The organism is Pseudomonas sp. Fl5BN2 (assembly GCF_009908205.1).
Taxonomy (GTDB): Bacteria; Pseudomonadota; Gammaproteobacteria; order Pseudomonadales; family Pseudomonadaceae; genus Aquipseudomonas.
In genome coordinates this window covers 1-113,071 of sequence record NZ_JAAARL010000015.1, presented here as the reverse complement: position 1 = coordinate 113,071, position 113,071 = coordinate 1, and the positions used below count along the sequence as shown (strand labels likewise).

Annotated in this window: 109 protein-coding genes (1 of these 109 cut by a window edge); 86 read left to right on the top strand and 23 right to left on the bottom strand. The window is 60.8% G+C overall.

What is annotated here, in order from left to right:
* The 3 genes in view from GV819_RS21205 to GV819_RS21195 are tightly spaced (at most 48 nt apart) and all read left to right on the top strand, a layout consistent with a single transcriptional unit that may run on beyond the window.
* Positions 1-1,908, top strand: the 3' portion of a protein-coding gene (locus GV819_RS21205; protein ID WP_161758002.1) for a hybrid sensor histidine kinase/response regulator. 399 nt of this gene lie to the left of the window's left edge; the window shows 1,908 of its 2,307 coding nt (coding positions 400-2,307); its start codon lies off the left edge, out of view; the stop codon is at positions 1,906-1,908.
* Entirely contained in the window at positions 1,905-2,915 is a 1,011-nt protein-coding gene (locus GV819_RS21200; protein ID WP_161758001.1) for a chemotaxis response regulator protein-glutamate methylesterase, read from the top strand. The genes GV819_RS21205 and GV819_RS21200 overlap by 4 nt, the downstream gene beginning before the upstream one ends.
* A 48-nt stretch (positions 2,916-2,963) precedes the next feature.
* Positions 2,964-3,965 (top strand): response regulator, encoded by a 1,002-nt coding sequence (locus GV819_RS21195; RefSeq protein ID WP_161758000.1) that lies wholly within the window; start codon positions 2,964-2,966, stop codon positions 3,963-3,965.
* 18 nt (positions 3,966-3,983) lie between these two features.
* On the opposite strand, the gene GV819_RS21190 is transcribed toward GV819_RS21195, so the two are convergent.
* Positions 3,984-4,502, bottom strand: a complete 519-nt coding sequence (locus GV819_RS21190) for a hypothetical protein (RefSeq protein ID WP_161757999.1) — start codon at positions 4,500-4,502, stop codon at positions 3,984-3,986.
* 290 nt (positions 4,503-4,792) lie between these two features.
* Between GV819_RS21190 and prfB the strand changes: the two genes are divergently transcribed.
* The 7 genes from prfB to GV819_RS21155 all read left to right on the top strand — a co-directional run bounded on the left by prfB (position 4,793) and on the right by GV819_RS21155 (position 11,579).
* Positions 4,793-5,888 (top strand): peptide chain release factor 2 gene (gene prfB, locus GV819_RS21185; protein ID WP_161757998.1). Its coding sequence is split into 2 segments (ribosomal slippage): positions 4,793-4,864 and positions 4,866-5,888, totalling 1,095 coding nucleotides; the frame shifts between segments, so codons are not numbered across the junction.
* 112 nt (positions 5,889-6,000) lie between these two features.
* Positions 6,001-7,503 (top strand): lysine--tRNA ligase, encoded by a 1,503-nt coding sequence (gene lysS, locus GV819_RS21180; protein ID WP_161757997.1) that lies wholly within the window; start codon positions 6,001-6,003, stop codon positions 7,501-7,503.
* Positions 7,504-7,608: 105 nt separating this feature from the next.
* Entirely contained in the window at positions 7,609-8,325 is a 717-nt protein-coding gene (locus GV819_RS21175) for a TetR/AcrR family transcriptional regulator (protein ID WP_161757996.1), read from the top strand.
* A 106-nt stretch (positions 8,326-8,431) separates the two neighbouring features.
* Positions 8,432-8,977 (top strand): hypothetical protein, encoded by a 546-nt coding sequence (locus tag GV819_RS21170; RefSeq protein ID WP_161757995.1) that lies wholly within the window; start codon positions 8,432-8,434, stop codon positions 8,975-8,977.
* Positions 8,978-9,012: 35 nt separating this feature from the next.
* The gene (locus GV819_RS21165; RefSeq protein ID WP_161757994.1) at positions 9,013-10,290 is read left to right on the top strand and encodes a flavohemoglobin expression-modulating QEGLA motif protein; all 1,278 of its coding nucleotides are present in this window, start codon (positions 9,013-9,015) and stop codon (positions 10,288-10,290) included.
* A 51-nt stretch (positions 10,291-10,341) separates the two neighbouring features.
* Positions 10,342-11,256 carry an alpha/beta hydrolase gene (locus GV819_RS21160; RefSeq protein ID WP_161758074.1) on the top strand — a complete coding sequence of 305 codons (915 nt, stop codon included), beginning with the start codon at positions 10,342-10,344 and terminating at the stop codon, positions 11,254-11,256.
* Positions 11,253-11,579 (top strand): hypothetical protein, encoded by a 327-nt coding sequence (locus tag GV819_RS21155; protein ID WP_161757993.1) that lies wholly within the window; start codon positions 11,253-11,255, stop codon positions 11,577-11,579. Before GV819_RS21160 ends, GV819_RS21155 begins: the two co-directional genes overlap by 4 nt.
* A 146-nt stretch (positions 11,580-11,725) precedes the next feature.
* Here GV819_RS21155 and GV819_RS21150 read toward each other — a convergent pair whose 3' ends face one another.
* From GV819_RS21150 to GV819_RS21140, 3 genes are all read right to left on the bottom strand, one after another.
* Complete coding sequence (locus GV819_RS21150) at positions 11,726-12,514, bottom strand: OmpA family protein (RefSeq protein WP_161757992.1); 789 nt, start codon at positions 12,512-12,514, stop codon at positions 11,726-11,728.
* Positions 12,515-12,564: 50 nt separating this feature from the next.
* Entirely contained in the window at positions 12,565-12,978 is a 414-nt protein-coding gene (locus GV819_RS21145; RefSeq protein ID WP_016967758.1) for a DUF4398 domain-containing protein, read from the bottom strand.
* Positions 12,979-13,266: 288 nt separating this feature from the next.
* Positions 13,267-13,611, bottom strand: coding sequence for a pilin assembly protein (locus GV819_RS21140; RefSeq protein ID WP_161757991.1), 345 nt, complete (start codon positions 13,609-13,611; stop codon positions 13,267-13,269).
* Between the two features lie 205 nt (positions 13,612-13,816).
* Here GV819_RS21140 and ppc point away from each other — a divergent pair, with 205 nt between their 5' ends.
* The 7 genes from ppc to GV819_RS21105 all read left to right on the top strand — a co-directional run bounded on the left by ppc (position 13,817) and on the right by GV819_RS21105 (position 21,071).
* A complete protein-coding gene (ppc, locus tag GV819_RS21135; protein WP_161757990.1) occupies positions 13,817-16,447 on the top strand; it encodes a phosphoenolpyruvate carboxylase in 2,631 nt (876 codons plus the stop codon).
* A gap of 289 nt (positions 16,448-16,736) precedes the next feature.
* A complete protein-coding gene (gene adk, locus GV819_RS21130; RefSeq protein ID WP_161757989.1) occupies positions 16,737-17,384 on the top strand; it encodes an adenylate kinase in 648 nt (215 codons plus the stop codon).
* 90 nt (positions 17,385-17,474) lie between these two features.
* Complete coding sequence (tsaB, locus tag GV819_RS21125) at positions 17,475-18,149, top strand: tRNA (adenosine(37)-N6)-threonylcarbamoyltransferase complex dimerization subunit type 1 TsaB (RefSeq protein ID WP_161757988.1); 675 nt, start codon at positions 17,475-17,477, stop codon at positions 18,147-18,149.
* A 185-nt stretch (positions 18,150-18,334) separates the two neighbouring features.
* Entirely contained in the window at positions 18,335-18,637 is a 303-nt protein-coding gene (locus GV819_RS21120) for a hypothetical protein (protein ID WP_161757987.1), read from the top strand.
* On the top strand, positions 18,634-19,494 hold the full coding sequence (locus GV819_RS21115) for a DUF72 domain-containing protein (RefSeq protein ID WP_161758073.1): 861 nt from the start codon (positions 18,634-18,636) through the stop codon (positions 19,492-19,494). Before GV819_RS21120 ends, GV819_RS21115 begins: the two co-directional genes overlap by 4 nt.
* Positions 19,495-19,527: 33 nt before the next feature.
* Positions 19,528-20,358: an isocitrate lyase/PEP mutase family protein gene (locus tag GV819_RS21110; protein WP_161757986.1), complete on the top strand. Its 831-nt coding sequence runs from the start codon at positions 19,528-19,530 to the stop codon at positions 20,356-20,358.
* Between the two features lie 14 nt (positions 20,359-20,372).
* Positions 20,373-21,071, top strand: a complete 699-nt coding sequence (locus tag GV819_RS21105) for an extensin-like domain-containing protein (RefSeq protein ID WP_161757985.1) — start codon at positions 20,373-20,375, stop codon at positions 21,069-21,071.
* A gap of 9 nt (positions 21,072-21,080) precedes the next feature.
* On the opposite strand, the gene GV819_RS21100 is transcribed toward GV819_RS21105, so the two are convergent.
* Positions 21,081-21,698 carry an energy transducer TonB gene (locus GV819_RS21100; RefSeq protein WP_161757984.1) on the bottom strand — a complete coding sequence of 206 codons (618 nt, stop codon included), beginning with the start codon at positions 21,696-21,698 and terminating at the stop codon, positions 21,081-21,083.
* Positions 21,699-21,791: 93 nt separating this feature from the next.
* On the opposite strand from GV819_RS21100, the gene GV819_RS21095 reads away from it, so the two are divergent.
* The gene (locus GV819_RS21095) at positions 21,792-22,574 is read left to right on the top strand and encodes a class I SAM-dependent methyltransferase (RefSeq protein WP_161757983.1); all 783 of its coding nucleotides are present in this window, start codon (positions 21,792-21,794) and stop codon (positions 22,572-22,574) included.
* A 131-nt stretch (positions 22,575-22,705) separates the two neighbouring features.
* Here GV819_RS21095 and GV819_RS21090 read toward each other — a convergent pair whose 3' ends face one another.
* Positions 22,706-23,350 carry a TetR/AcrR family transcriptional regulator gene (locus GV819_RS21090; protein WP_161757982.1) on the bottom strand — a complete coding sequence of 215 codons (645 nt, stop codon included), beginning with the start codon at positions 23,348-23,350 and terminating at the stop codon, positions 22,706-22,708.
* Positions 23,351-23,445: 95 nt separating this feature from the next.
* Here GV819_RS21090 and GV819_RS21085 point away from each other — a divergent pair, with 95 nt between their 5' ends.
* The gene (locus GV819_RS21085; protein WP_161757981.1) at positions 23,446-24,534 is read left to right on the top strand and encodes an efflux RND transporter periplasmic adaptor subunit; all 1,089 of its coding nucleotides are present in this window, start codon (positions 23,446-23,448) and stop codon (positions 24,532-24,534) included.
* 6 nt (positions 24,535-24,540) lie between these two features.
* Complete coding sequence (locus GV819_RS21080; RefSeq protein ID WP_161757980.1) at positions 24,541-27,597, top strand: efflux RND transporter permease subunit; 3,057 nt, start codon at positions 24,541-24,543, stop codon at positions 27,595-27,597.
* Between the two features lie 45 nt (positions 27,598-27,642).
* Here GV819_RS21080 and GV819_RS21075 read toward each other — a convergent pair whose 3' ends face one another.
* From GV819_RS21075 to plsB, 3 genes are read right to left on the bottom strand one after another with little or no spacing between them, the layout of a single operon-like run.
* A complete protein-coding gene (locus tag GV819_RS21075; protein ID WP_161757979.1) occupies positions 27,643-28,332 on the bottom strand; it encodes a DUF4197 domain-containing protein in 690 nt (229 codons plus the stop codon).
* A 24-nt stretch (positions 28,333-28,356) separates the two neighbouring features.
* Positions 28,357-28,755: a YbaY family lipoprotein gene (locus GV819_RS21070; protein WP_161757978.1), complete on the bottom strand. Its 399-nt coding sequence runs from the start codon at positions 28,753-28,755 to the stop codon at positions 28,357-28,359.
* A gap of 52 nt (positions 28,756-28,807) precedes the next feature.
* Entirely contained in the window at positions 28,808-31,312 is a 2,505-nt protein-coding gene (gene plsB, locus GV819_RS21065; protein ID WP_161757977.1) for a glycerol-3-phosphate 1-O-acyltransferase PlsB, read from the bottom strand.
* A 247-nt stretch (positions 31,313-31,559) separates the two neighbouring features.
* Here plsB and GV819_RS21060 point away from each other — a divergent pair, with 247 nt between their 5' ends.
* Entirely contained in the window at positions 31,560-31,769 is a 210-nt protein-coding gene (locus tag GV819_RS21060; RefSeq protein ID WP_161757976.1) for a cold-shock protein, read from the top strand.
* A gap of 102 nt (positions 31,770-31,871) precedes the next feature.
* On the opposite strand, the gene GV819_RS21055 is transcribed toward GV819_RS21060, so the two are convergent.
* The 4 genes from GV819_RS21055 to GV819_RS21040 all read right to left on the bottom strand — a co-directional run bounded on the left by GV819_RS21055 (position 31,872) and on the right by GV819_RS21040 (position 37,074).
* Positions 31,872-32,249 carry a hypothetical protein gene (locus tag GV819_RS21055; RefSeq protein WP_161757975.1) on the bottom strand — a complete coding sequence of 126 codons (378 nt, stop codon included), beginning with the start codon at positions 32,247-32,249 and terminating at the stop codon, positions 31,872-31,874.
* Positions 32,250-32,334: 85 nt separating this feature from the next.
* On the bottom strand, positions 32,335-33,144 hold the full coding sequence (locus GV819_RS21050) for a putative RNA methyltransferase (protein WP_161757974.1): 810 nt from the start codon (positions 33,142-33,144) through the stop codon (positions 32,335-32,337).
* Positions 33,144-34,295, bottom strand: coding sequence for a succinyl-diaminopimelate desuccinylase (dapE, locus tag GV819_RS21045; protein WP_161757973.1), 1,152 nt, complete (start codon positions 34,293-34,295; stop codon positions 33,144-33,146). Before dapE ends, GV819_RS21050 begins: the two co-directional genes overlap by 1 nt.
* Before the next feature lie 187 nt (positions 34,296-34,482).
* Positions 34,483-37,074: a glycosyltransferase gene (locus GV819_RS21040; RefSeq protein WP_161757972.1), complete on the bottom strand. Its 2,592-nt coding sequence runs from the start codon at positions 37,072-37,074 to the stop codon at positions 34,483-34,485.
* Between the two features lie 217 nt (positions 37,075-37,291).
* Between GV819_RS21040 and tcdA the strand changes: the two genes are divergently transcribed.
* The gene (gene tcdA / locus GV819_RS21035; protein WP_178124946.1) at positions 37,292-38,104 is read left to right on the top strand and encodes a tRNA cyclic N6-threonylcarbamoyladenosine(37) synthase TcdA; all 813 of its coding nucleotides are present in this window, start codon (positions 37,292-37,294) and stop codon (positions 38,102-38,104) included.
* Positions 38,105-38,217: 113 nt separating this feature from the next.
* Here the strand turns inward: tcdA and GV819_RS21030 are convergent, their stop codons facing one another.
* The 4 genes from GV819_RS21030 to GV819_RS21015 all read right to left on the bottom strand — a co-directional run bounded on the left by GV819_RS21030 (position 38,218) and on the right by GV819_RS21015 (position 41,343).
* Positions 38,218-38,634 carry a SufE family protein gene (locus GV819_RS21030; protein WP_161757970.1) on the bottom strand — a complete coding sequence of 139 codons (417 nt, stop codon included), beginning with the start codon at positions 38,632-38,634 and terminating at the stop codon, positions 38,218-38,220.
* Positions 38,631-39,836: an aminotransferase class V-fold PLP-dependent enzyme gene (locus GV819_RS21025; protein ID WP_161757969.1), complete on the bottom strand. Its 1,206-nt coding sequence runs from the start codon at positions 39,834-39,836 to the stop codon at positions 38,631-38,633. The genes GV819_RS21030 and GV819_RS21025 overlap by 4 nt, the downstream gene beginning before the upstream one ends.
* A gap of 76 nt (positions 39,837-39,912) precedes the next feature.
* Entirely contained in the window at positions 39,913-40,947 is a 1,035-nt protein-coding gene (dapD, locus tag GV819_RS21020) for a 2,3,4,5-tetrahydropyridine-2,6-dicarboxylate N-succinyltransferase (protein WP_161757968.1), read from the bottom strand.
* 33 nt (positions 40,948-40,980) lie between these two features.
* Positions 40,981-41,343 (bottom strand): ArsC family reductase, encoded by a 363-nt coding sequence (locus tag GV819_RS21015; RefSeq protein WP_161757967.1) that lies wholly within the window; start codon positions 41,341-41,343, stop codon positions 40,981-40,983.
* Between the two features lie 237 nt (positions 41,344-41,580).
* Here GV819_RS21015 and GV819_RS21010 point away from each other — a divergent pair, with 237 nt between their 5' ends.
* Positions 41,581-43,227: a Na+/H+ antiporter gene (locus GV819_RS21010; protein WP_161757966.1), complete on the top strand. Its 1,647-nt coding sequence runs from the start codon at positions 41,581-41,583 to the stop codon at positions 43,225-43,227.
* A gap of 72 nt (positions 43,228-43,299) precedes the next feature.
* Here the strand turns inward: GV819_RS21010 and dapC are convergent, their stop codons facing one another.
* From dapC to map, 3 genes are read right to left on the bottom strand one after another with little or no spacing between them, the layout of a single operon-like run.
* Positions 43,300-44,499 carry a succinyldiaminopimelate transaminase gene (dapC, locus tag GV819_RS21005; RefSeq protein WP_161757965.1) on the bottom strand — a complete coding sequence of 400 codons (1,200 nt, stop codon included), beginning with the start codon at positions 44,497-44,499 and terminating at the stop codon, positions 43,300-43,302.
* Between the two features lie 38 nt (positions 44,500-44,537).
* Positions 44,538-47,240: a [protein-PII] uridylyltransferase gene (locus GV819_RS21000; protein ID WP_161757964.1), complete on the bottom strand. Its 2,703-nt coding sequence runs from the start codon at positions 47,238-47,240 to the stop codon at positions 44,538-44,540.
* A gap of 48 nt (positions 47,241-47,288) precedes the next feature.
* Entirely contained in the window at positions 47,289-48,071 is a 783-nt protein-coding gene (gene map / locus GV819_RS20995; RefSeq protein WP_161757963.1) for a type I methionyl aminopeptidase, read from the bottom strand.
* Between the two features lie 406 nt (positions 48,072-48,477).
* Between map and rpsB the strand changes: the two genes are divergently transcribed.
* From rpsB to ispD, 23 genes are all read left to right on the top strand, one after another.
* On the top strand, positions 48,478-49,215 hold the full coding sequence (gene rpsB / locus GV819_RS20990; RefSeq protein ID WP_011059524.1) for a 30S ribosomal protein S2: 738 nt from the start codon (positions 48,478-48,480) through the stop codon (positions 49,213-49,215).
* 205 nt (positions 49,216-49,420) lie between these two features.
* Positions 49,421-50,284, top strand: coding sequence for a translation elongation factor Ts (tsf, locus tag GV819_RS20985; RefSeq protein ID WP_161757962.1), 864 nt, complete (start codon positions 49,421-49,423; stop codon positions 50,282-50,284).
* Positions 50,285-50,491: 207 nt separating this feature from the next.
* On the top strand, positions 50,492-51,235 hold the full coding sequence (gene pyrH, locus GV819_RS20980; protein WP_011059526.1) for a UMP kinase: 744 nt from the start codon (positions 50,492-50,494) through the stop codon (positions 51,233-51,235).
* Positions 51,232-51,789 carry a ribosome recycling factor gene (gene frr, locus GV819_RS20975; protein ID WP_161757961.1) on the top strand — a complete coding sequence of 186 codons (558 nt, stop codon included), beginning with the start codon at positions 51,232-51,234 and terminating at the stop codon, positions 51,787-51,789. The genes pyrH and frr overlap by 4 nt, the downstream gene beginning before the upstream one ends.
* Before the next feature lie 15 nt (positions 51,790-51,804).
* Positions 51,805-52,560 (top strand): polyprenyl diphosphate synthase, encoded by a 756-nt coding sequence (gene uppS, locus GV819_RS20970; RefSeq protein WP_161757960.1) that lies wholly within the window; start codon positions 51,805-51,807, stop codon positions 52,558-52,560.
* Positions 52,560-53,366 carry a phosphatidate cytidylyltransferase gene (locus tag GV819_RS20965; RefSeq protein WP_161757959.1) on the top strand — a complete coding sequence of 269 codons (807 nt, stop codon included), beginning with the start codon at positions 52,560-52,562 and terminating at the stop codon, positions 53,364-53,366. Before uppS ends, GV819_RS20965 begins: the two co-directional genes overlap by 1 nt.
* Complete coding sequence (ispC, locus tag GV819_RS20960) at positions 53,363-54,553, top strand: 1-deoxy-D-xylulose-5-phosphate reductoisomerase (RefSeq protein ID WP_161757958.1); 1,191 nt, start codon at positions 53,363-53,365, stop codon at positions 54,551-54,553. The genes GV819_RS20965 and ispC overlap by 4 nt, the downstream gene beginning before the upstream one ends.
* A gap of 49 nt (positions 54,554-54,602) precedes the next feature.
* Entirely contained in the window at positions 54,603-55,955 is a 1,353-nt protein-coding gene (gene rseP, locus GV819_RS20955) for a sigma E protease regulator RseP (RefSeq protein ID WP_161757957.1), read from the top strand.
* 74 nt (positions 55,956-56,029) lie between these two features.
* The gene (gene bamA / locus GV819_RS20950) at positions 56,030-58,417 is read left to right on the top strand and encodes an outer membrane protein assembly factor BamA (RefSeq protein ID WP_161757956.1); all 2,388 of its coding nucleotides are present in this window, start codon (positions 56,030-56,032) and stop codon (positions 58,415-58,417) included.
* Between the two features lie 45 nt (positions 58,418-58,462).
* On the top strand, positions 58,463-58,966 hold the full coding sequence (locus GV819_RS20945; RefSeq protein WP_161757955.1) for an OmpH family outer membrane protein: 504 nt from the start codon (positions 58,463-58,465) through the stop codon (positions 58,964-58,966).
* 3 nt (positions 58,967-58,969) lie between these two features.
* Positions 58,970-60,025, top strand: coding sequence for a UDP-3-O-(3-hydroxymyristoyl)glucosamine N-acyltransferase (gene lpxD, locus GV819_RS20940; RefSeq protein ID WP_161757954.1), 1,056 nt, complete (start codon positions 58,970-58,972; stop codon positions 60,023-60,025).
* 109 nt (positions 60,026-60,134) lie between these two features.
* Entirely contained in the window at positions 60,135-60,575 is a 441-nt protein-coding gene (fabZ, locus tag GV819_RS20935; protein WP_007924058.1) for a 3-hydroxyacyl-ACP dehydratase FabZ, read from the top strand.
* Entirely contained in the window at positions 60,572-61,348 is a 777-nt protein-coding gene (lpxA, locus tag GV819_RS20930; RefSeq protein WP_161757953.1) for an acyl-ACP--UDP-N-acetylglucosamine O-acyltransferase, read from the top strand. Before fabZ ends, lpxA begins: the two co-directional genes overlap by 4 nt.
* 2 nt (positions 61,349-61,350) lie before the next feature.
* On the top strand, positions 61,351-62,484 hold the full coding sequence (gene lpxB / locus GV819_RS20925; RefSeq protein WP_161757952.1) for a lipid-A-disaccharide synthase: 1,134 nt from the start codon (positions 61,351-61,353) through the stop codon (positions 62,482-62,484).
* A gap of 7 nt (positions 62,485-62,491) precedes the next feature.
* Positions 62,492-63,124 (top strand): ribonuclease HII, encoded by a 633-nt coding sequence (rnhB, locus tag GV819_RS20920; RefSeq protein WP_161758072.1) that lies wholly within the window; start codon positions 62,492-62,494, stop codon positions 63,122-63,124.
* A 210-nt stretch (positions 63,125-63,334) separates the two neighbouring features.
* Positions 63,335-66,856 carry a DNA polymerase III subunit alpha gene (dnaE, locus tag GV819_RS20915; RefSeq protein WP_161757951.1) on the top strand — a complete coding sequence of 1,174 codons (3,522 nt, stop codon included), beginning with the start codon at positions 63,335-63,337 and terminating at the stop codon, positions 66,854-66,856.
* 139 nt (positions 66,857-66,995) lie between these two features.
* The gene (locus GV819_RS20910; RefSeq protein WP_161757950.1) at positions 66,996-67,943 is read left to right on the top strand and encodes an acetyl-CoA carboxylase carboxyltransferase subunit alpha; all 948 of its coding nucleotides are present in this window, start codon (positions 66,996-66,998) and stop codon (positions 67,941-67,943) included.
* Between the two features lie 149 nt (positions 67,944-68,092).
* Entirely contained in the window at positions 68,093-69,409 is a 1,317-nt protein-coding gene (gene tilS, locus GV819_RS20905; RefSeq protein ID WP_161757949.1) for a tRNA lysidine(34) synthetase TilS, read from the top strand.
* A gap of 274 nt (positions 69,410-69,683) precedes the next feature.
* Entirely contained in the window at positions 69,684-71,315 is a 1,632-nt protein-coding gene (locus tag GV819_RS20900; protein WP_161757948.1) for a CTP synthase, read from the top strand.
* Positions 71,316-71,320: 5 nt separating this feature from the next.
* Entirely contained in the window at positions 71,321-72,166 is an 846-nt protein-coding gene (kdsA, locus tag GV819_RS20895) for a 3-deoxy-8-phosphooctulonate synthase (protein WP_161757947.1), read from the top strand.
* 155 nt (positions 72,167-72,321) lie between these two features.
* A complete protein-coding gene (gene eno, locus GV819_RS20890; RefSeq protein WP_161757946.1) occupies positions 72,322-73,611 on the top strand; it encodes a phosphopyruvate hydratase in 1,290 nt (429 codons plus the stop codon).
* Between the two features lie 172 nt (positions 73,612-73,783).
* On the top strand, positions 73,784-74,062 hold the full coding sequence (ftsB, locus tag GV819_RS20885; protein WP_011059544.1) for a cell division protein FtsB: 279 nt from the start codon (positions 73,784-73,786) through the stop codon (positions 74,060-74,062).
* The gene (ispD, locus tag GV819_RS20880; RefSeq protein ID WP_161757945.1) at positions 74,059-74,766 is read left to right on the top strand and encodes a 2-C-methyl-D-erythritol 4-phosphate cytidylyltransferase; all 708 of its coding nucleotides are present in this window, start codon (positions 74,059-74,061) and stop codon (positions 74,764-74,766) included. Before ftsB ends, ispD begins: the two co-directional genes overlap by 4 nt.
* Positions 74,767-74,818: 52 nt before the next feature.
* Here ispD and GV819_RS20875 read toward each other — a convergent pair whose 3' ends face one another.
* Positions 74,819-75,718, bottom strand: a complete 900-nt coding sequence (locus tag GV819_RS20875) for a LysR family transcriptional regulator (protein ID WP_161757944.1) — start codon at positions 75,716-75,718, stop codon at positions 74,819-74,821.
* Between the two features lie 104 nt (positions 75,719-75,822).
* Here GV819_RS20875 and GV819_RS20870 point away from each other — a divergent pair, with 104 nt between their 5' ends.
* The 8 genes from GV819_RS20870 to rpoS all read left to right on the top strand — a co-directional run bounded on the left by GV819_RS20870 (position 75,823) and on the right by rpoS (position 83,271).
* The gene (locus tag GV819_RS20870) at positions 75,823-76,935 is read left to right on the top strand and encodes an S-(hydroxymethyl)glutathione dehydrogenase/class III alcohol dehydrogenase (RefSeq protein ID WP_161757943.1); all 1,113 of its coding nucleotides are present in this window, start codon (positions 75,823-75,825) and stop codon (positions 76,933-76,935) included.
* A gap of 85 nt (positions 76,936-77,020) precedes the next feature.
* Entirely contained in the window at positions 77,021-77,866 is an 846-nt protein-coding gene (gene fghA, locus GV819_RS20865; protein WP_161757942.1) for an S-formylglutathione hydrolase, read from the top strand.
* A 264-nt stretch (positions 77,867-78,130) separates the two neighbouring features.
* On the top strand, positions 78,131-78,604 hold the full coding sequence (ispF, locus tag GV819_RS20860; protein WP_161757941.1) for a 2-C-methyl-D-erythritol 2,4-cyclodiphosphate synthase: 474 nt from the start codon (positions 78,131-78,133) through the stop codon (positions 78,602-78,604).
* Positions 78,601-79,659 carry a tRNA pseudouridine(13) synthase TruD gene (gene truD, locus GV819_RS20855; protein ID WP_161757940.1) on the top strand — a complete coding sequence of 353 codons (1,059 nt, stop codon included), beginning with the start codon at positions 78,601-78,603 and terminating at the stop codon, positions 79,657-79,659. The genes ispF and truD overlap by 4 nt, the downstream gene beginning before the upstream one ends.
* A complete protein-coding gene (gene surE, locus GV819_RS20850) occupies positions 79,647-80,396 on the top strand; it encodes a 5'/3'-nucleotidase SurE (protein ID WP_161757939.1) in 750 nt (249 codons plus the stop codon). Before truD ends, surE begins: the two co-directional genes overlap by 13 nt.
* A gap of 41 nt (positions 80,397-80,437) precedes the next feature.
* The gene (locus GV819_RS20845) at positions 80,438-81,073 is read left to right on the top strand and encodes a protein-L-isoaspartate(D-aspartate) O-methyltransferase (protein ID WP_178124957.1); all 636 of its coding nucleotides are present in this window, start codon (positions 80,438-80,440) and stop codon (positions 81,071-81,073) included.
* Positions 81,074-81,284: 211 nt separating this feature from the next.
* Entirely contained in the window at positions 81,285-82,157 is an 873-nt protein-coding gene (locus tag GV819_RS20840; RefSeq protein WP_161757937.1) for a peptidoglycan DD-metalloendopeptidase family protein, read from the top strand.
* A 106-nt stretch (positions 82,158-82,263) separates the two neighbouring features.
* A complete protein-coding gene (gene rpoS / locus GV819_RS20835; RefSeq protein WP_016964675.1) occupies positions 82,264-83,271 on the top strand; it encodes an RNA polymerase sigma factor RpoS in 1,008 nt (335 codons plus the stop codon).
* A 514-nt stretch (positions 83,272-83,785) separates the two neighbouring features.
* Here the strand turns inward: rpoS and fdxA are convergent.
* Positions 83,786-84,109 carry a ferredoxin FdxA gene (gene fdxA, locus GV819_RS20830; protein WP_007908827.1) on the bottom strand — a complete coding sequence of 108 codons (324 nt, stop codon included), beginning with the start codon at positions 84,107-84,109 and terminating at the stop codon, positions 83,786-83,788.
* A gap of 142 nt (positions 84,110-84,251) precedes the next feature.
* Positions 84,252-86,831, bottom strand: a complete 2,580-nt coding sequence (gene mutS, locus GV819_RS20825) for a DNA mismatch repair protein MutS (RefSeq protein ID WP_161757936.1) — start codon at positions 86,829-86,831, stop codon at positions 84,252-84,254.
* 186 nt (positions 86,832-87,017) lie between these two features.
* Between mutS and GV819_RS20820 the strand changes: the two genes are divergently transcribed.
* The 32 genes from GV819_RS20820 to GV819_RS20665 all read left to right on the top strand — a co-directional run.
* A complete protein-coding gene (locus tag GV819_RS20820) occupies positions 87,018-87,764 on the top strand; it encodes a LexA family transcriptional regulator (RefSeq protein WP_161757935.1) in 747 nt (248 codons plus the stop codon).
* A 518-nt stretch (positions 87,765-88,282) separates the two neighbouring features.
* Positions 88,283-88,633: a phage holin family protein gene (locus tag GV819_RS20815; protein WP_011059558.1), complete on the top strand. Its 351-nt coding sequence runs from the start codon at positions 88,283-88,285 to the stop codon at positions 88,631-88,633.
* An 87-nt stretch (positions 88,634-88,720) separates the two neighbouring features.
* Positions 88,721-89,242 (top strand): hypothetical protein, encoded by a 522-nt coding sequence (locus tag GV819_RS20810; protein WP_161757934.1) that lies wholly within the window; start codon positions 88,721-88,723, stop codon positions 89,240-89,242.
* Positions 89,239-89,829 (top strand): phage baseplate assembly protein V, encoded by a 591-nt coding sequence (locus GV819_RS20805; protein ID WP_161757933.1) that lies wholly within the window; start codon positions 89,239-89,241, stop codon positions 89,827-89,829. Before GV819_RS20810 ends, GV819_RS20805 begins: the two co-directional genes overlap by 4 nt.
* Before the next feature lie 89 nt (positions 89,830-89,918).
* Positions 89,919-90,122: a hypothetical protein gene (locus GV819_RS20800; RefSeq protein WP_161757932.1), complete on the top strand. Its 204-nt coding sequence runs from the start codon at positions 89,919-89,921 to the stop codon at positions 90,120-90,122.
* A 4-nt stretch (positions 90,123-90,126) separates the two neighbouring features.
* On the top strand, positions 90,127-90,453 hold the full coding sequence (locus tag GV819_RS20795; RefSeq protein ID WP_161757931.1) for a GPW/gp25 family protein: 327 nt from the start codon (positions 90,127-90,129) through the stop codon (positions 90,451-90,453).
* Positions 90,450-91,331 (top strand): baseplate assembly protein, encoded by an 882-nt coding sequence (locus GV819_RS20790; protein ID WP_161757930.1) that lies wholly within the window; start codon positions 90,450-90,452, stop codon positions 91,329-91,331. Before GV819_RS20795 ends, GV819_RS20790 begins: the two co-directional genes overlap by 4 nt.
* A gap of 1 nt (position 91,332) precedes the next feature.
* Positions 91,333-91,938 (top strand): phage tail protein I, encoded by a 606-nt coding sequence (locus tag GV819_RS20785; RefSeq protein WP_161757929.1) that lies wholly within the window; start codon positions 91,333-91,335, stop codon positions 91,936-91,938.
* Positions 91,935-93,161, top strand: coding sequence for a phage tail protein (locus GV819_RS20780; RefSeq protein WP_161757928.1), 1,227 nt, complete (start codon positions 91,935-91,937; stop codon positions 93,159-93,161). The genes GV819_RS20785 and GV819_RS20780 overlap by 4 nt, the downstream gene beginning before the upstream one ends.
* The gene (locus GV819_RS20775) at positions 93,161-93,931 is read left to right on the top strand and encodes a hypothetical protein (protein ID WP_161757927.1); all 771 of its coding nucleotides are present in this window, start codon (positions 93,161-93,163) and stop codon (positions 93,929-93,931) included. Before GV819_RS20780 ends, GV819_RS20775 begins: the two co-directional genes overlap by 1 nt.
* Complete coding sequence (locus GV819_RS20770) at positions 93,928-94,380, top strand: phage tail assembly chaperone (RefSeq protein WP_368668925.1); 453 nt, start codon at positions 93,928-93,930, stop codon at positions 94,378-94,380. The genes GV819_RS20775 and GV819_RS20770 overlap by 4 nt, the downstream gene beginning before the upstream one ends.
* A 101-nt stretch (positions 94,381-94,481) precedes the next feature.
* Positions 94,482-95,648: a phage tail sheath subtilisin-like domain-containing protein gene (locus GV819_RS20765; protein WP_161757926.1), complete on the top strand. Its 1,167-nt coding sequence runs from the start codon at positions 94,482-94,484 to the stop codon at positions 95,646-95,648.
* A gap of 12 nt (positions 95,649-95,660) precedes the next feature.
* On the top strand, positions 95,661-96,170 hold the full coding sequence (locus GV819_RS20760) for a phage major tail tube protein (protein WP_161757925.1): 510 nt from the start codon (positions 95,661-95,663) through the stop codon (positions 96,168-96,170).
* Positions 96,171-96,182: 12 nt separating this feature from the next.
* Entirely contained in the window at positions 96,183-96,488 is a 306-nt protein-coding gene (locus GV819_RS20755) for a phage tail assembly protein (RefSeq protein ID WP_161757924.1), read from the top strand.
* A gap of 141 nt (positions 96,489-96,629) precedes the next feature.
* On the top strand, positions 96,630-99,185 hold the full coding sequence (locus GV819_RS20750) for a phage tail tape measure protein (protein WP_161757923.1): 2,556 nt from the start codon (positions 96,630-96,632) through the stop codon (positions 99,183-99,185).
* Positions 99,186-99,194: 9 nt separating this feature from the next.
* Positions 99,195-100,040 (top strand): phage tail protein, encoded by an 846-nt coding sequence (locus tag GV819_RS20745; RefSeq protein ID WP_161757922.1) that lies wholly within the window; start codon positions 99,195-99,197, stop codon positions 100,038-100,040.
* A complete protein-coding gene (locus GV819_RS20740) occupies positions 100,015-100,221 on the top strand; it encodes a tail protein X (RefSeq protein WP_161757921.1) in 207 nt (68 codons plus the stop codon). Before GV819_RS20745 ends, GV819_RS20740 begins: the two co-directional genes overlap by 26 nt.
* A 61-nt stretch (positions 100,222-100,282) precedes the next feature.
* The gene (locus GV819_RS20735) at positions 100,283-101,326 is read left to right on the top strand and encodes a phage late control D family protein (protein WP_161757920.1); all 1,044 of its coding nucleotides are present in this window, start codon (positions 100,283-100,285) and stop codon (positions 101,324-101,326) included.
* Positions 101,327-101,433: 107 nt separating this feature from the next.
* A complete protein-coding gene (locus tag GV819_RS20730; protein WP_161757919.1) occupies positions 101,434-102,585 on the top strand; it encodes a glycosyl hydrolase family 18 protein in 1,152 nt (383 codons plus the stop codon).
* 298 nt (positions 102,586-102,883) lie between these two features.
* A complete protein-coding gene (locus GV819_RS20725) occupies positions 102,884-103,465 on the top strand; it encodes a phage tail terminator protein (RefSeq protein WP_161757918.1) in 582 nt (193 codons plus the stop codon).
* On the top strand, positions 103,462-103,644 hold the full coding sequence (locus tag GV819_RS20720) for a DUF2635 domain-containing protein (RefSeq protein ID WP_161757917.1): 183 nt from the start codon (positions 103,462-103,464) through the stop codon (positions 103,642-103,644). The genes GV819_RS20725 and GV819_RS20720 overlap by 4 nt, the downstream gene beginning before the upstream one ends.
* Positions 103,644-105,140 carry a phage tail sheath subtilisin-like domain-containing protein gene (locus GV819_RS20715; protein ID WP_161757916.1) on the top strand — a complete coding sequence of 499 codons (1,497 nt, stop codon included), beginning with the start codon at positions 103,644-103,646 and terminating at the stop codon, positions 105,138-105,140. Before GV819_RS20720 ends, GV819_RS20715 begins: the two co-directional genes overlap by 1 nt.
* Before the next feature lie 66 nt (positions 105,141-105,206).
* On the top strand, positions 105,207-105,554 hold the full coding sequence (locus tag GV819_RS20710; protein WP_161757915.1) for a phage tail tube protein: 348 nt from the start codon (positions 105,207-105,209) through the stop codon (positions 105,552-105,554).
* On the top strand, positions 105,551-105,847 hold the full coding sequence (locus GV819_RS20705; RefSeq protein ID WP_161757914.1) for a phage tail assembly protein: 297 nt from the start codon (positions 105,551-105,553) through the stop codon (positions 105,845-105,847). The genes GV819_RS20710 and GV819_RS20705 overlap by 4 nt, the downstream gene beginning before the upstream one ends.
* Before the next feature lie 130 nt (positions 105,848-105,977).
* Complete coding sequence (locus GV819_RS20700) at positions 105,978-107,579, top strand: phage tail tape measure protein (RefSeq protein WP_161757913.1); 1,602 nt, start codon at positions 105,978-105,980, stop codon at positions 107,577-107,579.
* Positions 107,572-108,816 (top strand): DNA circularization protein, encoded by a 1,245-nt coding sequence (locus GV819_RS20695; RefSeq protein WP_161757912.1) that lies wholly within the window; start codon positions 107,572-107,574, stop codon positions 108,814-108,816. The genes GV819_RS20700 and GV819_RS20695 overlap by 8 nt, the downstream gene beginning before the upstream one ends.
* A gap of 3 nt (positions 108,817-108,819) precedes the next feature.
* Positions 108,820-109,860 (top strand): phage baseplate assembly protein, encoded by a 1,041-nt coding sequence (locus GV819_RS20690; RefSeq protein ID WP_161757911.1) that lies wholly within the window; start codon positions 108,820-108,822, stop codon positions 109,858-109,860.
* Between the two features lie 108 nt (positions 109,861-109,968).
* Positions 109,969-110,520 (top strand): phage baseplate assembly protein V, encoded by a 552-nt coding sequence (locus GV819_RS20685; RefSeq protein ID WP_161757910.1) that lies wholly within the window; start codon positions 109,969-109,971, stop codon positions 110,518-110,520.
* A 2-nt stretch (positions 110,521-110,522) separates the two neighbouring features.
* On the top strand, positions 110,523-110,921 hold the full coding sequence (locus GV819_RS20680) for a phage GP46 family protein (protein WP_053149330.1): 399 nt from the start codon (positions 110,523-110,525) through the stop codon (positions 110,919-110,921).
* Positions 110,911-111,951 carry a baseplate J/gp47 family protein gene (locus GV819_RS20675; RefSeq protein ID WP_161757909.1) on the top strand — a complete coding sequence of 347 codons (1,041 nt, stop codon included), beginning with the start codon at positions 110,911-110,913 and terminating at the stop codon, positions 111,949-111,951. Before GV819_RS20680 ends, GV819_RS20675 begins: the two co-directional genes overlap by 11 nt.
* Positions 111,939-112,538, top strand: coding sequence for a YmfQ family protein (locus GV819_RS20670; protein WP_161757908.1), 600 nt, complete (start codon positions 111,939-111,941; stop codon positions 112,536-112,538). The genes GV819_RS20675 and GV819_RS20670 overlap by 13 nt, the downstream gene beginning before the upstream one ends.
* 15 nt (positions 112,539-112,553) lie before the next feature.
* Positions 112,554-113,071, top strand: a 518-nt coding sequence (locus GV819_RS20665; RefSeq protein WP_368668924.1) for a phage tail protein, incomplete at its 3' end; no start/stop codon positions are given.

The window sequence follows — 113,071 nt, the reverse complement described above, 5'->3', positions numbered from 1 at the left end:
GCGACGAGCCGACCATCCCCAGCGTTTGCGGCAGATGTTCCGGAGCTCGAGGTGTCAGTGCCGCAGCAGGGTGAGGCTGAGTCCTTGGCATTGCCGAGCGAGCCTTACCACGAGCCGGCGGTGAGTACGATGCGCCCAGGCAAACGCCTGACCGAAGGCGGCGAGCGGGTGTTGCGAGTGACTGCCGAACGCCTCAACAGCCTGCTCGACCTGTCGAGCAAGTCCCTGGTGGAAACCCAGCGACTCAAGCCTTACCTGGCCACTATGCAGCGTCTCAAGCGGATTCAGAGCAATAGCCTGGCGGCCCTGGAAAACCTCAACCTGCATCTCAAGGAACACGCCCTGAGCCTGGAAGCCCAGGAAGCCCTGGAGGATGCGCGGCGCTTGTTGGCCGAATCCCAGCAACTGCTGGCGGAGAAAACCGCCGAGCTCGATGAGTTCGGCTGGCAGGCCAGCCAGCGCGCCCAGGTGCTTTATGACACGGCCCTGGCCTGTCGCATGCGGCCCTTCGCCGATGTGCTCAGCGGTCAGGCGCGCATGGTCCGCGACCTGGGGCGCAGCCTGGGCAAGCAGGTACGCCTGGAAATCGAAGGTGAAAAGACCCAGGTCGACCGCGACGTACTGGAGAAACTCGAGGCGCCACTGACTCACTTGCTGCGCAATGCCGTCGACCATGGCATCGAGCTGCCCGAACAGCGCTTGCTGGCGGGCAAGCCGGCGGAAGGCGTGATTCGCCTGCGTGCATCCCATCAAGCCGGCCTGCTGGTCCTGGAACTCAGTGATGACGGTAGTGGGGTGGATCTGCAGCGCTTGCGCCAGAGTATTGTCGAACGTCAGCTGTCGCCGGCCCAGACTGCCGCGCAGCTCAGTGAAGAAGAATTGCTGACCTTCCTCTTCCTGCCGGGTTTCAGCCTGCGGGACAAGGTCACCGAGGTGTCCGGCCGTGGCGTCGGCCTGGATGCGGTGCAGCACATGGTGCGCCAGTTGCGGGGGGCGGTGGTGTTGGAACAAGCCACCAGCCAGGGCAGTCGCTTCCACCTGGAAGTGCCGCTGACCCTGTCCGTGGTGCGCAGCCTGGTGGTCGAGGTGGGTGATGAGGCCTACGCCTTCCCGCTGGCTCATATCGAACGCATGTGCGACCTGGAGCCCGAGGCCATTGTCCAGGTGGAGGGGCGCCAGCACTTCTGGCATGAAGGCCGGCATGTCGGCCTGGTAGCGGCCAGCCAGCTGTTGCAGCGACCGGCGACCCAGAACAGCGCACCGACCCTGAAAGTGGTGGTGATTCGCGAGCGTGATGCGGTGTATGGGATCGCTGTGGAGCGTTTTATTGGCGAGCGCACCCTGGTGGTGCTGCCCCTGGATGACCGCCTTGGCAAGATCCAGGATATCTCCGCCGGGGCCTTGCTCGATGACGGCCGGGTGGCGCTGATCGTCGATGTCGAGGACATGCTGCGTTCAGTGGATAAACTGCTCAATACTGGTCGTCTCGAGCGTATCTCGCGGCATCAGCAACAGCACGCACAGGTGGTCCGTAAGCGTATTCTGGTGGTCGACGACTCGCTGACGGTACGTGAACTGCAACGCAAACTGCTGATCAACCGCGGGTACGACGTGGCTGTGGCTGTGGATGGCATGGACGGTTGGAATGCCCTGCGTTCGGAAAGCTTCGACCTACTGATCACTGACATCGATATGCCGCGAATGGATGGAATTGAATTGGTCACACTCTTGCGTCGCGACAGCCGCCTGCAGTCCCTGCCGGTGATGGTGGTGTCCTACAAGGATCGTGAGGAAGACCGGCGTCGTGGACTGGATGCCGGCGCCGACTACTATCTAGCCAAAGCCAGTTTCCATGACGACGCCCTGCTGGATGCGGTGGTGGAGTTGATTGGAGGAGCGCGGGCATGAAGATAGCGATCGTCAACGATATGCCCATGGCCGTGGAGGCCTTGCGCCGGGCGCTGGCCTTTGAGCCCAGCCATGAGGTGGTTTGGGTCGCGACCAATGGTGCCGAAGCGGTGAAGTGCTGCGCTGAACTGACTCCGGACCTGATTCTCATGGACCTGATCATGCCGGTAATGGACGGCGTCGAGGCCACGCGGCGGATCATGGCCGAGTCGCCGTGCGCGATCGTCATCGTTACCGTCGACCGCCAGCAGAATGTGCACCGGGTGTTCGAGGCCATGGGGCACGGTGCCCTGGACGTGGTCGACACCCCGGCTCTGGGCGCCGGCAATGCCCAGGAAGCGGCGGCGCCACTGTTGCGCAAGATCCTCAATATCGGCTGGCTGATCGGCCAGCGCGGCAGTCGGGTGCGTACTGCCCCGGTGCCCCTGCGCAGTGGCGCGCCACGTCAGAGTCTGGTGGCCATTGGCTCCTCGGCAGGCGGCCCGGCCGCACTGGAAGTGCTGCTCAAGGGCTTGCCAAAGAACTTTCCCGCCGCCATCGTGCTGGTCCAGCATGTCGATCAGGTGTTTGCCGCGGGCATGGCCGAATGGCTCAGCAGTGCCTCCGGCCTGCAGGTGCGCCTGGCCCGGGAAGGCGAACCGCCACAAAGCGGCACGGTATTGCTGGCGGGCACCAACCACCACATTCGCTTGTTGAAGAACGGCACCCTGGCCTACACCGCCGAGCCGGTGAACGAGATCTACCGGCCCTCCATCGATGTGTTTTTCGAGAGTGTCGCCAGCTATTGGAATGGTGATGCGGTGGGCGTGCTGTTGACCGGGATGGGCCGTGATGGTGCCCAGGGCTTGAAGCTGATGCGTGATCAGGGTTATCTGACCATCGCTCAGGATCAGCACAGCAGTGCGGTGTATGGCATGCCCAAGGCGGCGGCTGCCATCGGCGCCGCCACAGAGATTCGCCCACTGGACAAGATCGCTCCACGTTTGCTGGAGATATTTGCCAAATGACTGATAAACGCAGCTGTCCTGGCCAGGTAGCAACTCAGGTGACAACCCATGAATGATTTACAGCTCGACGAATTCAAGACCGATGAAAACGCCGCAATGGTGTTGCTGGTGGATGACCAGGCCATGATCGGCGAGGCGGTTCGGCGTGGGTTGGCGAATGAAGAAAACATCGACTTCCATTTCTGCGCCGATCCTCACCAGGCCATTGCCCAGGCGATCCGGATCAAACCCACGGTGATTCTCCAGGATCTGGTGATGCCGGGCCTGGACGGCCTGACGCTGGTGCGTGAGTACCGCAATCACCCGGCGACCCAGAACATCCCGATCATTGTCCTGTCGACCAAGGAAGACCCGCTGATCAAGAGCGCGGCCTTTGCCGCCGGGGCCAATGACTATCTGGTCAAGCTGCCGGACAACATCGAGCTGGTGGCGCGTATCCGCTATCACTCGCGCTCTTACATGACCCTGTTGCAGCGCGATGCGGCCTATCGCGCACTGCGGGTTAGCCAGCAACAGTTGCTGGACACCAATCTGGTGCTGCAACGGCTGATGAACTCCGATGGCCTGACCGGGCTGTCCAACCGCCGGCACTTCGATGAATACCTGGAGCTGGAATGGCGTCGGGCAATGCGCGAACAGAGCCAGCTGTCGTTGCTGATGATCGACGTCGACTACTTCAAGACCTACAACGATACCTTCGGCCATCTGGAGGGTGATGAAGCCCTGCGCAAGGTGGCGGCGGCGATTCGTGACGCCAGCAGCCGGCCATCCGACCTACCGGCGCGCTACGGTGGCGAAGAGTTCGTGTTGGTGTTGCCCAACACCTCGCCGGGCGGGGCGCGACTGGTGGCGGAGAAGCTGCGCCAGACCGTGGAGGCCCTGAAAATCCCCCATATCGCACCGGTGGAGGGCGCCAGTCTGACCATCAGCATCGGTCTTTCCACCATCACGCCGCAGCCCAACAGCCATTGCCGGCAGTTGATTTCGGCAGCGGACAAGGGGCTGTACCTGGCGAAGAACAATGGCCGCAATCAGGTCGGGATCGAGTAGGCGGTTTCGGCCTGCGCTCTAGGCGTCAGCCATTTCCGTGGCCGGCGCCTGATCTGGTGGGACCTCCACCAGGGTGTCTCGGAACAGGTAGTAGCTGTGGCTCGCGGTGTGTCGGCACCTGAGCTTTACCGCTTCGATGCGGTAGGTGGTGCAGGTGTCGAGTGTGTTGTCGATGAACCAGTTGTTCAGCAGGTTGCCGGGGGCGATCGGGTAGTCGCCAAAGCTGTAGTCCATGTAGCCACCCTTGTGGACGTGGACCCAGCGACAACTGAACCTGGCCTGCAGCCATTGGGTTTGCTCATCGATTTCATCCACCAGCATTCTTGTGCGGTAGTAGATCCACCACCACAAAAAGATCAGCCAAGGCACGACCAGGGCGCAGGCCAGCGCCGGTGAGACCAGCAGCCAGATTCCCATCAACGGTATACAGGCCAGCGCGCTGAAGAGCGCGGCGAAAAACGCCTGGACGCCTTTCTGGTTTCGGCGCTCCCTGCGCTGGATGCCTTCGATCTCGGCGTTGTTGAGTGTGCGTCCCATGAGCCTGCTGTTTGCGTGTCGTTTAGCGGGGGATTGTATAGCGCTGGCCGGCCTCCAGGGCGCCGTGAGTGCCCATCGCAACCTTCGGGTATCGAAGGGGGCGGGCTTGCGCAGCAGGGCAGGCAGGTAACTGGGGGCAATAAATTTTAGGGGGCACCGGGATTTCCTGGGGCCTGTCGTTGAAATTAGATGGCCGATTGGCCTCTAAAGCCGCTAAGCGGGCTGCCGTGAATCGGTGATTCCGTTATAATCTCCGGCTTTCAAAAGTTCGCCAACGAGTGCCGCCCCCCATGGAAATCAACCCGATCCTGAACACCATCAAGGACCTGTCCGAGCGCTCCGAAACTATTCGGGGGTATCTTTGACTACGATCAAAAGCATGAGCGTCTGACCGAGGTCAACCGCGAGCTTGAAGATCCTGCTGTCTGGAACAAACCTGAATACGCCCAGGAACTGGGCCGCGAGCGCGCAGCACTGGCGCAGATCGTCGAGACCCTGGACGAACTGAACGGTGGTCTGGCCGATTGCCGCGATCTGCTGGACATGGCCGTCGAAGAAAACGACGAAGGCGCAGTGGGCGATGTCGTCGCCGAACTGGCCCGTCTCGAGGAAAACCTCGCCAAGCTAGAATTCCGCCGCATGTTCAGCCACGAAATGGACCCGAACAACGCCTACCTGGATATCCAGGCCGGTTCCGGCGGCACCGAAGCCCAGGACTGGGCCAACATCCTGCTGCGCATGTACCTGCGCTGGGCCGACAAACGCGGTTTCGAAGCGACCATCATGGAGCTGTCGGCCGGTGAAGTCGCCGGGATCAAAGGTGCGACCGTGCACATCAAGGGCGAATACGCCTTTGGCTGGCTGCGCACCGAGATCGGCGTACACCGCCTGGTGCGCAAGAGCCCGTTCGACTCCGGCAACCGTCGCCACACCTCGTTCTCTGCGGTGTTCGTCTCGCCAGAGATCGACGACAAGGTGGAAATCGAAATCAACCCGGCCGATCTGCGGATCGATACCTATCGTTCCTCCGGTGCCGGTGGTCAGCACGTAAACACCACTGACTCGGCCGTGCGTATTACCCACGTACCGACCAACACCGTGGTCAGCTGCCAGAACGAACGTTCCCAGCACGCCAACAAGGACACCGCCATGAAAATGCTGCGGGCCAAGTTGTACGAGCAGGAGATGCAGAAGCGCAACGCGGCTTCCCAGGCCCTGGAAGACACCAAGTCAGATATCGGCTGGGGTCATCAGATCCGCTCTTACGTGCTCGATGCGTCGCGGATCAAGGATCTGCGCACCAACATCGAACGCAGCGACTGCGACAAGGTGCTCGACGGCGACATCGACGAATACCTGGAAGCCAGCCTGAAATCGGGCTTGTAATACTGCAATACGGGATCGGCTGACACGGTGCGATCCCGTAGGAGCCGGCTTGCCGGCGATCTCCAGGCCGAAGGCCTGGGGGCAATGAACCTGTGATGGAATTTCAAAAGACATGAGCGACCAACAACTCGACCCGCAAGCCCTGCAACAGGAAGAAAACACCCTGATCGCCCTGCGCAAGGAAAAGCTTGCTGCCGAGCGCGCCAAGGGCCAGGCCTTCCCCAACGACTTCCGCCGCGACAGCTACTGCAATGACCTGCAGAAGCAGTACGCCGACAAGACCAAGGAAGAACTGGAAGCAGCGGCAATCCCGGTCAAGGTGGCAGGTCGCATCATGCTCAACCGTGGCTCGTTCATGGTGATCCAGGACATGACCGGTCGTATCCAGGTCTACGTCAATCGCAAGACCCTGCCGGAAGAAACCCTGGCCGCGGTGAAAACCTGGGACCTGGGCGACATCATCGCCGCCGAAGGTACCCTGGCCCGTTCCGGCAAGGGCGACCTGTACGTCGAAATGACCCACGTGCGCCTGCTGACCAAGTCGCTGCGCCCGCTGCCGGACAAGCACCACGGCCTGACCGACACCGAGCAGCGCTATCGCCAGCGCTACGTTGACCTGATCGTCAACGATGAAGTCCGTGAGACGTTCCGCGTGCGCTCGCAGGTCATCGCCCACATCCGCAGCTTCCTGATGCAACGCGACTTCCTCGAAGTGGAAACGCCGATGCTGCAGACCATCCCGGGCGGCGCTGCGGCCAAGCCGTTTGAGACTCACCACAATGCGCTGGACATGGAAATGTTCCTGCGTATCGCCCCGGAGCTGTACCTCAAGCGCCTGGTGGTTGGTGGCTTCGAAAAGGTCTTCGAGATCAACCGCAACTTCCGCAACGAAGGCGTCTCGACCCGTCACAACCCTGAATTCACCATGTTGGAGTTCTACCAGGCCTACGCCGACTACGAAGACAACATGGACCTCACCGAAGAGCTGTTCCGTGAGCTGGCGCAGCTGGTGCTGGGCAGCACCGACGTGCCGTACGGCGACAAGGTGTTCCACTTCGGCGAGCCGTTTGTCCGTCTGTCGGTGTTCGACTCGATCCTCAAGTACAACCCTGAGCTGACCGCCGATGACCTGAACGACATCGACAAGGCTCGCGCCATCGCCAAGCAGGCCGGGGCCAAGGTCCTGGGCTTCGAAGGCCTGGGCAAGTTGCAGGTGATGATTTTCGAGGAGCTGGTGGAGCACAAGCTGGAGCAGCCGCACTTCATTACCCAGTACCCGTTCGAAGTCTCGCCGCTGGCCCGTCGCAACGACGACAACCCGAACGTCACCGATCGTTTCGAGCTGTTCATCGGTGGCCGCGAAATCGCCAACGCCTACTCCGAGCTCAATGATGCGGAAGACCAGGCCGAGCGCTTCATGGCCCAGGTGGCGGACAAGGACGCCGGCGACGACGAAGCCATGCACTACGACGCCGACTTCGTCCGCGCCCTGGAGTACGGCATGCCGCCAACGGCCGGCGAAGGCATCGGTATCGATCGCCTGGTGATGCTGTTGACCAACTCGCCATCGATCCGCGACGTGATCCTGTTCCCGCACATGCGGCCGCAAGCCTAAGTGTTGTGAATAAAAAGCCGCCTTCAACAGGCGGCTTTTTATTGTCTGGCTGGAACTGACGTACCGCTTCTAATTCTGTGTGTTTTTCAAGAGGGAATACTTGTCGTGAACCGCGCAATGGCTCAAGAAGGTGCAGCTGGTATCGCCACGGCGGTGGCTGAAAGCGTTCAGTACCAGGGTCGCAAGGCCAGCCGACAGGGCAGTGAACAGCGTCGACAAGAGATTCTCGATGCTGCCATGCGCATTGTCGTGCGCGATGGCGTGCGGGCCGTGCGCCATCGTGCGGTGGCCGCTGAAGCCGGTGTGCCGTTGTCGGCCACCACCTATTACTTCAAGGATATCGATGACCTGCTCACCGATACCTTCGCCCAGTACGTCGAACGCAGTGCGGCGTTCATGGGCAAGCTGTGGGCCAGCAACGAAGGGCTGTTGCGCGAGATGGTGGCTTATGGCGACGGCAGTGCGGCCTCCCGCTCGCAACTGGCCGACGACATCGCGCGACTGACTGCCGACTATGTGCAGCGCCAGTTGCACAACCGTCGCGAGCACCTGATGGCCGAGCAAGCCTTCCGCCAGGAGGCGCTGCTCAATCCGCGCCTGGCGCAGTTGGTGCGTTCGCACCAGCAGATCCTGCTGCATGGCACCTGCCAGTTCTTCCAGGTCCTGGGCTCCCGGGAGCCGCAACAGGATGCCAAAGTGTTGACGTCGATAATCGGCCGGATGGAATATCAGGGCCTGCTCAACGGCACCGAACCGCTGGCGGAGGAAGAGATGCTCGGTATCCTCACCCGCTACATGCATCTGGTGCTGGCCTCGGTCTGATTTGGCCATCGCTGGCTGTGGCGGGCGTGGCCACGGCCTGGGCGTATCGGCCTGTCGCAGCCAGCGCCAGCGACTAAAGTGATTCTGGTGTTCATGGGAGAGTTGCATGCAAGCCTGGCGTGTCCTGATTGCCCTGTCGTTTCTCCTGCTCAGTGGTTGCTTGGTGTCCTTCAAGGATCCGCTGCCGGCCGAGCAGGCCGCACCTGCCGCATTGCTGGGCAAGTGGTCGAGCAAGAACGCCTGGGGTGAGCCGCTGAATATCGAGCTCAGCCGCATCGGCGACAACCGCTACCGGGCCTTGAGCTCCCCCAGCGCGACCGCGCGACCACGTGATGCCTATGATTTCACCGTGTCCCGGCATGGTAACCGCTGGTACCTGTCGGCCGCCGTGCCCCAGGCGTTTGGCGGGCACTACAGCATTGCCGGGTTCGAGCTGACCGAAAAACACGAGTTGGTGCTCTACACCCTCGACTTGGAACAGATTCGTCTGGCCCTGGGTCAAAAGGACCTGAGCGGTGAACCTATGACCACGGCCGAAGGCGATGGCGTGCTGATCAGCAGCCCGCTACCCGAGGTCTTTGCCTATCTCGACGACCCCGCCAATTCCGACCTGTTCGTCGAGGCGGCGCGCTTCAAGCGTGCGGGCAAGTGACCCCACGCTACAGAAACATTCAATAGGAGCTTCGGGTGGACGATTACCAGCAGACGATACGCACTTTGTCCGATCGCATAGTGCTGGCACAGACACCGATCCGCGTGCTGGATGCGGTGAAGTGGGACGAGAGTGTGCGCAAGGGGTTTCTCAAGGCCAAGGGCAAGGAAATGCCGGCGGTGGACCGCGCCTATTACGAAGGGCGGCCGTTGTCGTTTGATTCCGGTGCGGTGAAGCTGGAGTTCCAGAACATCGAGCGTGATATCACCCGCCAACTGGGCCAGTTCAACCCGGTGGGACAGATCATGCGCCGCATGTGCAAGGAATACCGCATGGTGGTGCGCATGCTCGAAGCCCGGGGCACCGGCGACTTCGGCCTGATCTCCCAGGAACTCTACGGCGCCGCTTCCGACGCCTTCCACGCCGGCGACCCGACCCTGGCGGACCTCGGGTTGATGATGTCCGACTACCTGAACAACATCGATGGCCGTGGCGATCTCAAGGACGAACCCAAGACCCTGAGCGCCAAGGACGCAGTGAGCCTGCTGCAGAGTCGCCTGAACAAAGTGTTCGGCGAGGCTGAGGAAACCATCCGCGTGTTCGAGTCCGACGGCATCGTCGCCGACGCGGCGGCGGGCGCTGACTACATCAAGATCCGCAGCGACGCGATGTTCAATGATCGCGATGTGCGGGCCCTGGAAGTCCATGAAGGCTTGGTGCACGTGGGCACCACCCTGAACGGCCTCAACCAGCCAATCTGCACCTTCCTGGCCAAGGGTCCACCCTCGTCCACGGTGACCCAGGAAGGCCTGGCGATCCTCATGGAAATCATCACCTTCGCGTCCTATCCCAGTCGCCTGCGCAAGCTCACCAACCGTACCCGGGCGATTCACATGGTGGAGGAGGGCGCGGATTTCCTGCAGGTGTTCGAGTTCTTCCGCGAGCAGGGTTTCGAGATGGCCGAGAGCTACGGCAACGCCAGCCGGGTGTTCCGCGGATCGGTGCCCACCGGGCTGCCCTTTACCAAAGACTTGTCCTACCTCAAGGGCTTCATCATGGTTTACAACTATATTCAGCTGGCTGTGCGCAAGGGCAAGCTGGAGCAGATCCCCTTGCTGTTCTGTGGCAAGACCACCCTGGAAGACATGCGTACCTTGCGCCAACTGGTGGATGAAGGCCTGGTGGTCGCGCCCAAGTACCTGCCTGACCAGTTCCGCGACATGAATGCCCTGTCGGCCTGGATGTGTTTCTCCAACTTCCTCAATCACCTGAGTCTGGACCGGATCGAGGCGGACTACTCCAACATCCTTTGACATTTTCCGGGGGCGCACATGGATGTATTCACAGACAGAGAACAGTGGCTGATGCGTTTCTTCGCGGTGCTGGCACTGTTGCTGTCTCTGAACGGCTGCAGCTCGCTGTTGTTCTATCCCGAGCCCGGGCTGCCGTTCACCCCGGAGCGGGCCAAGCTTGAGTACCGCGACGTCACCCTGACCACCGCCGACGGCCTCAAGTTGCGCGGCTGGTGGCTGCCGGCCAAGCCGGGAGTGACGGTCAAGGGCACAGTGCTGCACTTGCATGGCAACGGCGGCAACCTGGCCTGGCACCTGGGGGGCAGTTGGTGGTTGCCGGAACAGGGCTATCAGGTGCTGTTGCTGGACTATCGCGGTTATGGCTTGTCGGAAGGCTCACCGAGCCTGCCGGCGATCTATCAGGACATCGACGCCGCCTTCAAATGGCTGGACCAGGCTCCCGAAGTTCAAGGCAAGCCGCTGATCGTGCTCGGGCAAAGCCTGGGCGGTGCCCTGGCCATTCACTATCTGGTGGAGCATCCCGAGCGCCAGCGCCAGCTCAAGGCCATTGTTCTCGACGGTGTGCCGGCCAGCTACCGCGATGTCGGGCGTTTCGCCCTGAGTACTTCCTGGCTGACCTGGCCGTTTCAGGTGCCCTTGTCGTGGCTGGTGCCGGACGCCGACAGCGCGATCCACTTCATGCCGCGCCTGACCGGGGTGCCGAAATTGCTCTACCACAGCCTCGACGATCCGATCGTGCCTCTTTCCAATGGCATCCGTCTGTATCAAGCTGCGCCCCCGCCCAGGGTCCTGCAGCTGACTCGCGGCGGCCATGTACAAACCTTTGCCGATCCGACCTGGCGCCGCGTGATGCTGCGCTACCTCGACGATCCGCAGCATTTCGACGGGTTGCGCCGCCTGGGGGAAATCCCCAATTATCCGGCGACGCCGAATTCAGCAGTTGAACTTCCAGAGAGTCCGCAATGAGTGAAGAACGTAACGCCATTCCAATGATCATCACCGGGATCTGCAGCATCATCGGTACCGTGGCTTGCCTGTGGTACTACGGTTATCTGCATTTCGCCAAACCGGAAGATGCCTTGCTGCTCAGCGACTTCACCATGCTCAAGACCGTGCCTGGCGAGGACTACAAGGTCTCCCTGGAGCCGGCCACCGAAGTGGCCCAGTGCTTCGATGGCGTGCTGGTGCTGTTCGACACCCAGCAGAAAGGCCTGACCGGGGTGCTGGTCAACAAGAAGAAGCAGGCGGTGCGCTGCATGGGCCAGGAAACCCCACAGCTGGAGCAGTGATCGGCTTGTGTTTTTTTGCTGACTCACCAGTGCCTATAGCCGTCTTGTAGGCACTGGTGGGTCAACGAAGACGATAAAAAACGCCGCAGGCCTGAAGAGGGCCGCGGCGTTTTATTTTGCCTGCCTATATAAGGCCGGGCGCCGGATCAGTTGCGGCTGACAGCAGAACGTGGCGCCACAGGCTGGTTGTCGTTGGAGATGGTCACTTCCACGCGGCGGTTCATGGCTCGACCGGAAACGCTGCCGTTATCGGCCACCGGATATTCCTTGCCGTAACCCTGGCTGACAATGCGCGCTGGATCGACGCCCATACGGATCAGGGCCATTTGCACGGAGCCTGCACGGCGCTCGGACAGCGACTGGTTGTAGGCATCGCTGCCGGTGCTGTCGGTGTAGCCTTCGACAATCACCTTGCGGTCCGGATTCTGCTGGAGGAATTGCGCCAGCTTGTTGATGTTCACCAGGCCGTTGGATTTCAGGTCGGACTTGTTGGTGGCGAACAGCACGTCGCCAAAGGTCACCTGGGTGCCACGATCGGTCTGCTTGGCGTTGAGGCTGTCCTGCAGTTGCTTGATCTGGGCGTCACGGGCATCGAGGATGGCGCGAGCGCGCTGGTCGCCGGCGTCCTTGAGCTTGGCTTCGGCGGTGCGCAGGGCGATGGTTTCCTTGGCCACTTCAACCCGTTGGTTGGTCAGGTAGGCCAGTTGGTCGACCTTCTTCTCGTCGTCCTTGTTCAGGTAGGCCTTGTCGGCCTTGTCCATCCAGTCGGCGGCGTCCTTGGTCTCCAGGGCCGCGACCTTGCTGGCCTGCGGGTTGGCTTGCAGGCCCGAGAAGTTGGTCCGGGCGTTTTCCAGGTTGGCGTTGGGCGGGGTGGAGCAGGCCGCCAGGGCTACGCTCATGGCCAACAGGGCTGGGATCATCAATTGTTTGCGCATAATGGTTCGTCCTTTCAATCAATTACGAGTACGTGGGAATTGGCGGCGGCTTACTGCACGCTACGCATACCTTCCTGACGCAGTTCCTGAACGCCTTTCTGCGAATCTTTGAGTGCTTGCTCGGCCTTGGCAGCCTGGGCCTTGCGCTCGGCAACTCGGGCATCCCACTCGGCTTGTTCAGCCAGGCGGCGGGCTTCGTCGTACTTTTTGTCGTGCATGGCAATCTCGGCTTGCTTGAGTTTGTCCTGCGCCGACTTCATTTCTACCGCGGCGAATTCGGTACCGCCGGCGCTCACTGCGCTGTTGACCGCAGATTGCGTGACCGCGTACTGCTCGGAGGGCGGGTTCCCGGCGCAACCGGCCAGTACCATGCTGCTACCGAGGGCCAGCGCGGCCAGCTTCAGTCCGCGCAGAGAGGTGAACGAGGATTTGGCAGTGCTGATCTTCATGGTCTTCAACTCCATTGGGTAACTCCTGGAAAACATCAAAATCCATCCCGGTTCTGGTGCCCTGGCGTTTCAGTGACGACAAGCGCTGATGGCAAAATTTGAAACGGCCGTTCCAGTGATGGTTAATCGGTGTGACCCGAGGCTTTTTTGAATAGTTCAGAGAAAGATGGCGATTGGCCGGAAAAACTTCCGACCACTTGGAGAGGGCTCTAAACCGGGAACTTTTGCCATGCGCAGAGGTATTCCCGGCCCTGTTCAGGGCCGGGGAGCATGAGGTTCAACGGGGGCGAAGGGGGCGTTGGCTCAGTGTTTCGGCTTGTCCGACTGGCTCGAAATCAGGTGCAGACGTTGGCGTGACAAGGCGAGGAAACGCGGGGTTGCACCGACATCTTCGTACAGCGGGTGGCCTTCCTCGTCGGTGGCCACCACCTGTTGACCCTGGACGTAGGGAAAGCTCGCTTCCAGCTCTTCCAGGGCCGCACCGATCAGCTCGCCAAGGAGCTCTTCGGTCTGGCGTTTGGGGTACATTTCGGTCAGCGCGGCCAGGCGCGCGGCGGCTTCCAGGTCCAGGTGAATCCGGTAGCCGGTCTTGGTCAGGCGACCTGTGGCGTTTTCTTCCCAGTGTTGTGCGAGTTCACGGATTTTCATGATGACCTCAATGAACACCTGCTCGTAGCAGATTGGCTTGAGTTGACCGACCGGGGCCGGTGCGCGGCCCTTGTGTGGCCTAGTCTTGAGACTAGCCCCAACGCTGAAGGTTTGATGCCGGTGTGCCGCGTGCTTGCTAAGGGGCGCGGCAAACCGGCACTCTTGAGCCTTCCGTGCCGCCCTGAGTCTGCTGGAGAACACCTCGATGACCGATATTGATGCGCGCTTGCGCGAAGACGTTCACCTCTTGGGTGAGCTGTTGGGCAATACCATCCGTAATCAGTATGGCGAGGGGTTCCTCGACAAGATCGAGCAGATTCGCAAAGGTGCCAAGGCCGATCGCCGGGGCTCGCCGGGGGCCGAGTTGAGTGCCAGCCTCGACCAGTTGAGCGAAGACGAATTGTTGCCGGTGGCCAGGGCCTTCAACCAGTTCCTCAACCTGGCGAATATCGCCGAGCAGTATCAACTGATCCACCGTCGCGACGAGTCGCAGCCAGCACCGTTCGAAGCTCGGGTGTTGCCCGAACTGCTCAGTCGCCTGCGTGCTGAAGGGCACTCCGCCGATGCCCTGGCTCGTCAGTTGGGACGCCTGGAAATCGAGCTGGTACTGACTGCTCACCCCACCGAAGTGGCACGCCGCACGCTGATCCAGAAATACGATGCGATCGCCGCGCAGTTGGCGGCCCAGGATCATCGCGACCTGACCAGTGCCGAGCGCGGGCAGATCCAGGAGCGCCTGCAGCGCCTGATCGCCGAGGCCTGGCACACCGAGGAGATCCGCCGCACTCGCCCGACGCCCGTGGATGAAGCCAAATGGGGGTTTGCGGTGATCGAGCATTCGCTCTGGCAGGCGATCCCCAATTATCTGCGCAAGGCCGACAAGGCATTGTTCGACGCCACCGGGTTGCACTTGCCGCTGGAGGCGGCGCCGATCCGCTTTGCTTCGTGGATGGGCGGCGACCGTGACGGCAACCCCAATGTCACCGCTGCCGTGACCCGTGAGGTATTGCTGTTGGCGCGCTGGATGGCGGCGGACCTGTACCTGCGTGACGTCGATCAGCTGGCCGCCGAACTGTCCATGCAACAAGCCAGCACTGCGCTGTTGGCCAAGGTCGGGGACAGCGCTGAGCCGTATCGGGCGCTGCTCAAGCAATTGCGCGAGCGTCTGCGGGCTACCCGTAGCTGGGCGCATGCGGCGCTCAGCGCACCGGTGCCAGCGGGCGCCGAAGTGTTGCAGAGCAACCGTGACCTGCTGGAACCGCTGCAACTGTGCTACCAGTCACTGCATGAATGCGGCATGGGCGTGATCGCCGATGGTCCGTTACTCGATTGCCTGCGGCGAGCGGTGACGTTCGGCCTGTTCCTGGTGCGCCTCGATGTCCGCCAGGATTCCAGTCGGCACACCTCGGCCATGACCGAAATCACCGATTACCTGGGCCTGGGGCGCTACGAAGACTGGAACGAAGAGGATCGCATCACCTTCCTGATGCGTGAGCTGGGCAGCCGGCGGCCATTGCTGCCGGGTTATTTCAAACCGTCGGCGGACACCGCGGAAGTGCTCGCCACCTGTCGCGAGATCGCTGCAGCACCGGCAGCGTCCTTGGGCTCCTACGTGATCTCCATGGCCGGCGCGGCCTCCGATGTACTGACGGTGCAGTTGCTGCTCAAGGAATCCGGGGTACTGCGACCGATGCGCGTGGTACCGCTGTTTGAAACCCTGGCGGACCTGGATAACGCCGGTCCGGTGATGGAAAAGCTGCTGCATATGCCGGGTTATCGCTCGCGTCTGCAGGGGCCTCAGGAAGTGATGATCGGCTACTCCGACTCGGCCAAGGATGCCGGCACCACGGCAGCGGCCTGGGCCCAGTATCGGGCGCAGGAGCGGCTGGTGGATATCTGCCGCGAGCAACAGGTGGAACTGCTGTTGTTCCACGGGCGCGGTGGCACCGTGGGCCGCGGTGGCGGTCCGGCCCACGCGGCGATCCTGTCGCAGCCACCGGGTTCGGTGGCGGGACGTTTCCGTACCACCGAGCAGGGAGAAATGATCCGTTTCAAATTTGGTCTGCCGGACATTGCCGAGCAGAACCTCAACTTGTATCTGGCGGCAGTGCTGGAAGCCACCTTGTTGCCACCCCCCCCACCGCAGCCCGCCTGGCGTCACCTGATGGACGAGTTGGCCAGTGATGGGGTGCAGGCCTACCGTGCAGTGGTGCGGGACAATCCGCAGTTCGTCGAGTACTTCCGCCAGTCCACCCCGGAACAGGAGCTGGGGCGCCTGCCGTTGGGCAGTCGACCGGCCAAGCGCCGCGCCGGGGGCATTGAAAGCCTGCGGGCGATCCCGTGGATTTTTGGCTGGACCCAGACTCGCCTGATGTTGCCGGCGTGGTTGGGTTGGGAGGCGGCCCTGAGCAAGGCCCTGGCCCGTGGCGAAGGCCAGTTACTGGCGCAGATGCGTGAGCAATGGCCGTTCTTCCGGACCCGTATCGACATGCTGGAGATGGTTCTGGCCAAGGCCGATGCGGACATCGCCCGCTCCTATGACGAGCGTCTGGTGGAGGAGGAACTGCTGCCGTTGGGTGGGCATTTACGCGACCTATTGTCGCAGGCTTGCGCGGTGGTCCTGGGTCTCACAGGGCAGTCGCAGTTGCTGGCCCACAGCCCCGATACCCTGGAGTTCATTCGCCTGCGCAACACCTACCTCGATCCGCTGCATCTGTTGCAGGCCGAGTTGCTGGCGCGCTCGCGCAAACAGCAGGCGCCGCAAGGAAGCCCCGTGGAACAGGCGTTGCTGGTCTCTGTGGCAGGTATTGCTGCCGGCCTGCGTAATACTGGCTGAGGTTGCAGAGGGCGTGCGGGGTGCTTTCACCCAGCCCGGGTCGGGGTAATCCCAAGGTGTCGTTCAGATTCCTCTGGCGACACTTTGTTATGGGGTTGCGACTTGTAAAACCGTGTCGATGGGGCACAAAAGGGCCGGGTTCCTCCGACTTTCGACTGCTTGTGTGCGCTGTGTCGGCTGTGTATCTTGATCAGCCTTTGGCCGTTTGGGCGGCCACACCCCTATTTTTGAGATTGGCCCCACGAGGCGAATCCGAGCGTTTCTAAATAAAAAATTGAGGAGCACATCGATGCGCGTAATTCTGCTGGGAGCTCCCGGAGCCGGTAAAGGTACTCAGGCGAAGTTCATCACCGAAAAGTTCGGCATTCCACAGATCTCCACCGGTGACATGCTGCGTGCTGCGGTCAAGGCCGGCACCGAGTTGGGCCTCAAGGCCAAGAGTGTGATGGACAGTGGTGGCTTGGTGTCCGACGACCTGATCATCAATCTGGTCAAGGAACGCATCAGCCAAGCTGACTGCGCCAATGGCTTCCTGTTCGACGGCTTCCCGCGCACCATTCCTCAGGCTGAAGCACTGGTCAAGGCCGGTGTTGAACTGGACAGCGTTGTAGAAATCGCCGTCGACGATGAAGAGATCGTCCAGCGTATTGCCGGCCGCCGTGTGCATGAAGCCTCGGGCCGGACTTACCACACCGTCTACAACCCGCCGAAGGTTGCCGGCAAGGACGACATCACCGGCGAAGACCTGGTGCAGCGCAAGGACGACACCGAGGAAACCGTGCGTCATCGCCTGTCGGTCTACCATTCCCAGACCAAGCCGCTGGTGGAGTTCTACCAGCAGTTGGCCGCCGCCCAGGGCAAGCCGAAGTACAGCCATATCCCTGGCGTGGGTTCGGTGGAAGTGATCACCGCCAAGGTGCTCGAAGCCTTGAGCTGAGTTGCCTGATCGTTTGATCGTTCAACGGCCCGCTTGCGGGCCGTTGCTGTTTATAATGCGTCACTTTTTTCAATGCCTATGGAACCCCCGATGAGCACCTTGTTGGCCCTGGACACCGCGACTGAAGCTTGCTCCGTTGCTTTGCTGCATGACGGCAAGGTCACGAGCCATTACGAGGTGATCCCGCGGCTGCATGCGCAGAAGCTGTTGCCGATGATTCAGGCGTTGCTGGCTAACGCCGGCACCACCCTGCAGGCCGTGGATGCCATTGCCTTTGGGCGTGGCCCGGGCGCGTTTACTGGCGTGCGGATCGCCATCGGCGTGGTACAGGGGCTGGCCTTTGCCCTGGAGCGTCCGGTGCTGCCGGTGTCCAACCTGGCGGTGCTGGCCCAGCGCGCCTTGCGCGAGCATGGCGCGACCCAGGTCGCGTCGGCCATCGACGCCCGCATGGATGAAGTCTATTGGGGCTGTTACCAGGAAACTGCCGGCGAAATGCGCCTGCTCGGCAGCGAAGCGGTACTGCCGCCGGAAAGCGCGGCCTTGCCCGAAGGCGCCAGTGGCGACTGGTTTGGCGCGGGCACCGGCTGGGGCTACAGTGAGCGTATTGCGGTCAACCTCAGTGGCCAGGACGCTGGCATGTTGCCCCACGCCGAAGACCTGCTGACCTTGGCGCGGTTTGCCTGGGAGCGGGGGGAAGCGATAGTCGCCGATGAGGCGCAGCCGGTCTATCTGCGGGACAAGGTCGCTACGCCCAAGGCCCGCTGAGGGATCGCAAGCAGTCAGCGGTTGTTCAGTAAACTCCTGCTACAGCCGCCAATCGTCTGCTTTTCAGGCTTGATCCTGCCCGGTTTTAAACCTTTTGGCTTTTCTGTGTTCTAGTTATCACTCGGGCATTTGCTAAGTCTAAGCGGTGCCGCTAAATTGCCATCATCGACCCCGGGCTTTTCAGTATGCGCATAGACGGCATCTCCTCTCAGTCCTACCCCATCAAGCGCAAGCCTCGCAAAGGCCGGGTGCAGGTAGACGAGTCCCTGGACGATGCCGATGCCATTGATGTCCAGCCCGAACCCTCGAGCCAAAACCGTTCTCAGGCTTCTGCCCCACGCACCGGTAATCTTCCCGCCCGCCCGCAGGACATGATCTTCCAGCGCGCGATGAAGAGGAGCGTGGCCAACGCCCTGGCGAGTTACCTGACCACCTCCGGTTTTGTCGATTGGGATATGGAAGTGGTGGGTCTCGACCTGTACATCTGATGCTGCCTTATTTTCTCGGTTGTCCTTCCTGGAGCGAAAACGCCTGGCGTGAGTACCTGTACCCGGAAGATGCGCGGCCTAACGACTTTCTCGGCCTGTATTCCCAGGTGTTCAACGCCGTCGAAGGCAACACTACCTTCTACGCCCGGCCCGCACCTGCCACGGTGCAGCGTTGGGCACAGATCATGCCCGAGCACTTTCGTTTCACGGCCAAGTTCCCTGGCGACATCAGTCACGGTGGCGACTTGCGGGAGCAGTTGAGCGCCGCTGAAACCTTCGTCCAGTTGCTCAGCCCCTTGGGTGAGCGGGTGTCACCCTTGTGGCTGCAACTGCCGGCCAGTTTTTCCCCATCGCGCCTGGCGGAGCTGGCGGGGTTCATCGATGGCCTGGAGCGGCCCTTGGCGGTGGAAGTCCGGCATCCGGAGTTCTTCGCCAAGGGGGATGCCGAACGCATGCTCAATCGGCTGTTGCGCGGTCGTGGTGTCGAACGTATCTGCTTGGACCCGCGAGCCTTGTTCAGTTGTATCTCGACGAGTCCTGCAGTGCTGCACGCGCAGTCAAAGAAGCCCAAGGTGCCGCCGCGTCCAGCCGCCTTCACCCAGTTTCCCCAGGTGCGTTTCATTGGTCACCCGGAGCTTGAGGCCAATGATCCGTTTCTCGTTCCCTGGCTCGACAAGGTCGCCGGCTGGATCGAAGAGGGGCGCACGCCCTACGTCTTTTTGCACACCTCGGACAACCGTCTGGCGGCTGAACTGGCTCGGCGCTTTCATGCCCAACTGATGCAACGTTTGCCTGGCTTGCCCGCGTTGCCTGAGTTATACAGAGAGCCCGCCGCGGAGCAGCTCGGCTTGCTCTGAAGCGCTTTCTTGGCCTTCTCCAGGAGCAAGCAAATGGACGCGCAGACCCTTCGAGCCAACACCTTCAAGGCCTTGCATGAACGTGCCGGGGCCTTTGTCATTCCCAACCCTTGGGATGCCGGCTCCGCGAAGATGCTGGCCAGCCTCGGCTTCGAAGCCCTGGCCACTACCAGTGGCGGATACGCGTTCTCCCTGGGGCGTCCGGATGCCGAGGGCGCGCTCAGCCTGGAAGACACTCTGGACAACGTGCGCGGGATAGTCGGCGCCAGCAGCCTGCCGGTGGCGGCGGACCTGGAAAACGGTTTTGCCGACAACCCCGAGGACTGTGCCCGGGCCTTGTTGTTGGCGGCAGCCAGCGGTGTGGTGGGCGGCTCGATCGAGGATGCCAGTGGACGCGCCGCTGAGCCGATCTATGAATTCAATCTGGCCGTGGAGCGCATCGAGGCCTGCGTCGCGGCGGTGCGCAGCCTGCCGTTCCCCTTTACCCTGACGGCCCGTGCGGAGAATCTGCTGCACGGTCGTGACGATCTGCCGGACACTATCCGCCGCTTGCAGGCCTTTGCCGAGGCCGGTGCCAATGTGCTTTATGCCCCCGCTCTGCGCAACGCCGAGGAGATTCTGCAGGTGGTGCGGGCGGTGGCGCCCAAGCCGGTGAATGTGCTGATGTCCGGCGGCCTCAATCTGAGCGTGACGCAATTGGCGGAACTGGGGGTCAAGCGCATCAGTGTCGGTTCGGCCCTGGCCCGTGCCGCCTACGGTGCGTTCTATCGGGCCGCGGAGGATATCCGGGAGCGTGGCCGCTTTGATTTTGCCGATCGCGCGATGCCGTTCGGGCAGATCAACCAATTGTTCAAATTGTCATAAAAAACGGAGTTTCTGTGCGGCGGGTAAAAATTTTCGGCGCTTTGCTGTTGCTGGGTGCCCTGTTGTTGATCGGCGTGCGCCTGGGCTGGTTGCCGCTGGCGGATGCCTGGAACCCCTGGGCGCCACTGGATGTGCGGGCGCAGCCGAATCTGTTGACGCGCTTCAAGCTGGCGCGGCTGCGGGACGATCCGCAGTTGTGCGATGAAGTGCTCGGACGCTCCGGTTTGCGCACCAGCCGTCAGCCTGACAGTCGTGGCGATGTGGCGTGTCCGTTGAGCAATACCTTGCGCGTGCAAGGTGGGGAGGTGGCCTTGAGCAGCAGCTTCCTCGCCAGTTGCCCGCTGGCGGTGGCTTTTGCCATGTATCAGCGCCATGGCCTGCAGCCGGCGGCGCAGGCGGTGTATGGGCAGTCAGTGGTGCGTGTCGATCATCTGGGCAGTTTCGCCTGCCGCAATATGTACAGCCGCGAGAATGGCTCTCTCAGTCAGCACGCCAGCGCCAATGCACTGGACATCGCCGGCTTTCGCCTGGCGGACGGGCGCAGCATCAGTGTGCTCAGGGATTGGCCGAAGGACAGCAATGAGGGACGTTTTCTAAGGTTGGCCCGGGATGGCGCCTGCGATGCGTTCAATGTGGTGCTGGGGCCGGATTACAACGTGGCCCATCGCAATCACTTCCATCTGGATATGGGGCCCTGGTGGGTGTGTCGCTGAGGGGCGGGCTCAGGCGGCGATGCGCAGGTTCTGCAAAATCAGCGGGCGCGCCCAGCCGATGTCGTAGTCCATCTGCTTTTGCTGCTCGATGAGTTCTTCGGGCGGGAACGGCTTGGCCGGTTTGTCCAGCAGGTCCAGCTCGAACTCGGCGATCGGCAGGTGCAGTGGACGAGGCTCCGGGGCAGGACCTGGATCAGGCAGCGGTTGACCGGCGTTGAGCACGATCGGCCGAACCCAGCCACTCTCGAAGTTCTGCTGGCGTTGCTGGGCAATGATCTCTTCCGGCGCAAAGGGCGGAGCCGGTTTGTCCAGCAGATCCATCTCGAATTCGGCAATTGGCAGGAACAGTGGATCGGGCGGACGGATCTCGGTGTCCTGCACATCGCAATGGCGCTGATTGACGATCTGTGTCAGCAGGTCGGTGCCGCCGACCGGTTCTACTGGGCCGTCGATGGCCACTGCAGGCAATGCTTCAGCGTTCGCCCCCGCGCCCCGTTGCTCGGCCAATGCCTGGGCAAAGAAGTCCTGCCACAGATGGCTGACGCCGCTCAGTGCCTGGGAATTGCGTAGGCCATAGTCGCCGTGGGGCGAGATAAAACCTATCGATGTGCGTTGAATGTCTGACATTGCTCTCGGTCGACGCTGAGCTCTGGCAAAATGGCCGATAGTTCTGTTATCGGCAGTTTTTGCCGATCATTAATTTTTTGAGTGTGTTTTCAGATGAATGAGCAACCCGCGGCCTGCCGCATCAAAGTCGAGGCCTTGGGCGCTGGATTCGAATCCGAGGCTCAACAATGGGCCGAGCGCCTGGGGCTGCCATTGCAGGTCGACGACGCCGAGTTCGCCCTGCAGGTGGGTGAGCAGGGCCTGCAGCTGCAGCAACTGGGTCCGGACGCGCCGGGACCGGTGCGGGTGGATTTTGTTGAGGGCGGTGCGGCCCACCGACGGTTGTATGGCGGCGGTAGCGGGCAGATGATCGCCAAGGCGGTGGGGGTTGCCCAAGGTGTGCGGCCGCGGGTGCTGGATGCTACGGCGGGGTTGGGCAAGGACGGCTTCGTGCTGGCGACCCTGGGTTGTGAGATGAGCCTGATCGAGCGTCAGCCGCTGATTGGCGCGCTGCTGGAAGACGGATTGGCCCGTGGTGCGCGGGATGCCGAGGTGGGCCCGATTGTCGCTCGCATGCACTTGCTCAAGGGCAACTCCATCGAACTGATGCGCAATTGGGAAGGTGAACCGCCCCAGGTGATCTACCTTGACCCGATGTTTCCTCATCGGGAGAAAAGCGCCCTGGTGAAAAAGGAAATGCGTCTGTTCCGGCCGTTGGTGGGGGACGACAACGATGCTCCGGCATTGTTGGCGGCGGCCTTGGCCCTGGCCAGCCACCGGGTGGTCGTCAAGCGCCCGCGCAAGGCGCCCTGCATCGAGGGGCCGAAACCCAGTCATGGATTGGAGGGTAAATCCAGTCGCTATGACATCTACCCGAAGAAGGCGCTCAAGGCTTGATGGCCGCTGCGTAGAGCGGGCCGTCTCACAGGTCCCTTCACTTTAGAGGCTGGCTTGATGGCGAAGGCCGTCTCAAGGGCGCTTCGTTGGCAATCCAGCCCTGCATAAGCTGTTCCTGCGCAACGCTCGCTTCAATCCGGCTCCGGGCGGTAGGCGCGCATGAACAGCTCCACCACTTCCTGTACATGTTCTTCCGCAGCCGCGCCCGCCAGCGGTTCGCCATAGCCGTAGAGCAGGCGAAAGTTCGCCCCGCCCTTGAGCATGCAGAAGAAATGCTCGGCGGCATTGCGCGGTTTGTCGATGTGCAGGGTGCCCAACTGATTGATCCTGCCCAGCAGCCGCTCCATGCCTTGCAGCACGCGCTCGGGACCAGCCTCGATGAAGATCTGCGAGAGCTTGGGGTCCTGGCTGCCCAGCGCCATGATCAGGCGATGCAGGTTTACCGACTCGTTGCTGTTGATCAGTTGGTGAAAGCCCCGGGCGATGTTCAACAAGACGCTTGCCACCGGCGTCTCGGGTGTCAGCTCGTAGATCAGCGTGGGCAGCTGTTCTTCGCACTTGGCCACCACGGCAGCGGTGAACAGGGTTTCCTTGTCATTGAAGTGGCTATACACCGTGAGCTTTGAAACGCCGGCTTCGGCGGCGACCGCATCCATGCTGGTACTGGCATAGCCGTTGCTCAGAAACAGGTTTTTCGCTGCTTCGAGAATGGCCTGGCGTTTGGCCAGATCCTTGGGCCGGCCTGGCCCAACGTTTGCGGAATTATTGTCGGACATTTTTTTCGCTGTTAATACTGGACTGGTGAGTTTGCTATTAATAACATGCCCACCAGTATAATTATTCCAAGCACCATTAGCGAAAGGTCGCCGCCATGTTCCGCTATGCCTTGCCAGTCAGCCTGGCTTTTTTTCTGTCTGCGTGTGGGCACGAAGAGCCCGTCCAAATCGGTGTCCGGCCGGCGATGGTGGTTCAGCCAGAGCCTTCGGCGCGGGCTTCAGACAGTTATCCGGGTGAGGTACGGGCCCGTTACGAACCGGACCTGGCGTTCCGTATCGGCGGCAAGGTCAGTCGACGGCTGGTAGAGGAGGGGGAGCGAGTCAAGGCTAACCAACCCCTGGCCGAACTCGACCCGCAGGACGTGCGCCTGCAGCTTGAGGCCTCCCGGGCCCAGGTCACCGCCGCCAGTGCCAACCTCAATCTGGTGCGTGCCGAGCGCGATCGCTACAAGACGCTGTTGGACCGGCAGATGGTCAGCCACTCGCAGTACGACAATGCCGAGAACCTCTATCGCTCCGGCGAAGCCCGCCTGAAGCAGATCAAGGCTGAGTTCGATGTGGCCAACAACCAGGCCGGCTACGCGGTGCTGCGTGCGCCACAGGATGGCGTGGTGGCCAAGCGCGCGGTGGAAGTGGGGCAGGTAGTGGCGGCCGGGCAGACAGTGTTCACCCTGGCCACCGATGGTGAGCGCGAAGTGTTGATCAGCATCCCCGAGCAGAATTTCGGCCATTTCAAGATTGGCCAGCCAGTCTCGGTGGAACTCTGGACCCAGCCGGGCCAGCGCTTCGACGGGCGTATTCGCGAGCTCTCTCCTGCTGCCGATCCGAAGTCCCGGACCTTTGCCGCACGCATTGCCTTCAGTGCCGGCAAGATCCCCGCCGAACTGGGCCAGAGCGCCCGGGTGTTCATCCAGAGCGGTGATGCGGTGCCGCTGTCGGTGCCTTTGTCGGCGCTGTCTGCCGAAGGGGGGGCGACCTATGTCTGGCGGGTGGATGCCAACAACACCTTGCACAAGACGCCCGTGCGCGTCGGGGCGTTCGGCGAAAAGACCGTGCCGGTGCTGGAAGGCCTGAATGCCAACGACTGGGTAGTGGCTGCGGGGGTGCATGTGCTCCATGAGGGCCTGCAGGTACGCCCGGTGGATCGCTCCAATCGTGTGGTCAATCTGGCGGCCAAGGAGTAATCCCCGATGGGTTTCAACCTTTCCGCCTGGGCGTTGCGCAATCGCCAGATCGTCCTGTTCATGATGCTGTTGCTGGCCATTGTCGGGGCGCTGTCCTACACCAAGCTGGGACAAAGCGAGGACCCGCCTTTCACCTTCAAGGCCATGGTTATCCGTACTAACTGGCCAGGGGCCACGGCCGAGGAAGTCTCGCGCCAGGTCACTGAGCGCATTGAAAAGAAACTCATGGAAACCGGCGAGTACGATCGCATTGTTTCCTTCTCCCGCCCCGGGGAGTCCCAGGTCACCTTCATTGCCCGGGACTCGATGCATTCCAATGAAGTCCCCGAGCTCTGGTATCAGGTTCGCAAGAAGATCAGCGACATTCGCCAGACCTTGCCGCCGGGCATCCAGGGACCCTTCTTCAACGATGAATTCGGCACCACCTTCGGCAATATCTATGCGCTGACGGGGAAGGGTTTCGACTACGCGGTGCTCAAGGATTACGCCGACCGGATCCAGATCCAGCTGCAACGGGTCAAGGACGTAGGCAAGGTCGACCTGTTGGGCCTGCAGGATGAAAAGATCTGGATCGAGCTGTCCAACGTCAAGCTGGCTACCCTGGGGCTGCCCCTGGCGGCGGTACAGCAGGCCCTGGAAGAACAGAATGCGGTGTCCACCGCGGGGTTCTTCGAGACGCCCAGCGAGCGGGTGCAACTGCGGGTGTCCGGTAACTTCCAGAGCGTGGAGCAGATTCGCAACTTCCCGATCCGGGTTGCCGGACGCACCTTCCGCATCGGTGATGTAGCGGATGTACGACGTGGCTTCAACGATCCACCGGCGCCGCGCATGCGCTTCATGGGCGAGGACGCCATCGGCCTGGCGGTAGCGATGAAGGAGGGCGGCGACATCCTGGTGCTGGGCAAGGCCCTGGAGGGCGAGTTCGCTCGCCTGCAGCAAAGCCTGCCGACAGGGATGGAGCTGCGCAAGGTGTCCGACCAGCCGGCGGCGGTGAAGACCGGGGTCGGCGAGTTCGTCCGGGTGCTGGCTGAGGCCTTGATCATTGTGTTGCTGGTGAGTTTCTTCTCCCTGGGCGTGCGCACCGGCATGGTGGTGGCGCTGGCGATTCCGCTGGTGCTGGCGATGACCTTTGCCACCATGTATTACCTGGGGATCGGCCTGCACAAGATCTCCCTTGGTGCCTTGGTGCTGGCTCTCGGGCTGTTGGTGGATGACGCGATCATTGCGGTGGAGATGATGGCGATCAAGATGGAACAGGGCTTCGACCGGATCAAGGCGGCGAGCTTTGCCTGGACCAGCACTGCCTTCCCCATGCTCACCGGCACACTGATCACTGCGGCGGGTTTCCTGCCGATCGCCACCGCGCAGTCCGGTACTGGCGAATACACCCGCTCGATCTTCCAGGTGGTGACCATTGCCCTGGTGGCCTCGTGGATCGCCGCCGTGGTGTTCGTACCTTACCTGGGGGAGAAACTGCTGCCTGACCTGGCGAAGATTCACGCCGCCAAGCACGGCGCCGAGTCCAACCCCCACGGCACGCCGTTCTATCAGCGCGTGCGCCGGGTGGTGGGCTGGTGCGTGGAGCGGCGCAAGACCGTTATCGTGTTGACCATCCTGCTGTTTGTCGGCTCGGTAATGCTGTTCCGTTTTGTGCCGCAGCAATTCTTCCCGGCCTCCGGACGACTGGAACTGATGGTCGACCTGAAACTGGCGGAAGGTGCTTCCCTGAGCAACACCGCCGATGAGGTCAAGCGCCTGGAGGCGATGCTCAAGGATCACCCGGGCATCGATAGTTACGTGGCCTATGTGGGCATTGGCTCGCCGCGTTTCTACCTGCCGCTGGACCAGCAATTGCCGGCCAACAGCTTTGCCCAGTTCGTGGTGCTGGCCAAGAGCATCGAGGAGCGCGAGAGCCTGCGCAGCTGGCTGATCGAGACCCTCAACGAACAGTTCCCGGCCTTGCGTTCGCGGGTCACACGGCTGGAGAACGGCCCGCCAGTGGGTTACCCGGTGCAGTTCCGGGTCACCGGCGAGCACATCGAGGAAGTCCGCGCCCTGGCGCGCAAGGTGGCGGCCAAGGTGCGGGAGAACCCTCATGTGGTCAACGTGCACCTGGACTGGGAGGAACCGAGCAAGGTGGTCTACCTGAACATCGATCAGGACCGGGCCCGTGCTCTGGGTGTCAGTACCGCCAATCTGTCGAAGTTCCTGCAGAGCTCGCTGATCGGTTCCACCGTCAGCCAGTACCGTGAAGACAATGAACTGATCGAGATCCTGCTTCGTGGCACCCGTGAAGAGCGTACCGAACTGTCGTTGCTGCCGAGTCTGGCGGTGCCGACCGAAAACGGTCAAAGCGTGTCGCTGTCCCAGGTCGCGACCCTGGAATACGGCTTCGAAGAAGGCGTGATCTGGCACCGCAACCGCTTGCCCAACGTCACAGTGCGTGCCGACATCTACGGTAAGGAACAACCCGCGACCCTGGTGCAGCAGATCCTGCCGACCCTGGAAACCATTCGTGCCGAACTGCCGGACGGCTACCTGCTGGACGTAGGCGGCACCGTCGAGGACTCGACCCGCGGCCAGAACTCGGTGAAGGCCGGCGTGCCGCTGTTCATCGTGGTGGTGCTGACCTTGCTGATGATCCAACTGCGCAGCTTCTCGCGTACGGCCATGGTGTTCCTCACGGCCCCCCTGGGGTTGATTGGCGTCACCTTGTTCCTCCTGGTGTTCCGCCAACCGTTCGGGTTCGTGGCCATGCTCGGGACTATTGCCCTGTCCGGGATGATCATGCGCAACTCGGTGATCCTGGTGGATCAGATCGAACAGGACATCAAGGCGGGTTTGAAACCCTGGGATGCAATCATTGAAGCCACGGTACGGCGTTTCCGGCCCATCGTGCTGACAGCCCTGGCGGCGGTGCTGGCGATGATTCCGCTGTCGCGCAGTGTGTTCTTCGGACCGATGGCGGTGGCCATCATGGGCGGGCTGATTGTCGCTACGGCTTTGACCTTGCTGTTCTTGCCGGCGTTGTATGCAGCATGGTTCAAGGTTAAGAGGGACTGAGAAGGGGCGGGAGCCGCCTGGGCGGCTCCCGCAACAGCGCGGGTCTTACAGAGTACCGAAGACTTTCTTGGCCAGGCTGGTGGCCGCAGCTGCCGGGTTCTGGCGAATGGTTTCTTCCTGCTTGCCGATCATCTCGAACAGGCCATTGAGCGCCTGCTCGGTCACGTAACTCTCGATATTGGCGCTCTTGGCATCCAGTACACCCAGGGTCGCGGCCTGGCCGGCGAAGGAGTTGTACTGCTTGGCCAGGCCCACCTGGTCAGTGGCCTGCTTGACGATAGGCAGGAATTTGGCGCGGATCTGCTCGCGGCTGCTCTTGTCCAGGTACTGGGTGGCGGAATCCTTGCCGCCGGCGAGAATGCCCTTGGCGTCAGCCACGGTCATTTTCTTCACCGCATCCACCAGCAGCGCCTGAGCTTGCGGCACCGCAGCCTCGGCGGCCTTGTTCATGCTGGCTTCCAGTTGATCGACCTGATCGCCCATGCCGAACTGCTTCATCTTCTTCGCGACTTTGCCGAGGTTGCCCGGCAGCTCGATGCGCACATCGGGGTTGTTGCTGAAACCACCGGGAGTCCCCAGTTGTTTGACGGCGATCTGCGCGCCCTGGGTCAGGGCATCCTTGAGGCCGCCGCTGGCGTCCCCCTGGGACAGATCGCTCAAGGACAAGGCCAGGGCACTGGCGGAGATCATCAGGCCAGCGCACAGGCTGGTGAAGCGGAACGAAGTACGGAGCATGGCGGCTTCCTTGGGCAATGAAATTTAACGGGCAGGATCAACACGGAGTTTCAACGGCTGCGGATCGCTGCCGTCGAGATTGACCCCATTGTGCTCGGTGGTGATGAACATCAACTGGCCATTCACTTCAATCCGTGCACTGACCGAATAGCGGTGGCCGGGTTTGACCTGGGTCGGGTCGTAGCTGAGGTGGAAGGGCAGCGGCACCTGGCCTTTGACCGGCCCGCTCTGTTCGGCCAGGACCACCGCCGGTGCATCAGCCAGGGACACGTCCTGCAGGCTCACGCTCAAGGTGGCGACAGGAGGCAGGGCGATGCGTTGCAGGTAGAAGACTTCGCCGTCGAGGCTAGCCTTGGCTGCAGGCTGCATGGATTGGCAGGCCCCCAGCAGCGCGGTGGCGGCTAGCAGGGTGAGTTTCTTCATCAATGGATCTCCGTATCGAGGGCGCCGGAGGTTGTCCGGCGCCGATAAGAATCTAGTTGGTTTGCGTCGGTGCCGCGAGCTGCTCGGCGGCATCTTCGCTGCGGTGCAGGGCAACCTGACGGATCGACAGGCGAATCTCCGCCGGCAGCACGCGTTTGGCCGCGCCTTCGGCCAGCTCCCCCAGTGCTTGGTGGTAGCTCAACTTGCCGGCTTCATCGCGGCGCAGTACGCCCTGGTCCAGCAGGGTCTGGATGAAGTGCCGGAACAGGCTCTTGTCGAAGAACTCCGGGGCGTTCAGGCCATGCAGGATCGACAGGCGCTGGGCCATGACGGTGCACAGGTCCTCCAGCTCTTCGGCACTGATACTGTTCTGGCCGCTATTGAGCAGCAGGGAAATGGCCATGTAGAAGCGTTGCAGGGTCTGGGCGATGCTCTTGGACAGCAGGGTCAGCAGGACAAAATGCCGCGAGCTCGGCGCCGGACGCAGGTACAGCTCTTTTTCGAAGCGCAGCAGGCCTTGCTCGACGAAAGCCTCCAGCCACTGATCCACCACCGCGTCCAGCTCTTCCTGGGACCAACGGATGAACAGCTCCGCCTGCAGGTAGGGATACAGCGCACGGGTGTAGCGCAGGATCTGTTCGCGGCTCATGCGCGACGAGCTCTGGAAGAAGCTCGCCAGCAGTGCCGGTAGGGCAAAGATGTGCAGCACGTTGTTGCGGTAGTAGGTCATCAGAACAGCGTTCTGCTCGTCCAGGTAGAGGATCTTGCCCAGCGCGTCGCTTTGCTCGGACAGTAGATCCATATCCTTCACATGCTGGATCAGCCCCTGGCCATCGCCTTCCGGCAAGGTGGTGTGAGGCGAGTAGGGCACGCGGCGCAGCAGCGCCAGGTACAGGTCGAGGACCCGGGCCATGGCGCGATCGTCCAGGGCCAGGCGGCTGGTGGAGAGCAGGGCCAGGGCCACCAGATTCACCGGGTTGATCGCTGCGGCCTCATTGAGGTGCTGGGCCACCCGCTTGCCCAGGCGGCTGGTGGTTTCGTTGAGCCAGGATGGACGGTACTGCGGGCCCAGGTCCTGGGCCCGCCAGTCCGGTTGTTCCTGGTCGAGGAATTGCGCCAGCTTGATCGGCTCGCCGAAGTTCACCGCCACCTGGCCGAAGCGCTGCTTGAGGGCGCCGATGACCTTGAAGATGTCGAAGATCGATTCTTTCTTCTTGCTCGCGCCACGCAGCTCGCCCAGGTAGGTACGGCCTTCCAGCACCCGCTCGTAACCGATGTACACCGGCACGAAGACGATGGGCATGCGCGAATTGCGCAGGAAGCTGCGCAGGGTGATGGCCAGCATCCCGGTCTTGGGCTGCAGCATGCGCCCGGTACGCGAGCGTCCGCCTTCGACGAAGTACTCCACCGGGAAACCCTTGGTGAACAGGGTATGCAGGTACTCGTTGAACACCGAGGTGTAGAGCGGGTTGCCCTTGAAGGTACGGCGCATGAAAAACGCCCCGCCGCGGCGCAGCAGGCCGCCGATCACCGGCATGTTGAGGTTGATCCCGGCGGCGATGTGCGGCGGGGTCAGGCCGTTGCGGAACAACAGGTAGGACAGCAGCAGGTAGTCGATGTGGCTGCGGTGGCAGGGCACGTAGATCACTTCATGGCCCGGGGCGATCTTCTGTACGCCTTCCAGGTGGTTGACCTTGATCCCATCGTAGATCTTGTTCCAGAACCAGCTCAGCACCACTTCCAGGAAACGGATCGCGGTGTAGGTGTAGTCCGAGGCGATCTCGTTGCCGTAGCGCAGGGCCTGGGCCTTGGCTTTTTCCGGGGAGATCTTCTCGCGCTCGGACTCCTCGAGGATCGCCTGTTTCACCAGGGGTTGGTTGAGCAGGCCCTTGACCAGGTTGCGCCGGTGGGAAATGTCCGGGCCGATGACCGCGGCCTTGAGGTTGCGAAAGTGCACCCGCAGGATGCGCTGGGCCATGCGCACGGTGCGCTCGTGGCCCTTGTTGTGTTCGATCAGCTCCCGCAGGTTGATCGGTGCCGAGAACTGCACCCGGGTCTTGCGCCCCAGGATCATGATACTGAGCAAGCGGCGCAGGCGTCCGGTGACCGCCCAGCTATCGGCAAACAACAGTTTCCAGGGACTCGATTCGCTTTGCGGGGACTGGCCCCAGAACACGCTGACCGGAATGATCTGCGCGTCTTCGGCGGCGTTCTGGCTCAGGGCGCTGACTAGCCGAGTCAGGGTCGGCGGCGCGCCGCGCTTGTCCTGGCGGCCAAGCCAGTCGGGCTCCGGGGTCAGGTAGAAGAACGCCGCAGGCTCCAGCAGGTTACCCACCGACACCGGCAGTACCGGGCGCGGCAGGCCGGCCTTGGAGCATTCGGTATCCACCACCGCGAGGTCGGTCAGGGAAGGGTTTTGCAGGACGTAGAACACCGGCCGGCTGCGATCGAGGTCGAGGGTGAAGGACGACTGGTTGATGGTTTCCGAGCGCACCCACAGGTACAGCAGGCGGCGCAAGGTGCCAAACACAAGACGGCGGATCGGGGAGCGGGTCATACGGCTTCTGCGTGAGTGAGTAGAAAACCGAGCAACTGCTCGGGAGCGGTAGTGTGCCGGATTCGTCGAAAATCGGCAAAAAAGCGCCGAAACAAGATTGAGTTGAGAGTTTTTGCGCCTGTCATATACTCGGTCGGCTCTCCAGCAGTCGTATCGCCTTCACTCATAGAGAGGCACGCCGTGGGAGAGTTCTCAAGGTTTGGTTGCAGTGCACCAATCCAATAATAAAAAAATGAGGTATGGATTCATGACTACTCGTGAGACCGGCAACGTGAAGTGGTTCAACGACGCCAAGGGCTACGGCTTTATTCAGCGTGAAGGTGGGGCGGACGTGTTTGTCCACTATCGAGCGATCCGTGGCGAGGGCCACCGCTCCCTGACCGAAGGCCAGCAGGTGGAATACGCTGTGGTCGATGGCCAGAAAGGTCTGCAAGCCGAAGACGTCGTCGGCCTGTAACCGACTCTGTAGGAGCTGGCTTGCCAGCGAAAGGGCGACGCTGGCGATGCTAGGCTCAAGGGCCTCTTCACCGGCAAGCCGGCTCCTACAGGTACGCAGTGTTCAGGCGGTGCGCCAGGTAATCTCTTCCTCACCGTCGGTGCTGATACGCATCCAGCGATCGGCGGTTTCCTCACCTTCTTCCTCGACCCAACTGCCCGGTGCGCAGCGTACTTCGACATTCAGCGCGGCAAAGGCGGCGCGGGCACAGGCGATGTCGTCGTCCCAAGGAGTCTGGTCGCTCTCCAGGTACAGGCTGTTCCATTTGCCCACGGCCTTGGGCAGCCAGGTCACTGGTACGTTGCCGGCCTTGCACTTGTAGGTCTGGCCTTTCTGCACCCAGTCGCTGCATGGGCCGAGCACGGCGCCCAGCCAAGTGGCGATGGCCTTGTAGTCGACGTCGGCGTCTTTCAGGTAAATCTCGATATCGGGCTGGCGCATGGATGTCCTCATTGCCGGTCTGAAAAATCCATTCGCGGATTTAATCGACCTCGAGCCCATGCCCGAGGTCTTGGGTTAAGTGGGGTTATTGCAGCACGAAGTAATCGTAGCGCATCGATACGCTGACTTCGAAAGGCTCGGTCTGTTCGATCACCGCAGTCCGGCGTTCGGCACTGGCGCGCCAGCCATGGGGCGTCATGGCCAGCAGGTTGGCACGATCTTCCGGCCGCTCCAGGCGCAGCTTGAAGTCCAGGGTTTCGCTGTGGGCCAGGAACATGCCTTCCGGCACCAGGGCCAGGTGCTTGTCGTCGCTGTACTCACGCACTTCGTCGTAAAGACGTTCACGCAGCTCCATCAAGTGGCCGTTGGTGGGGCCAACCTTCATCAGGCCGCCACCGGGGCTCAAGAGGCGCTTGGCTTCCAGCCAGTCGAGGGGGCTGAAGACGCTGGCGAGGAACTGGCAGCTGGCGTCGGCCAGGGGGATCCGCGCCATGCTGGCGACCATCCAGGTCAGTTGCGGGGCGCGGCGGCAGGCGCGTTTTACCGCTTCCCGGGAAATATCCAGGGCGTAGCCATCGGCGTCGGGCAAGGCCTCGGCGAGCTGCGCGGTGTAGTAACCCTCGCCACAACCGATGTCCATCCAGCGCTGGGGTGCGCGTTGCGCCGCCAGCTCTGCCAGACGCTTGGCCACCGGGGCGTAATGCCCGGCGTTGAGGAAGTCACGGCGGGCCTCGACCATGGCCTGGTTGTCACCCGGGTCGCGGCTGTTCTTGTGCTGCACCGGCAACAGGTTCAGGTAACCCTGGCGCGCACGGTCGAAACGATGCCCGGCCGGGCAGACAACGCCGTTATCCACGGCGTTCAGCGGAGCGCTGCAAAGAGGGCAGGCGAGCATCAGGCGAGCAACTTGATCAGGGTCTGATAGTAGATTTCGGTCAGCACATCGAGGTCGCTGGCCAGAATCCGTTCATTGACTTGGTGAATGGTGGCATTGACCGGCCCCAACTCCACCACCTGGGTGCCCAGGGTGGCGATAAAGCGTCCGTCGGAAGTGCCGCCGCTGGTGGATGCCGTGGTTTCACGCCCGGTGATCAGCTTGATACTGGCCGATACCGCGTCCAGCAGGGCTCCGGGTTCGGTGAGGAACGGCAGGCCGGACAAGGCCCACTCCACGTGCCAGTCCAGGCCGTGCTTGTCGAGGATCGCCGCGACCCGCTGTTGCAGGCCTTCGACGGTGGATTCGGTAGAGAAGCGGAAATTGAACACCGCCACCAGTTCACCGGGAATCACGTTGGTGGCGCCGGTGCCGGAGTTGAGGTTGGAGATCTGGAAGCTGGTGGGCGGGAAGAAGGCATTGCCGTCGTCCCAATGCTCGGCTGCCAGTTCCGCCAGGGCTGGAGCCACCAGGTGGATCGGGTTCTTGGCCAGGTGCGGGTAGGCCACGTGGCCTTGTACACCGCGCACGGTGAGCTTGGCGCCGAGGGAGCCGCGACGGCCGTTCTTGACCACGTCGCCGACCAAGGTGGTGCTCGACGGTTCACCGACGATGCACCAGTCCAGGCGTTCCTTGCGTGCTGCCAGGCGCTCGACCACGGCCTTGGTACCGTGGTGCGCAGGGCCTTCTTCATCGCTGGTGATCAGGAAGGCCACCGAGCCTTGGTGATCCGGGTAGTCGCTGACGAAACGTTCGGCAGCGACCAGCATGGCCGCCAGGCTGCCTTTCATGTCTGCCGCGCCACGGCCGCAGAGCATGCCGTGCTCATCGATCAGGGCCTCGAACGGGTCATTTTGCCAAGCCTGGAGCGGACCTGTGGGCACCACGTCGGTGTGCCCGGCGAAGCACAGCACTGGACCCGGGTGCTTGCCGTGGCTGGCCCAGAAGTTGTCCACGTCCTCGATACGCATGGGTTCGAGCTTGAAGCCGGCATCCCCCAGGCGCTGCATCATCAGCTTCTGGCAGTCGGCGTCGACCGGCGTCACCGAAGGGCGGCGGATCAGATCACAGGCAAGTTGCAGGGTCGGCGAAAGCTCGGCATGGGCCGTCATGGGGGAACTCCGGTGCAAGGCGTTGTGTAGGAGCCGGTTTGCCGGCGATGGCGGTTGAGCAGTGGCACCGCGTGGTTTTGATCGCTGCTAAGCCAGCTCCTACCTGTTATGGGCAAGGCGCGCAAAATGGCGGATATCTTAAAGCAAAACGGCGGCCAGAGGCCGCCGTTTAGTCGTGTGCGTCGATTTACGCAGCCGGGGCCGGCTCTGCTTGCACTGCCGGTTTGGGCAGCGAAGACAGGAAGGCCATGATCAGCGCTGCCAGATACGGCAGCGACTGCACCAGCAACATCGTCACCCAGAAGCGTATGTCGTTGCTCGGCAGGCCTTGCACCAGGAAGATGCCCAGCGCCGCGCCCCACAGCAGCAGCATGATGAACAGCTCCTCACGGGCTTCCGAGATCGCCACCCAGAAACCGTGGTTGTCGGCGTTCTTCGGAGTGCGGAAGAACGGAATGCTGCTGGTGAAGAAGCCATACAGCACCGCCTTGGCGATGGTGTGCGACAACGCCAGGCCGGCCAGTGCCGCGCAGAACGCATCTTTCAGGTTGACCCCCACCGCGCGGCGGTAGAGGAAGATGATCTTGCCGACCTTGAACACGAACAGCGCCAACGGCGGGATCGCGAAAATCAGCAGCGGCGGATCGACCCGTTGCGGCACGATGATCATCGCCGCCGACCACAACAGGGCGCCGACGGTGAAGAAGATGTTCATGCCGTCCGCCACCCACGGCAGCCAGCCCGCGAGGAAGTGGTAGCGCTGGCCACGGGTCAGCTCGGTGTCCTTGCCGCGCAGCAGGCTGGCGGTGTGGCGCTTGATGATCTGGATCGCGCCGTAGGCCCAGCGGAAACGCTGTTTCTTGAAGTCGATGAAGGTGTCGGGCATCAGGCCCTTGCCGTAGCTGGTGTGGTAGTAGGCGGCCGACAAGCCTTTCTCGAACACCCGCAGGCCCAGTTCGGCATCTTCGCAGATGCACCAGTCGGCCCAGCCCAGCTCTTCGAGCACCGAGCGCCGGGTCATGGTCATGGTGCCGTGCTGGATGATCGCGTCACGGTCGTTGCGGGTGACCATACCGATGTGGAAGAAGCCTTTGTACTCCGCGTAGCAGAGCTTCTTGAAGGTGCTTTCGTTCTGGTCGCGGTAGTCCTGGGGCGACTGCACGATGGCGATCTTCGGGTCGGCGAAGTGCGGCACCATGTGCTTGAGCCAGTTGCGGTCGACGCAGTAGTCGGAGTCGATCACCGCGATCACTTCGGCATCCTTGGCGGTATGCGGCAGCAGGTAGTTCAGCGCCCCACCCTTGAAACCGGCCAGGGGCGCGACGTGGAAGAACTTGAAGCGCGGGCCCAGGGTTTGGCAATAGGCCTGCACCGGTTCCCAGACCGCCGGGTCCTTGGTGTTGTTGTCGATGATCAGGACTTCGTAGTCCGGGTAATCGAGGTTGGCCAGGGCGTCGAGGGTCTGTTTGACCATCTCCGGCGGCTCGTTGTAGCAGGGCACGTGGATCGAGACTTTTGGCCGGTAATTGGATTCGCCCTCAACGGGCAGGAATTCACGCCGGCGTTTGTGGGTCCACACCGCTTCAGCCAGTTCATGGGCCTCGGTCAGCAATACGATAAACACCCCGAGCGCGCCGAGGGCCAGCAGGAAACCCACCGTCAGGCTGAACCAGGTGCTGTATTGCTGGCTGTAGTCGTAGCCGATCCACACCAGCACCGAACCGCAGAGGAACGCGGTGAAGGTGAGGAAGGTCCGGCCGCGCTGGCGCAGGGCCGAGCCGTCGATCATCAGCAGGGTCAGGGACAACAGGGCCAGGACCACCGAGCCGATGGCCAGTACTCGCCACTGAGGGATCGCTACTACCGGGCCTTCGAAGTTGAATTTCTGCTGGCGCGCAGCGTTAAACACGCCCCAGTACGCGCCCACCGAACCTTCGTCACTGGCCTTCCACGGCTGGTCGAAGGCTTCGATGACGAAATAGTTGTAGCCCTGGCGGTTGAGTTTGTTGACCAGGGTGCGCAGGTAGATCGCCTGGTCCGCCGGGCTGGCGTCAGCCCCGCCGCGCATACGACCGTTGCTCGGCCAGCCGACCTCGGACAGCAGCAGCGGCTTTTTCGGGAACATCTTTTTCAGGTCTTTGGCGCGGTCGAGGACAAACTGTCCGGCCTTGTCCACTGGGATGAACTCCCAGTAGGGCAGAATGTGCGCGGCGATCAGGTCGACGTGCTTGGCCAGTTCCGGGTGCTCTTCCCAGACGTGCCACTGTTCTGAAGTGGTCACTGGCACTTTCACTGCGGCACGGACCCGGTCGAGGATCACCGACAACTGGTCAGCGGTGATTTCCTTGCGGAAGATCGCTTCGTTGCCCACCACCACGCGAACCACACTGCGGGAACTGTTGGCCAGTTCGATGGCGCGCATGATCTCTCGTTCATTGCGCTCCAGGTCCGGGCTGATCCAGATCCCCAGGGTCACCCGCAAACCGAACTCTTCCGCCAGCTTGGGGATGTCGCCCAGGCTGCCATCCACCGAATAGGTACGGATGTTGTCGGTCAGCTTGCTCATTATCTCCAGGTCACGACGCATTTCATCGTCGGACGGGTACTGGTCCTTCTGCGGGAATTGACCCTGCTGGAAAGGCGAGTAGGAAAAACCGGAGATCTGTTCCGGCCAGTCGGGGGCCGAGACCGGGCGATTGATCAACGCCCAGAAACCGGTGAATAGCGCGGCAATGGCCAGCACTATCACCAGATTGAGTCCAAATTTACGCGATGACATAGCTATTTCGGGTTCCAAAAGGTGTGGAACGAGGGAAGGGTTGGCAGGCGCCAAACGGCGGGCATCCTACACTGGCCCCCAACTGAGCGTACAGCGCACAGAGGAAAGCCAGACCTTGGGCACTGTATTTGCGTTTAAGTTCTTAACTTGTAGCTTGCGGCTTAAAACTTGTCGCTGCCTGGTCCTATAATACGCGCCGGTTTTTTAGGTGATGGTCATGAGTACAGAAGATCCACGGTTTGCCGGCGTCGCTCGTCTATATGGCATTGAAGGCCTGGAGCGGCTGCGGGCGGCCCATGTGGCGATCGTCGGTGTCGGCGGAGTCGGTTCCTGGGCGGCGGAAGCCATTGCCCGTTGCGGAGTGGGGGAGATTTCGCTGTTCGACCTCGATGACGTCTGCGTCAGCAACAGCAACCGGCAACTGCATGCCCTGGACAGCACCGTGGGCAAAGCCAAGGTCGAGGTCATGGCCGAGCGCCTGCGGGGCATCAACCCCGCTTGCACGGTGCATGCAGTGGCAGACTTCGTCACCCGTGACACCATGGCCGAGTACATCACCCCGAACATCGACTGCGTGATCGACTGCATCGACAGCGTGAATGCCAAGGCGGCACTGATCGCCTGGTGCAAGCGCCGCAAGATCCAGATCATCACCACTGGCGGCGCGGGCGGGCAGATCGATCCGACCCTGATCCAGGTCTGCGACCTGAACCGTACCTTCAACGACCCGTTGGCCTCCAAAGTGCGTTCCACCCTGCGCCGCGACTACGGTTTCTCGCGTACCGTGACCCGGCACTACAGCGTGCCTTGCGTGTTTTCCACCGAACAACTGCGTTATCCGAAACCGGACGGCAGCATCTGCCTGCAGAAGAGTTTTGTCGGGGATGGGGTGAAGCTGGACTGCGCCGGAGGCTTTGGTGCGGTGATGATGGTCACCGCGACCTTCGGCATGGTGGCGGCAACCAAGGCCGTGGACAAGATCGTTGCCGGCGTGCGCCGCCCGTCCGAGCGCAGCAAACCCGGCGCATAAGGCCGGCTCGCACAGACGCAGGCCGTTGTAGGAGCTGGCTTGCCAGCGAAAGGGGCCCAGAGGGCGATGCTCGGCTTGAGGCCCTGTTCGCCGGCAAGCCGGCTCCTACCGGGTTATGGAGTGGGGGGGCTGGCCAGTTCGCTCATGCGTTGCAAGACGGCGTTCAGGCCATTGCTGCGCGAAGGCGAGAGTTGGCGTGACAGGCCCAGTTGGTTGAACCAGTCGGCCAGGTCCACTTCCCGCAACTGCTCGGCCGTCAGGCCATTGACCCGCGCCAGCAGCAGGGCCACCAGCCCGCGAATCAGTCGCGCATCGCTGGCCGCGGCAAACTGCCAATGACCGTCAACCAGAGTCGCCACCAGCCAGACCTGGCTTTCACAGCCATGTACCCGATTGCTGTCGACCTTGTCCTCTTCGCTCAGGGCCGGCAGGCGCTCGCCCCATTGCATCAGCAGGCGCGCCCGCTGTTCCCAGCCGGCAGCCCCCTGGAAAATCTCCAGGGCGGCGACTGCATCTGCCGGAAGGCTCATCGCAGTAACTCCAGGGCCTGGTCCAAGGCTTCGAAAAAACGCTCCAGGTCCTCGGAGTCGTTGTACAGCGCCAGGGAAACGCGTATCGCCCCGGCCAGCCCCAGGCTTTTCATCAAGGGCATGGCGCAGTGATGACCGGCGCGCACGGCGATGCCTTGCTCGGTCAGCAGATGCGCCAGGTCGGCGTTGTGCACACCGTCCACCACGAAGCTGACCAGGGCCAGTTGCGGGGTGCCCAGCAGGCGGATGCCGTTGCGCGCCTGCAGGCCGTGCAGCAGGTAGGCGTGCAACGCGGCTTCATGGTCGGCGACGGCTTGCTGATCCAGGCCGGCGAGATAGTCCAGGGCCGCACCGAGGCCGATGACCCCGGCAATTGGTGGCGTACCGGCTTCGAAACCCAGGGGCGCGGGGCGGAAGCTGGCGTGCTGGTAGTCGGCGTCCTGGACCATTTCGCCACCGAACTGCCAGTGACGCAGGCCCTTGAGCGCCTGATGGCGGCCGAATAGCACCCCGACCCCATCCGGGCCGTAGAGTTTGTGGCTGGAGAACACATAGAAGTCGCACTCCAGCGCTTGTACATCATGCCGGCCATGGACCACGCCCTGGGCGCCGTCGATCACCGTCAGCGCCCCTTGGGCTTTGGCCATGGCCAGTAGCGGGGTCAACGGCTGCCAGGCGCCGAGCACGTTGGACAGTTGGCTGACCGCCAGCAGGCGGGTGCGCGTGCCGATCAAGCGGCTTGCCGCGTCGATATCGATCAGGCCGTCGCCATCCAGGGGCAGGATGATCAGCTTGAGGCTGCGCCGCTGGGCCAGCTGCTGCCAGGGCAGCAAGTTGGCGTGGTGTTCCAGGGCACTGATGACGATCTCATCGCCCGTTTCGAATTGGTGTTCCAGGCCATAAGCCAGGAGATTGAGTGCGCAAGTTGCGCCGTGGGTAAAGACGATCTGCCCGCTGTCACCGATATTCAGCCATTGGCCGACCTTGCTGCGGCTGTCCTCGAACGCCTGGGTGGCGTGGGCGCCGGGCAAGTGCTGGGCACGGTGCACGTTGGCTGCACCATTGGTGTAGTAGTGCGCCAGGGCATCCAGCAGGGCTTGGGGTTTTTGCGTAGTGGCGGCGTTGTCCAGGTACGTCTGGTCCTGGCGTTGCAGGGCGGCGATGGCCGGGAAATCGGCGCGCCAGGGGGAGGCTACAAGCATGGTGGCAGAACTCGTTTGAACAGGCCGGGCGCCGATGATAAGCGCCCGGCAGGTTCCTGTGGAACCGAATCGCTGCTTAGTTGTGAGCGTGCAGCGCTTCGTTCAGCTCGATCGCCGACTTGTGGGTCTTGCATTCCACGGCGCCGGTTTCCGAGTTGCGACGGAACAGCAGGTCTGGCTGGCCGGCCAGTTCCCGGGCCTTGAGCACTTTCACCAACTGGTTGTTTTCATCCAGCAGCGCCACCTTGGTGCCGGCGGTCACGTACAGGCCCGACTCCACGGTGTTGCGATCACCCAACGGAATGCCGATACCGGCGTTGGCGCCGATCAGGCAGCCTTCGCCGACCTTGATCACGATGTTGCCGCCGCCCGACAGGGTGCCCATGGTCGAGCAGCCGCCACCCAGGTCCGAGCCCTTGCCGACGAAGACGCCCGCGGAAACGCGGCCTTCGATCATGCCCGGGCCTTCGGTGCCGGCGTTGAAGTTGACGAAGCCTTCGTGCATCACGGTGGTGCCTTCGCCGATGTAGGCGCCCAGGCGGATCCGTGCGCTGTCAGCGATACGCACGCCACTCGGCACCACGTAGTCGGTCATTTTCGGGAACTTGTCCACCGAGAACACTTCCAGCAGCTCGCCGCGCAGGCGCGCTTCCAGTTGCCGCTCGGCCAGTTCACCGAGGTCGATCGCACCCTGGCTGGTCCAGGCCACGTTCGGCAGCAGTGGGAACACCCCGGCCAGGCTCAGGCCGTGCGGCTTGACCAGGCGGTGGGACAGCAGGTGCAGCTTGAGGTAGGCCTCTGGAGTCGAGGTCAGTTGCGCGTCTTCGGCCAGCAGGGTGGCGACCAGAGGCTTGTGGCTCTCGGCCAGGCGGGTCAGCAGGGCTACCTGGGTAGCGTCGATGCCTTTCAGGGCATCGGCCATTTGCGCGGCCTGGGCGGTGGTAAAGGCGATGGCCTGGTTGCCTTCGCTGTAGCCGAGGATTGGAGCCACGGCTGCCAGGATTTCGGCAGAAGGCTTGAGCAATGGTGCGGCGTAGAACACTTCCAGCCATGCACCTTGACGATTCTGGGTACCGACACCAAAGGCCAGGCTGAACAGAGTAGTGGACATGCAGTTACCTCTTGCGAAATTGAGTGAGCAGGCTTACTTGAGCGCCGCTGCGTAAAGGTCTGGCTTGAAGCCAATCAGGGTCTTGTCTCCGAGATCGAGCACCGGGCGCTTGATCATCGAAGGTTGCGCGAGCATCAGTTCAACGGCTTTCGCCTGGTCGAGATCGGCTTTGCTTTCGTCATCGAGTTTGCGAAAGGTCGTGCCCGCGCGGTTCAACACCACCTGCCAGCCGTGCTCGTTGCACCACTGATTCAGGTGCTCACGGTCAATGCCGGAGGTTTTGTAGTCATGGAAGTCATAGCTGACAGCGTGTTCATCAAGCCAGGTGCGCGCCTTTTTCATGGTGTCACAGGCTTTGATGCCGAAAAGGTGCAACGTTTTACTTGAAACGGTCAAGGAATTGCCCCCTTTGGAGATGCTGGAGTTGGAAGGTCACGGATTATGCCACGACCGCAGCGGTTCGGCGTCGGCTGCTGCGGGGCTTTGTCGCATTGTATTTCAGCGTAGTCAGGGCCTTGCGACCTTTGTGCAGCGGCGAAACCTTAGCTTAAGTGGCTAATATGGCACTTCTGCGGTGAATGATCGCCGTCGTTGCATGTCTGCTTTGAAGGTTCAGATCGGGAAATCCGCTTTATGCAAACCGCCTATACCGTGCTCATCATGCTGATGCTGGTGAGCCTCTCGCGTCTCGTCGGCCGGGTCATTCCGTTGCCGTTGCCGCTGGTGCAGATTGCCGCTGGAGCCCTGTTGGCATGGCCGACCCTGGGGCTGCATGTGGCCCTGGATCCGGAGTTGTTTCTCTTTCTGTTTCTTCCGCCATTGCTGTTTTCCGATGGTTGGCGCATGCCCAAGCGCGAGTTCTGGCGCTTGCGGGGGCCCATCCTGACCCTGGCGGTGGGCCTGGTGCTGTTCACCGTGGTGGGTGCCGGTTATTTCATTCACTGGCTGTTGCCGAGCATCCCCTTGCCGGTGGCCTTTGCCCTGGCGGCCGTGCTATCGCCTACTGACGCTGTGGCAGTGTCGGCGATTTCCCAGAATCGCTTGCCGACTCCGCTGATGCACATGCTCCAGGGCGAGGCGCTGATGAACGACGCCTCGGGTCTGGTGACTTTCAAGTTCGCCCTGGTGGCGGCCATCACTGGCGTGTTTTCCCTGGCCAACGCCAGCCTGACTTTTGTCCTGGTGGCCGTCGGTGGGCTGGCAGTCGGGGTGGCCCTGAGCTGGTTGGTGGGGCGCTTGCGGGCCTGGATGATCGCCCGGGGCTGGGATGATCCGGCGACTCACGTGGTGTTCATGTTACTGCTGCCATTCGCCGCTTATGTTCTGGCCGAACGCCTGGGCGCCTCGGGCATTCTCTCGGCAGTGGCGGCGGGGATGATGCAGAGCTGGCTTGATCTGTTGCCGCGCCAGACCAGCACTCGACTGCTCAATCGCAGCGTCTGGTCATTGCTGGAGTTCGCCTTTAACGGCCTGATCTTTCTGCTACTGGGGCTGCAACTGCCGGACATCATCAAGGCAGTGGTTAGCCACGAGACGTCGCTGTGGCCGACCCTGTTCTACCGCTGTCTGGATGTGCTGGCGATTTTCCTGGTGCTGCTGGTGCTGCGGTTTATCTGGGTGCAGAGCATCTGGCGCCTGTCTGGGCTGCTGCGGCGCTGGCGCGGCAAGGGCGAGCTGACCCTGGTGCCCACGGCGCGCTCCTGCTGGCTGCTGACAGTGGGTGGGGTGCGTGGGGCGGTGACCCTGGCCGGTGTGATGTCGGTGCCGCTGTTTCTCGGTGCCGGCGAAGCCTTCCCGGAGCGCGACCTGCTGATCTTCATCGCCGCGGGGGTGATCCTGCTGTCCCTGGTGGCTGCTTGCATTGCCTTGCCGCTGCTGTTGCGCGGCATTGTGAAGAGCCCCGACGACAAGCGCCGTGGGGAGGTCCGCGATGCCTGGCGCAAGACTGCCGAAGCGGCGATTCATGCCCTGGAGGCCGAAGAGGTGGCTGATACCGGCGAGACCCAGGATGCCGCCCAGGCAGCCCTGGCAACCGAGCTCAAGGGGCGCTTGATGGCTGAGTACCGGCATCAATTGGAGGTCTACAACGATTCCGCAGAAGCCCAGGCCCTGGCGTTCCAGATGGACCTGCTGGAGCGGCGCCTGCGACTCAAGGCATTGCGAGCGCAGCGCCTGGAGTTGTACCGCCTGAGTCGGCATCACCAGATCGGTGACGATGTGCTGCGCGAGGTATTGGCGGACCTGGATTTGAGCGAGGCGAATCTGGGGCAGGTGAAGTGAGCGAATAACGCTTTCGCCGGCAAGCCGGCTCCTACAGGGAGGGTGTAGGAGCCGGCTTGCCGGCGAATGGCCTCAAGCGCGACGCAATACGAAATCGCGAATTCGCTCGGCGGCTTCCACGCACTCCGCCAGCGGCGCAACCAGCGCCATGCGCACACGCCCGGCGCCTGGGTTGGTGCCGTCCACATCCCGCGACAGGTAGGAACCCGGCACCACGGTCACGTGTTCCTGCTCGAACAGGTCGCGGCAGAATGCCGCGTCATCGCCGGCTACATTCGGCCACAGGTAGAAGCTGCCATCCGGCCGCCGCACATCCATCACCGGTGCAAGAATCTCCAGCGCCGCATCGAACTTCTCGCGGTACAGGGCACGGTTGGCCCGTACATGCACTTCATCGTTCCAGGCGGCGACGCTGGCCAGCTGGGTCTGCACCGGCATGGCGCAACCGTGGTAGGTGCGGTACAGCAGGAAACCCTTGAGGATGTCCGCGTCGCCGGCAACGAAACCGGAGCGCAGGCCCGGCAGGTTGGAGCGCTTGGACAGGCTGTGGAATACCACGCAGCGCTTGAAGTCCTTGCGGCCCAGTTCGGCGCAGGCAGTGAGCAGGCCCGGCGGCGGGGTCTGTTCGTCGAAGTACAGCTCGCTGTAGCACTCGTCGGCGGCAATCACGAAGTCATGCTCGTCCGCCAGGGCGATCAGTTTCTTCAGGGTCTCCAGTGGTATCAGCGCGCCGGTGGGGTTGCCCGGCGAGCACAGGAAAAGGATCTGGCAGCGCTGCCAGATCTCGGCCGGCACGGCGTCGAAGTCCGGGTTGAAGCCGTTCTCATCCAGGCACGGCAGGTAGTGCGGTTTGGCCCCGGCGAGGAAGGCTGCGCCTTCGTAGATCTGATAGAAGGGGTTGGGGCTGACTACCAGGGCGTCGTCGCCGCGGTTGACCACGGTCTGGGTGAAGGCGAACAGCGCTTCACGGGTGCCGTTGACCGGCAGTACGTTGCGCGCCGGGTCGATCCAGCCGGTGGGAACGCCAAAGCGCCGTTCGCACCAGCCGGCGATCGCTTCACGCAGCGCCGGGATGCCCAGGGTGGTGGGGTAGACCGCCATCTGGTCGAGGTTGCTGGCCAGGGCTTCGGCGACAAAACTCGGTGAGCGGTGCTTGGGTTCGCCGATGGACAGGGCAATCGGGCGCTTGTCCGGGTTGGGCGTCACGGTGCCGAGCAAGGCGCGGAGCTTTTCGAACGGGTAGGGCTGCAGCTGGTTCAGAGCGTTGTTCATCGGTGCGGTATCTCACTCAAAGCGTCGGTTCAGACCGGTCAGATGCTCAGTCGGGTCATCTCGATAGTCGGTTCGTGGCTGACGCTCAACTGTTCGACGATCGCATCCTGCAAGCGGCTGCACAGCTGGGGGTCGGAAAGGGGCTGGTTGTGTGCGTCGGTAATGAAGAACACGTCTTCCACGCGCTCGCCCAAGGTGGCGATCTTGGCGTTCTGCAGCGACAGGTCGAACTCCAGGAATATCTTGCCGATCCGCGCCAGCAGGCCGGGGCGATCCGGGGCACTGAGCTCCAGCACGGTCACCGGGCGCTGGGCGTCGTTGTGGATGGTCACCTCGGGGGCGAAGGCAAAGTGCTTGAGCTGGCGTGGCACCCGGCGCTGGATGATGTTCGGGTAGTCGTCGGGATTGCGCAGGGCTTCGGTCAAGCCCTTGCGGATCTGCTCGACCCGCCGCGGATTGTTGCCGATCGACTCGCCGTCGTTGTCCAGGACGATGTAGGTGTCGAGGGTGAACTGGCTGCTGGAGGTGATGATCCGTGCGTCATGGATGTTCAGGTTGAGCTGGTCCATGGCGGCCACGGTCACGGCGAAGAAGTCGTGCTGGTCCGGGGCATAGATGAAGATCTGGGTGCCGCCCTCGAACTCGCGCTGGGTGATTTCCTTGATCAACACCAGCGGCCCGCCGTCGGCCGGCTGCTGGAGGATCGCGTCGCTGTGCCAAGCGACGTCGCCGGCGGTGTGGCGCAGGAAGTAGTCGTCTCCTAGTTGCGACCAGAGTTGTTCGACCTCATCCGGGTCGGTGCCGCCGCGCACCAGGATATCCAGGGCGGCGCTCTGGGTCTGGCGAATCTGCTCTTCGCGGTCCACCGGGTTTTCCAGGCCGCGGCTCAGGGCGCGCTTGGTCTCGGTGTAGAGCTGGCGTAGCAGGCTGGCGCGCCAGGAGTTCCACAAGGTCGGGTTAGTGGCGTAGATGTCGGCAACTGTCAGTACGTAGAGGTAGTCGAGGCGGGTCTGGTCGCCCACGATCTGCGCGAAGTCGTGGATCACCTGGGGGTCGGACAGGTCCTTGCGCTGGGCGGTGGTGGACATCACCAAGTGGTTCTGCACCAGCCAGACAATCAGTCGGGTGTCCCACTGTGGCAACTGGTGGCGCAGGCAAAAGGCCTCGGCATCCACCGCACCGATTTCCGAATGGTCGCCGTGCCGGCCCTTGCCGATGTCGTGGTACAGACCGGCCAGGTAGATCAGCTCGGGCTTGGGCAGCTTGCCCATGAGTTTGCTGGCCAGCGGGAATTTCTCGGAGATCGGTGTGTACTGCAGCTTGCGCAGGTGCTTGATCAGATTCAGGGTGTGGGCGTCCACCGTATAGATGTGGAACAGGTCGTGCTGCATTTGCCCGACGATGAAACCGAACTCTGGCAGATAGCGCCCGAGGATGCCGTAGCGGTTCATCCGGCGCAGGTTGCGGTGGATACCGATCTCGCACTTGAACAGCTCGATGAACAGGCTGGTGTTGCGGATGTCGTGACGGAAATCGTCATCGATCAGGTGCCGGTGTTCTCGCAGCAGGCGAATGGTGTCGGCCCGCACGCCCTTGATCTCCGGGTGCTGGGCCATCAGTACGAAGATCTCCAGCATGGCGAACGGCGTGCGCTTGAACACGTTGTCGTTGATCGCCTCGATGTAGCCGTCGTGCAGTTGGAAGCGCGGATTGATTGGCTGCGGTGGCGCTTCGTCCTCAGGGGCGAGGATCACCTCCTCAAAGTGCTGGATGATCAGGTCGCTCAACTGCGCGATGCTCATTACCACCCGGTAGTACTGTTGCATGAAGCTTTCAATGGACTGTTTGGCATCCTCTCCTTCGAAACCCAGCAGGGTGGCGATGGAGCGTTGATGGTCCAGCAGCAAACGGTCCTCGGCCCGCCCGGCAAGCATCTGCAGGGCGTAGCGGACCTTCCACAGGAACTCCTGGGACGAAGCCAGCAGGGCATTCTCGCTTTCCACCAGAAAGCCTTCGCCAGCCAGGGCACGCAGGTTCAGGGTGCCGTATTGCCGGCGGGCAACCCAGAGAATGGTCTGGATGTCCCGCAGGCCACCGGGGGAGCCCTTGACGTTGGGTTCCAGGTTGTATTCGGTGTCGTTGTATTTGTGGTGGCGGGCCTTTTGCTCGGTGCGCTTGGCCAGGAAGAAGTCCTTGCTCGGCCACATGTGCTCGGTGCTGGTGACGTCGAGCATGCGCTGGCGCAGGCGTTCGGGGCCAGCGATAGTGCGGCTCTCCATCAGGTTGGTGATTACCGTCAGGTCGGCTCGGGCTTCCTCGACGCATTCGTCCACCGAACGCACGCTTTGCCCGACCTCCAGGCCGATGTCCCAGAGCAGGGTCAGGAAGCGCTCGATGGAGTCGCGGAAGATTTCATGATCGGCGCTTTCCAGAAGAATCAGCAGATCAATATCGGAATAAGGGTGAAGCTCGCCGCGACCGTAACCGCCGACCGCCACCAGGGCAATGTCGGCGTCCTCGCTCCAGTTGAACTGGTCCCAGGCCTTTTGCAGGATGTTGTCGATGAACCAGGCACGGTCTTCGATGAGCCGACGGATCTCCCGTCCGCTGCGAAAGCGAGCGTCGAGCACTTCTCGTGCCTGACGAATGGCTTTTTTGAAGGCTGCGATCGGACTGGCCTTCAGGGCCAGTTCCGCCTGGAACTGGCCGCGGTCGAACAACTCGGGATCCACCTGCGGCATCGATTGGCTTTCCTATCTATCTATAAGGTCGGGACGCAGTGTTGCGGATCAGGCAGAAACCCGCGGGATGGTGTCATCGCTGCGCAGGGTGAAGATCTCGTAGCCGGTTTCGGTCACCAGCAGGGTGTGTTCCCACTGCGCCGAGAGCTTGCGGTCCTTGGTGATGGCAGTCCAGCCGTCGCCCAGCACTTTGGTGTCGGCTTTGCCCTGGTTGATCATCGGCTCGATGGTGAAGGTCATGCCGGCCTTGAGTTCCATGCCGGTGCCTGCGCGGCCGTAGTGCAGGATCTGCGGCTCTTCATGGAACACTTTGCCAATGCCGTGGCCGCAGAACTCGCGAACCACCGAGAAGCCGTTCTTTTCCGCGTGCTTCTGGATTACTTCGCCGATGTCACCCAGGCGGCAGCCCGGCTTCACCAGTTCGATGGCCTTGTACATGCATTCTTGGGTGATCTGCGACAAGCGCTCGGCCCAGACCGGCACGTTGCCGACGTGGAACATGCGGCTGGTGTCACCGTGGTAGCCGTCCTTGATGACGGTTACGTCGATGTTCAGGGTGTCGCCATCCTTCAGCGGCTTCTCGTTGGGAATGCCGTGGCACACCACGTGGTTGATCGAGGTGCAGATGGATTTGGGGAAGCCTTTGTAATTCAGCGGGGCTGGGATAGCGCCCTGCACATTGACGATATAGTCGTGGCAGATGCGGTCCAGCTCTTCGGTGGTGATGCCGGGTTTGACGTGCTCGGCAATCATTTCCAGCACTTCGGCGGCCAGTTTGCCGGCGACACGCATTTTTGCGATGTCCTCGGGGGTTTTGAGGGTGACGGTCATACAGGCTCTCTTGACGCTCAGTAGCGCGATAAACACGGAATGGCTTGAAAACCCGCATTCGCAAGGCTCGACCTACGGTGGGCCGGCCAGGTTTTCAGAAGCCGCAAAGGTACGATTCTAACAGACGTACAGCGCAAATCTGAGGTTCTGCTGGCGTATGTCTCTATACAAGGGTGCATTCTGGACCGATTCCAAGGGCGGGGCAAAAAGCGCACGGATCACCGGCTGTGAATCCGGGTTTCGTTTTTGCCCTTGCTGTGGTATAAAATGCGCCGCTTTCCGGGGATGCCCTGAAAAGCCCAAACCCACACACGTGTCGACACGATGACCTGGGTGCCCTCAGCACAAGCTGTTGGTTGGTCATTGGGATACGTGGAGGCCTAACCCGACTTATTAAGGAACTATCATGTCCCAAGTCAACATGCGCGATATGCTGAAGGCCGGTGTGCACTTCGGTCACCAAACCCGTTACTGGAATCCGAAAATGGGTAAGTACATTTTCGGCGCGCGTAACAAGATTCACATCATCAACCTTGAAAAAACCCTGCCAATGTTCAACGAAGCTCTGACTTTCGTAGAGCGTCTGGCCCAGGGCAAAAACAAGATTCTGTTCGTCGGCACCAAGCGTTCCGCTGGCAAGATCGTTGCTGAAGAAGCAGCACGTTGCGGTTCGCCGTACGTCGATCACCGCTGGTTGGGCGGCATGCTGACCAACTACAAAACCATCCGTGCTTCCATCAAGCGTCTGCGTGACCTTGAAGTGCAAGCCGAAGACGGTACCTTCGCCAAGCTGACCAAGAAAGAGGCGCTGATGCGCACTCGCGATCTGGAAAAGCTGGATCGTTCCCTGGGTGGTATCAAGGACATGGGCGGCCTGCCTGACGCGCTGTTCGTGATCGACGTTGACCACGAGCGCATCGCGATCACCGAAGCCAACAAGCTGGGCATCCCGGTCATCGGCGTTGTCGATACCAACAGCAGCCCGGAAGGCGTTGACTACATCATCCCAGGCAACGATGACGCCATTCGCGCCATCCAGCTGTACATGGGTTCGATGGCTGACGCTGTGATCCGTGGTCGCAACAACGTTGCTGGCGGCACCGAAGTGTTCGAAGAAGCTGCAGCACCGGCGGCTGAAGCCTGAGTAACTGACGCTTAGCGTTTACTCAGTACGCAAAAAGGGGGCTTGGCCCCCTTTTTGCCAACTCGAAAATCATTTCGTTGTCGTGCCCCTCTGCAGTTTCTGTAATGCGGGGCTGTTATGAAATGAATTCGGGGCAGTGCCCAAGAATTGAACGCCCGTTCGGTCGGGTGGAATGGTTGAAAACCTATCCAAGAGGATTTTGAAAATGGCAGAGATTACTGCAGCGTTGGTCAAAGAACTGCGCGAGCGTACCGGCGAAGGCATGATGGATTGCAAAAAGGCCTTGACCAAGGCTGGCGGCGACATCGAGAAAGCCATTGATGACATGCGTGCTTCCGGCGCGATCAAGGCTGCCAAGAAGGCTGGCAACGTTGCTGCCGAAGGCGCCATCGCCATCAAAGAAGACGGCAAGGCTGCCGTGATGATCGAAGTCAACTCGCAGACCGACTTCCTGGCTCTGCAGGACGATTTCAAGAACTTCGTCAACGCCTGCGTTGAAAAGGCTTTCGCTGAAAAACTGACCGACGCAGCTCCGCTGATCGCCGCTCAGGAATCGGCGCGTGAAGCCCTGGTCGCCAAAGTGGGCGAGAACGTCAATATTCGTCGCCTGGTGCGTGTCGAAGCTGACGTGCTGGGTTCGTACCTGCACGGCAACAAGATCGGTGTTGTGGTCGCTCTGAAAGGCGGCAACGCTGACCTGGCTAAAGACATCGCCATGCACGTAGCTGCGAGCAACCCTGAGTTCCTGCTGCCTTCGCAAGTTTCCGCAGAAGCCATCGAGCGCGAAAAAGCCGTGTTCCTGAGCCTCAACGAAGACAAGATGAAAGGTAAGCCGGCCGAAATCGTCGAGAAGATGATTGCCGGTCGTATCAGCAAGTTCCTGGCTGAAGCCAGCCTGGTTGAGCAAGCCTTCGTCAAGAACCCAGAAGTCACCGTTGGTACTCTGGCCAAGCAAGGCGGCGCTGAAATCGTTTCCTTCACCTACTTCAAGGTCGGTGAAGGCATCGAGAAGCCAGTAGACAACTTCGCTGAAGAAGTTGCTGCTCAGCTGGCCGCCAGCAAGCAATAAGACAGTTCTCCAACTGTCGCCCAGAAGAGGCTGCCCGCTCACGCGCGCAGCCTCTTTTCAAATGGGCAGGGTAATTTAGTTGTTGATCCTCGGAACCGGCTTACAAAGTCGTGTTCTGATGGCGCTGTGACAGCGTCAAGCTAGAGTGAACGCAGGCTGTAAACAGCTGCAAAGAATTTTTAAAATACGCCGCAGGAGAGATTCGCAATGGCTCAGCAGGGCAGTGGTTATCAAGCTCGCTATAAACGCATTCTACTCAAGCTTAGCGGCGAGGCCCTGATGGGCTCGGAAGAGTTCGGCATCGATCCCAAGGTGCTGGATCGCATGGCGCTGGAAGTTGGCCAGTTGGTCGGCATCGGCGTCCAGGTAGGCTTGGTGATTGGTGGTGGCAACCTGTTCCGTGGTGCCGCATTGAGCGCCGCCGGGATGGATCGGGTGACGGGCGACCACATGGGCATGCTGGCCACTGTGATGAACGCCTTGGCCATGCGCGATGCGCTGGAACGTGCGAATATCTCGGCCATCGTGATGTCGGCTATTTCCATGGTCGGCGTGACCGATCACTATGACCGCCGCAAGGCCATGCGCCACCTGAACTCCAAAGAGGTGGTGATCTTCGCGGCCGGTACCGGCAACCCGTTCTTCACTACCGACTCCGCAGCGTGCCTGCGAGCGATCGAGATCGATGCCGATGTCGTGCTCAAGGCAACCAAGGTGGATGGCGTTTACACTGCAGACCCGTTCAAGGACCCGCATGCCGAGAAGTTCGATCATCTGACTTACGATGAAGTGCTGGATCGCAAGCTGGGTGTGATGGATCTGACTGCTATCTGCCTGTGCCGCGATCACAAGATGCCGCTGCGGGTCTTTAACATGAACAAGCCCGGCGCCCTGCTGAATATCGTGCATGGTGGCGCTGAAGGAACCCTGATCGAGGAAGGCGAACAATGATCAACGAGATCAAGAAAGACGCTCAAGAGCGCATGAAGAAGTCCCTGGAATCCCTGGTGCATGCATTCAGCCGCATTCGTACCGGCCAGGCCCATCCGAGCATCTTGGCGGGCGTTATGGTGCCTTACTACGGCACTGATACTCCGATCAATCAGGTGGCCAACGTCACTGTGAAAGATTCTCGTACCCTGCAAGTGGTTGCGTTTGAACGCAACATGCTGGCAGCTGTGGACAAGGCGATCCAGAGTTCCGGCCTGGGCTTCAACCCGACCAACCTGGGTGAGTTGCTGTTGATCGGCATGCCGGCCCTGACCGAAGAAACCCGCAAGGGCTTCACCAAGCAAGCCCGTGAAGCGGCAGAAGATGCCCGCATTGCAGTGCGCAATGTGCGTCGTGACGCGCTGAGCCAGCTCAAGGACTTGGTCAAGGAAAAAGAAATCAGCGAAGACGACGAGCGTCGTGCGGCTGACGATATCCAGAAGCTGACCGACAAGTTCGTGGCTGAAATCGAAGTGGCCGTGAAGCAGAAAGAAGCCGACTTGATGGCTGTATAAGGGTCAGGCGTTTTCATGGAAAAGACCAAACAGCCTGTGCCATCTTCGGTGCCGCGACATGTCGCGATTATCATGGATGGTAATAACCGCTGGGCTAAAAAGCGCTTTATGCCGGGTGTTGCCGGGCATAAGGCGGGTGTCGACGCGGTACGTGCCGTCATTGAGGTGTGTGCTGAGGCCAAGGTCGAAGTCCTGACCCTGTTTGCCTTTTCCAGTGAGAACTGGCAGCGCCCTGCAGATGAAGTCAGTGCCTTGATGGATCTGTTCTTCAAGGCGCTGCGCCGTGAGGCCAAGCGTCTCAACGAAAACAACATCAGTCTGCGGATCATTGGTGACCGTTCGCGCTTTCATCCCGAGTTACAGGCGGCGATGCGCGAGGCGGAAGCCATTACCGCGGGCAGTGATCGTTTCATTTTGCAGATCGCCGCCAACTATGGCGGGCAGTGGGATATCGCCCAGGCCGCCCAGCGCCTGGCGCGCGAGGTTCAAGCCGGTCATTTGCGTCCTGAGGATATTACTCCGGGGCTGTTGCAGACCTGTCTGGCGACCGGCGACTTGCCGTTGCCGGACCTGTGCATCCGTACCGGCGGTGAACATCGCATCAGCAATTTCCTGCTTTGGCAGCTGGCTTATGCCGAGCTGTACTTCTCCGACCTGTTCTGGCCGGACTTCAAACACGAAGCCATGCGTACTGCGCTGGCCGATTACGCATCTCGCCAGCGGCGTTTCGGTAAAACGAGCGAGCAGGTCGAGGCTGGAGCCCGGGTTTAATGCTTAAACAACGAATCATTACTGCGCTGATCTTGCTGCCGATCGCTTTGTGCGGTTTTTTCCTGCTCGAGGGTTCGGGGTTTGCCCTGTTCATCGGGCTGGTGGTAAGCCTGGGTGCTTGGGAGTGGGCGCGACTAGCGGGTTTTGAGGCGCAGCCGGCTCGGGTTGCCTATGCACTGTCAGTGGCAGCTCTGTTGTTCCTTATGTATCTGATTCCTGGCGTCGCCCCCTGGGTTCTGGGGGCTGCGGTGTTGTGGTGGGGCTTGGCGACTTTCCTGGTGCTCACCTATCCGCGTTCCAGTGAGCAATGGTCCGGTGCTGCGCCCAAGCTGTTGATCGGTTTGCTGATCCTGTTGCCAGCCTGGCAAGGGCTGGTATTCATCAAGCAGTTGCCGCTGGGCAACTGGCTGATCATGGCGGTGATGGTACTGGTCTGGGGGGCGGACATCGGCGCCTACTTCTCCGGCAAGGCTTTCGGCAAGCGCAAGCTGGCGCCGCAGGTCAGTCCTGGCAAGAGCTGGGAGGGCGTGTACGGCGGTCTGGTGTTGAGTCTGGTGATCACCGCGGTAGTGGGGTTGGTCCGTGGCTGGAGTCTTGGGCAAATCGTTCTGGGGCTGCTTGGGGCGGCCATCGTGGTCTTCATCTCAGTGGTCGGTGACCTGACCGAGAGCATGTTCAAGCGCCAGGCCGGGATCAAGGACAGCAGCAACCTGTTGCCTGGTCACGGTGGTGTTCTGGACCGGATCGACAGCCTGACAGCGGCAATTCCGGTATTCGCGGTGCTGCTGTGGATGGCTGCGCAGTGAGTCGTGTGCAGCAGATCACGGTTCTCGGGGCTACGGGTTCCATCGGTCTGAGTACTCTGGATGTGATTGCCCGTCATCCAGATCGCTATCAGGTATTCGCTCTTACGGGGTTCAGTCGTGTAGCTGAGCTGCTGGCACTGTGCGTACGCCATGTACCTCGCTTTGCGGTGGTGCCAGAGGCTGCCGCTGCCAGTCGCCTGCAGGAAGGCCTGCTGGCGGCAGGCTTGTCGACGCAGGTGCTGGTCGGTGAGCAGGGGTTGTGCGAGGTGGCATCGGCCCCTGAGGTCGACGCGGTGATGGCGGCAATTGTCGGGGCGGCGGGCTTGCGTCCGACCCTGGCGGCAGTCGAGGCTGGCAAGAAAATCCTCCTGGCCAATAAAGAAGCACTGGTGATGTCCGGTGCGCTGTTCATGCAGGCGGTGGGTAAGAGTGGCTCGGTGCTGCTGCCTATCGATAGTGAGCACAACGCGATTTTTCAATGTATGCCCGCGGATTTTTCCCGGGGGCTGAGTCAGGTGGGTGTACGGCGGATTTTGTTGACCGCGTCGGGTGGTCCATTCCGTCAGACGCCTCTGGCCGAGCTTGAGCATGTTTCGCCGGAGCAGGCCTGCGCTCATCCGAACTGGTCCATGGGGCGCAAGATCTCGGTGGATTCGGCGAGCATGATGAACAAAGGGCTGGAGCTGATCGAGGCGTGCTGGCTGTTCGATGCCAAGCCTTCACAGGTCGAGGTGGTGGTGCATCCGCAAAGCGTGATCCACTCGCTGGTGGATTATGTCGATGGTTCGGTGCTGGCGCAGCTGGGTAATCCGGATATGCGCACCCCCATCGCCAATGCCCTGGCCTGGCCGGAGCGCATCGACTCCGGTGTGGCGCCGCTGGACCTGTTTGCAATTGCCCGCCTGGACTTCCAGGCGCCGGACGAGCAGCGGTTCCCATGTCTGCGCTTGGCCCGCCAGGCTGCCGAGGCGGGCGATAGCGCTCCGGCGATGTTGAATGCAGCCAATGAAGTGGCGGTTTCGGCGTTTCTCGAACGGCGCATCCGTTATCCGGAGATCGCGAGTATCATCGACGAAGTTTTAAGTCGTGAGCCGGTGTTTGCAGTCAATGAACTGGACGCTGTATTTGCGGCAGACGCCAAGGCTCGGAGCCTGGCTGAACAATGGTTGCAGCGTAACGGACGGTAGGATTCGTGACCCGCGCGAGTGCCGGCGAATAGGATTGCGGAGAAAGTAGATGAGCGCGCTCTATATGATTGTCGGCACCCTGGTAGCCCTGGGCGTGCTGGTCACCTTCCATGAATTTGGTCACTTCTGGGTCGCACGTCGTTGTGGCGTCAAGGTGCTGCGGTTCTCCGTGGGCTTCGGTATGCCCCTGTTGCGCTGGCACGATCGTCGTGGCACCGAGTTCGTGATCGCCGCCATTCCCTTGGGCGGTTACGTGAAAATGCTCGATGAGCGTGAAGGCGAGGTGGCAGCCGAGGAATTCGACCAGACCTTCAATCGCAAGTCCGTTGGTCAGCGTATTGCCATTGTCGCGGCAGGCCCGATTGCCAACTTTCTCCTGGCACTGGTTTTTTTCTGGGGCTTGGCGATGCTGGGCAGCCAGCAGGTACGGCCGGTCATCGGCGATGTCGAGGCGGGCAGTATCGCCGCCAAGGCTGGGCTCGGCGCTGGCCAGGAAATTGTCGCTATTGATGGTGAACCGACTTCCGGCTGGGCAGCGGTGAACTTGCAGTTGGTGCGACGCCTTGGCGAGTCCGGCGCGTTGCAGGTGCTGGTGCGTGAGCAAGGCATGACAGTGGATTCGCCACGCCAGCTGGAGCTGGACAAGTGGCTCAAGGGGGCTGACGAGCCGGACCCGATTCGCTCTCTGGGCATTCGCCCATGGCGTCCGGCGTTGCCGCCGGTATTGGCTGAACTCGACCCTAAGGGCCCGGCCCAGGCGGCTGGCCTGAAAACCGGCGACCGTCTGTTGGCCCTTGATGGTCAGTCGCTAAACGACTGGCAGCAAGTGGTTGATTGGGTGCGTGTGCGCCCCGATACCAAAATTGTGCTGCATGTCGAGCGCGATGGTGCTCCAATCGATGTCCCTGTGACCTTGGCCAGTCGTGGCGAAAGCAAAGCGCCAAACGGCTACCTTGGGGCGGGAGTGAAGGCCGTGGATTGGCCGCCGGAGATGCTGCGCGAGGTCAGTTACGGGCCTCTCGAGGCGATTGGCGAAGGCGCCCGGCGTACTTGGACCATGAGCGTCCTGACCCTCGAATCACTGAAGAAAATGTTGTTCGGCGAGCTCTCGGTAAAAAACTTGAGTGGACCGATAACCATTGCTAAAGTGGCGGGCGCTTCTGCCCAGTCGGGCATTGCTGATTTCTTGAATTTCCTTGCTTATCTGAGTATTAGCCTGGGTGTTCTGAATTTGTTGCCCATCCCGGTACTGGATGGGGGACATTTGTTGTTTTATCTGATCGAGTGGGCGCGTGGTCGTCCCTTGTCGGATCGGGTGCAGGGTTGGGGGATACAGATCGGTATCAGCTTGGTGGTCGGAGTCATGCTGCTTGCTCTGGTCAACGATCTGGGTCGTCTGTAACGCTTCGCTGAATTGCGAATCTGCCGCATTTTGCGGCAGTTTGTTTATTGCCAGTTGGAATAAGAAAGGACTTCATGAAACGTCTGCTGCTAACTGCGGTTCTCACCGTATTGATGATCGCCGAAGTTCACGCCGAGTCCTTCACTATCTCCGATATCCGGGTCAACGGCCTCCAGCGCGTTTCCGCGGGTAGCGTCTTTGGGGCCTTGCCGTTGAACGTCGGTGAGCAGGCGGACGATCGTCGCCTGGTGGAATCCACTCGTGCGCTGTTCAAAACCGGTTTCTTTCAAGATATCCAACTGGGCCGCGATGGCAACGTTCTGGTCATCACGGTAGTCGAACGGCCGTCGGTTGCCAGTATCGAGATCGAAGGCAACAAGGCGATCTCTACTGAAGACCTGATGAAAGGCCTCAAGCAGTCCGGTCTGGCTGAAGGTGAAATCTTCCAGCGTGCGACCCTCGAAGGCGTGCGTAACGAGCTGCAGCGTCAATATGTCGCTCAGGGCCGTTACTCGGCTACCGTTGAGACCGAAGTGGTGCCGCAGCCACGTAACCGGGTTGGCCTGAAGGTCAATATCAACGAAGGCACGGTCGCTGCCATCCAGCACATCAACGTGGTGGGTAACACGGTCTTCCCTGATGAAGACCTGATCGGCCTGTTCGAGCTGAAGACCACCAACTGGCTGTCGTTCTTCAAGAACGATGATAAGTACGCCCGTGAAAAACTCTCCGGTGACCTGGAGCGTCTGCGTTCCTATTACCTGGACCGCGGCTATATCAACATGGATATCGCTTCGACCCAGGTGTCCATCACCCCGGACAAGAAACACGTCTACATCACCGTTAACGTCAACGAAGGCGAGAAGTACAGCGTTCGTGACGTGAAGCTCAGCGGTGACTTGAAAGTGCCTGAAGACCAGGTCAAGGCGTTGCTGCTGGTGGAAAAGGGCCAGGTGTTCTCGCGCAAGCTGATGACCACCACTTCTGAACTGATCACCCGCCGTCTGGGTAACGAGGGTTACACCTTCGCCAACGTCAACGGCGTGCCTCAGCCACACGACGAAGATCACACAGTGGACATCACCTTCGTGGTGGACCCGGGCAAGCGTGCTTACGTCAACCGCATCAACTTCCGTGGCAATACCAAGTCCGAGGACGAGGTATTGCGTCGTGAAATGCGTCAGATGGAAGGCGGTTGGGCGTCGACCTACCTGATCGACCAATCCAAGACCCGTCTTGAGCGCCTGGGCTTCTTCAAGGAAGTCAACGTCGAGACCCCGGCTGTTCCGGGTGTCGATGACCAGGTCGACGTGAATTATGCCGTTGAAGAACAAGCCTCCGGCTCGATCACCGCCAGTGTCGGTTTTGCCCAGAGTGCTGGCCTGATCCTCGGTGGTTCGATCACTCAGAACAACTTCCTGGGTACCGGTAACAAGGTCAGCATCGGCCTGACCCGCAGCGAATACCAGAGCCGCTACAACTTCGGCTACGTAGACCCCTACTGGACTGCCGATGGCGTGAGCCTGGGTTACAACGCCTTCTATCGCACCACTGACTACAAAGACCTCGATGTCAACGTCGCCAGCTATGCGGTGGATAGCCTGGGTGCCGGCGTCAGCGTGGGTTACCCGATCAGTGAGACTTCGCGTCTGACCTTCGGTCTGACTGCGCAACAGGACAAGATCAAGACTGGCCTGTACACCGTCGACGAAATTTTTGACTTCGTGAACCAGCAGGGCAGTAACTACCTTAACTTCAAGGCTTCCGCCGGCTGGTCCGAGTCGACCCTGAACAAAGGCGTGCTGGCCACTCGTGGCCACTCTCAGAGCCTGGTTCTGGAAGCAACCACTCCGGGTAGCGACCTGTCGTTCTTCAAGCTCGACTACCGTGGCCAGTTGTTCCAGCCGCTGACTGAAAATTACACCATGCGCTTCCACACCGAGTTGGGCTATGGCGATGGCTATGGTTCTACCAATGGCTTGCCGTTCTACGAGAACTACTATGCTGGTGGTTTCAACTCGGTTCGTGGTTTCAAAGACAGCACCTTGGGTCCGCGTAGTACCCCAAGTCGTGGTGTTAATGCGACCGGCAACGCTGGCACTGCAGCTGACCCGGACCAGGATCCGCTGCCGTTCGGTGGTAACGTGTTGATCCAAGGTGGTGCTGAACTGCTGTTTCCACTGCCATTCGTCAAGGATCAGCGTTCTCTGCGGACTTCGGTGTTCTGGGATGTGGGTAACGTATTCGACTCCAAATGCTCGAACGTAAAAAATACCAACGGCGTTTCCTCCAATACGCAGTGCAACGACATCAGTCTCAGCAATTTGGCCAGCTCCGTGGGTGTTGGTGTGACTTGGGTCACCGCCCTGGGCCCACTGAGTTTTGCCCTGGCAATGCCAGTGAAGAAACCGAATAACGCTGAAACTCAGGTGTTTCAATTCTCCCTCGGTCAGACTTTCTAATAGCCTGATCCAAGATAACGACAATGGATTTTGTAGGAGTGCATCGTGCGTAAGTTGACTCAATTGGTTCTCCTGGCCACCGTTCTGGTCGCGAGCCCGGCATTTGCCGACATGAAAATTGCTGTACTGAACTATCAGATGGCTTTGCTGGAATCCGACGCTGCGAAGAAGTACGCAGTGGACGCAGAGAAGAAGTTCGGCCCGCAACTGACCAAGCTGAAAACGTTGGAAAGCAGTGCCAAGGGCATCCAGGATCGCCTGGTTGCCGGTGGCGACAAGATGCAGCAAGGCGAGCGTGAGCGTCTGGAACTCGAGTTCAAGCAAAAGGCCCGTGATTTCCAGTTCCAATCCAAGGAACTGAACGAAGCCAAAGCCGTGGCTGACCGTGAAATGCTCAAGCAGTTGAAGCCGAAGCTGGACAGCGCAGTTGAAGAAGTCATCAAGAAAGGTGCTTTCGATCTGGTCTTCGAACGTGGCGCAGTGATCGATGTCAAGCCTCAGTACGACATCACCCGCCAGGTTATCGAGCGCATGAATCAGCTGAAGTAAACCATGACCGCGACTATGAAGCTCGGCCAGTTGGCCGAGTTCCTCGGCGCCACCTTACGTGGCGACGCGGAGAAGGAAATCACTGGGCTAGCCACCTTGCAGGAGGCTGGCCCAGCTCAGTTGAGCTTTTTGGCAAACCCTCAATACCGCAAGTATCTGCTGGATAACCAGGCCGGCGCGGTGCTGTTGAAGGCCGCCGATGCCGAGACCTATGCCGGTGATGCGCTGGTGGTGGCTGACCCTTACTCGTCCTATGCACGGGTTTCCCATTTGTTCGACCCCAAGCCCAAGGCTGCGGCTGGCATCCATCCTTCCGCGGTGATTGCTGCTGATGCGTTGGTGGATCCTGCGGCGAGCATCGGTGCGTTCGCGGTGATCGAGAGTGGTGTGCGAATTGCGGCTGGGGTGACCATCGGTGCCCATTGTTTCATTGGCGCCCGCTGCGAAATCGGCGAAGGCGGTTGGCTGGCCCCGCGGGTAACGCTGTACCACGATGTGCGCATCGGCAAGCGTGTGGTCATCCAGTCGGGGGCGGTGCTGGGCGGTGAAGGCTTCGGTTTCGCCAATGAGAAAGGCATCTGGCAGAAGATTGCGCAGATCGGTGGCGTGACCATCGGTGATGATGTGGAGATCGGGGTCAACACCGCGATCGACCGCGGTGCGCTGGCTGATACCCTCATTGGCAATGGCGTGAAGCTGGACAACCAGATTCAGATCGCTCACAACGTGCAGATCGGCGATCACACTGCCATGGCGGCTTGTGTGGGGATTTCCGGCAGTACCAAGATCGGCAAGCACTGTATGCTCGCCGGCGGTGTGGGCCTGGTGGGCCACATTGAGGTTTGTGACAACGTATTCCTCACCGGGATGACCATGGTGACCCACTCGATTACCGAGCCGGGTGCCTACTCTTCCGGTACGGCCATGCAGCCTGCTGCCGAGTGGCGCAAAAGCGCGGCACGCATCCGCCAGCTCGATGATCTCGCGCGGCGTCTGCGTCAGTTGGAAAAGCGCGTTGGGGACGTGACCCCTGGCGGCAATGCTTCATCTGATGGCTGATACCATTTCCATATCAAGTGTGCACAGCCGCTAGACGGCCTCCTTGATTTGCTAGAGGAGCGTGCGTTAGTCGCGCGCTCCCACTCTTTACTACAGGCTTCCCCCCGAAATGATGGACATCAACGAGATTCGCGAATACTTGCCTCACCGTTACCCTTTCCTGTTGGTGGATCGGGTAGTGGACCTGGATGTTGAGGGCAAGTGCATTCGTGCCTACAAAAATGTCAGCATCAACGAGCCATTCTTCAATGGTCACTTCCCCGCGCATCCGATCATGCCGGGCGTATTGATCATCGAAGCCATGGCTCAGGCTGCGGGCATTCTCGGTTTCAAGATGCTCGACGTGAAGCCGGCCGATGGCACCCTCTACTACTTCGTCGGCTCCGACAAACTGCGTTTCCGCCAGCCGGTGCTGCCGGGCGACCAGTTGATCCTTGAAGCCAAGTTCATCAGCTGCAAGCGTCAGATCTGGAAGTTCGAGTGCCAGGCGTCGGTGGATGGCAAGCCAGTATGCTCCGCTGAAATTATCTGTGCGGAACGCAAACTGTGAGTTTGATTGACCCTCGCGCAATCATCGATCCGACGGCCGTTCTGGCCGACGGCGTTGAGGTTGGCCCGTGGTCGATCATTGGTGCCGGTGTGGAAATCGGCGAGGGCACCGTGATCGGGCCCCACGTGATTCTCAGAGGCCCCACCCGGATTGGGAAGCACAACCGCATCTACCAGTTTTCTTCGGTAGGTGAGGACACCCCTGATCTGAAGTACAAGGGCGAGGAAACCCGCCTGGTGATCGGTGACCACAATGTGATCCGCGAAGGCGTGACCATTCACCGTGGCACCGTCCAGGATCGTTCCGAAACCACGCTGGGCGACCATAACTTGATCATGGCCTATGCCCATATCGGCCATGACAGCGTTATTGGTAACCACTGCATTCTGGTTAACAACACGGCGTTGGCTGGCCATGTGCATGTGGATGACTGGGCGATTCTCTCCGGTTTTACCCTGGTGCATCAGTATTGCCATATTGGCGCTCACAGCTTTTCCGGCATGGGCACGGCTATCGGCAAGGATGTGCCTGCATTCGTCACGGTGTTCGGCAATCCTGCTGAGGCCCGCAGCATGAACTTTGAAGGCATGCGTCGTCGTGGTTTCAGCGAAGATGCGCTCCATGCACTACGGCGCGCCTACAAGGTGGTTTACCGCCAGGGGCTGACGGTGGATCAAGCCTTGGCCGAACTGGCCGAGCCGGCTGCACAGTTTTCCGAAGTCGCGATATTTCGTGACTCGATCCAGTCTTCGACTCGCGGCATCACCCGTTAATCATGAACACTCTGTGTATTGCGCTGGTGGCTGGCGAAGCCTCCGGCGATATTCTCGGCGCCGGTTTGATGCGCGCGCTCAAGGCTCAGCACCCGGCTGTCAAATTCATTGGGGTCGGCGGTCCGTTGATGGAGGCCGAAGGCCTGACATCCTACTTCCCCATGGAGCGCCTGGCGGTCATGGGCTTGGTGGAAGTGCTTGGACGCTTGCGTGAGCTATTGGCTCGCCGCAAGAAGCTGGTCCAGACCCTGATCGCTGAAAAGCCGGATGTATTCATCGGTATCGATGCTCCTGATTTCACCCTGAACATTGAGCTCAAGCTGCGCCAGGCCGGCATCAAGACGGTGCATTACGTCAGTCCTTCCGTCTGGGCCTGGCGGCAGAAGCGTGTGCTGAAGATTCGCGAAGGCTGCGACCTGATGCTGACTCTGTTTCCCTTCGAGGCGAAGTTCTACGAAGAGAAAGGCGTTCCGGTGAAGTTCGTTGGCCATTCCCTGGCCGATGCTATTCCGCTGCAAGCCGATCGGGCGGCAGCGCGTGCAGAGTTGGGCTTGCCCGAGGGGCCGCTGGTGGCCTTGATGCCTGGCAGCCGAGGCGGTGAAGTAGGGCGCCTGGGCGGCTTGTTCCTCGATGCTGCTCAGCGCTTACGGGCCATGCGTCCAGGCGTGCGCTTCATCATGCCGTGCGCCAGTCCGGAGCGACGCGTCCAGTTGGAAGAGCTGCTGGCCAGTCGTGATTTGCCGTTGACCTTGCTCGATGGTCAGTCGCACAAGGCTCTGGCCGCCTGTGACGCGGTGTTGATCGCCTCTGGCACCGCGACCCTGGAAGCCTTGCTCTACAAGCGACCGATGGTGGTGGCTTACCGCCTGGCGCCGCTGACCTTCTGGATTCTCAAGCGCATGGTCAAGAGCCCTTATATTTCCTTGCCGAACTTGTTGGCTCAGCGTTTGCTGGTGCCCGAGTTGCTGCAGGATGACGCTACCGCAGAGGCTTTGGCTCAGACCTTGTCACCGCTGATCGAAGGTGGTGAAGAGCAGACCCGCGGTTTTGACCAGATCCATCGAACCTTGCGTCGTGATGCGTCCAACCAAGCGGCGCGAGCGGTACTTGAACTGATCGGAACCCACAGTGAGTAACTCGAAGATGCAGATGGGCCTGGATTTCTCTTTGGTGGCGGATGCCGAAGACCTGGTGGCCGGTGTCGACGAAGTCGGCCGTGGGCCCTTGTGTGGCGCGGTGGTCACTGCGGCGGTGATTCTCGATCCGAAACGGCCGATTCTCGGCCTCAACGACTCGAAGAAACTCACCGAGGCCCGTCGTGAGAAGCTGTTCGACGAGATCTGCGAAAAAGCCTTGAGCTGGTGCATTGCCCGGGCCGAAGTCGAAGAGATTGATGAGCTGAACATTCTCCACGCCACCATGTTGGCCATGCAGCGCGCGGTGGAAGGCCTGAGCGTGACTCCGAAGCTGGCAATGATCGATGGCAACCGTTGTCCGAAGCTGGCGATGCCGGCAGAAGCGGTGGTCAAGGGTGATAGCAAGGTTCCGGCGATTGCCGCCGCATCAATTCTGGCCAAGGTCAGTCGCGACCGTGAAATGGCCGCGTTCGAGTTGATTTACCCGGGCTATGGCATGGGCGGTCACAAAGGCTACCCAACTCCGGTGCACCTGGAGGCCCTAGCACGGTTGGGGCCGACGCCAATTCACCGGCGTTCCTTTGCCCCTGTGCGTCAAGCCTACGAAGTGCGTGAGGCGCAGGGCGAGATTCAGTCCTGAGGCTGATGTTTTAGTTAAGGCCCGGTACAATCCGGCTGCTTTAAAGACTGAAGAGTGACGGTAAGACAAGGCGAGCGGTGGCGATAAAGTGCAGTTGATGTCAGTCAATGAGCATTTCTAGCTGTTGTTCAACGATGTTTACCGAACTCGCTGCCTTTAAATCGCCTGATTTCCGGGCCTTGTTGTTTTCGCGCTTATTACAGGATCACTATGCCGGCTTCATTCGTTCACCTGCGCCTGCACACTGAATACTCCCTGGTCGACGGTCTGGTGCGGATCAAGCCGCTGGTCAAGGCGCTGACTGGCATGGGCATGCCGGCGGTGGCGGTTACCGACCAGAACAACATGTGTTCCCTGGTCAAGTTCTACAAGACCAGCATGGGCGCCGGAATCAAGCCAATCTGCGGTGCCGACCTGTGGCTGTCGAACAAGGACCCGGATAACCCCCTGAGCCGCATCAGCCTGCTGGCGATGAATGCCTTGGGTTATCGCAACCTCACCGAGCTGATTTCCCGCGGCTTTATCGATGGTCAGCGCAATGGCCAGATCATCATCGAGCGCGAATGGGTGGCAGAGGCCGCGGAAGGTCTGATCATGCTCTCGGCGGCCAAGGAGGGCGAGATCGGCATGGCCCTGATTGCCGGCGATCTGGAAGTGGCCGAAACCCTGGCGCGCGAATGGATGGCGGTGTTTCCGGAGCGTTTCTATCTGGAAGTACAGCGCACCAACCGGCCCAATGACGAAGAGCAACTGCACGCCGCCGTGGCCCTGGCCGACAAGATCGGTGCGCCGCTGGTGGCGACCAACGATGTGCGCTTTATCAAGCAGGAAGACTTTGCCGCTCACGAGACCCGAGTATGTATCGGTGAAGGCCGAGCCCTGGATGACCCGCGCCGCTCGAAAAACTACAGCGATCAGCAGTATCTGAAAAGTGCCGAGGAGATGGCCGAGCTGTTCAGCGATCTGCCCGAGGCGCTGGAAAACACCGTCGAAATCGCCAAGCGCTGCAACATCGAGGTCAAGCTGGGCAAGCACTTCCTGCCCGACTACCCGATCCCCGATGGCATGACCATCGATGAGTATTTCCGCAAGGTTTCCTTTGACGGGCTGGACGAGCGCCTCAGCGTGCTGCTGCCCAAGGACACCACCGAGGACTATGAAGCCAAGCGCCAGGTCTATGTCGACCGGCTGAATTTCGAGCTGGATATCATCATCCAGATGGGCTTCCCCGGTTACTTCCTGATCGTTATGGACTTTATCCAGTGGGCCAAGAGCAATGGCGTGCCGGTAGGTCCGGGCCGAGGCTCGGGTGCCGGTTCCCTGGTAGCCTACGTGCAGAAGATCACTGACCTCGATCCGCTGGAATACGACCTGCTGTTCGAACGTTTCCTTAACCCGGAACGGGTCTCCATGCCCGACTTCGACGTCGACTTCTGCATGGACGGTCGTGACCGGGTGATCGACTACGTGGCCGAGAAATACGGCCGCAACGCGGTGAGCCAGATCATCACCTTCGGTTCCATGGCGGCCAAGGCTGTGGTCCGTGACGTGGCACGGGTGCAGGGCAAGTCCTACGGCCTGGCCGACCGCCTGTCGAAGATGATCCCCTTCGAAGTCGGCATGACCCTGGAAAAAGCCTATGAGCAGGAAGAGATCCTGCGGGACTTCATCAAGGTCGATGAAGAGGCGGCAGAAATCTGGGAGATGGCGCGCAAGCTCGAAGGCGTAGTGCGTAACGTCGGCAAGCACGCCGGTGGTGTGGTGATCGCGCCAACCAAGCTCACCGACTTCTCGCCGATCTATTGCGATGAAGAGGGTGGCGGCCTGGTTACCCAGTTCGACAAGGATGACGTCGAGGCTGCCGGCCTGGTGAAGTTCGACTTCCTCGGCCTGCGGACCCTGACCATCATCGACTGGGCTCTGAAGACGATCAACCGTGACCGTGCCAAGGTCGGTGAGGAACCGCTGGACATCGCCTTCATCCCACTGGATGACAAACCGACTTACAGCCTGCTGCAAAAAGCTGAAACCACGGCGGTGTTCCAGCTGGAATCCCGTGGCATGAAGGAGCTGATCAAGAAGCTCAAGCCCGACTGCCTCGAAGACTTGATCGCACTGGTGGCCCTGTTCCGACCGGGCCCGCTGCAATCGGGCATGGTGGATGACTTCATCAACCGTAAGCACGGTCGCGCCGAACTGGCTTACCCGCACTCGGACTACCAGTACGAAGGGCTTAAGCCTGTGCTGGCGCCGACTTACGGCATCATCCTGTATCAGGAACAGGTGATGCAGATTGCCCAGGTCATGGCCGGTTACACCCTGGGTGGTGCGGACATGCTGCGTCGCGCCATGGGTAAGAAAAAACCCGAAGAAATGGCCAAGCAGCGTGGTGGCTTCATTGAGGGGTGCGTCTCCAACAATATCGACCCGGACCTGGCGGGTAACATTTTCGACCTGGTGGAAAAATTCGCCGGTTACGGCTTCAACAAATCCCACTCCGCTGCCTACGGCCTGGTGTCGTACCAGACTGCCTGGCTGAAGGCGCACTACCCGGCGCCGTTCATGGCGGCGGTACTTTCCGCGGATATGCACAACACCGACAAGGTCGTGACCTTGATCGAGGAAGTGCGGATCATGAAGCTGCGCCTCGATGCACCGGACGTGAACACCTCCGAGTTCAAATTCACGGTGAACGACGAAGGCCGCATCGTGTATGGCCTGGGGGCGATCAAGGGGGTCGGTGAGGGGCCGGTGGAAGCCATCACCGAAGCCCGAGCGGAAGGCCCTTTCAAGGACCTGTTCGATTTCTGCGCCAGGGTCGACCTCAAGCGCATCAACAAACGGACCCTGGACGGCCTGATTCGCAGTGGCGCCCTGGACCGCCTCGGCCCGCACTTTTTCGATGAGCCCAAGGCCTACCAGGCCAACATCGACCAGAACCGCGCGGTGCTGCTGGCGGCCATGGAAGAAGCGATCAAGGCTGCGGAACAGACCGCCCGTACCCACGACAGTGGCCACGCTGACCTGTTTGGCGGGGTGTTCGTCGATGAGGATGCGGATGTCTACGCCAACCATCGCAAGGCCAAGGAACTGACCCTCAAGGAGCGCCTGAAAGGCGAGAAAGACACCCTGGGGCTGTACCTGACCGGGCACCCGATCGACGAGTACGAAGGCGAGATCCGTCGTTTCGCCCGTCAGCGCATCATCGACCTTAAGCCGGCCCGGGATACCCAGACCGTAGCGGGGATGATCATTGCCCTGCGGGTAATGAAGAACAAAAAGGGCGACAAGATGGGCTTCATCACCCTCGACGACCGCTCGGGGCGGATTGAAGCCTCGCTGTTTGCCGATGCGTTCCACTCGGCGCAGTCGCTGCTGCAGACCGACGCCATGGTGGTGGTGGAGGGCGAGGTCAGCAACGACGACTTCTCCGGCGGCCTGCGCCTGCGGGTCAAGCGGGTGATGAGCATGGAGGATGCGCGGACCAACCTGGCGGAAAGCCTGCGCCTGAAAGTCCACAGCGATGCCCTGAAGGGCGATCAGCTACGCTGGCTGGGTGATCTGTTCAAGCGCCACCGCGGTGCGTGCCCGATTACCATGGAATACACACGGGATGACGCCAAGGCCCTGCTGCAGTTTGGCGAGAACTGGCGGATCGACCCGGCGGACAGCTTGATTCAAGCCCTGCGTGACCAGTTCGGGCGAGACAACGTCTTCCTCCAATACCGTTGACGGTGAGGTGCCATCATTGCGCCTCATCGCCACTTGAATTTTTAATCTCGACCTCAACGCGTCCGTCCCTTAAGGTAGGGCGCGAATAGACAACCGGCCGGCCCAAGCCCCCTTGGACGTCGAGCCCAGACGGACGCCTATGAACCCGAATTTTCTTGATTTCGAACAGCCGATCGCCGACCTGCAAGCCAAGATCGAAGAGTTGCGCTTGGTCGGTAATGACAATTCGCTGAATATCGGCGATGAGATTTCCCGCCTGCAGGACAAGAGCAATACCCTGACCGAGGACATCTTCGGCAAGCTCACCAGCTGGCAGATCGCACGTCTGGCGCGGCACCCGCGTCGTCCGTACACCCTGGACTACATCCAGCACATCTTTACCGAGTTCGACGAGCTGCACGGCGATCGCCACTTCTCCGACGACGCCGCGATTGTCGGCGGGATTGCGCGCCTGGACGAGCAGCCGGTGATGATCATCGGTCACCAGAAAGGCCGTGAAGTGCGCGAGAAGGTCCGCCGCAACTTCGGCATGCCGCGTCCGGAAGGCTACCGCAAGGCCTGCCGCCTGATGGAAATGGCCGAACGCTTCAAGATGCCGATCCTGACCTTTATCGACACCCCGGGCGCCTATCCGGGCATCGACGCAGAAGAGCGCAACCAGAGCGAGGCGATTGCCTGGAACCTGCGGGTCATGTCGCGTCTGAAGACCCCGATCATCGCCACCGTGATCGGTGAGGGTGGTTCCGGCGGCGCGTTGGCCATCGGTGTCTGCGACCAGTTGAACATGCTGCAGTACTCCACCTACGCGGTGATCTCGCCGGAAGGCTGTGCCTCTATCCTGTGGAAAACCTCGGAAAAGGCCCCGGACGCGGCTGAAGCGATGGGCATTACTGCTGAGCGCCTGAAGGGCCTGGGGATTGTCGACAAGGTGATCGGTGAGCCGCTGGGCGGCGCCCATCGCGATCCAGCCACTGCTGCCGCGTCCATCCGTGCCGAACTCAGCTCGCAACTGGCGATGCTCAAGGAGATGGATAACGACACGTTGCTGGCTCGTCGTTATGACCGTCTAATGAGCTACGGTCTCTGATCGACCGTCGTTCTCCCTTGTAGGAGTCGCCGGGCGGCGCTCCGTTTGCTCGCGACCCTGGCGCTGTTGATCGATCCGATTACGGCGCCATCCTTTATCGTGGGCAAGCGCAACACCGCCTAGCCGCTCCTATAGGTCTTGATCGGTTGATGAACCTTCTCTCTGCCAAATTGCTGCAAAACCTGGCGCCCTGGCGTGAAGCCTCGACCTGGCGCATCGCTTTCTCCGGTGGCCTGGATTCCACCGTTCTGCTGCACCTCCTTGCCAATCTGGCGCAACAACACTCCCTTCCGACTCTGACAGCTGTGCATGTCCATCACGGACTGCAAGCGGCTGCGGATGCCTGGCCGACCCATTGTCAGGTGTTCTGTGATGCCTTGGGTGTCCCTTTGCAGGTGGTTCATGTCCAAGTGCAAGCTGGTGCCAGCCTGGAGCGCGCTGCCCGAGATGCGCGCTATGGCGCCTTCGAGCGCGTGATTGGCGTCAATGAAGTGCTGCTGACGGCGCAGCATCGCGACGACCAGGCTGAAACCCTGTTGTTTCGTCTGTTGCGCGGTGCCGGGGTCAGAGGATTATCAGCGATGCCGGAAACCCGGCCTTTGGGAAGGGGGCATCTGCTGCGGCCTTTGCTGGACGTGTCTCGCGCCGATCTTGAGAGCTATGCCGCGGAGCATCGGCTGAGTTGGGTCGAGGACCCTTCCAATGCGAATCATCAGTACTCGCGCAACTACCTGCGGCATCAGGTCATGCCGTCGTTGATTGCTCGCTGGCCCCAGGCGGCGGCGAGCATGAGTCGTAGTGCTGCGCATCTCAGTGAGGCGCAGGGCTTGCTCGATGAACTGGCGTTGTTGGATCTGGTGGTTGCTGAGAGTTCGAGCAACTTCCCATGGTTGGGCCTGCCTTCACTGGCTTTCGCACCCTTGCAGCAGTTGTCCCCGGCACGCCAGCGCAATGCCTTGAGCCACTGGTTGAGCAGGTTTACCCGCTTGCCGGATACCGATCATTGGCTGGGTTGGGAGAACCTGCGCGATGCGGGAGGCGAGGGACGGCCGCTTTGGCGTTTGGCCGATGGCGAGTTGCACCGTGCTGCAGGGCGTATCTGGTGGCTGTCCGGCGTTTGGCTGCAGTCGGTCGGGGAGGGCGTCGAATGGAGCGATCCGCAGAGTCCGTTGCAATTGCCGGGTAATGGCCGGGTTGCCTTCAGTGGCCCGGCACCGAGCGGGCCGTTGCATATTCGTTACCGCCAGGGCGGTGAAATCATGCAGGTAGCTGGGCGCGGCCATCGTGACTTGAAGCGTCTGCTCAACGAAACCGGGCTGCCGAGCTTTGCCCGTGGCAGATTGCCGCTGCTGTATCAGAATGACCGGCTGCTGGCGCTGGCGAACCTGCCAGCACTTGGTGCAAACCCCCGGGGAGGCTGGCAATTGCACTGGGTGCCACCGACCAGCGATCAAGGTTTGAGCTGAAAGGGGCTTTCCGGTAGACTACGCTCCCTTCTTGATACAACTTCTGTGGATTCGCCTGAATTGCAGGAGTTGCCGATTACCAAGCAGTCTTTGCTGGGCGATTCCAAAAAATGTGTAGCGAGCAACGTACCGGTGTTATTGCACCCGGTCTGTCACAACGCGGCGGTTTTTTTGAAAGGTGCACTGTGATTAATGCAGGTGATCGGGGGCTTCGGCCTTCCTTCGCTTTCCCCGGCGGCACTGACCGCTTTAACGCAGACTTCTAGGGTTTTTCATGACGCGCTACATATTCGTCACGGGCGGTGTTGTTTCTTCATTGGGGAAAGGCATTGCCTCCGCTTCATTGGCGGCCATCCTGGAGGCGCGGGGACTTAAGGTCACCATGCTCAAGCTGGACCCGTACATCAACGTCGACCCGGGCACCATGAGCCCGTTCCAGCACGGTGAAGTGTTCGTCACCCACGACGGCGCCGAGACCGACCTGGACCTGGGCCACTACGAGCGGTTCATCCGCACGACCATGACCCAGAACAACAACTTCACCACCGGCCGTGTCTACGAGCACGTGCTGCGCAAAGAGCGCCGTGGTGACTACCTGGGTGCAACCATCCAGGTGATTCCGCACATCACCGACGAAATCAAGCGCCGCATCATCAAGGGTGCCGGCGACGCTGACGTGGCAATGGTCGAAATCGGTGGCACCGTGGGTGACATCGAATCGCAACCGTTCCTGGAAGCTATCCGCCAACTGCGCTTCGAAGTCGGCGCCAAGCGCGCGATGCTGATGCACCTGACCCTGGTTCCGTACATCGCTACCGCTGGCGAGACCAAAACCAAGCCAACCCAGCACTCGGTCAAGGAACTGCGCTCCATCGGCCTGCAACCGGACGTGCTGGTTTGCCGCTCCGACCATCCGATCGACATCTCTTCGCGTCGCAAGATCGCGCAATTCACCAACGTTGAAGAGCGTGCGGTGATCGCCCTGGAAGACGCTGACACCATCTACAAGATTCCGGGCATTCTGCACTCCCAGGGCCTGGATGATTTTGTTGTCGAGCGTTTCGGCCTGCAATGCACTGGTGCCGATCTGTCCGAGTGGGAAGCTGTGGTCGATGCCAAGCTGAACCCGGAACACGAAGTCACCATCGCCATGGTCGGCAAGTACATGGAACTGCTAGACGCCTACAAGTCGCTGATTGAAGCGATGAGTCACGCTGGCATCAGCAATCGCACCAAGGTCAACCTGCGCTACATCGATTCCGAAGACATCGAAAACCAAGGTACCGCGCTGCTGGAAGGTGTCGATGCGATCCTGGTTCCAGGTGGCTTCGGTCTGCGTGGCGTGGAAGGCAAGATCACTGCGGTGCAATACGCTCGCGAAAACAAGGTGCCGTACCTGGGGATCTGCCTGGGCATGCAAGTGGCGGTCATCGAGTTCGCTCGTAACGTCATGGGTTGGAAAGATGCCAACTCCACCGAGTTCGATCGCGCTAGCGGCCACCCGGTCGTGGGCCTGATCACCGAGTGGGAAGACGCTACCGGTGCTGTCGAGACCCGCACCGAAACTTCCGATCTGGGCGGTACCATGCGCCTGGGCGCTCAGGATTGCCTATTGGAGCCGGGCTCCAAGGTGCACGATTGCTACGCCAAGGACGTGATCGTCGAGCGTCACCGTCACCGCTACGAAGTGAACAACAAGCTGCTGCCGCAACTGGTTGACGCCGGCCTGAAAATCTCCGGTCGTTCCGGCGATGGCGCGCTGGTCGAAGTGGTCGAGGCTCAGGATCATCCTTGGTTCGTCGCGTGCCAGTTCCACCCTGAGTTCACCTCGACGCCACGTGACGGTCACCCACTGTTCAGCGGTTTCGTCAAAGCAGCATTGGCTCAACACCAGAAGAAGGCTTGAACCTGATGGCGCAGAAGATCATCCGCGTAGGCAACATCGAGATCGCCAACGACAAACCGATGGTGCTGTTCGGCGGCATGAACGTGCTGGAAAGCCGCGACATGGCGATGCAGGTCTGTGAAGAATACGTACGGGTTACCGAGAAACTTGGTATTCCCTACGTGTTCAAGGCCAGTTTCGATAAGGCCAACCGCTCGTCGGTGACCTCATACCGTGGCCCGGGCCTGGAAGAGGGCATGCGGATTTTCGAAGACGTGAAGCAGGCCTTTGGCGTGCCGATCATCACCGACGTCCACGAACCGGCCCAGGCCGCCGTGGTCGCCGAAGTCTGCGATATCATCCAGCTGCCGGCCTTCCTCTCGCGGCAGACCGACCTGGTGGTGGCCATGGCCAAGACCGGTGCGGTGATCAACATCAAGAAAGCCCAGTTCCTCGCGCCCCAGGAAATGCAGCACATCCTGAGCAAGTGCGAAGAAGCCGGCAACGATCAGTTGATCCTTTGCGAGCGCGGTTCCAGCTTTGGCTACAACAACCTGGTGGTGGACATGCTCGGCTTCGGCATCATGAAGCAGTTCGAATACCCGGTATTCTTCGACGTCACTCACGCCTTGCAAATGCCGGGTGGTCGTGCCGATTCGGCCGGCGGTCGCAGGGCTCAGGTCACCGACCTGGCCAAGGCCGGCATGAGCCAGTCCCTGGCTGGCCTGTTCCTTGAAGCCCACCCGGATCCGGACAACGCCAAGTGCGACGGTCCCTGCGCCCTGCGCCTGGACAAGCTCGAGCCGTTCCTGGCCCAACTCAAGGCCCTGGACGAGCTGGTCAAGAGTTTTCCGACGGTAGAAACCGCGTAAAACCGATTTCTCCGGTAAAGTACCGCACGATTATTGCTCAGGCCCCCGGGCCTGAGCCTTATTGTCTGCAAGACTGCCCACTTTCCCCGCCTTGCCGACGGTAAAAGATTTCCTACAGCTGCGTCGTTTTCGTCAACTTTGGAGTGTTTACAACAATGGCAAAAATCGTCGACATCAAAGGTCGTGAAGTTCTCGACTCCCGTGGCAACCCCACTGTCGAAGCGGACGTGCTTCTCGACAATGGCATCATCGGCAGTGCGTGCGCGCCGTCCGGTGCTTCCACTGGCTCCCGTGAAGCATTGGAGCTGCGTGATGGCGACAAGAGCCGTTACTTGGGCAAGGGTGTGCTCAAGGCGGTAGCCAACATCAACGGTCCGATCCGCGACCTGTTGCTGGGTAAAGACCCGATCGATCAGAAAGCCCTGGACCAGGCGATGATCCAGCTGGACGGTACCGAGAACAAGGCGACCTTGGGCGCCAACGCGATCCTCGCGGTGTCCCTGGCTGCCGCTAAAGCCGCTGCCCAGGACCAGGACCTGCCGCTGTACGCGCACATCGCCAACCTCAATGGCACCCCGGGTGTCTACTCGATGCCAGTGCCGATGATGAACATCATCAACGGTGGCGAGCACGCCGATAACAACGTCGACATCCAGGAGTTCATGGTGCAGCCGGTTGGCGCCAAGTCCTTCTCGGAAGGCCTGCGCATGGGCACCGAAATTTTCCATCACCTCAAAGCCGTGCTGAAGGCCCGTGGCCTGAACACTGCCGTAGGTGACGAAGGTGGTTTCGCGCCGAACCTGGCTTCCAACGAAGACGCGCTGAAAGTGATCTCCGAAGCCGTGGCCAACGCTGGTTACACCCTGGGTACCGACGTGACCCTGGCTCTGGACTGCGCCGCCAGCGAATTCTATGAAGACGGCAAGTACAACCTGTCCGGCGAAGGCCAGGTGTTCACTTCCGAAGGTTTCGCCGAGTACCTGAAAGGTCTGACTCAGCGCTACCCAATCATCTCCATTGAAGACGGCCTGGACGAGTCCGACTGGGCTGGCTGGAAAATCCTCACCGACAAGATCGGCGAAAAAGTACAACTGGTGGGTGACGACCTGTTCGTAACCAATACCAAGATCCTGAAAGAGGGCATCGACAAGAAGATCGCCAACTCGATCCTGATCAAGTTCAACCAAATCGGCACCCTGACCGAAACCCTGGAAGCCATCCAGATGGCCAAGGCTGCCGGTTACACCGCAGTGATCTCGCACCGCTCCGGCGAAACCGAAGATTCGACCATCGCCGACCTGGCCGTGGGCACTTCGGCGGGCCAGATCAAGACCGGTTCCCTGTGCCGTTCCGACCGGGTCTCCAAGTACAACCAATTGCTGCGTATCGAAGAGCAATTGAACGGCAAGGCCAAGTACAACGGCCGCAGCGAGTTTCGCGGTTAAGCGGTAAATGGTAAAAAGACAGCAGATTGTGTCGGGAAAGTCGCTAAAGCGGGTTTTTTACCACTAATCTGATGCCTTAAGAGCACAAGCCTGGTTCTTCCAGGCTTCGTGCTATCAGTAGGTCCGAAGTTGTTGGCATGGCTGTCTTTTTTCACTGGATACCCGATATTCGATGCGCAGTCCCAATTGGTTGTTCCTGGTCTTGCTCTTGCTGCTGGCTGGCTTGCAGTACCGCCTGTGGGTGGGGAACGGCAGCTTGGCCCAGGTCGCTGACTTGACTCAGCAGATTGCTGACCAGCACGCTGAAAATGAGCGTCTGCTGGAGCGAAATCGCGTACTCGATGCGGAAGTCATGGAGCTGAAGAAGGGCATGGAGACCGTTGAAGAGCGGGCTCGCCATGAGTTGGGCATGGTCAAGGAGGGCGAAACCCTCTACCAGTTGGCCCAATGAACGAAGTATTGCCGGCCTTCTGGGCCGTGATTCCTGCCGCGGGCGTTGGTGCCCGTATGGCTGCGGACCGTCCCAAGCAGTATCTGCAACTGGGCGGGCGCACTATTCTCGAACACAGCCTTGGCTGTTTTCTCGACCATCCTGGCCTCAAGGGGCTGGTGGTCAGTCTGGCGCTTGAGGATCCTTACTGGCCGACTCTGGCCTGTGCCCACGATGCGCGGATACAGCGGGTCGAAGGTGGTGCGGAGCGTTCCGGATCGGTGCTCAATGCTTTGCTTCATCTGCACGCCCAAGGCGCTGCCGATGAAGATTGGGTACTGGTTCACGATGCCGCGCGTCCCAACCTGTCCCGGGATGACCTGGACAAGCTGCTGGGCGAATTGATGGACGACCCTGTGGGCGGCCTGCTGGCGGTGCCCGCTCGTGACACCCTGAAACGGATCGACAAGCACGGCCGAGTCCTGGAAACCGTAGATCGCAGCCTGATCTGGCAAGCCTATACGCCGCAGATGTTCCGCCTCGGGGCGCTACATCGCGCTCTGGCCGACAGCCTGGTGGCTGATGTGGCGATCACCGATGAGGCTTCGGCGATGGAATGGGCCGGGCAGGCACCACGCCTGATCGAAGGGCGCTCCGACAACCTCAAGGTCACTCGCCCTGAGGACCTGGAGTGGCTGCGCCAGCGCTGGTCCAACCGGCGCTGACCGTCGACCGCTGACGTGCGCTGAACCTTCTAGCCGCAGCCTGCAGCTGTGGCTACAAATCGCGGTATTCCGGGCGTTCGGCCAGGCCCTGCTTGAGATAATCCACCAACTTGCGCACTTTGGGCGACAGGTGCCGCTGCTGTGGATACAGCGCCCAGACTGCGGTGTTAGGTGGTTGGTGGGCCTCCAGCAGAGAAATCAGTGTGCCGTTCTGCAGGTGTTCCAGTACGTAGTAATCCGGTAGCTGGCACAAGCCGATTCCTTGCAATGCCGCATCCAGCACCGCTTGCCCACTGTTGCAGCGCCAGTTGCCCTGCACCCGCTGCGAAAATTCCCGTCCATCTTGTTCCAGTTGCCAGATGTCCGTGCTGCCCACCAGGCAATTATGGCGGCTCAACTCCGAGAGACTGTGGGGGCGTCCATAGCGTTCGAGATAGGATGGGGAAGCGCACAGGTACATGCGTCGCGGTGCGAGGCGGGCGGCGACCAGGCGTGAGTCCTGCAAGCGTCCGAGACGAATCGCCAGGTCGAGCCCTTCATGCACCAGGTCCAGCGTGCGGTTGCTCAGTTCGATATCCACCCGCAATTGCGGATAAAGCCCCATGAAACTGGTCACCAGCGGCACGATGAAGCGCTCGCCATAGGCCACGGCACAGGTCATGCGCAGCATGCCCTTGGGTTCGCTGGTCAGGTCCCCCACCGCTCGCAGCGCCTCCTCGCGACCATCCTGCAAGCGCTGGCAATGCTGGAGAAAGGTCTGCCCAGCCTCGGTCAGGGTGACCCTACGGGTGCTGCGATACAGCAGGCGAGTCTGCAGGCGCTCTTCAAGACGCACCACCTGTCGGCTGATATGGGACGAGGACACTCCCAGACGCTCGGCCGCGGCGGTGAACTGGCTGCATTCGGCGACGGCGACAAACTCGTCGATGCCTTCCCAGCGGTTTTCGCTCATGGATTATCCCTGTGTGGCAATAATGTTTTGCTTTGGTCTGGATTATTCATCGCATTGCACTGTTTTACACTCACCGTCTCGTTTTTATTCACTGGAGAGTCAGGATGATCAAGTCGCGCGCCGCCGTAGCCTTCGAGGCCAAGAAACCCCTGGAAATCGTCGAAGTGGATGTCGCCATGCCCAAGGCGGGCGAGGTGCTGCTACGGATTGTTGCTTCCGGTGTCTGCCATACCGACGCCTACACCCTGTCGGGCGCGGATCCGGAAGGCATCTTTCCGTCGATCCTCGGCCATGAAGGCGGTGCCGTGGTGGAAGCGGTGGGCGAGGGCGTGACCTCGGTGGTCGTGGGTGATCATGTGATTCCGCTGTACACCCCAGAATGTGGCAAGTGCAAATTCTGTCTGTCGGGCAAGACCAACCTCTGTCAGGCAATTCGTGCGACCCAAGGTAAAGGCTTGATGCCTGATGGCACTACGCGCTTTTCCTACAAAGGTCAGCCAATTTTCCATTACATGGGCACCTCGACTTTCTCCGAGTACACCGTGTTGCCGGAAATCTCCGTGGCCAAGATCTCCAAGGATGCGCCGCTGGAAAAGGTCTGCCTGCTGGGCTGTGGCGTGACGACCGGGATTGGTGCGGTACTCAACACCGCCAAGGTCAAGGCAGGTGACACCGTGGCCATTTTCGGCCTGGGCGGTATCGGTCTATCGGCGGTGATCGGCGCGGTCAAGGCCAAGGCGGGGCGAATCATCGCTATCGATATCAACCCGGCCAAGTTCGAAATTGCCAAGCAGTTGGGTGCCACTGACTGCGTCAATCCTAAAGACTTCGATCGTCCGATCCAGGATGTCATTGTCGACATGACTGATGGCGGCGTGGACTTCTCCTTTGAATGCATCGGCAACGTGCAACTGATGCGTGCCGCGCTGGAGTGCTGCCACAAGGGCTGGGGCGAGTCGGTGATCATCGGTGTGGCTGGCGCTGGCCAGGAAATCTCGACCCGACCATTCCAATTAGTCACTGGCCGCGTATGGCGTGGTTCGGCATTCGGCGGTGTACGCGGTCGTAGCGAGTTGCCTAGCTACGTGGAAATGTCCCAGACCGGCGAGATCCCTCTGGACACCTTCATTACCCACACCATGGGCCTGGAAGACATCAACAAGGCTTTCGATCTGATGCACGAAGGCAAGAGCATTCGTTCGGTCATCCACTTTTAAGAGCAGCTGCAAGCGTCGGTCTCAAGCTGCGCGGGGAAGCTCCGCAGGCGGCCAGGGACTTGCAGCTTGTGGCTGGAGGTCTGTCATGAGTCTGGAAAACCTTTCCTGCCAGAAAAGCTTCGGCGGCTGGCACAAACGCTACAAACACCATTCCCAGGTATTGGGCTGCGAGATGGTGTTTGCGGTCTATTTGCCGCCACAAGCCGAACAGGGCAACAGGCTTCCGGTGCTGTACTGGCTGTCCGGCCTGACCTGCACCGACGAGAACTTCATGCACAAGGCCGGTGCCCAGCGCATGGCCGCGGAGCTGGGGCTGATCATTGTTGCTCCGGATACCAGCCCCCGAGGCGCCGGTGTGCCCGGCGATCCGGAGGGTGCCTGGGACTTTGGCCTGGGAGCAGGGTTTTACCTGAACGCCACCCAGGAACCCTGGGCCCAGCACTACCGGATGCACGACTATGTGGTGAATGAGTTGCCTGCGTTGGTGGAGGCGCATTTTCCCGCTTCGCAGAAGCGCGGTATCAGCGGGCACTCCATGGGTGGCCACGGGGCATTGGTCTGTGCATTGCGTAATCCCGGCCGCTATCAGTCGGTGTCGGCTTTCGCGCCCATCAGTAATCCAATGGACTGTCCCTGGGGGCAGAAGGCGTTTTCCCGGTACCTGGGAGACGAGCGTTCACGCTGGCGGGAATGGGATGCCAGCGTGCTGATTGCCGAGGCGACCGAAAAGTTGCCGCTGCTGGTGGATCAGGGTGACCGTGACGATTTTCTTGCCACTCAGCTCAAGCCCGAAACCTTGCAGCAGGCAGCAAGGAATGCTGGCCATGAGCTGACCTTGCGCTTGCAGCCTGGTTACGACCACAGCTACTTCTTTATCGCTAGTTTCATTGACGATCACCTGCAGCACCATGCTCGCGCTCTGAACGCCTAGGGGCTGGACTCAAACGGTTTCAGCGTTCGAGTGGGGGCAAGGCAGGCTTGTACGCGAGTCCGATCGGAATGCTTGCTCAGGTTCCTGGACTCTGCTTCCTCGTCTGTTTTGGCTCGCTACGTTCTTCCTTCGGGCCCACCGTGGGCTGTTACTCCCGTTGGTCGTTTGACCTTGGCCGGGCTTCGCTCGCCGAGCTTTTGTTCAGGCCCTAACAGGCGCCAAAGCAGGTAGAATCACGCCCTGACTTTTTCGGGGCGTTTTTTTATGCGTATTGGCCACGGCTACGATGTGCACCGTTTCGCTGAGGGCGACTTCATCACGCTGGGTGGTGTGCGTATCGCCCATCATTTCGGGTTGCTGGCTCACTCCGACGGCGACGTGCTACTGCACGCGCTCAGTGATGCCTTGCTGGGTGCCGCCGCACTGGGGGATATCGGTAAGCATTTTCCGGATACCGACCCGCAGTTCAAAGGTGCCGACAGCCGCGTATTGCTGCGTCACGTTGTCGCGCTGATCCATGCCAAGGGCTGGAAAATCGGCAATGTCGACAACACCATTGTTGCCCAGGCGCCGAAGATGGCCCCCCATATTGAAACGATGCGCGCCTTGATCGCCGCGGATCTGCAAGTTGAGTTGGATCAAGTGAACGTGAAGGCTACTACCACCGAAAAACTCGGTTTCGTCGGTCGCGAGGAAGGCATCGCGGTGCACTCCGTGGCCTTGTTGCTACGACCATGAATGAACTGCAACTCTTGGGCCCGCGGGCCTATGGCGATGCCTTGGGCAGCGCCGTACTCAAGGCCACGGCTGAAGACTTCCAGGTCGATGAGGTCCTCGATATCCCGCTGAGCGGTGAAGGCGAGCACCTGTGGCTGTGGGTGGAAAAGCGTGGTTTGAACACTGAGGAAGCTGCGCGGCGAATTGCCAAGGCGGCTGGTGTGCCATTGCGTACCGTCAGCTACGCCGGGCTCAAGGATCGGCAGGCACTGACTCGCCAATGGTTCAGTGTGCAATTGCCCGGCAAGGCTGACCCGGACCTTGCAGCGGCGGAAAACCACACCCTGAAAATCCTCAAGGCCACCCGCCACAAGCGTAAACTGCAGCGCGGTGCCCATGCGGCCAACGGTTTCACTCTGCGCTTGACGGCCCTCAAGGCTGATCAGACCGCTATCGATGAGCGTCTGAAGTTGATCGCCCAGCAGGGGATTCCCAACTATTTCGGTGCCCAGCGTTTCGGCCATGACGGCGGTAACTTGGTGGATGCTCGTGACTGGGCAGCGCGCCAGGCACTTCCGGAGCAACGCAACGTACGCTCGAGGTTGCTGTCCACGGCCCGCAGCTATCTGTTCAATCAGGTGCTGGCGGCGCGAGTGGCGGATGGCAGCTGGCAGCGGGCCCAGGTAGGCGATCTGCTGGCGTTTACCGACAGCCGCAGCTTTTTCATGGCCGGGCAGGCTGAATGCTCTGATCCGCGCCTGGCGATTCTTGATCTGCATCCTACCGGTCCATTGTGGGGTGAGGGCGAGTCTCCAGCAGGTGGTGCGAGCCATGACCTTGAGCAGGAAACCGCCACGCGTGAGACAGCGTTGTGTGATTGGCTGATAAAAGCCGGCATGAGCCACGAACGACGCATCCTGCGGCTGCCCATTGGCGGTTTGACGTGGCATTATCCCGAGCCTGACATTCTGCAACTGGAATTCGTCCTGCCGGCCGGATGCTTCGCCACCGCATTGGTGCGTGAACTCGTCGATCTGGTGCCGGTGGGGCAGACGGACAGCCCATGCGTATTCTGATTTCGAACGATGATGGGGTAACTGCACCCGGTATCGCCGCGCTGCATGCTGCGCTGGCGGATTACGCCGAGTGTGTGGTTGTCGCACCGGACCAGGACAAAAGCGGCGCCAGCAGCTCGCTGACACTCGACCGTCCGCTGCATCCGCATACCCTGAGCAATGGCTATATCAGCATCAATGGCACGCCGACCGACTGCGTTCATCTGGGGCTCAATGGCCTGTTGGAGCACGAGCCGGACATGGTGGTATCGGGCATCAACCTGGGGGCCAACCTCGGGGATGACGTGCTGTACTCCGGGACTGTCGCTGCCGCATTGGAAGGGCGTTTCCTGCAGCGCCCGGCGATTGCCTTTTCGCTGGTGTCGCGGCAGGTGGAAAACCTTGCGACCGCCGCCTATTTCGCGCGCAAGCTGGTGGAAGCACAGGGCTTGCTAGAGTTGCCACCACGGACGGTGTTGAACGTGAATATTCCCAATTTGCCACTTGATCACATCCGCGGTATCCAGCTGACCCGCTTGGGCCATCGTGCCCGTGCCGCTGCACCGATGAAGGTTGTCGATCCTCGCGGCAAGTCGGGCTACTGGATTGCCGCCGCCGGCGACGCCGAGGATGGCGGGCCCGGTACCGACTTCCATGCTGTCATGCAAGGCTACGTTTCCATTACGCCGTTGCAGTTGGATCGCACCTTCAATGATGCGTTCAGAAGTCTGGATGGCTGGCTGGAGGGGCTGCGCTGATGGCTCGTGAGCAAGATGATTTGCTGCGACGGGGCATCGGCATGACCTCCCAGCGCACCCGCGAGCGCCTGATTCAGCGGCTCTACGATGAAGGCCTGTCCAATCCCCAGGTATTGGAAGTCATCCGGCGTACACCGCGGCATCTGTTCGTCGATGAGGCACTGGCCCATCGTGCCTATGAAGACACAGCGCTGCCCATTGGCCATAACCAGACCATCTCCCAGCCTTACATGGTGGCCCGTATGAGCGAGTTGCTGCTCGCGGCCGGCCCATTGGACAAGGTGCTGGAGATCGGCACTGGTTCCGGCTACCAGACGGCGGTGTTGTCGCAACTGGTGGAGCGGGTGTTCTCGGTGGAACGGATCAAGGTCCTGCAGGATCGGGCCAAGGAACGCCTGCAGGAGTTGAATCTGCGCAACGTGGTGTTTCGCTGGGGGGATGGTTGGGAAGGCTGGCCGGCTTTGGCGCCATACAATGGCATCATCGTCACCGCCGTGGCCACTGATATCCCTCAGGCGCTGCTCGATCAACTGGCGCCTGGCGGACGTATGGTGATTCCGGTAGGCGCTGGGGAAGTGCAGCAATTGATGCTGATCGTTCGGGAGGAACATGGCTTTGCACGGCATGTTCTGGGAGCGGTACGTTTTGTGCCGCTGCTCAATGGCCCACTGGCCTGAACATTTATCGGGCCTGGGTGAATTCTGTTTGATTGGCTGTGTCTTAGTGCCGTATTGATCGTCAATGAATGGGGTAGCGATCGGTGGCTGACTCTTGCGGCGGTCTCTTGCGCTTTGCCGACGGTAAAGCGTCGGTGTCCAGTTATACTTGCGTCACTTCATGCCTGAGCCAGGCAATCTATATCGTCAACCAGCACAAAGGGAGCGGCGGGTGAGTCTCACAGTCATTGCGCAGCGTATGGGTATATCAAGCTTTCAGCGACTGATGATTGGCCTGGTCTTGAGCTCCTTGTTGGTCGGTTGCTCCAGTAGCAAATCCAGCAGTGTGGGTGTGGTTGAGCGTAATAATAATGTGGCGCCACAACGTGCTGCCGTCACGACTGGGCAATATGTAGTGCGTCGCGGGGATACGTTGTTCTCAATTGCCTTCCGTTATGGCTGGGACTACAAGGCACTGGCCGCCCGTAACAACATTGCCGAGCCCTACACCATTCATCCTGGGCAGACCATTCGCTTTGACGGCCGCACTGGCGCGGTGCCGACCACCGTGGTGACGAATACCCAGTCCGGCGCTTCCTCATCCAGCAAGACCACGATTATCCGTCGCCCTGTAGGCGCTGCCAATACGCCACCAGCAGCCACCACAGCAGCACCTGCAGTGGGTACTGCGAGCAAGCCGGCAGCGGCTCCGCTTCCGCCTGCAGGCCCCGCTCCAACCGGTTGGGGGTGGCCATCCAACGGTGTTCTCATTGGAAAATTTTCTTCAAACGGTAGTTTGAATAAAGGCATTGATATCGCCGGGGATTTGGGACAGCCTGTTTTAGCTGCGTCTGATGGGACGGTGGTTTACGCCGGGAGTGGCTTAAGGGGCTACGGCGAATTAGTCATCATCAAACACAGCGAAACCTACGTCAGTGCTTACGGCCACAACCGCAAGCTATTGGTTCGGGAGGGACAGCAGGTCAAAGTCGGACAGACAATTGCCGAGATGGGATCAACTGGTACAGACCGGGTGAAACTGCACTTTGAGATTCGCCGACAAGGTAAACCTGTAGATCCGCTGCAATTCCTGCCACGTCGTTGATCCGTTACCAGCCTGTTCCACTCGCGTAGAGGGAACAGGCTCCAGTGTTGCCAAGGATAAAGGCGACGCTTGAGCCTGAGGTCGAACTCACCAAAGGACTATAACAATGGCTCTCAGTAAAGAAGTGCCGGAGTTTGACATCGACGATGAGGTTCTCCTTATGGAGAGCAGCATCGATATGGATTCGATGTCGAATAATGAGGGGGCAACTCCACCTTCCGTTCGCGCCAAATCCAAAAGCTCCGCTTCACTTAAACAACACAAGTACATTGATTACACCCGCGCGCTCGACGCGACGCAGTTGTACCTCAACGAAATCGGTTTTTCTCCATTGCTCTCTCCTGAAGAGGAAGTGCACTTTGCGCGCCTGTCGCAAAGTGGCGACCCGGCGGGGCGCAAACGCATGATTGAAAGCAACTTGCGATTGGTGGTGAAAATCGCCCGACGCTATGTCAATCGCGGATTGTCGCTGCTGGATCTGATCGAAGAGGGCAACCTCGGCTTGATCCGAGCGGTTGAGAAGTTCGATCCGGAACGTGGCTTCCGCTTCTCGACCTATGCCACCTGGTGGATTCGTCAGACCATCGAGCGGGCAATCATGAATCAGACCCGGACCATCCGGTTGCCGATTCATGTGGTTAAAGAACTCAACGTTTACTTGCGCGCCGCTCGTGAGTTGACGCAAAAACTCGATCATGAACCTTCTCCCGAAGAAATCGCCAACCTGCTGGAGAAGCCGGTGGCTGAAGTCAAACGCATGCTCGGCCTGAACGAGCGGGTATCTTCGGTCGATGTCTCGCTGGGCCCGGATTCGGACAAGACCCTGTTGGATACTCTCACTGACGACCGTCCAACGGATCCTTGTGAACTGTTGCAGGACGATGATCTGTCACAAAGTATCGATCAATGGTTGTCCGAGCTGACCGAGAAGCAGCGTGAAGTGGTGGTGCGCCGCTTTGGTCTGCGTGGGCATGAGAGCAGTACCCTTGAGGACGTTGGCCTGGAGATCGGTCTGACCCGTGAGCGGGTTCGGCAGATTCAGGTTGAAGGGCTCAAGCGCTTGCGGGAGATCCTGGAGAAGAATGGATTATCCAGTGAGTCGCTGTTCCAGTAGCTTCTGGAGTTAACCCGCAAAAGCCCCGATCAACTCGGGGCTTTTTATTGCGTGGACGCAATATCTATTGATTCTCCTATTCTGATTACTCTCGGGATTATTCTTAACTTGTGTGTAAGCCAAAGATTACTTTTTCGTAAGTATTCGGTTCTCGGCTACTTCTAACTTGCCAAAATCGTCTTAAGTGTTTTTTTATCTATTTGATTTATAAGGTTTTTTGTATTTTTCGATATTGTGTTGGACAAGAAGTCCTGCAAATAGTGCGATTGCTCTCGCCTGGGAACTCTTTAATATCAGCCTTGTGTCGACGGATAGACACAACCATCAAGGACGATGGTCAGGACATCGCAGGACGCGATTCATCAGGACGATGAAAAGGAACACAGGGACTAGGGAAAATGTGGGCGGGTCATACCGCCCCTTTTTTTTGCCTGTCAAAAAGTCCCGAGAGCAAATCCCGGATTCCAGAAACGCAAAAGGCCCGCAAGGGGCCTTTTCAGGAGCTCGGCGGCAATCAGCGTTCGAGGTCTTTGATCTTGCCTTTGACGCCATCCCACTCTTCGGCATCGGGCAAAGATTCTTTCTTTTCAGTAATGTTCGGCCAGATCTCAGCCAGCTCGACGTTCAACTGAATGAACTCTTGCATCTCTTCCGGGACTTCATCCTCGGAGAAAATCGCTACAGCGGGGCATTCAGGCTCGCACAGCGCGCAGTCGATGCACTCATCCGGGTGAATCACCAGGAAGTTCGGGCCTTCGTAAAAGCAGTCCACCGGACAGACTTCTACGCAGTCGGTGTACTTGCACTTGATGCAGTTGTCGGTGACGACGAAGGTCATTTCTAATTCTCTCCTCAGGCGGCGGCAGCGGAGCCCCTACATGACGGGGTCGCCAGGTTTGGGAGCGATAGTCTGCGAACCAGGCTAATAGTCCGCAGCATCCTAAACCGCGCGAGATTCTAACAGCTTGAAGGCGTTCGCGTTAGATGCGTGTCTTCAATGTATAGAGCATTTCCAGTGCCCGACGTGGTGTCATGTCATCCAGATCCAGCTTGGCCAGGTCATCGAGTACCGGGTGGGGCAGGCTGGCGAACATGTCGCTTTGTTGCGGAACCGAGGTTTTACCCGGTGCTGGTTGCGGTATGTCGTGGGGCAGACTAGTGGTTTCCAGGCGGCTCAAATGCTCACGGGCGCGCAGGATGACAGGGCTGGGAACCCCCGCCAGCTGGGCTACTGCCAGGCCATAGCTTTGGCTGGCAGGGCCGGGCAGGACATGGTGCAGGAAGACGATACGCTCATTATGCTCAGTGGCATTGAGGTGCACGTTGGCTACCAGTGGCTCGCTTTCTGGCAGCACGGTCAGCTCGAAGTAGTGGGTGGCGAACAGAGTATAGGCGCGCAAATGGGCGAGACGTTCTGCCGCAGCCCAGGCCAGAGAAAGTCCGTCAAACGTGCTGGTACCACGACCGACTTCGTCCATCAGCACCAGGCTGCGCTCTGTGGCGTTGTGCAGGATGTTCGCGGTTTCGCTCATTTCCACCATGAAGGTCGAACGACCGCCCGCCAGGTCGTCGCTGGAGCCGATCCGGGTAAAGATCCGGTCCACCAGGGACAGCTCGCAGCTCGCAGCCGGAACAAAGCTACCAATATGCGCCAGCAGTACGATCAGCGCGGTCTGCCGCATATAGGTGGATTTACCGCCCATGTTCGGACCGGTGATCACCAGCATCCGGGTGTTGTTGTCCAGGCTTAGGTCGTTGGCCACGAAAGGCGTGGTTAGCACCTGCTCCACTACGGGGTGACGACCCTGGGTGATGCGCATGCAGGGTTCGCTGACAAAGCGTGGGCAATTCAGGTCCAGGTTCAGTGCGCGCTCGGCCAGGTTGCTCAGTACGTCCAGTTCGGCCAGGGCCCCGGCGGTGTCTTGCAGTGGCGGCAGGTGGCTGATCAGATTTTCCAGCAGGGCGTCGTAGAGCATCTTTTCGCGAGCCAGGGCGCGGCTCTTGGCGGACAGTGCCTTGTCTTCGAAGGCCTTGAGCTCCGGGGTGATGAAGCGTTCGGCACCTTTGAGGGTCTGACGGCGAATATAGTCCGCGGGCGCTTGCTCGGCCTGCTTGCTCGGCAGCTCGATAAAGTAGCCATGAATACGGTTGTAACCGACCTTGAGGTTGGCCAGACCGGTACGGGCCTTTTCCCGGGCTTCGAGGTCGATCAGGAACTGTCCGGCGTTCTCACTCAGCGATTGCAACTCGTCCAGTTCGGCGTCGTAGCCGGTCTTCAGCACGCCGCCATCGCGGATAACCGCTGGAGGATTGTCGATGATCGCCTTGGCCAGCAATGCGGCGAGTTCCGGGTAGGTGCTGGTGGTGACCGCCAGTTGATTGAGGTGAGTTGCCTCCAGCTCGGTCATTGCCTCTTGCAGTTCTGGCAGCGCAGCCAGGGCGTCGCGCAGTCGGGCCAAGTCTCGCGGACGGGCATTGCGTAAGCCGATTCGCGCAAGGATCCGCTCGATATCGCCGATTTCCTTCAGCTGTGGCTGCAGCCGTTCGAAGCGATACCCGTCCAACAGGCAGGTGATCGACGACTGACGCGCCTGCAGGACCTTGAGGTCCCGCAGGGGGCGATTCAGCCAGCGGGTCAGCAGTCGGCTGCCCATGGCGGTCTGGCAGCGATCAACTACCGATTGCAGAGTATTGTCGCGTGCGCCGGCCAGGTTGGTGTCCAACTCCAGGTTGCGACGGCTGGCGCCGTCCAGCACCACTGTGTCGTCCAGGCGTTCGTGACGCAGGCTGCGCAAGTGGGGCAAGGCAGTGCGCTGGGTTTCCTTGGCGTAGCTCAGCAGGCAACCGGCGGCGCCGATAGCCAGGGTCAGGTTCTCGCAGCCGAAGCCCTTGAGGTCCTGAGTGGAAAACTGTTGGCACAGGCTCTTGTGCGCCGAGTCGCGCTCGAAATCCCAGGGCGCGCGACGCCGAACACCACGGCGTTTTTCCGCCGGCAGGCCTTGTGGCCAGTCGTCGGGGATCATCAGCTCGACCGGATTGATGCGCTCCAGCTCGGCTAGCAGGTTCTCCCAGCCCTTGATTTCCAGCACGCTGAAGTTGCCGCTGGTGATATCCAGAACCGCCAGGCCGAACAGGCGCTCATCGCCCAGCACGGCAGCGATCAGGTTGTCGCGGCGTTCGTCCAGCAGGGCCTCGTCGCTGACGGTACCCGGGGTGATGATGCGCACTACCTGACGGTCTACAGGACCTTTGCTGGTAGCGGGATCACCGACCTGCTCGCAGATCACCACCGACTCGCCAAGTTTCACCAGCTTGGCCAGATAGCCCTCGGCGGCATGATAAGGGATGCCGCACATGGGAATCGCCTGGCCTGCCGACTGTCCACGCGCCGTCAGGGTGATGTCGAGCAATTTGGCGGCCTTCTTCGCGTCTTCATAGAAGATCTCGTAGAAGTCGCCCATGCGGTAGAACATCAACTGGTCAGGGTGCTGGTTCTTGAGGCGCCAGTACTGTTGCATCATCGGCGTGTGGGAGGACAGATCGGAGGTATTTTTACTCATTGGTATTTAGGCGGGTTCGTTGAATGGGTGACGCAAAGGAGCGCTGGGCTCGGCTTTTTGCAGATGGCGGCAAGGTTACCATGGGCGCCCTGGCCTCGCAGGCACCAAGGCGCTACTGCGTTTGTCCGGTAAATGCATTACATCTATGCAAAACAGCATTTGTCATTGACTAAAAGATCGAGCAATATGCGTTCTATGCAAATACGCAATGTTTCTACCGTCCTAAGAGAGCTACTGGATCGCGATGGAATCTCCCCCACGGAGCTTCACCGTCGTACCGGTGTGCCTCAATCCACCCTCTCGCGGATTCTCAGCGGGAAGATTGTCGATCCCTCGGATAAACACATTTCGCGGATCGCCGAATACTTCCAGGTGAGCACCGATCAACTGCGTGGGCGCGTGGGCATCGCGCCTGCCCGGTCCGCAGCCCCCCGTGACGAGATTCATTCGGAACTCAAGGATATAAGCCTGTGGGACGACGACACCCCGATCGATGATGACGAGGTGTCGGTTCCCTTTTTGCGTGAGGTTGAATTGGCTGCTGGATCAGGAAGATTCGTCATCGAGGAAAGCGAGCGCTCCAGCCTGCGATTCGGCAAGCGCAGCCTGCGGCACAACGGCGTGCAGTTCGATCAGGCCAAGTGCGTCACGGTGCGTGGCAACAGCATGTTGCCGGTGCTGCGCGATGGTGCCACGGTCGGGGTCAATGCCGGCAAGTGCGCGATTGGCGATATCGTCGACGGCGACCTGTACGCAATCAACCACAATGGCCAGTTGCGGGTGAAGCAGCTGTATCGTCTGCCCACCGGGATCCGCCTGCGCAGCTTCAACCGCGATGAGCATCCTGATGAGGACTACAGCTTCCAGGAAATCCAGGAAGAACAGATCAGCATCCTCGGTCACGTCTTCTGGTGGGGCATGTACGCCCGCTAACCCATTACCGTCAGGCAAAGCCCGCTCTTGAGCGGGCTTTTTTTTGCCTCCGAAAAGTATCCCGGCCCTTTGTTTATGCGCTCTCTATGCGCTTCAGCAAACTCTTCGCGCAAATAAATGCATTTACGCATTGACTGCATATGCATTGATGCATAATATGAGTCCCAAGCCGCGCAACAGCGGCTGCAACGACGCTCTTTAGTGGCAAAGCAAAGGCAGCGATGAACCGGCCTCGACGGTTCAGAGGGTTGGCAACTGACCCGGGTGTGCAGCGTAAAGCACCAGAAGCAGTTATCCGGCGGACAGGGTCGCGGTCGGAGGAACAATTTAAATGGGTCCGTACCGCGCCAGTAGCGCCGAAAGACCAAGGATTGCATTACTGAAAAGCCCGGGCGACCGGGCTTTTTGGAATGCCTACCTAATGTGGGCCGCCGACAGACAGGGACCCTTTGAAACATCGTTATCAGCCTTCTATCAACTGGCCATTTCGCTGGCCTCAATCCGCACGGGAGACGTGAATGACAAACGAGCAACAAGCGTTGCTGGACATGCCGATCTGGCTGGTCATCGTCCTGGCGCTGGTCGGTGGCGTTTCCGGCGAAATGTGGCGCGCCGACAAGGAGGGCGCCCGTGGCTGGTCGCTGTTGCGGCGCCTGGCACTACGCTCTGGAGCCTGCGTGGTCTGCGGGGTCTCGGCAATCATGCTGCTGTATGCCGCCGGCGTTTCGATCTGGACCGCCTGCGCCTTCGGTTGCCTAACTGCCATGGCCGGCGCCGACGTCGCCATCGGCCTCTATGAGCGCTGGGCAGCCAAACGCATCGGGGTTTGTGAGCCACCTTCCCGTGACTCCCACTCGGATCAGCCTTGACGCCCTGATCAGCTCCAGCCTTCAACGAGGTCTACCGGTTCGTCCCCGACAGGCGTGGCCGCATGGACCTGATTCTGGAACTAGACAATGAACGAACTGACGCAGCTACAAGCCGCCATCACGTCCACGATTAAGGCGGCTATGCCGCATCTCCATACTGTTGAGGCATTCCCCAAAGCACTGGATGGCTCCTCTGAGCCGGCGATTTACCTTGCAATCATCGGCCTGGACCAGGGCCCGGACCCTGGTGACGGTCGCAGTTGTATGCGGGCAACCTTTGAGGCCCGTGCGCTGGTTGATCCAAGCCTTGCACAGGCACCCTTGCAGGCGGCGATTCTGGCGGCGCAGCTAATCGAGCTGTTGCGTTGCCAGCATTGGGCACTCGACTTTGTCGAAGGCGCGACAGCGGTGTCGGCGAAGCCTGCCGGCACTTCTGCGGAACCCGTGCAGAGCGCCGAGTGGATCGTGCAATGGCAGCAGCTTATCTATCTTGGCCAGGAGCAATGGCCATGGCCGAACCAACCTCCGGGAACGCTGGTGTTGGGCTTCAGTCCCGATATCGGTCCTGGTCACGAGGCTGACTATCAGTCACCGGAGCAAATGGAGTGAGTTACGTTTCTGCAACCCACGACCGCATGATCGCTGGCTTGATCATCCCTTGCAGCGTGGTCGCGGTGGATCTCGCTGCTGGCACTGTGCGTGTTTCCGATGGTGCCGGCTGGAGCAGCGCCTGGGTCCGCTGGCACAGCCAGGCCGCCGGCAAGGCCCGTCACTGGCGGGTGCCGAGCCTGGGAGAGCAGGGGGCCTTGATCAGCCCCAGCGGTGAACCGGCGCAGGGCACCTTCGTCCCCGGCCTGTATGGCAATGCCGGTGCCCAGCCCGACAACCGCGAGCATGTCGAGGTCTGGCGTTTCGATGATGGCGGCTCGCTGGTCTATGACTGGCAGGCCAGGAGCTACAGCATCAGCCTGCCCAGCGGCACGGTGACTATTCAGGTCGGCGGCAGCTCGGCGGTGGTGACGGACAGCGCCCTGACCGGTAACGCCGCCAGCATCACGCTGACCGGAGCGATCACCTTGAATGGCGATGTGCAAATCAATGGTGGGAGCTTGAAGCATAACGGGGTCAATGTCGGTTCGACCCATACCCACCCGGGTGTGATGCCAGGCCCCGGTTCAACCGCAACGCCGCAATGATTCTCGGCGGCCACCGCACTCACGACTCACCTCCCACCGATCACCCAATCAACCCGCTCGAAGCGGCTTTTTTGTACCCGGAGAATTCTATGGCTACCCCTAAGAAAACCCCCGGTCGCCCAACGGGCACCGGCGCCGTGGTGTTTCGCGACACCCTTTATACCTCACGCATGTTGATCCTGGCGGAGGGGCGCCAGTTGCTGGTGACCCAGGGACAGGTGTCGGTAAAAGCCGATGACCACAGCGCCCTGGACTATCTGAACAGCCACCCGGATCTGCAAGCGCAGGAGTAACGCGATGATCGGAATGGATCGCCGTACCGGCCTGTCGCTGTCCGGCATCGAGCATGTGCGGCAGTCCATCGAGGACATCCTGACTACCCCTCTGGGCAGCCGGCGGATGCGCCCGGAGTACGGCAGCAACCTGCGCCGCTACGTTGACTTGCCGGTGACCGGAGGGTGGAAAAGTGCCGTGCAGGCCGAAGTGGCCCGGGCGCTGTTGCGCTGGGAGCCACGGCTGAAGCTGGAGCAGGTGCGAGTGGTAGCGGTGGTGGCTGGCCAGGTCAACTTTCAGCTGACCGGCCAGTACCTGGGCAATAGCGCGGTTTTGGAGGTGACGGCATGAGTACGTTGGACTTGTCGGCGCTGCCGGCGCCGCAGGTGCTTGAGACCCTGGATTTTGAGGAGCTGTACCAAGGAAAACTAGCAATTTTTCGCCGGTACATGGGCGACAACTGGACGGCCAACCTGGAAAGTGACCCGGTTACCAAGCAACTGGAGTTGTCTGCCTACGGTGACATGCTGTTGCGGGCCAGGGTCAACGATGCGGCCAAGGCGCTGCTGTTGGCTCATGCCCAGGGCACGGATCTGGATCACCTGGCGGCCAACGTCAAACTGCAACGCCTGGTGATCCAGGCAGGTGATCCGCAGGCAGTACCGCCGGTGGAGGAGGTCAAGGAGGCGGACGACGCGTTGCGCGAGCGGATCCAGTTGGCCTACGAAGGGCTGACCACGGCGGGACCGCGTAACAGCTACATCCTGCATGCGCGCAATGCTTCGGCCCTCGTGGCGGATGCCGAAGCCGAAAGCCCGTCGCCGGCTCGCGTGACGGTCACGGTGTTGAGCCTTGAAGGAAATGGCACGGCCGGTCCTGAGTTGCTAGCGATTGTTACTGCAGCCCTCAACGATGAGGATGTTCGGCCGCTGGGGGATCGGGTCGCGGTGCAGAGTGCCCAGGTGCTGCCCTATCGCATCGATGCGGTGCTGCACATGAAGGGGCCAGGGCCGGAAAGTGATGCGGCCCTGGCCGAGGCCGAGCGCAAGCTCCTGGCCTGGATGAACCCTCGCAAACGCCTTGGGGTTGAGGTTGCCCGTTCGGCGATCGATGCTCAACTGCATGTTGCCGGGGTCGGTCGAGTCGAGTTGCCCGGCTGGCAGGACCTTGCCCCAACCAAGGCCCAGGCAGCGTATTGCACCGGTTACAGCATCACGCTGGGGAACTGAGATGAGCAGTCTACTGCCGATCAACAGCACGTCGCTGGAGCGCGCCCTTGAGGCGGCCAACGCCGGCGATACCGCGATCATGCTGCGCACCCTGTACAACCCGTCGACCTGCCCGGTGCATCTGCTACCGCAACTGGCCTGGGCCTGGTCGGTGGACCGCTGGGACCCGCGCTGGTCTGAAACGATCAAGCGCAACGCGATCCGGGCCTCGTACTTCATCCACGCACGCAAAGGCACCATCGGTGCGCTGCGTCGGGTAGTGGAACCACTGGGTTACCTGATCGAGGTGGTCGAGTGGTGGCAGACGGTTCCAGAAGGTGAGCCGGCCACCTTTGCCCTGAAGGTCGGTGTGCTGGATACCGGCATCACCGAAGAGATGTACCAGGAACTGACCCGGCTGATCGACGACGCCAGGCCCGTCAGCCGGCATATGACCAGCCTGGCCATTAGCCTGGAAGCCTCCGGGGTAATTGGTTACGGCGTCTATGTGAATCAGGGCGAAGTGATCGACGTTTACCCCCCGACACCCCGCGATATTGAAGTGACCGGCCGTTATAGCCAGGTCATGTGTATTGATGAAACAGACACCCTGGATGTGTACTCATGATTGATTCCAACAGTCAGTTCTTCGCCATCCTCACGGCGGTGGGCGAGGCGAAACAGGCCAATGCCACGGCCCTTGGCACTCCCTGGACCTTCAAGGAGATGGCGGTAGGGGATGCCAACGGCACCGACCCCATCCCGAACAAGGCCCAGACCAAACTGCTCAACGAATGGCGTCGCGCCCCTGTGAACCAGGTGCGCACCGACCCGGCCAACCCCAACATCATCATCACCGAGCAAGTGATTCCGCCCGATGTCGGTGGTCGCTGGATTCGTGAGATCGGTTTGTTCGATGCCGATGGCGATCTGGTGGCGGTGGCCAACTGCGCGCCGAGCTTCAAGCCCTTGCTGGCCCAGGGCACTGGCAAGACCCAGGTTATTCGCATGAACTTCATCGTGGCCAACACCGCGCAGATCGTGCTGAAGATTGATCCTGCGGTAGTGCTTGCTACTCGCCAGTATGTGGACGACTCCTTGGCTGCAGCACTTCCGCTGGATAAGGTGGCAGGTACTTATCGACAAGTCACGATAGATAAGCGAGGCATAGTTGTTAGTGGTATCAACCCAACAACTCTATCTGGCTATGGTATTACTGATACGTTTACCAAGGCGGAGACTCGTTCAGCCATAGAGTTTTCCAAGGACAGCATCGTCGCCTCGGCACCTGTTGCGTTCGACACGCTAAATAAGTTGGCGGGCGCGGTAGGTAATGATCCCAACTTTTCGACAACGATGACGAATGCGCTTGCCGGAAAAGCAGTCAAAGCAACCACTCTCGGCGGATATGGCATTACAGATGGGGCAACAAGGGCTGAGCTGACTAGCGCAATCAGCAAGTTGCTGCCCACCACTGGTGGACGGTTGACGGGGTCAGTATTACTGTCGAGTGACGATGTCGATTCGCCAGAGTTCGGCTGGGTGACGCCGAGCAGTGAAGCCCGCATGGATCTTTTTAATAACAACGTAAGGGTCTTTGCAGAACATGGCGGCGAAACATTAACACCGCTTCTTCTGAGCCTTCCAAATAAGACCGCAACCGTCTTTGGCAACTTGCTATGGAATGCTGCCAATTTCGACCCCACGCGCAAAGCAGATAAGGCGACCACGCTAGCGGGATATGGCATCACCGATGCACTGCCGGCTAACCGTTTTATTCATTCTCCAAGTCCCCCTAAACCAACTGACGGTTCGGTTGGCACGCTTTGGCTGCAATACGAGGAGCCTTAATGAACTTCCACGTGAAACTGGATGGAGGTTACCGCTCTGGCGTAATGCCCTATGTAAAAATGTCAGATGGTTGGCGAGAAGGGGCGGAGCTGTTCATCAAAACCGAAAGTGGGTGGCGCACGGTCTGGCGGCGGACCATAGTGTTTATCAACACAGTAGAGCGAGCCGGTGCGAGCATTTTTGACCTCATGGGCAAACCGACCAAGGCGCGAAATTACCTCTTTATCAACCGTGCAATGATCTACGGCAGTGGTGCGGGGTATTCATTGAGAACGGGTGTTTTTCCACCAGGCTCCACGCTAAAAATCATCAATGAACACTACATCCGTGGTGCCGGTGGTGCGGGTGCCTATCCCGCTCGACCCTTGCCAGGCGCCACAGCCTTTGTGCTTGATTACCCAGCAACGCTCGATAATCGCAATGGCTACATTTTCGGCGGTGGCGGTGGCGGTGGGGATGCCTACTGGCCCAATGTACTGCATACCGGCGGCGGTGGCGGCGCAGGACGTCCAGGCGGCGCAGGCGGCGGGATGTATCAAAACTCAACTTACGGATATGGCTATCCAACGGCAGGCGGTTTGGATGCTGGTGGGGCGGGTGGTTGGTATACAGCTGGATGGAGCGGCGGTGCAGGTGGCGCACCTGGTAGCCCAGGTGCAGCGTCGACCAATGCGCCTGGTGCTGGCGGCTACTCGATTGAGAAAAATGGCAACAACTTGATCTTTGAAGGGGGCAACAGCCCCGATCGAGTAAAGGGGAATATCTTGTGAGCGGATTTAAAGTTCTCTCGGTGTCGGCTACTGCTGGCACCATGCTTGTCGATTGGGGAAGTGTGACGTTAAACCACTACATCCCCCAAGAAATCTTAACCAACCCCGACATCGACCCGTTGGCATTAGCGAAAGTCATCGAGGGTATGCGGCCAGTTCCTTCTGTCACATTGCGGTTGCCTGATGCACTCCACGCAATGGTTGAACCTTTCAGCCATGGGGAGGATGAACGAATCTGGCGGGCAGCAGCGTTAGCTGCGGTTACATGGTTGCGCGATCGCCATCGTGACCAGCTTGAAATCAAAACGCCCACCACTCTTTTGGACAATCAGTTCAATGAACTGCTGATGTACATGCAATCGCTACGTGACTGGCCACAATCCCCGGACTTTCCACAAATCGAGCACCGTCCAGTGGCACCGTCCTGGATCGTCGAGCTAACCCCATAAACGCCCCGCACCGCCGGGGCGTTTTCTTTCCCGCTTCCCATTAACCAAGCATCCCTCACAGCCCCCTTCACCCGGGGCTTTTTCATGTCTGGAGTTTATCCATGAGTGGTTTTTTCCACGGCGTTACCGTCACCAACGTCGACACTGGCGCACGCACCATCTCGCTGCCGACGTCCTCGATCATCGGCCTGGTGGACACATTCACCGAGGCCCCGGCCTTCAGCGCCAAGGCCAATGACCTGCTGCTGATCACCAACGAGCGCGAGGCGATTGCCGCCTGGGGCCCGGATGCGGCCATCACCAAGGCTTGCCAGGCCATCTACCAACGAGCCAAGGCGGTGATTGTCGCTTGTGGCGTGGCCAAGGTGGCGGACACGGCAGAGCAGACCTCGGCGATCATCGGCGGCGTGCTGGCCAACGGTAAGCGCACCGGCCTGCAAGCGCTGCTGGACGGCAAGAGCCGTTTCAACGCTCAGCCGCGTTTGCTGGTGACCCCCAAGCACAGCTCGACCCTGGCGGTCGGCACCGCCCTGGTGGCCCTGGCCGACAAGCTGCGCGGCCTGGCGATCCTCGACGGCCCCAACACCACCGACGAAGCGGCCATGGCCTACGCCAAGAACTTCGGCGCCAAGCGCGCCTACATGGTCGATCCGGGTATTCAGCACTGGGACAACGGCGCCAGCGCCACCGTCGATGCGCCGGCCTCGGCTTGGGTCGCCGGTCTGTTCGCCTGGACCGACAACGAGTACGGCTTCTGGGCCTCGCCGTCGAACAAGGAGTTTGTCGGCATCACCGGCACCACGCGGCCGATCGAGTTCCTCGACGGCGATGAAACCTGCCGCGCCAACCTGCTGAACAACGCCAACATCACCACCGTCATTCGTGACGCCGGCTTCCGCCTGTGGGGCAACCGCACGCTGTCCAGCGATCCGAAGTGGGCCTTCGTCACCCGGGTGCGGACCATGGACATCGTCATGGACGCGATCCTCTACGGCCACAAATGGGCGGTGGACCGCTCGATCACCGCGACTTATGTCAAGGACGTCACCGAGGGCCTGCAAGCGTTCATGCGCGACCTGAAGAACCAGGGCGCGATCATCAACTTCGAGGTCTATGCCGACACCGAGCTCAACACCGCCAGCCAGCTGGAGCAGGGCAAGGTGTACTGGAACATCCGCTTCACCGACGTACCACCGGCCGAAAACCCGAACTTCCGGGTCGAGGTCACCAATCAATGGTTGACCGAAGTCCTCGAACAAACCGCTTAAGGAGCAGCAGCAATGGCAATGATTCCCGAAACCCTGGCGAACATGAACCTGTTCGTCGATGGCATCAGCTTTCAAGGCGACGTGCCGAGCCTGACCCTGCCCAAGTTGACCCTCAAGACCGAGGAACATCGTGTCGGCGGCATGGATGTGCCGGTGGAACTGGACATGGGCATGGAGAAACAAGAGGCCGGCTTCACCACCACCGGTGTGCGCCGCGAGTCGCTGAAAATGTTCGGCCTGGCCGACGGCAGCGGTTTCAGTGGTGTGTTCCGTGGCGCCTTCAAGGGCCTCAAGGGCAAGGTCACTCCAGTGATCGTGACCCTGCGTGGCCTGCTCAAGGAGGTCGACATGGGCGACTGGAAATCCGGCGACAAGGCCGAGGTCAAGCACAACGTGGCGCTGACCTACTACAAGCTGGAAGTCGACGGTCGCCTGATCTATGAGATCGACGCCCTGGGCATGAAGCGTGTGATCAACGGCGTCGACCAGCTCGCCGCTCAACGTTCGGCCCTCGGCCTGTAAGGAATCCCCCGCATGTCTCAAGCAATCAACACGATCCCGACCTGGATGACCCTGAGTGCGGAAAACGTCGTGATCAGCCTCAGCAAGCCGGTGGAGATGAATGGCGTGGTCTGCGACAAGGTCACCTTGCGTGCCCCCACCGTGCGCGATGTGCGTGCGGCCAATGCCGGGGCTGTTGGCGATGATGAGCAGCGCGAGCTGATGCTGTTTGCCAGCCTGGCGCAAATCAGCGCCAAGGACCTGGAGGGCATGGCGCTCAAGGACTACCAACGCCTGCAGGCTGGCTATTTTCGCCTGGTGCAAGACGACGAGCTTTGATCCTGCGGTGATGAAAATGGCGGCGAAGCGGCTCGCCAGCGAGCTGCATTTCGCCGCCGAGGAAATCATGACCATGAGGTTTTCCGACATGGTCTGGTGGCTCACGGACTGAGCCCGTCACCCAAGGAACAGGAGAAGCAGATGGCGAGCAAGCAGGTATCGGAGCTGGTGGTGATAGGTACTGCCCTCAGTTCGACGTGGGACGCCGCCTTCAAGACGGTGGAAGGCCGGATCAAGCAGCTGGAGGAGCAGGGCAGCAAGGCCAGGGTGCTGGAAAAGACCATTGGCCAGACCCTGCGCCTGCAGGATGAATGGAAAAAGGCCCGTGACACCGGCGCTGCTTCCGCCGCCGGGCTGTTGCGCCGATTGGAAGAGAGTCGGGACGGGCTGCGCCAGCAGGGTGTGCAGGTGCATAAACTGCGTCAGGAATATCAGGCGCTGGGTAATGTGGCCCGGGGTTCGGCTCTGCAGGCCCGGGGGCTGCAGCAGATCGGCCAGGGCAAGGCCGACTTCAAGGCGGCTTATGGCTTGGCCAAGGCCGGTATCGGCAAGCTGGCCGTTCCGGTCAAGGTCAGTGCCGACTATCAGGCGTTGATCCGCGACATCGCGATCAAGGCCGGTGTGGCCAACCAGCCTCAGGAAGCGCAGTTGAGCCGAACCGTCATTCAGACTACACGTGACACGGGAATGGCCCGCAACGAGGTGGCCGCGCTGGTGGGCCAGATGACTGCCAACGGCATGTCGCTGGACAAGGCGCAAGGTTACGCCTCGTTGGCAGCCAGGTTCGCGGTGGGCCAGGGCGCGGGTGTTGAAGACACGGCGAACCTGATGCGGGCCCTTGAGCTGAAGGCCGGGATCAGCGATCCCAAGGTCATGGAGAAGGCTCTGGAGGCCATTGCGCTGCAGGGGCAGGCGGGCAATTTCGAGGCCGCCGACATGGCGCGCCTGCTCCCGGCACTGCTCAAGAGCGCGGGCGGGGAGGGGCTCACCGGTATGGATGCGGTGAGCCAGTTGGGGGCGATGCTGCAAGTACAGATGAGCACCGCTGGCAGTGCAGATGAGGCCGCCAGCCAACTGCAGAGCTGGATAGGGAAAATCGGTTCCAGTGAGGCAGTCAAAGCCTACGAGGATGCCGGCATTGATTATCAGGCTTCGCTGAACACCGGTATCCAGAAGGGCATGTCGAGCCTGGAGGCGAGCTTTGCCCTGGCCATGCGTTATGTCAGGGCCATCGACCCGGCCAAGGCCGCGAAGATGGCCGAGGCCCAGGCGCAGATCAGCAAGGAAACCGACCCGGCGAAGGCCAAGGCCATGCTTGAGGCTCTGGAAGAGTCCCTGCGCACCGGTGACCTGTTCACCGATATGCAGATCAAGGCGGCCTTGCTCGCTCACACCCAGGGCCGGCAGCAGTACGAGCAAGTGAAGAAGGATTCGTTGAGTGCTTCGGGGGTTATCGACAAGAACCTGGCCGAGCGTCGGCAAGCCTCCGCGCAGTTGTGGAAGGAAACCGAGCAGGCAGTCGACGGTGGCATGCTTGCCGTGGGGGAGGCCTTGCGCCCGGCCACGGATCTGGTGGCCCAAAGCATCACGGTGGTGGTCGGCAAGCTGACCGAGCTGGCGGAGAAGGCCCCGTCATTGGTGCAGGGGGTGACCGCCCTGGGCGCCGCTTATGTGGCGGTAAAAAAACTGATGGCCGTCTACACCATGGGCAAGGGCCTGCTGAATGTCTTGCGAGGTGGGTTGAAGATCGACCCCAAGGTGGCAAAGCGAGCGCCTGGCCGCAACGCGGGAGGCATCGACTGCTGTGAGTCCGTGGCCGACAGCACCATGGACAAAAAACGCCGCAAGGGCCGTGGCGGGCGCAGTGCGCCGAGGCGCAGGCCTCGTTCGAAAAGCTCAGGCGGCAAAGGGTTCAAGAGCCCTCTGATGCCCAGTGGCCTGGAGAAACTGGCCAGGGGAGCGGCCGCGCCAGGCGTGACCAGCAGCGCGATGAAAGGTGTCGGTTCCTTGGCCAAGGGGTTTGCACCATTGCTCAAGGGCGGCGCGTTCCTCTCAGTGCTCGGTGCTGGTATCCAGGTGGCAGACACCTTTCTGAATGCCAAGACCCAGGATGAAAAAGCCCAAGGCTATGGCGAGGCAGCGGGCAATCTGGCGGGTGCCGCAGCGGGTGCAGCAGCAGGTGCTGCCATTGGCTCCGTGGTCCCGGTGGTAGGTACGGTGATTGGTGGGCTGGTGGGTGGCGCCCTGGGCGCCTGGGGTGGTTCGGCTGCGGGGGGAGCCTTGGGTAAAAAGTTGTTCGGCTCCGACGAGTCGCTCAAGCAGCTGCCCGCAGCCGGTCCGCTGATGATGCGCAACGCCGGGCAGAACCTCCCGCCGGTCATGGGCGACATCGCCAAGTCCTTCCAGAAAGGCCAGACACCCCCGCTGATGGGGCAGGCTGTGCGTTCGATGGCCAGTCCATCGTCGTCCACCGCAGCGCCGGCCACGATCACCGCGCCGGAGTCGTTCAAATCCCAGGTACCACCGATGATCGAGCAGCAGTTCAGCTTCGCGCCCAACCTGTCGATCTCGGTCCAGGGCGATGTGCGCGACCCTGCGCAACTGGCTCGGGAACTGGAACCGCATCTGCGCTGGCAGTTCGATGAGTTCAGCCGCCAGGCTGCCGCTCGCCAGCTGTTCGACGCGGCACACGTTTAAGGAGAGGGCATGGCCTACATGGAACAGCTGCAATCGGGGCTTGGCTCCCTGGTGGCAGCAGCTGAGGCGGGGCGGCGCAGCGCCGATGAAATGCTGGGGCCCATGAACGGCGCCATCAGCGACATCAGCGGCGCCGCCCTGGAGCTGGAAAACCTGCCCTTTGTCGGGCCGGCGCTGGGCGCCAAGCTGCAACGCACGATGCGCAGCATCAGCTCCGCGCAGTCGGTGGTCGGTGAGGTGGCGGCCAAGTACAGCCAGGCCGTGACGGTGGCCGGGCAGGTCCAGCAGCGTCTTGGCGCGCTGCAGGAACAGGTCGCCAAGGCCGGCGCGGCGATCAATCGGATTGGTGGGCAAATCAGCCCATCCCTGGGCAACATTTTCCCCAGCGCGGCACTTGCCGACCAGGACACTCCGGCGGCCGAGGCGGTGAAGCCATTCCCGCACCTGCTGATCCTGCAGCCCCTGGGTGCCGGCGCGCAGCCTTACTACTTCAACCTCGATACTGCGGCCTTTGATGAGTTGCGCCGCCAGAGCGGGTTTCGCTGGGCGGGCCAGGAGCGTTTGACCCGCGGCGTTGCCCAGCAGGCAGTGGGCCTGGGTGAAGAAAGGATCTCGCTCAAGGGGGCGGTCTTTCCAGGATTCAAGGGCGGGCTGGGCCAGTTGCAGACGTTGCGCAGTATTGGCCGTCGCTTGCTGCCCCTGAGCCTGACCACGGGCTATGGCGAGGTGCTGGGTACTTGGTGTCTCACCAGTATCGATGAGGACCAGAGCCACCTGCTGGCGGGCGGCATTCCCCGCAAACAAGGCTTTTCACTGGAGTTTGTGAGCTATGGCAACGACCTGCAGAACCTCTGACGGTGATCTGCTCGACACCCTGTGTCATCAGTATTACGGGCACCTCAATGGCAGTGTCGAGGCGGTGCTGGACGCCAACCAGGGCCTGGCCGATGAGCCACAGCCGTTTCGCGCCGGGGTACTGATCCTGCTACCGGACCTGCCGATTCGTACAGAGGCGATGGTTCAGCTATGGGACTGACTTTGCCTCCAATCAACAGGCCCCGGCGCGTACAGGGGCTTCATTTTCTGGAGCACAGGTCATGACCCCAGTCTTTCGAATCCTTGCCGATGGTCGGGATATCACGGCGCAGATCAACGACCGGCTGCTGACACTGCGCACCTCGGACAAGCCCGGGATGGAATCGGACGAGTTTGAACTGCGTATCGATGACCGTGACTCGGCAGTAGCGCTGCCCAGTCGTGGCGCCAGCATTGAAATCTTCCTCGGCTACGCTGGCCAGCCGCTGACCCGGCTGGGACGCTACACGGTCGATGAAGTGGTGGTGAACGGGCCGCCGGACTCCATCGAGATCCGCGGCAAGGCCAGCGATATGCGCGGCAGCGGCAAGACTACCCGCAGTGGCAGTTGGGAGAACGTGGCGCTGGCGCAGATTGTCCGCGACCTGGCGGCACGCAACGGTTGGGCGCCCATCTGCCCAGTCGCCACCAAGGTGCCGCGGATCGATCAGCTCAATGAGTCCGACTTCAACTTCATCACCCGTCTGGCCCGGCAGTACGACTGCACCGCCAAGGTGGCCGAAGGCAAGTTGCTGGTCCTGCCTCGCCAGGCCGGGTTGAGTGCCAGTGGCAAGGCCCTGGGCGTCGTCACTCTCAGCCGCCGCGACGTCAGCCGTTATCAGTTCCGCCTGAGTGACACCAGCACCCACAAGGCGGTGCAGACCAAACATCAGGACAAGAAGAGCGGCAAGCTCAGGGTCATCGACCTGCGCAACAGCAACTCCCCGGACAGCGTACCGGCGGTGCACACCGAACGGCACCTGTACCCGAACAAGTCCGCCGCCGAGCAGGCGGCCAGTGCCCGTTTGGCCGCCTTCAACCGCAGCAACGCCAGCATCCGCCTGGAGATGCCGGGGCGCACCGACCTGTTCGCCGAGCGCCTGATCAATGCCCAGGGCTTCAAGGCCGGCCTGGATGGCGAATACCTGGTGGACTCGGTGGAGCAGATGTTCAACCCGTCCGGGTGGAGCACCACGGTCGAGTGCAACGGCGGCAAGCAAGGCAAAGCCAAGGCCAAGGCCAAGAAAAATACTGCAAAAAAACCGCTCAGAGTGGTGCCGCTTTAACTCATCAACGGCGTCCGCCGGCCACCTTCGCAAGATGCTCAATCGGATCGATCTTGATCCCTGACTCTGTTCCTTCCCAGCCATGCGGCAAGCCCGCAGGAGTATTCATGAACCCAGGTATCAGCATGCCGGCCTCGATGACAGGCATCCGGCATTTTTTCCATGCTTTGATCGCTAGCTGCACCCTGTTGCTGGCAACCGCAGTCCATGCCGGGCCCTTTGTCCTGGCCTACACCGATGGCCAGGTCGAAGCGTCCTACGGCAATCTGCAAGCCTTCTACCGCAACCTTTCCGCCGTCGGTCTGGGCAGCACTTACGGTCTGACGGTTACCGGCAAGTTGCACCAGGACGGGATGAACGAAACTACCGAAAACATCATTCGCTTTGCCAGGTCCAAGTCCTTGCCGCTGTATCCGACCGTCTCCGACTACAACGAAGGCATTGGTGATTTCGACCCGGCCATCTCCCACTCCATCGTCAACGACAAGACCTTGAGTGCCGACAGCATCAAGCAACTGGTGACGCTGGCCAAGGAGGGCGGTTTTGCCGGTATCAACCTGGACTTCGAAAAGGTCGAACCGAGGAATGCCAAGGCGTTTTCCGCCTATGTCAAAGCCCTGGGCAACGCCCTGCATGCCAGCAACAAGAAGCTGATCATCAGCATCCCGCCCAAATCCAGCGACCGCGAGCCCGAGTACCTGCAAGGCTACGACTACAAGGCCCTGGGCGCGGCGGTGGATTACTTCCAGGTCATGACCTACGACCAGGTCGGGCCGGGCTGGAGCAGCGGTGGTTTCCACAATGAAGTCTGGCCCGGCCCGGAGTCGGGTGCCGACTGGCAGCGGGCCCTGCTCAGCTATGCGGTTTCCCGAGTCCCGGCGAGCAAGGTCCTGGCCGGGCTGCCGGCTTACGGTCAGGACTACAGCATTGGCAACCGGGTGCACTGGTCGGCTTACCAGGAAGTGATTGCCGAACACCGCGCCGTCACTCATCTGGACGCCGTTTCCGCCACTCCGTACGCCACCTGGGGGCCGGTCAAAAACTTCGCCGATGGCGTGGAGTGGACACAGGAGCGCGCGCAACCGGTGCTCTGGTATGACGACGCCGCGAGCATCAAGACCAAGACCGCACTGGTGGCCAAGCTGGGCCTGGGCGGCACCAGCGTCTGGGCGGTGGGCTATGAAAATGCCGAGTTCTGGACGGCGCTGCAGTCCGGGCTCAAGGCCGGTAGTGAACTCTTGCCTGCGGGGCATGAGTGAGCCAGGCAGATGGCCCAGGCCTGAGCGCCGAAGGCGATTTTCCGAGGCATTTTGAAAGCCCCACGCCATAAATCTGCGGCAGCGATTCCAGGCCACTTTTCTGAAACCCGTCTCGACGGGTTTTTTCATGCCCCGGAGAAACCTATGACCACCGCTTCCCGCGGGGGTCAGTGCTGGAGCCTGGTCGCCCTGAATGGACACTGGACGGCACCCAGGTTTTCGTTCCTCAACGTCTGCACGAAGAGGCTGGCAGAAGCCTTGCCAATACCTTGGTGAATTCAGTTCCAGGAGTCTTGTGATGAAACTCACGACTGTTCTTGATCAGCTACAAGCTCAGTGCCCCAGCTTTACGGGGCGCATCGTTGTTGGCACTTATCCCGATTCTGCTTCAGGCGCTAGTGCATCAATGCCGATTGCCTATCTGGCGCCAATCAACGACCTGGCCACCGCCAGCGTCGGGCAAAACATCATTCGCCAGACCATCCGCGATCGTTTTGAAGTCGCCCTGGCACTTGGCGCCACTGACCCTACAAAAGCGCTGAATCCGTTGCACGACCTGCGCGCCGAAGTCTGGCGCGCCTTGGTCGGTTTCAAGCCCGGCGCCGAGTACAACCTAATCGAATACGACGGCGGCGAGCTGGTGTCCCTCGACGCCACCCGCCTGCTCTACCGCCTGCGCTTCTTCGCCGAGTTCCAGCTGGGACGCAACTTGCCCAGCCAGCCGGCGGAAACCTGGCATGAACGTGAACTCGACGGCTTGCCGTCCTTTACCGGGGTCACGGTGCGGGTCGATGCCATCGATCCGGCGGACCCCAATCTGCAACGCCCAGGGCCCGACGGGCGCCTGGAGCTGACTTTTTCAGGAGAGCTGAAGCAATGAGCAAACGCATCACTGTGCTGCCGGTCGCCGGCCGTGCCGTACCAGACCCAGAGGCCGGCGATCTGCTGCCCGCCTCCGGCCGTGAAGTGCCGGACAACACCTGGTGGCGCCGGCGTCTGGCCGATGGCGATATCACTAGCAAGGCCGTGAAAGCGGCGAAATCTCAAGGAGCCAAATAATGGCGATCGGTTTCAGCAATATCCCGGCGGACATCCGTGTTCCGCTGTTCTACGCCGAGATGGACAACTCGGCGGCCAATAGCGCGTCCTCGGCCATGCGCCGTCTGATCGTTGCCCAAGTCAATGACAAGCAGACCGGTGACGACCTCGGCAAGCTGGTGCTGGTGTCCAGCGTGGCCCTGGCCAAGAGCATTGGTGGCCAAGGTTCGATGCTCGCTTCGATGTACGAAACCTGGCGCAAGACCGACCCAGTGGGCGAAATCTGGTGCCTGCCGCTGCATAGCACCGAAGGCAGCGTGGCCAAGGCCGAGGTGAAAATCACCGGTAGCGCCAGCGAAAGTGGCCTGCTCAACCTGTATGTCGGCGGTGTGCGGGTGCAGGCGTCCATCGTCAGCGGCGCGACTGCCGCCCAGGCCGCCAGCGCCCTGGCCTTGAAGGTCAACGCGGCGGTGGATCTGCCAGTGACCGCCACCGCGGCCGAGGGCACTGTGACCCTGAACGCCAAATGGACCGGCGACAGTGGCAACGACATCAGCCTGCAGCTCAATCGCCTGGGCAAGAGCAATGGCGAGCAGACTCCGGCCGGCCTGACCCTGGTGGTCGGCAAGCTGGCCGGCGGCACCGGCGTGCCGGATCAGGTTGCGGCCCTGGCGGCCCTGGGCGACGAGCCTTTCGAGTTCATCTGCATGCCCTGGACCGACACTGCCAGCCTCAATGCCTGGCAAGCCGTCATGGATGACAGCACCGGTCGCTGGTCCTGGGCCAAGCAACTGTTCGGTCACGTCTACAGCGCCAAGCGTGGCACCGTCGGCACCCTGGTGGCGGCCGGTCAGGCACGCAACGATCAGCACATCACGATCCAGGCCCTGGAAACCGGCGTGCCGCAACCGGTCTGGGTCCAGGCCGCAGCCTTGGCTGCACGGACGTCGGTGTTCATCTCCGCCGACGCCAGCCGTCCGACCCAGAGCGGTAGCCTGCCGGGCGTTGATCCCGCTCCAGCCAGCGAGCGTTTCACGCTGACCGAACGTCAATCGCTGCTGAACTACGGCATCGCCACCGCCTACTACGAAGGCGGCTACCTGCGCATTCAACGGGCGATCACCACCTACCAGAAAAACGCCTACGGGCAGGCCGACAACTCCTACCTGGACAGCGAAACCATGCACCAGTCGGCGTTTATCGTGCGCCGCCTGCAAAGCGTGATCACCAGCAAGTACGGGCGCCACAAGCTGGCCGCCGATGGCACTCGCTTCGGCGCCGGCCAACCGATCGTCACCCCGAGCACCATTCGCGGTGAGCTGATCGCCCAGTACGCCAAGCTGGAGCTGGAAGGCCATGTGGAGAACGCTGAGCTGTTCGCCGAGCACCTGATCGTCGAGCGCGACGTGCAGGACCCGAGCCGGGTCAACGTGCTGTTCCCGCCGGACTACATCAACGGCCTGCGGGTGTTCGCGCTGCTCAACCAATTCCGCCTGCAGTACGACGCCGCGGCCTGAGCCGAACCAGCATCACTGCGCTTTTTCAGCCCGCCTTGAGCGGGCTTATTTTTTGGGAGAAACATCATGGGTCAACTGATTGCGGGCACCTGCTACGTCAAAGTGGACGGCGCTCAACTGACCATCAGCGGTGGCTGCGAAGCGCCGTTGATGGCCGTCAAACGAGAAACCGTGGTGCCGGGTTTCTACAAGGAAACCGACCTGACGCCGTCGTTTAAAGTGACGGCGCTGCACACCCCGGACTTTCCGCTCAAGCAGCTGATCGCCGGTTCCGACATGACCGTCACCTGCGAGTTCGCCAACGGCAAGGTCTACGTGCTGGCTGGCGCCTACCTGGTGGACGAGCCGGTGGCCAAGGGCGACGACGCCTCCATCGAGCTGAACTTCGAAGGGCAGAAGGGGACCTGGCAATGAGTAACCTGGTCAAGCTGCAGGTGCCCATCGAGGCCCACGGCGAGCCGCTGGCTGAACTCGCTCTGCGCCGCCCGACGGTGCAGGAAGTACGGGCGATCAAGGCGCTGCCGTACAAGATCGACAAGAGCGAAGAGGTCAGCCTCGACATGGATGTCGCGGCCAAGTACATCGCGGTCTGCGCCGGCATTCCACCGTCCTCGGTGAACCAGCTGGATCTGGCAGACCTCAACGCCCTGAGCTGGGCGGTGGCGAGTTTTTTCATGAGTGCGGCATCGCAGCCATCGCCGACCTGATCGCTGTCGCCTATGACCTGGCCTGGTTCTGGAAGGTCGACCCCGAACAGATGATGGCCAGGCCACTGGATGTGCTCCGGGAATCCCTGGAGCACGCGCAACGGATCAATGCGATGCAGCAGGTGCAGTGATGGCGAAGAAACAAAAAAAAGCCAACGTGAGTAAAAACCGGCAAGCCAGCAATCCGGTGGCGGAGGTCGCGACGGGGGTTGCTGTTGAGGCCAAGGCGCTGGACGGCGAATTGACAGGGGTGCGTCTGCAAGTCAGCAAATTCAGGGAGCAGATGGAGAGCAATGGTCTCGGCAACCTGAATTTTTCCTCCTTGGTGGCGGGTGCAGGGTTGCTCACTCCTTTCGTCAGTGGTGTTCAGGCGGCAATCAATGTCGAGAACGAGTTGGCGGTGATACACGCTCAGACCATGGGAGCGCTGGATGCTGAGGGTGCTGTGGGCAACACGGCGAAGAACCTCAAGCTGTTCGATGAGTCGGTCGAGAAAATCTCACAGAACCTGGGAGAGGTCTTGTTACCGACGGTCAACAATGTGGTGACGAAGTTGCAGCCAATGCTCACCTTCATTGGTGAGTTTGTGGCTAACAATCCAGGATTGGTGGAAGGACTGGCCGCAGCGGCAGTGGCGTTTACGGTGGTGACCGCTGCTGCTCTGGGCGCGGCCACAGTCTTCGGTGTACTGGCTTCGCCCTTAGGGATCGCCGCAGCAGTGATTGCGGTGGTCGCAGGGTTGATCGTGGCCAACTGGGACAGGATCAAGAGCGTGCTGAACTGGAGTCCACGCGAGGCCTTGGCCAAGGGGTGGGCTGCTATCGGAAGCTTTTTCTCTGAGTTGTGGAGCTCAATTAGCAATTATGCAGAGGTACAGTGGCTGCGCTTCAGGTCGATATTCGACTGGTCGCCGAAACCTCTGCTCAGTAGTTTGTGGGCAGGTGTGACGGACTTCTTCGCGAATCTCTGGCTGGCGATTATAGGGGCAGCTGCAAAGACTTGGGGTGGCATAAAACGGCTATTCAGTTGGAGCCCATTGACGTTGCTGATCAACAATTGGGATGCCGTCACGGGTTATTTCAGCGGTTGTTGGGAACGTATGAAAAGTGGCGCCCTGAGTTGGTTCCAGGATTTGAAAGCGGTGTTCGCCTGGAATCCTCTGGAGATGCTCAGTTCTGTCTGGAGTCCTCTAGAAAACTATCTTTCCGGTCTTGGGGGCTCACTTAGAAAATTGGCCTCAGAGATTTTGGCGCAGTTCAAATCTCTATTTGATTGGTCGCCTCTGGACATGGTGAGCGAGCTTTGGGATGGCCTTCCCGATTGGTTTGCCAAATGGGGGGAGCGGCTCCGCATTGTCATTGCCCCCATCAAGGAATTGCTCGGCAGCATCGGCAAGGTGATCACGTCGGCTTCCGAGGGTGTTCAGGGCTTCTTTGGCCTGGACTCATCCGCTTCTGAAGAAGCCCCCCGGCTTTCTGGCTTTTTCGGCCAAGGGAGGGATCAGTTCGGCGGTGTTTCACTGCTGTCCGGGAACTTGAGTCAGAGCTCTAGCTCCCTACTGCAACAAACCGCTGCCAACAACCGAACCCAGCTTGAAGGTGGCCTCACTGTGAGCTTTGCCAACGCTCCTGTGGGCTTGCGGGTGGATCAGGCCAAGACTAATCAGCCAGGCCTCAATGTGGACTCGACCATCGGCTATCGCTCACTTTCTCTAGGAGGTTCCTATGCCTGATTCCTGGCGTGATCGTTTGTTGCCGGCGTCTTTTCGTGGTGTTGCTTTCTGGGTCGACCAGGCGAAAACCCCGGTGGGCCAGAAAGGCCAGTTGCACGAGTACCCCCAGCGCGACCAGCCGTTTTTCGAAGGACTTGGCCAACAGGCAAAGATCCACGATCTGACGGCCTTCATCGTCGGCGCCGACTGCCTGGAGCAGCGTGACAAGCTGCTCAAGGCCCTGGAGGAGGGCCGTGGTGAGCTGGTTCACCCCTGGCTTGGGCGGATGCAGGTCAAGGTCGGTGAATGCGAGATGACCCAGAGCCGCCAGGATGGCGGCCTGGTGACCTTCAGCCTGAAGTTCTACCCGGACCAGCCGGTGCGCTTTCCAGCGGCGGTGGTCAACACTCAACAGCAGGTGCTGGTGGCCAGCGATACGTTGCTGGGCGCAGCAGTGCTGCGTTTTGAGTTCGCGACCAACCTGATCAAGCAGGCTCGCCTTGGCGTGGCGTCTTTGCGCCAGGGCCTGACGGAGGTGTATCAGGTCATCGAGCACGAGTTCAAACCGCTGATCGAGTTTTATGGCGACCTCAACACCCTGGTCAAGGCGGTCAAGGAAATACCCAAGGAGCTGAGCGCGGAGTTCAAGGGGTTGCTGGAGGATGTGCGCGGGCTTGAGGATTTTGCCCGCAGCGGCTATCGGCAGATGCTCGCCGATATTTCCCAACAAGTGGAGGCGGCCAGGCGCATCGATGCGCCGAAGCTGACCACCGGCAAGGACACCACGGCGGCGGCCGAGGCGGTGGCCAACCTGGTGCAGGATGCCTTGCTGGTGCAGATCGGCCGCTTGGTATCGGCCTTGCCGGTCGCCACGCCGGTGGTGAAGCTTACGAGCACGCCGCCCTTGACGCAGCAGGCCAGTCAGCCGGTGCAACGCCTGGAAGTGCCGGTGGCCGACGATGTGCTGGCCCTGCGTGATCAGCTCAACGAGCTGATCTGGCAAGCCTCGCTCAAGGCCGATGCGGTGCATTACCAGGCGCTCAACACCCTGCGCCAGCAAGTGCAGGGGCACCTGAATGCCGTGGCCTCGTCGGGAGTGCGCTTGATCAGCCTCAGCCCTAAAAGCAGCATGCCGGCGCTGGTCCTGGCTTATCAGCGGTTTGCCGATGCCACGCGGGTGGGTGAAGTGGTGCAGCGCAATCGAGTGGCCCACCCGGGCTTCTTGCCGCCGGCCGACCTGCAAATCGCTCGGGAGTGACCCATGGACGAACTGGCAAACATTGTCACCCTGACGGTGGACGGGCTGGATTACAGCGGCTGGAAAAGCGTCGAGATCAGCGCGGACCTGGAGCGTCAGTTCCGCACCTTCAACCTCAACATCACCTGGCAATGGCCAGGGCAGGATCAGCAAGTGCGGATCCGCCCCGGTGCGCGCTGCCAGGTGCGTATCGGTTGCGACCTGGTGCTCACCGGGCATGTCTACAAGGCGCCGATCAGTTACGACGGCAAGCAGATCAGCCTGAGTATCCAGGGCAGCTCGCTGACCCAGGATCTGGTGGATTGTGCGGCAATCAACCGGCCGAGCCAGTGGCGCCAGCAGGATGTGCTGAGCATCGTTCGAGCCCTGGCCGGTTCCTATGGGGTCGGGGTACGCAGTGAGATTGCCCCCACCAGCAAGCTGCACACCCACAGCATCGTGCCGGGGGAGACGGTGTTCGCCTCCATCGACCGTTTGCTGACCCTGTACAGGGTGTTCTCCACCGATGACGCCGACGGGTATCTGCTGTTGGCGGCGCCGGGCAGCGGCGGGCGGGCCAGCGACACACTGGAGCTGGGCAAGAACATCCTCTCGGCCAATGCCACGATGGATTTTTCCGCGGTGTTTTCCGAATACCGGGTGATTGGCCAGCACAAGGGCAGCAATCAGAGCAGCGGTGTCGCGGTCAGCGAAATTTCTGGCCAAGCCAACGATGCCAGGGTTTCGCGCAAGCGGGTGACGGTGATCAACGAAGCCGCGCAACTGAGTGCCGAACTGGCTCAGCAGCGGGCCGACTGGGAGTGCGGCACCCGCACCGGCAAGGCCCTGACCACCACCTACCAGGTGCAGGGCTGGCGCCAGAGCAATGGCGACTTGTGGAAGCACAACACCCTGGTGCGGGTGATCGATCCGGTGCTGGATTTCGACCGCGACATGCTGATCTCCAAGGTCACCTGGTCGCTGTCCGAGCAGGGCTCGATCACCACCTTGCAGGTGGCACCGCCGGACACCTTCGACGCCAACCCGACACCACCGAAAACCTGAAACCCGCGCCCACCCGTAGGAGCCGGCTTGTCGGCGAAGGCGTCCTGCCTGCAACCGCGCAAATCCGGTTCGCCGGCAAGCCGGCTCCTACACCCCAAGGAAACCAGCATGAGCCTACTGACACGCCTGTTGGCGCGAGGCACCGTGGTGCTCGCCAACTCGGCCAACAAACTGCAATCGCTGCAAATGCGCCTCACCGCCGGCGAGGTCAATGACGATATGGAGCACTTCGAGCCCTATGGTTTCACCAGCAACCCCCTGGCTGGCGCCGAGGGCATCGCGACCTTTCTCGGTGGTGACCGCTCCCACGCCGTGGTGCTGGTGGTGGCCGACCGGCGCTATCGCCTGCAAGCCCTGGCCGCCGGCGAGGTAGCGATCTACACCGACGAGGGCGACAAGATCCACTTCAAGCGCGGCAGGATCATCGACATCGACACCGCGACCCTGAATATCCGCGCCAGCAGCAGCGTCAATATCGACACGGCGGCCCTGAATGTCCGCGCCAGTAGCGGCGTCAGTATCGACACACCGACCCTGACCCAGAGCGGCAAGATTGTCTCCCAAGGAGATCAGATCGCCGCTGGCATCAGTCAGATCAATCACGTCCACAGCGGCGTGCAACCCGGCCCGGGGCAGACCGGCGTACCTGTGGGAGGTTAAGCATGTTCGCCACCTATGACCTGAAGAACGCCCTGACCCGGGCTGTGGAAATCAGCCTGTTCACCTGGCGCCGTGCCGCCGATGACGATGCCCTCGACGATGACCAGCGCTACGGCTGGTGGGGCGACAGCTTCCCCAGCGTCGCCGACGACCGCATCGGTTCGCGGTTGTGGCTGCTGCGCCGGGTCAAGCTGAGCCGACAGACTCAGCTCGACGCCGAATTCTATGCCCGCGAGGCCCTGCAATGGCTGATCGACGATGGCCACTGCAACGCCGTCGAGATCCTTAGCGAGCGCCTCGATGCCCAGCGCCTGAACCTGCGCACGGTACTGATCCTGGCCGACGGTGAGCGCCTGGACATCAACCCCATTCACAGTTGGCAGGTGACCTATGCCGTTTGAAACGCCTTCGCTGCCGGTGCTGATCAAGCGCACCCAAAGCGACCTGGCCAGCGATTCGCTGCGCCAGTCCGATGCCCAAGTGCTGGCCCGAACCCTGAGCGGCGCCGCCTTTGGCCTGTATGGCTACCTGGATTGGATCGCCGAGCAGATCCTCCCGGACAAGGCCGATGAGTCGACTCTGGAACGTATCGCCGCCTTGCGCCTGAACCAGCCACGCAAGACCGCCCAGGCGGCCAGTGGCAGCGTCAGCTTCAACGCAGCAGCCGGTGCGGTGCTGGACCTCGATACCCTGCTGCAGAGCAACGATGGTCGCAGCTACAAAGTGACTGCCGCCCGTACCACCCGCGCCGAGCTCAACAGCACCACGATCCAGGCGGTCGACGGCGGCGCCCTGGGCAATGCCGACGCCGGCTTGAGCCTGATTGCGGTGCAGCCGGTGCAAGGCATCAGCAATCCCTTCACCGTTCTGGCCCCGGGCCTGAGCGGTGGCGTGGCCGAAGAAAGCCTTGAGTCCCTGCGGGCCCGGGTGATCCGTTCATACCGGATCATTCCCCACGGCGGCTCGGCGGACGACTACGAAACCTGGGCCCTGGAATGCCCGGGGATCACCCGTGCCTGGTGTCGACGCAATTACCTGGGGCCGGGCACTGTGGGCCTGTTCGTCATGCGTGACGACGACCCGCAGCCGATCCCCAATGCTGAGCAACTGGCGCAGGTTCTGGCCCATATCGAAGCCCTGCGTCCGGTGACTGCCGAGGTGTATGTGCTGGCGCCGGTGATGCGGCCGGTGGCTTACAAACTTCGCCTGACTCCCGACACCAGCGCGGTACGTGCCGCGGTCGAGGACCAGTTGCGGGACCTGCACAGCCGCGAGGCCGGCCTTGGGGAAAGCTTGCTACTGAGCCACATCAGCGAGGCCATCAGCAGCGCCACCGGCGAGCACGATCACCGCTTGCTGGCGCCGCTGGCCGATGTACCGGCGAGCAACAACCAGTTGCTGGTGTTTGGAGGTTGCGAATGGCAGCAATAAGAAGCGCCGCGCAATACCAGGACCAGCTGCGCAGCCTGCTGCCCAGCGGCCCGGCCTGGGACCCGGAGCGGGTGCCAGAGCTTGAACGCGTGTTGCAGGGCGTATCCCAGGAACTGGCACGCATCGACGCCCGGGCCGTGGACCTGCAAAACGAAATGGACCCGGCCAACGTCAGCGAGCTGGTGACGGATTGGGAAAAGGTCATGGACCTGCCCGATCCCTGCCTGGGCCTGACTCCGTTATTCGAAGACCGGCGCCTGGCCGTGCGCCGACGCCTGTTGGCGGTGGGCAGCCAGCGCGCCGCCTACTTCGTCGAAATCGCCCGCAGCCAGGGTTATCCCAATGCCAGCGTCAGCGAACTGAGCACCCCGCGCATGGGGCGTTCACGCTTTGGCCACGCGCACTTTGGCACCTGGCGGGCGAACTTCATGTGGACCCTCAACACCGGCGGCCGCCTGCAACTGGGCCGGCGCTTCGGCGCGAGCTATTGGGGCGAACGTTTTGGCATGAACCCGGGGAGCGCTCTGGAATGCCTTATCCATCGCAGTACACCAGCGCATACCCAGGTGTATATCAACTATGACTAGAGAGGATTAGACAACGTGGATTATCCGAAGAGTGTTGCCAGCGTAGGGCTGGTGAACGGAAAGTTTGTCGATGAGAACCCGGTGACTGGGCAAGTCGGCTCGCTGATTTCCTCGGAATGGGGAAACGCGGTTACCGACGAAATGCTCAATGTGATTCGTGCAGGTGGCAAGGCGCCGGCCGAGGCCGAGCATGATCAGTTGCTGGCGGCGATCAAGGTGATCGTCCGTGATTCTATTCCGCCGGAAAAAATTCGCAGCACCTTGGCCGAGTATGGGATCACCGATGCCTATACCAAGTCGGTGACCTACACCAAGGCGGAGATCGAAGCGCTGCTGAAGAACATGTCGGCCTTGCCGGTGGGGGCCATGGTGCCGTTTCCCAAGGGCACGGTGCCGACGGGGTTCCTGGAGGTGGATGGCAGTGTGCAGAGCGCTGCGACCTATCCGGACCTGGCGGCTTATTTGGGGACGACCTTCAACACCGGGGGCGAGGGCGTGGGGAATTTCCGTCTGCCTGAGTCGCGGGGGGAGTT

Excerpts from the sequence above, each read along its gene's own strand:
- GV819_RS21070 (WP_161757978.1), bottom strand. The coding sequence starts at position 28,755 with ATGAAGAAACTCACCCTGCTAGCCGCCACCGCGCTGCTGGGGGCCTGC.
- rpoS (WP_016964675.1), top strand. The coding sequence starts at position 82,264 with ATGGCTCTCAGTAAAGAAGTGCCGGAGTTTGACATCGACGATGAGGTT.
- GV819_RS20730 (WP_161757919.1), top strand. The coding sequence starts at position 101,434 with ATGAACCCAGGTATCAGCATGCCGGCCTCGATGACAGGCATCCGGCAT.
- fdxA (WP_007908827.1), bottom strand. The coding sequence starts at position 84,109 with ATGACCTTCGTCGTCACCGACAACTGCATCAAGTGCAAGTACACCGAC.
- plsB (WP_161757977.1), bottom strand. The coding sequence starts at position 31,312 with ATGACCCGCTCCCCGATCCGCCGTCTTGTGTTTGGCACCTTGCGCCGC.
- GV819_RS20675 (WP_161757909.1), top strand. The coding sequence starts at position 110,911 with ATGCCGTTTGAAACGCCTTCGCTGCCGGTGCTGATCAAGCGCACCCAA.
- GV819_RS20800 (WP_161757932.1), top strand. The coding sequence starts at position 89,919 with ATGGCTACCCCTAAGAAAACCCCCGGTCGCCCAACGGGCACCGGCGCC.
- GV819_RS20775 (WP_161757927.1), top strand. The coding sequence starts at position 93,161 with ATGAACTTCCACGTGAAACTGGATGGAGGTTACCGCTCTGGCGTAATG.
- pyrH (WP_011059526.1), top strand. The coding sequence starts at position 50,492 with ATGGCTCAGCAGGGCAGTGGTTATCAAGCTCGCTATAAACGCATTCTA.
- lpxD (WP_161757954.1), top strand. The coding sequence starts at position 58,970 with ATGACCGCGACTATGAAGCTCGGCCAGTTGGCCGAGTTCCTCGGCGCC.
- GV819_RS21190 (WP_161757999.1), bottom strand. The coding sequence starts at position 4,502 with ATGGGACGCACACTCAACAACGCCGAGATCGAAGGCATCCAGCGCAGG.
- GV819_RS21160 (WP_161758074.1), top strand. The coding sequence starts at position 10,342 with ATGCGTTTCTTCGCGGTGCTGGCACTGTTGCTGTCTCTGAACGGCTGC.
- adk (WP_161757989.1), top strand. The coding sequence starts at position 16,737 with ATGCGCGTAATTCTGCTGGGAGCTCCCGGAGCCGGTAAAGGTACTCAG.
- GV819_RS20690 (WP_161757911.1), top strand. The coding sequence starts at position 108,820 with ATGGACGAACTGGCAAACATTGTCACCCTGACGGTGGACGGGCTGGAT.
- GV819_RS20745 (WP_161757922.1), top strand. The coding sequence starts at position 99,195 with ATGGCCTACATGGAACAGCTGCAATCGGGGCTTGGCTCCCTGGTGGCA.
- uppS (WP_161757960.1), top strand. The coding sequence starts at position 51,805 with ATGGAAAAGACCAAACAGCCTGTGCCATCTTCGGTGCCGCGACATGTC.
- ispD (WP_161757945.1), top strand. The coding sequence starts at position 74,059 with ATGAACGAAGTATTGCCGGCCTTCTGGGCCGTGATTCCTGCCGCGGGC.
- GV819_RS20785 (WP_161757929.1), top strand. The coding sequence starts at position 91,333 with ATGAGCAGTCTACTGCCGATCAACAGCACGTCGCTGGAGCGCGCCCTT.
- truD (WP_161757940.1), top strand. The coding sequence starts at position 78,601 with ATGAATGAACTGCAACTCTTGGGCCCGCGGGCCTATGGCGATGCCTTG.
- GV819_RS20695 (WP_161757912.1), top strand. The coding sequence starts at position 107,572 with ATGCCTGATTCCTGGCGTGATCGTTTGTTGCCGGCGTCTTTTCGTGGT.
- GV819_RS20870 (WP_161757943.1), top strand. The coding sequence starts at position 75,823 with ATGATCAAGTCGCGCGCCGCCGTAGCCTTCGAGGCCAAGAAACCCCTG.
- GV819_RS21055 (WP_161757975.1), bottom strand. The coding sequence starts at position 32,249 with ATGCGCCAGCCCGATATCGAGATTTACCTGAAAGACGCCGACGTCGAC.
- tcdA (WP_178124946.1), top strand. The coding sequence starts at position 37,292 with ATGAGTACAGAAGATCCACGGTTTGCCGGCGTCGCTCGTCTATATGGC.
- GV819_RS21040 (WP_161757972.1), bottom strand. The coding sequence starts at position 37,074 with ATGTCATCGCGTAAATTTGGACTCAATCTGGTGATAGTGCTGGCCATT.
- GV819_RS21095 (WP_161757983.1), top strand. The coding sequence starts at position 21,792 with ATGAATGAGCAACCCGCGGCCTGCCGCATCAAAGTCGAGGCCTTGGGC.
- GV819_RS21090 (WP_161757982.1), bottom strand. The coding sequence starts at position 23,350 with ATGTCCGACAATAATTCCGCAAACGTTGGGCCAGGCCGGCCCAAGGAT.
- ppc (WP_161757990.1), top strand. The coding sequence starts at position 13,817 with ATGACCGATATTGATGCGCGCTTGCGCGAAGACGTTCACCTCTTGGGT.
- GV819_RS21100 (WP_161757984.1), bottom strand. The coding sequence starts at position 21,698 with ATGTCAGACATTCAACGCACATCGATAGGTTTTATCTCGCCCCACGGC.
- kdsA (WP_161757947.1), top strand. The coding sequence starts at position 71,321 with ATGGCGCAGAAGATCATCCGCGTAGGCAACATCGAGATCGCCAACGAC.
- GV819_RS20900 (WP_161757948.1), top strand. The coding sequence starts at position 69,684 with ATGACGCGCTACATATTCGTCACGGGCGGTGTTGTTTCTTCATTGGGG.
- GV819_RS20735 (WP_161757920.1), top strand. The coding sequence starts at position 100,283 with ATGACCCCAGTCTTTCGAATCCTTGCCGATGGTCGGGATATCACGGCG.
- GV819_RS20740 (WP_161757921.1), top strand. The coding sequence starts at position 100,015 with ATGGCAACGACCTGCAGAACCTCTGACGGTGATCTGCTCGACACCCTG.
- surE (WP_161757939.1), top strand. The coding sequence starts at position 79,647 with ATGCGTATTCTGATTTCGAACGATGATGGGGTAACTGCACCCGGTATC.
- GV819_RS20720 (WP_161757917.1), top strand. The coding sequence starts at position 103,462 with ATGAGCAAACGCATCACTGTGCTGCCGGTCGCCGGCCGTGCCGTACCA.
- ispF (WP_161757941.1), top strand. The coding sequence starts at position 78,131 with ATGCGTATTGGCCACGGCTACGATGTGCACCGTTTCGCTGAGGGCGAC.
- GV819_RS20875 (WP_161757944.1), bottom strand. The coding sequence starts at position 75,718 with ATGAGCGAAAACCGCTGGGAAGGCATCGACGAGTTTGTCGCCGTCGCC.
- dapD (WP_161757968.1), bottom strand. The coding sequence starts at position 40,947 with ATGTCCACTACTCTGTTCAGCCTGGCCTTTGGTGTCGGTACCCAGAAT.
- GV819_RS21000 (WP_161757964.1), bottom strand. The coding sequence starts at position 47,240 with ATGCCGCAGGTGGATCCCGAGTTGTTCGACCGCGGCCAGTTCCAGGCG.
- GV819_RS21200 (WP_161758001.1), top strand. The coding sequence starts at position 1,905 with ATGAAGATAGCGATCGTCAACGATATGCCCATGGCCGTGGAGGCCTTG.
- rpsB (WP_011059524.1), top strand. The coding sequence starts at position 48,478 with ATGTCCCAAGTCAACATGCGCGATATGCTGAAGGCCGGTGTGCACTTC.
- GV819_RS20705 (WP_161757914.1), top strand. The coding sequence starts at position 105,551 with ATGAGTAACCTGGTCAAGCTGCAGGTGCCCATCGAGGCCCACGGCGAG.
- GV819_RS21085 (WP_161757981.1), top strand. The coding sequence starts at position 23,446 with ATGTTCCGCTATGCCTTGCCAGTCAGCCTGGCTTTTTTTCTGTCTGCG.
- GV819_RS21155 (WP_161757993.1), top strand. The coding sequence starts at position 11,253 with ATGAGTGAAGAACGTAACGCCATTCCAATGATCATCACCGGGATCTGC.
- GV819_RS21075 (WP_161757979.1), bottom strand. The coding sequence starts at position 28,332 with ATGCTCCGTACTTCGTTCCGCTTCACCAGCCTGTGCGCTGGCCTGATG.
- dnaE (WP_161757951.1), top strand. The coding sequence starts at position 63,335 with ATGCCGGCTTCATTCGTTCACCTGCGCCTGCACACTGAATACTCCCTG.
- GV819_RS20765 (WP_161757926.1), top strand. The coding sequence starts at position 94,482 with ATGAGTGGTTTTTTCCACGGCGTTACCGTCACCAACGTCGACACTGGC.
- GV819_RS21010 (WP_161757966.1), top strand. The coding sequence starts at position 41,581 with ATGCAAACCGCCTATACCGTGCTCATCATGCTGATGCTGGTGAGCCTC.
- GV819_RS20725 (WP_161757918.1), top strand. The coding sequence starts at position 102,884 with ATGAAACTCACGACTGTTCTTGATCAGCTACAAGCTCAGTGCCCCAGC.
- GV819_RS20845 (WP_178124957.1), top strand. The coding sequence starts at position 80,438 with ATGACCTCCCAGCGCACCCGCGAGCGCCTGATTCAGCGGCTCTACGAT.
- eno (WP_161757946.1), top strand. The coding sequence starts at position 72,322 with ATGGCAAAAATCGTCGACATCAAAGGTCGTGAAGTTCTCGACTCCCGT.
- GV819_RS21150 (WP_161757992.1), bottom strand. The coding sequence starts at position 12,514 with ATGCGCAAACAATTGATGATCCCAGCCCTGTTGGCCATGAGCGTAGCC.
- GV819_RS21140 (WP_161757991.1), bottom strand. The coding sequence starts at position 13,611 with ATGAAAATCCGTGAACTCGCACAACACTGGGAAGAAAACGCCACAGGT.
- tsf (WP_161757962.1), top strand. The coding sequence starts at position 49,421 with ATGGCAGAGATTACTGCAGCGTTGGTCAAAGAACTGCGCGAGCGTACC.
- lysS (WP_161757997.1), top strand. The coding sequence starts at position 6,001 with ATGAGCGACCAACAACTCGACCCGCAAGCCCTGCAACAGGAAGAAAAC.
- GV819_RS20680 (WP_053149330.1), top strand. The coding sequence starts at position 110,523 with ATGTTCGCCACCTATGACCTGAAGAACGCCCTGACCCGGGCTGTGGAA.
- GV819_RS20670 (WP_161757908.1), top strand. The coding sequence starts at position 111,939 with ATGGCAGCAATAAGAAGCGCCGCGCAATACCAGGACCAGCTGCGCAGC.
- GV819_RS20760 (WP_161757925.1), top strand. The coding sequence starts at position 95,661 with ATGGCAATGATTCCCGAAACCCTGGCGAACATGAACCTGTTCGTCGAT.
- fghA (WP_161757942.1), top strand. The coding sequence starts at position 77,021 with ATGAGTCTGGAAAACCTTTCCTGCCAGAAAAGCTTCGGCGGCTGGCAC.
- rnhB (WP_161758072.1), top strand. The coding sequence starts at position 62,492 with ATGCAGATGGGCCTGGATTTCTCTTTGGTGGCGGATGCCGAAGACCTG.
- tilS (WP_161757949.1), top strand. The coding sequence starts at position 68,093 with ATGAACCTTCTCTCTGCCAAATTGCTGCAAAACCTGGCGCCCTGGCGT.
- GV819_RS21080 (WP_161757980.1), top strand. The coding sequence starts at position 24,541 with ATGGGTTTCAACCTTTCCGCCTGGGCGTTGCGCAATCGCCAGATCGTC.
- GV819_RS21050 (WP_161757974.1), bottom strand. The coding sequence starts at position 33,144 with ATGCTCGCCTGCCCTCTTTGCAGCGCTCCGCTGAACGCCGTGGATAAC.
- GV819_RS20790 (WP_161757930.1), top strand. The coding sequence starts at position 90,450 with ATGAGTACGTTGGACTTGTCGGCGCTGCCGGCGCCGCAGGTGCTTGAG.
- GV819_RS20965 (WP_161757959.1), top strand. The coding sequence starts at position 52,560 with ATGCTTAAACAACGAATCATTACTGCGCTGATCTTGCTGCCGATCGCT.
- fabZ (WP_007924058.1), top strand. The coding sequence starts at position 60,135 with ATGATGGACATCAACGAGATTCGCGAATACTTGCCTCACCGTTACCCT.
- GV819_RS20685 (WP_161757910.1), top strand. The coding sequence starts at position 109,969 with ATGAGCCTACTGACACGCCTGTTGGCGCGAGGCACCGTGGTGCTCGCC.
- GV819_RS20795 (WP_161757931.1), top strand. The coding sequence starts at position 90,127 with ATGATCGGAATGGATCGCCGTACCGGCCTGTCGCTGTCCGGCATCGAG.
- GV819_RS20755 (WP_161757924.1), top strand. The coding sequence starts at position 96,183 with ATGTCTCAAGCAATCAACACGATCCCGACCTGGATGACCCTGAGTGCG.
- GV819_RS21030 (WP_161757970.1), bottom strand. The coding sequence starts at position 38,634 with ATGAGCCTTCCGGCAGATGCAGTCGCCGCCCTGGAGATTTTCCAGGGG.
- GV819_RS20710 (WP_161757915.1), top strand. The coding sequence starts at position 105,207 with ATGGGTCAACTGATTGCGGGCACCTGCTACGTCAAAGTGGACGGCGCT.
- GV819_RS21195 (WP_161758000.1), top strand. The coding sequence starts at position 2,964 with ATGAATGATTTACAGCTCGACGAATTCAAGACCGATGAAAACGCCGCA.
- GV819_RS20700 (WP_161757913.1), top strand. The coding sequence starts at position 105,978 with ATGGCGAAGAAACAAAAAAAAGCCAACGTGAGTAAAAACCGGCAAGCC.
- GV819_RS21120 (WP_161757987.1), top strand. The coding sequence starts at position 18,335 with ATGCGCATAGACGGCATCTCCTCTCAGTCCTACCCCATCAAGCGCAAG.
- ftsB (WP_011059544.1), top strand. The coding sequence starts at position 73,784 with ATGCGCAGTCCCAATTGGTTGTTCCTGGTCTTGCTCTTGCTGCTGGCT.
- tsaB (WP_161757988.1), top strand. The coding sequence starts at position 17,475 with ATGAGCACCTTGTTGGCCCTGGACACCGCGACTGAAGCTTGCTCCGTT.
- frr (WP_161757961.1), top strand. The coding sequence starts at position 51,232 with ATGATCAACGAGATCAAGAAAGACGCTCAAGAGCGCATGAAGAAGTCC.
- GV819_RS20815 (WP_011059558.1), top strand. The coding sequence starts at position 88,283 with ATGACAAACGAGCAACAAGCGTTGCTGGACATGCCGATCTGGCTGGTC.
- mutS (WP_161757936.1), bottom strand. The coding sequence starts at position 86,831 with ATGAGTAAAAATACCTCCGATCTGTCCTCCCACACGCCGATGATGCAA.
- rseP (WP_161757957.1), top strand. The coding sequence starts at position 54,603 with ATGAGCGCGCTCTATATGATTGTCGGCACCCTGGTAGCCCTGGGCGTG.
- GV819_RS21110 (WP_161757986.1), top strand. The coding sequence starts at position 19,528 with ATGGACGCGCAGACCCTTCGAGCCAACACCTTCAAGGCCTTGCATGAA.
- dapE (WP_161757973.1), bottom strand. The coding sequence starts at position 34,295 with ATGACGGCCCATGCCGAGCTTTCGCCGACCCTGCAACTTGCCTGTGAT.
- GV819_RS20780 (WP_161757928.1), top strand. The coding sequence starts at position 91,935 with ATGATTGATTCCAACAGTCAGTTCTTCGCCATCCTCACGGCGGTGGGC.
- GV819_RS20810 (WP_161757934.1), top strand. The coding sequence starts at position 88,721 with ATGAACGAACTGACGCAGCTACAAGCCGCCATCACGTCCACGATTAAG.
- bamA (WP_161757956.1), top strand. The coding sequence starts at position 56,030 with ATGAAACGTCTGCTGCTAACTGCGGTTCTCACCGTATTGATGATCGCC.
- GV819_RS21145 (WP_016967758.1), bottom strand. The coding sequence starts at position 12,978 with ATGGAGTTGAAGACCATGAAGATCAGCACTGCCAAATCCTCGTTCACC.
- GV819_RS20715 (WP_161757916.1), top strand. The coding sequence starts at position 103,644 with ATGGCGATCGGTTTCAGCAATATCCCGGCGGACATCCGTGTTCCGCTG.
- GV819_RS20750 (WP_161757923.1), top strand. The coding sequence starts at position 96,630 with ATGGCGAGCAAGCAGGTATCGGAGCTGGTGGTGATAGGTACTGCCCTC.
- GV819_RS20910 (WP_161757950.1), top strand. The coding sequence starts at position 66,996 with ATGAACCCGAATTTTCTTGATTTCGAACAGCCGATCGCCGACCTGCAA.
- GV819_RS21170 (WP_161757995.1), top strand. The coding sequence starts at position 8,432 with ATGCAAGCCTGGCGTGTCCTGATTGCCCTGTCGTTTCTCCTGCTCAGT.
- dapC (WP_161757965.1), bottom strand. The coding sequence starts at position 44,499 with ATGAACAACGCTCTGAACCAGCTGCAGCCCTACCCGTTCGAAAAGCTC.
- GV819_RS20820 (WP_161757935.1), top strand. The coding sequence starts at position 87,018 with ATGCGTTCTATGCAAATACGCAATGTTTCTACCGTCCTAAGAGAGCTA.
- GV819_RS21060 (WP_161757976.1), top strand. The coding sequence starts at position 31,560 with ATGACTACTCGTGAGACCGGCAACGTGAAGTGGTTCAACGACGCCAAG.
- map (WP_161757963.1), bottom strand. The coding sequence starts at position 48,071 with ATGACCGTCACCCTCAAAACCCCCGAGGACATCGCAAAAATGCGTGTC.
- GV819_RS21025 (WP_161757969.1), bottom strand. The coding sequence starts at position 39,836 with ATGCTTGTAGCCTCCCCCTGGCGCGCCGATTTCCCGGCCATCGCCGCC.
- lpxB (WP_161757952.1), top strand. The coding sequence starts at position 61,351 with ATGAACACTCTGTGTATTGCGCTGGTGGCTGGCGAAGCCTCCGGCGAT.